This is a genomic window from Streptomyces anulatus, assembly GCF_014650675.1.
In the GTDB taxonomy this organism is placed as follows: domain Bacteria; phylum Actinomycetota; class Actinomycetes; order Streptomycetales; family Streptomycetaceae; genus Streptomyces; species Streptomyces anulatus.
In genome coordinates, this window is record NZ_BMVK01000024.1 from 1 (window position 1) to 99,846 (window position 99,846).

At 71.3% G+C, this 99,846-nt stretch carries 83 protein-coding genes, 2 pseudogenes and 1 riboswitch; of the genes and pseudogenes, 45 read left to right on the forward strand and 40 right to left on the reverse strand.

Going from position 1 to position 99,846, the window contains the following annotated elements; translation table 11 throughout:
• The 3 genes and pseudogenes from IE272_RS35540 to IE272_RS35550 form a co-directional block, all read right to left on the reverse strand.
• Positions 1–708: pseudogene (locus tag IE272_RS35540) on the reverse strand (sulfite exporter TauE/SafE family protein); the annotation flags it as partial.
• The gene (locus IE272_RS35545) at positions 705–1,067 is read right to left on the reverse strand and encodes a rhodanese-like domain-containing protein (RefSeq protein WP_190009819.1); all 363 of its coding nucleotides are present in this window, start codon (positions 1,065–1,067) and stop codon (positions 705–707) included. The gene IE272_RS35545 and the pseudogene IE272_RS35540, both read right to left, overlap by 4 nt.
• A gap of 68 nt (positions 1,068–1,135) precedes the next feature.
• Complete coding sequence (locus IE272_RS35550) at positions 1,136–2,494, reverse strand: MBL fold metallo-hydrolase (protein ID WP_190009821.1); 1,359 nt, start codon at positions 2,492–2,494, stop codon at positions 1,136–1,138.
• A gap of 153 nt (positions 2,495–2,647) precedes the next feature.
• Between IE272_RS35550 and IE272_RS35555 the strand changes: the two genes are divergently transcribed.
• On the forward strand, positions 2,648–3,046 hold the full coding sequence (locus tag IE272_RS35555; RefSeq protein WP_190009823.1) for a DUF302 domain-containing protein: 399 nt from the start codon (positions 2,648–2,650) through the stop codon (positions 3,044–3,046).
• A 538-nt stretch (positions 3,047–3,584) separates the two neighbouring features.
• Here IE272_RS35555 and tcmP read toward each other — a convergent pair.
• The 3 genes from tcmP to IE272_RS35570 form a co-directional block, all read right to left on the reverse strand.
• Positions 3,585–4,799: a three-Cys-motif partner protein TcmP gene (tcmP, locus tag IE272_RS35560; protein ID WP_190009825.1), complete on the reverse strand. Its 1,215-nt coding sequence runs from the start codon at positions 4,797–4,799 to the stop codon at positions 3,585–3,587.
• Positions 4,800–4,890: 91 nt separating this feature from the next.
• Complete coding sequence (locus IE272_RS35565; RefSeq protein ID WP_128844308.1) at positions 4,891–5,637, reverse strand: DUF5131 family protein; 747 nt, start codon at positions 5,635–5,637, stop codon at positions 4,891–4,893.
• Positions 5,638–5,796: 159 nt separating this feature from the next.
• Positions 5,797–6,081, reverse strand: coding sequence for a hypothetical protein (locus IE272_RS35570; protein ID WP_190009827.1), 285 nt, complete (start codon positions 6,079–6,081; stop codon positions 5,797–5,799).
• Positions 6,082–6,235: 154 nt separating this feature from the next.
• Here IE272_RS35570 and IE272_RS35575 point away from each other — a divergent pair, with 154 nt between their 5' ends.
• The 5 genes from IE272_RS35575 (at position 6,236) to IE272_RS35595 (ending at position 14,644) form a co-directional block, all read left to right on the forward strand.
• Positions 6,236–7,114: a TnsA-like heteromeric transposase endonuclease subunit gene (locus IE272_RS35575; protein WP_229897983.1), complete on the forward strand. Its 879-nt coding sequence runs from the start codon at positions 6,236–6,238 to the stop codon at positions 7,112–7,114.
• On the forward strand, positions 7,111–9,447 hold the full coding sequence (locus IE272_RS35580; RefSeq protein ID WP_190009831.1) for a DDE-type integrase/transposase/recombinase: 2,337 nt from the start codon (positions 7,111–7,113) through the stop codon (positions 9,445–9,447). Before IE272_RS35575 ends, IE272_RS35580 begins: the two co-directional genes overlap by 4 nt.
• Entirely contained in the window at positions 9,444–10,697 is a 1,254-nt protein-coding gene (locus IE272_RS35585) for an AAA family ATPase (RefSeq protein ID WP_229897974.1), read from the forward strand. The genes IE272_RS35580 and IE272_RS35585 overlap by 4 nt, the downstream gene beginning before the upstream one ends.
• A gap of 5 nt (positions 10,698–10,702) precedes the next feature.
• Positions 10,703–12,631: a TniQ family protein gene (locus IE272_RS35590; protein WP_190009833.1), complete on the forward strand. Its 1,929-nt coding sequence runs from the start codon at positions 10,703–10,705 to the stop codon at positions 12,629–12,631.
• Positions 12,632–12,700: 69 nt separating this feature from the next.
• Positions 12,701–14,644 (forward strand): TniQ family protein, encoded by a 1,944-nt coding sequence (locus IE272_RS35595; protein WP_190009834.1) that lies wholly within the window; start codon positions 12,701–12,703, stop codon positions 14,642–14,644.
• 124 nt (positions 14,645–14,768) lie between these two features.
• On the opposite strand, the gene IE272_RS35600 is transcribed toward IE272_RS35595, so the two are convergent.
• From IE272_RS35600 to IE272_RS35610, 3 genes are all read right to left on the reverse strand, one after another.
• Positions 14,769–15,947 (reverse strand): acyl-CoA dehydrogenase family protein, encoded by a 1,179-nt coding sequence (locus tag IE272_RS35600; RefSeq protein WP_057660925.1) that lies wholly within the window; start codon positions 15,945–15,947, stop codon positions 14,769–14,771.
• A 135-nt stretch (positions 15,948–16,082) separates the two neighbouring features.
• Positions 16,083–17,237 carry a methyltransferase gene (locus IE272_RS35605; protein WP_050361574.1) on the reverse strand — a complete coding sequence of 385 codons (1,155 nt, stop codon included), beginning with the start codon at positions 17,235–17,237 and terminating at the stop codon, positions 16,083–16,085.
• Between the two features lie 128 nt (positions 17,238–17,365).
• Positions 17,366–17,578: a hypothetical protein gene (locus IE272_RS35610; RefSeq protein ID WP_032790097.1), complete on the reverse strand. Its 213-nt coding sequence runs from the start codon at positions 17,576–17,578 to the stop codon at positions 17,366–17,368.
• Positions 17,579–17,736: 158 nt separating this feature from the next.
• On the opposite strand from IE272_RS35610, the gene IE272_RS35615 reads away from it, so the two are divergent.
• Both IE272_RS35615 and IE272_RS35620 read left to right on the forward strand, forming a co-directional pair.
• Positions 17,737–18,291 (forward strand): GH25 family lysozyme, encoded by a 555-nt coding sequence (locus IE272_RS35615; protein WP_050361573.1) that lies wholly within the window; start codon positions 17,737–17,739, stop codon positions 18,289–18,291.
• A gap of 252 nt (positions 18,292–18,543) precedes the next feature.
• Positions 18,544–19,362, forward strand: a complete 819-nt coding sequence (locus tag IE272_RS35620; protein ID WP_190009836.1) for an endonuclease I family protein — start codon at positions 18,544–18,546, stop codon at positions 19,360–19,362.
• A gap of 16 nt (positions 19,363–19,378) precedes the next feature.
• On the opposite strand, the gene glsA is transcribed toward IE272_RS35620, so the two are convergent.
• Genes glsA through IE272_RS35635 form a run of 3 tightly spaced genes read right to left on the reverse strand, consistent with a single transcriptional unit; the run spans position 19,379 to position 21,857 of the window.
• The gene (glsA, locus tag IE272_RS35625; protein WP_056707952.1) at positions 19,379–20,728 is read right to left on the reverse strand and encodes a glutaminase A; all 1,350 of its coding nucleotides are present in this window, start codon (positions 20,726–20,728) and stop codon (positions 19,379–19,381) included.
• A gap of 12 nt (positions 20,729–20,740) precedes the next feature.
• Positions 20,741–21,304, reverse strand: a complete 564-nt coding sequence (locus tag IE272_RS35630) for a hypothetical protein (protein ID WP_056707950.1) — start codon at positions 21,302–21,304, stop codon at positions 20,741–20,743.
• A gap of 58 nt (positions 21,305–21,362) precedes the next feature.
• Positions 21,363–21,857, reverse strand: a complete 495-nt coding sequence (locus IE272_RS35635) for a DUF1269 domain-containing protein (protein WP_007446916.1) — start codon at positions 21,855–21,857, stop codon at positions 21,363–21,365.
• Between the two features lie 119 nt (positions 21,858–21,976).
• Here IE272_RS35635 and IE272_RS35640 point away from each other — a divergent pair, with 119 nt between their 5' ends.
• Entirely contained in the window at positions 21,977–23,092 is a 1,116-nt protein-coding gene (locus IE272_RS35640; protein WP_056707947.1) for a baeRF3 domain-containing protein, read from the forward strand.
• Between the two features lie 128 nt (positions 23,093–23,220).
• Here the strand turns inward: IE272_RS35640 and IE272_RS35645 are convergent, their stop codons facing one another.
• The 7 genes from IE272_RS35645 to IE272_RS35675 all read right to left on the reverse strand — a co-directional run bounded on the left by IE272_RS35645 (position 23,221) and on the right by IE272_RS35675 (position 30,782).
• Positions 23,221–24,180, reverse strand: coding sequence for a D-2-hydroxyacid dehydrogenase family protein (locus IE272_RS35645; protein WP_050361568.1), 960 nt, complete (start codon positions 24,178–24,180; stop codon positions 23,221–23,223).
• Between the two features lie 144 nt (positions 24,181–24,324).
• The gene (locus IE272_RS35650; RefSeq protein WP_190009838.1) at positions 24,325–25,737 is read right to left on the reverse strand and encodes an NADP-dependent succinic semialdehyde dehydrogenase; all 1,413 of its coding nucleotides are present in this window, start codon (positions 25,735–25,737) and stop codon (positions 24,325–24,327) included.
• Positions 25,738–25,896: 159 nt separating this feature from the next.
• Positions 25,897–26,355: an ATP-binding protein gene (locus IE272_RS35655; RefSeq protein WP_190009840.1), complete on the reverse strand. Its 459-nt coding sequence runs from the start codon at positions 26,353–26,355 to the stop codon at positions 25,897–25,899.
• A gap of 181 nt (positions 26,356–26,536) precedes the next feature.
• The gene (locus IE272_RS35660) at positions 26,537–28,633 is read right to left on the reverse strand and encodes a xanthine dehydrogenase family protein molybdopterin-binding subunit (protein WP_190009842.1); all 2,097 of its coding nucleotides are present in this window, start codon (positions 28,631–28,633) and stop codon (positions 26,537–26,539) included.
• A gap of 127 nt (positions 28,634–28,760) precedes the next feature.
• Positions 28,761–29,771 (reverse strand): FAD binding domain-containing protein, encoded by a 1,011-nt coding sequence (locus IE272_RS35665; protein ID WP_190009844.1) that lies wholly within the window; start codon positions 29,769–29,771, stop codon positions 28,761–28,763.
• Positions 29,768–30,331, reverse strand: a complete 564-nt coding sequence (locus IE272_RS35670; protein WP_007446929.1) for a 2Fe-2S iron-sulfur cluster-binding protein — start codon at positions 30,329–30,331, stop codon at positions 29,768–29,770. Before IE272_RS35670 ends, IE272_RS35665 begins: the two co-directional genes overlap by 4 nt.
• 61 nt (positions 30,332–30,392) lie before the next feature.
• Complete coding sequence (locus IE272_RS35675; protein WP_050361564.1) at positions 30,393–30,782, reverse strand: hypothetical protein; 390 nt, start codon at positions 30,780–30,782, stop codon at positions 30,393–30,395.
• A 229-nt stretch (positions 30,783–31,011) separates the two neighbouring features.
• Between IE272_RS35675 and IE272_RS35680 the strand changes: the two genes are divergently transcribed.
• Together IE272_RS35680 and IE272_RS35685 are read left to right on the forward strand one after the other, a co-directional pair.
• Positions 31,012–31,353 carry a DUF6479 family protein gene (locus IE272_RS35680; protein WP_056707937.1) on the forward strand — a complete coding sequence of 114 codons (342 nt, stop codon included), beginning with the start codon at positions 31,012–31,014 and terminating at the stop codon, positions 31,351–31,353.
• Positions 31,354–31,501: 148 nt separating this feature from the next.
• Complete coding sequence (locus IE272_RS35685) at positions 31,502–32,311, forward strand: glyoxalase/bleomycin resistance/extradiol dioxygenase family protein (RefSeq protein WP_056707934.1); 810 nt, start codon at positions 31,502–31,504, stop codon at positions 32,309–32,311.
• A 28-nt stretch (positions 32,312–32,339) separates the two neighbouring features.
• On the opposite strand, the gene IE272_RS35690 is transcribed toward IE272_RS35685, so the two are convergent.
• Together IE272_RS35690 and IE272_RS35695 are read right to left on the reverse strand one after the other, a co-directional pair.
• Positions 32,340–32,579 carry a DUF2283 domain-containing protein gene (locus tag IE272_RS35690; RefSeq protein WP_057660939.1) on the reverse strand — a complete coding sequence of 80 codons (240 nt, stop codon included), beginning with the start codon at positions 32,577–32,579 and terminating at the stop codon, positions 32,340–32,342.
• 101 nt (positions 32,580–32,680) lie between these two features.
• Positions 32,681–33,229, reverse strand: a complete 549-nt coding sequence (locus IE272_RS35695; RefSeq protein ID WP_050361561.1) for a DUF6328 family protein — start codon at positions 33,227–33,229, stop codon at positions 32,681–32,683.
• 205 nt (positions 33,230–33,434) lie between these two features.
• Here IE272_RS35695 and IE272_RS35700 point away from each other — a divergent pair, with 205 nt between their 5' ends.
• Positions 33,435–33,815, forward strand: coding sequence for a VOC family protein (locus IE272_RS35700; RefSeq protein ID WP_050361560.1), 381 nt, complete (start codon positions 33,435–33,437; stop codon positions 33,813–33,815).
• A gap of 80 nt (positions 33,816–33,895) precedes the next feature.
• Here IE272_RS35700 and IE272_RS35705 read toward each other — a convergent pair whose 3' ends face one another.
• Both IE272_RS35705 and IE272_RS35710 read right to left on the reverse strand, forming a co-directional pair.
• The gene (locus IE272_RS35705; RefSeq protein WP_190009846.1) at positions 33,896–34,393 is read right to left on the reverse strand and encodes a GNAT family N-acetyltransferase; all 498 of its coding nucleotides are present in this window, start codon (positions 34,391–34,393) and stop codon (positions 33,896–33,898) included.
• Between the two features lie 31 nt (positions 34,394–34,424).
• Positions 34,425–34,829: a DnaJ family domain-containing protein gene (locus IE272_RS35710; protein ID WP_050361558.1), complete on the reverse strand. Its 405-nt coding sequence runs from the start codon at positions 34,827–34,829 to the stop codon at positions 34,425–34,427.
• 222 nt (positions 34,830–35,051) lie between these two features.
• Here IE272_RS35710 and IE272_RS35715 point away from each other — a divergent pair, with 222 nt between their 5' ends.
• Both IE272_RS35715 and IE272_RS35720 read left to right on the forward strand, forming a co-directional pair.
• A complete protein-coding gene (locus IE272_RS35715; RefSeq protein WP_190009848.1) occupies positions 35,052–35,627 on the forward strand; it encodes a hypothetical protein in 576 nt (191 codons plus the stop codon).
• Complete coding sequence (locus tag IE272_RS35720; RefSeq protein WP_190009850.1) at positions 35,624–36,166, forward strand: hypothetical protein; 543 nt, start codon at positions 35,624–35,626, stop codon at positions 36,164–36,166. Before IE272_RS35715 ends, IE272_RS35720 begins: the two co-directional genes overlap by 4 nt.
• Before the next feature lie 84 nt (positions 36,167–36,250).
• Here IE272_RS35720 and IE272_RS35725 read toward each other — a convergent pair whose 3' ends face one another.
• The gene (locus tag IE272_RS35725) at positions 36,251–37,048 is read right to left on the reverse strand and encodes a tyrosine-protein phosphatase (protein WP_056707925.1); all 798 of its coding nucleotides are present in this window, start codon (positions 37,046–37,048) and stop codon (positions 36,251–36,253) included.
• 125 nt (positions 37,049–37,173) lie between these two features.
• Complete coding sequence (locus IE272_RS35730; RefSeq protein WP_098892816.1) at positions 37,174–37,692, reverse strand: SHOCT domain-containing protein; 519 nt, start codon at positions 37,690–37,692, stop codon at positions 37,174–37,176.
• Positions 37,693–37,959: 267 nt separating this feature from the next.
• On the opposite strand from IE272_RS35730, the gene IE272_RS35735 reads away from it, so the two are divergent.
• The 3 genes from IE272_RS35735 to meaB are packed head-to-tail and all read left to right on the forward strand — an operon-like array spanning position 37,960 to position 43,097.
• Positions 37,960–39,822 (forward strand): methylmalonyl-CoA mutase family protein, encoded by a 1,863-nt coding sequence (locus tag IE272_RS35735; protein WP_190009852.1) that lies wholly within the window; start codon positions 37,960–37,962, stop codon positions 39,820–39,822.
• Positions 39,822–42,047: a methylmalonyl-CoA mutase gene (gene scpA, locus IE272_RS35740; RefSeq protein WP_057660941.1), complete on the forward strand. Its 2,226-nt coding sequence runs from the start codon at positions 39,822–39,824 to the stop codon at positions 42,045–42,047. The genes IE272_RS35735 and scpA overlap by 1 nt, the downstream gene beginning before the upstream one ends.
• Before the next feature lie 12 nt (positions 42,048–42,059).
• Entirely contained in the window at positions 42,060–43,097 is a 1,038-nt protein-coding gene (gene meaB / locus IE272_RS35745; RefSeq protein WP_190009854.1) for a methylmalonyl Co-A mutase-associated GTPase MeaB, read from the forward strand.
• Positions 43,098–43,247: 150 nt separating this feature from the next.
• Here the strand turns inward: meaB and IE272_RS35750 are convergent, their stop codons facing one another.
• On the reverse strand, positions 43,248–43,907 hold the full coding sequence (locus tag IE272_RS35750; RefSeq protein ID WP_190009856.1) for an MSMEG_1061 family FMN-dependent PPOX-type flavoprotein: 660 nt from the start codon (positions 43,905–43,907) through the stop codon (positions 43,248–43,250).
• Positions 43,908–43,997: 90 nt separating this feature from the next.
• On the opposite strand from IE272_RS35750, the gene IE272_RS35755 reads away from it, so the two are divergent.
• Together IE272_RS35755 and IE272_RS35760 are read left to right on the forward strand one after the other, a co-directional pair.
• Complete coding sequence (locus tag IE272_RS35755) at positions 43,998–44,486, forward strand: MarR family winged helix-turn-helix transcriptional regulator (protein ID WP_190009858.1); 489 nt, start codon at positions 43,998–44,000, stop codon at positions 44,484–44,486.
• Positions 44,483–45,778 (forward strand): MFS transporter, encoded by a 1,296-nt coding sequence (locus IE272_RS35760; RefSeq protein WP_190009860.1) that lies wholly within the window; start codon positions 44,483–44,485, stop codon positions 45,776–45,778. The genes IE272_RS35755 and IE272_RS35760 overlap by 4 nt, the downstream gene beginning before the upstream one ends.
• Before the next feature lie 170 nt (positions 45,779–45,948).
• Here IE272_RS35760 and IE272_RS35765 read toward each other — a convergent pair whose 3' ends face one another.
• Positions 45,949–46,740 (reverse strand): ABC transporter ATP-binding protein, encoded by a 792-nt coding sequence (locus tag IE272_RS35765; RefSeq protein WP_190009862.1) that lies wholly within the window; start codon positions 46,738–46,740, stop codon positions 45,949–45,951.
• 149 nt (positions 46,741–46,889) lie between these two features.
• Between IE272_RS35765 and IE272_RS35770 the strand changes: the two genes are divergently transcribed.
• Positions 46,890–47,897 carry an ABC transporter substrate-binding protein gene (locus IE272_RS35770; RefSeq protein ID WP_190009864.1) on the forward strand — a complete coding sequence of 336 codons (1,008 nt, stop codon included), beginning with the start codon at positions 46,890–46,892 and terminating at the stop codon, positions 47,895–47,897.
• A gap of 84 nt (positions 47,898–47,981) precedes the next feature.
• On the opposite strand, the gene IE272_RS35775 is transcribed toward IE272_RS35770, so the two are convergent.
• Positions 47,982–49,181 (reverse strand): M20 family metallopeptidase, encoded by a 1,200-nt coding sequence (locus IE272_RS35775; RefSeq protein WP_190009866.1) that lies wholly within the window; start codon positions 49,179–49,181, stop codon positions 47,982–47,984.
• A 135-nt stretch (positions 49,182–49,316) separates the two neighbouring features.
• On the opposite strand from IE272_RS35775, the gene IE272_RS35780 reads away from it, so the two are divergent.
• From IE272_RS35780 to IE272_RS35790, 3 genes are read left to right on the forward strand one after another with little or no spacing between them, the layout of a single operon-like run.
• Entirely contained in the window at positions 49,317–56,846 is a 7,530-nt protein-coding gene (locus tag IE272_RS35780; RefSeq protein ID WP_190009868.1) for a non-ribosomal peptide synthetase, read from the forward strand.
• A 5-nt stretch (positions 56,847–56,851) separates the two neighbouring features.
• A complete protein-coding gene (locus IE272_RS35785) occupies positions 56,852–57,055 on the forward strand; it encodes an MbtH family protein (RefSeq protein WP_050361544.1) in 204 nt (67 codons plus the stop codon).
• Positions 57,052–58,512, forward strand: coding sequence for a DHA2 family efflux MFS transporter permease subunit (locus IE272_RS35790; RefSeq protein WP_190009870.1), 1,461 nt, complete (start codon positions 57,052–57,054; stop codon positions 58,510–58,512). Before IE272_RS35785 ends, IE272_RS35790 begins: the two co-directional genes overlap by 4 nt.
• An 88-nt stretch (positions 58,513–58,600) precedes the next feature.
• Here the strand turns inward: IE272_RS35790 and fes are convergent, their stop codons facing one another.
• A complete protein-coding gene (gene fes, locus IE272_RS35795; RefSeq protein WP_050361542.1) occupies positions 58,601–59,884 on the reverse strand; it encodes an enterochelin esterase in 1,284 nt (427 codons plus the stop codon).
• A gap of 13 nt (positions 59,885–59,897) precedes the next feature.
• Entirely contained in the window at positions 59,898–62,252 is a 2,355-nt protein-coding gene (gene fhuB, locus IE272_RS35800; RefSeq protein WP_190009872.1) for a Fe(3+)-hydroxamate ABC transporter permease FhuB, read from the reverse strand.
• Positions 62,253–62,351: 99 nt separating this feature from the next.
• Between fhuB and IE272_RS35805 the strand changes: the two genes are divergently transcribed.
• From IE272_RS35805 to rho, 6 genes are all read left to right on the forward strand, one after another.
• The gene (locus IE272_RS35805; RefSeq protein ID WP_098892803.1) at positions 62,352–63,182 is read left to right on the forward strand and encodes a 2,3-dihydro-2,3-dihydroxybenzoate dehydrogenase; all 831 of its coding nucleotides are present in this window, start codon (positions 62,352–62,354) and stop codon (positions 63,180–63,182) included.
• Positions 63,183–63,268: 86 nt separating this feature from the next.
• Positions 63,269–64,474, forward strand: coding sequence for an isochorismate synthase DhbC (gene dhbC / locus IE272_RS35810; RefSeq protein WP_050361539.1), 1,206 nt, complete (start codon positions 63,269–63,271; stop codon positions 64,472–64,474).
• A complete protein-coding gene (locus IE272_RS35815; protein WP_050361538.1) occupies positions 64,471–66,108 on the forward strand; it encodes a (2,3-dihydroxybenzoyl)adenylate synthase in 1,638 nt (545 codons plus the stop codon). Before dhbC ends, IE272_RS35815 begins: the two co-directional genes overlap by 4 nt.
• A gap of 29 nt (positions 66,109–66,137) precedes the next feature.
• A complete protein-coding gene (locus IE272_RS35820; protein ID WP_190009874.1) occupies positions 66,138–66,770 on the forward strand; it encodes an isochorismatase family protein in 633 nt (210 codons plus the stop codon).
• Positions 66,767–67,006, forward strand: a complete 240-nt coding sequence (locus tag IE272_RS35825; protein WP_078961407.1) for a phosphopantetheine-binding protein — start codon at positions 66,767–66,769, stop codon at positions 67,004–67,006. Before IE272_RS35820 ends, IE272_RS35825 begins: the two co-directional genes overlap by 4 nt.
• Before the next feature lie 371 nt (positions 67,007–67,377).
• Positions 67,378–68,517, forward strand: a complete 1,140-nt coding sequence (gene rho / locus IE272_RS35830; RefSeq protein ID WP_190009876.1) for a transcription termination factor Rho — start codon at positions 67,378–67,380, stop codon at positions 68,515–68,517.
• A 41-nt stretch (positions 68,518–68,558) separates the two neighbouring features.
• On the opposite strand, the gene pgm is transcribed toward rho, so the two are convergent.
• From pgm to IE272_RS35845, 3 genes are all read right to left on the reverse strand, one after another.
• Positions 68,559–70,202, reverse strand: a complete 1,644-nt coding sequence (pgm, locus tag IE272_RS35835; RefSeq protein WP_050361534.1) for a phosphoglucomutase (alpha-D-glucose-1,6-bisphosphate-dependent) — start codon at positions 70,200–70,202, stop codon at positions 68,559–68,561.
• Between the two features lie 216 nt (positions 70,203–70,418).
• Positions 70,419–71,486, reverse strand: coding sequence for a chitinase (locus IE272_RS35840; RefSeq protein WP_057660967.1), 1,068 nt, complete (start codon positions 71,484–71,486; stop codon positions 70,419–70,421).
• Positions 71,487–71,621: 135 nt separating this feature from the next.
• Positions 71,622–72,995: a prenyltransferase/squalene oxidase repeat-containing protein gene (locus IE272_RS35845; protein WP_073960623.1), complete on the reverse strand. Its 1,374-nt coding sequence runs from the start codon at positions 72,993–72,995 to the stop codon at positions 71,622–71,624.
• 239 nt (positions 72,996–73,234) lie between these two features.
• Positions 73,235–73,311: riboswitch (cobalamin riboswitch) on the reverse strand.
• A 366-nt stretch (positions 73,312–73,677) separates the two neighbouring features.
• Between IE272_RS35845 and IE272_RS35850 the strand changes: the two genes are divergently transcribed.
• The 6 genes from IE272_RS35850 to IE272_RS35875 are packed head-to-tail and all read left to right on the forward strand — an operon-like array spanning position 73,678 to position 81,667.
• Entirely contained in the window at positions 73,678–76,467 is a 2,790-nt protein-coding gene (locus IE272_RS35850; RefSeq protein ID WP_190009878.1) for a prenyltransferase/squalene oxidase repeat-containing protein, read from the forward strand.
• Positions 76,464–77,381, forward strand: coding sequence for a hypothetical protein (locus tag IE272_RS35855; protein ID WP_190009880.1), 918 nt, complete (start codon positions 76,464–76,466; stop codon positions 77,379–77,381). The genes IE272_RS35850 and IE272_RS35855 overlap by 4 nt, the downstream gene beginning before the upstream one ends.
• A 7-nt stretch (positions 77,382–77,388) precedes the next feature.
• Positions 77,389–78,573, forward strand: a complete 1,185-nt coding sequence (locus IE272_RS35860; protein ID WP_056707885.1) for an energy-coupling factor transporter transmembrane component T — start codon at positions 77,389–77,391, stop codon at positions 78,571–78,573.
• Positions 78,570–80,240, forward strand: coding sequence for an ABC transporter ATP-binding protein (locus IE272_RS35865; RefSeq protein WP_190009882.1), 1,671 nt, complete (start codon positions 78,570–78,572; stop codon positions 80,238–80,240). Before IE272_RS35860 ends, IE272_RS35865 begins: the two co-directional genes overlap by 4 nt.
• Positions 80,237–81,097, forward strand: a complete 861-nt coding sequence (locus tag IE272_RS35870; protein ID WP_056707882.1) for an ECF transporter S component family protein — start codon at positions 80,237–80,239, stop codon at positions 81,095–81,097. The genes IE272_RS35865 and IE272_RS35870 overlap by 4 nt, the downstream gene beginning before the upstream one ends.
• A 21-nt stretch (positions 81,098–81,118) precedes the next feature.
• Positions 81,119–81,667, forward strand: a complete 549-nt coding sequence (locus tag IE272_RS35875) for a hypothetical protein (protein ID WP_057660972.1) — start codon at positions 81,119–81,121, stop codon at positions 81,665–81,667.
• Between the two features lie 81 nt (positions 81,668–81,748).
• On the opposite strand, the gene IE272_RS35880 is transcribed toward IE272_RS35875, so the two are convergent.
• Entirely contained in the window at positions 81,749–82,192 is a 444-nt protein-coding gene (locus tag IE272_RS35880) for a hypothetical protein (RefSeq protein WP_190009884.1), read from the reverse strand.
• Positions 82,193–82,503: 311 nt separating this feature from the next.
• Between IE272_RS35880 and IE272_RS35885 the strand changes: the two genes are divergently transcribed.
• Entirely contained in the window at positions 82,504–83,460 is a 957-nt protein-coding gene (locus tag IE272_RS35885) for a DUF3048 domain-containing protein (protein ID WP_190009886.1), read from the forward strand.
• Positions 83,461–83,542: 82 nt separating this feature from the next.
• Here the strand turns inward: IE272_RS35885 and IE272_RS35890 are convergent, their stop codons facing one another.
• The gene (locus tag IE272_RS35890) at positions 83,543–85,276 is read right to left on the reverse strand and encodes a discoidin domain-containing protein (protein WP_190009888.1); all 1,734 of its coding nucleotides are present in this window, start codon (positions 85,274–85,276) and stop codon (positions 83,543–83,545) included.
• A gap of 345 nt (positions 85,277–85,621) precedes the next feature.
• Here IE272_RS35890 and IE272_RS35895 point away from each other — a divergent pair, with 345 nt between their 5' ends.
• Entirely contained in the window at positions 85,622–87,814 is a 2,193-nt protein-coding gene (locus IE272_RS35895) for a discoidin domain-containing protein (protein WP_190009890.1), read from the forward strand.
• 174 nt (positions 87,815–87,988) lie between these two features.
• Here the strand turns inward: IE272_RS35895 and eno are convergent, their stop codons facing one another.
• Complete coding sequence (eno, locus tag IE272_RS35900; RefSeq protein WP_050361525.1) at positions 87,989–89,293, reverse strand: phosphopyruvate hydratase; 1,305 nt, start codon at positions 89,291–89,293, stop codon at positions 87,989–87,991.
• 213 nt (positions 89,294–89,506) lie between these two features.
• Between eno and IE272_RS35905 the strand changes: the two genes are divergently transcribed.
• The 6 genes from IE272_RS35905 (at position 89,507) to IE272_RS35930 (ending at position 93,641) form a co-directional block, all read left to right on the forward strand.
• A complete protein-coding gene (locus IE272_RS35905) occupies positions 89,507–89,929 on the forward strand; it encodes a MarR family winged helix-turn-helix transcriptional regulator (protein WP_056707867.1) in 423 nt (140 codons plus the stop codon).
• A 47-nt stretch (positions 89,930–89,976) separates the two neighbouring features.
• Positions 89,977–90,504: a DUF5819 family protein gene (locus tag IE272_RS35910; protein WP_190009893.1), complete on the forward strand. Its 528-nt coding sequence runs from the start codon at positions 89,977–89,979 to the stop codon at positions 90,502–90,504.
• A complete protein-coding gene (locus IE272_RS35915; RefSeq protein WP_190009895.1) occupies positions 90,501–91,517 on the forward strand; it encodes an HTTM domain-containing protein in 1,017 nt (338 codons plus the stop codon). The genes IE272_RS35910 and IE272_RS35915 overlap by 4 nt, the downstream gene beginning before the upstream one ends.
• A gap of 292 nt (positions 91,518–91,809) precedes the next feature.
• Positions 91,810–92,313, forward strand: coding sequence for a hypothetical protein (locus tag IE272_RS35920; protein WP_229897977.1), 504 nt, complete (start codon positions 91,810–91,812; stop codon positions 92,311–92,313).
• A gap of 61 nt (positions 92,314–92,374) precedes the next feature.
• Entirely contained in the window at positions 92,375–92,779 is a 405-nt protein-coding gene (locus IE272_RS35925) for a thiol-disulfide oxidoreductase DCC family protein (protein WP_190009897.1), read from the forward strand.
• A 16-nt stretch (positions 92,780–92,795) separates the two neighbouring features.
• A complete protein-coding gene (locus IE272_RS35930) occupies positions 92,796–93,641 on the forward strand; it encodes a serine hydrolase domain-containing protein (protein ID WP_190009899.1) in 846 nt (281 codons plus the stop codon).
• Between the two features lie 105 nt (positions 93,642–93,746).
• Here the strand turns inward: IE272_RS35930 and IE272_RS35935 are convergent, their stop codons facing one another.
• The 4 genes from IE272_RS35935 to IE272_RS38960 form a co-directional block, all read right to left on the reverse strand.
• Positions 93,747–94,421: a hypothetical protein gene (locus tag IE272_RS35935; protein ID WP_308433892.1), complete on the reverse strand. Its 675-nt coding sequence runs from the start codon at positions 94,419–94,421 to the stop codon at positions 93,747–93,749.
• 90 nt (positions 94,422–94,511) lie between these two features.
• A complete protein-coding gene (locus tag IE272_RS38955; RefSeq protein ID WP_229897979.1) occupies positions 94,512–95,138 on the reverse strand; it encodes a hypothetical protein in 627 nt (208 codons plus the stop codon).
• Positions 95,139–95,503: 365 nt separating this feature from the next.
• Positions 95,504–95,899 carry a hypothetical protein gene (locus IE272_RS35945; RefSeq protein WP_190009901.1) on the reverse strand — a complete coding sequence of 132 codons (396 nt, stop codon included), beginning with the start codon at positions 95,897–95,899 and terminating at the stop codon, positions 95,504–95,506.
• A gap of 138 nt (positions 95,900–96,037) precedes the next feature.
• Entirely contained in the window at positions 96,038–96,469 is a 432-nt protein-coding gene (locus IE272_RS38960; RefSeq protein WP_229897981.1) for a hypothetical protein, read from the reverse strand.
• Positions 96,470–96,590: 121 nt separating this feature from the next.
• Here IE272_RS38960 and IE272_RS35955 point away from each other — a divergent pair.
• Both IE272_RS35955 and IE272_RS35960 read left to right on the forward strand, forming a co-directional pair.
• Positions 96,591–96,857 (forward strand): annotated as a pseudogene (locus IE272_RS35955) (Ku protein); the annotation flags it as partial.
• Positions 96,858–97,161: 304 nt separating this feature from the next.
• Entirely contained in the window at positions 97,162–99,141 is a 1,980-nt protein-coding gene (locus tag IE272_RS35960) for a fibronectin type III domain-containing protein (protein WP_190009903.1), read from the forward strand.
• Positions 99,142–99,846: the final 705 nt, after the last annotated feature.

Consider the following 99,846-nt stretch of genomic DNA (forward strand, 5'->3'; position numbering starts at 1 on the left):
CCGCGAACAGTGCGTACGCGAACACTCTCTGCAGGGTGGCGCCGGCGACCTTCGCCGCCAGCCGTTTGCCGTCCCAGGCTCCGAGGATCGCCGCTCCGGCGAACGGGGCGATCACCTCCCATCGGAGGTGGTCGCCGGTTCCCGATCGGGCCGCGAGGGCGGTGAGGAGTTGACCGTGATGACCAGGAGGCTGGTGCCCACGGCCTGTTTCATCCGCAGGCCGAGGACGCCGACGAGGGCGGGCACGGCAAGGAATCCGCCCCCCACTCCGAGGAATCCCGTTACGGCGCCGAGCCCGGCGCCGGTTCCGGCCGCCTTCGCGGGCCGCACCCCCTCCGCCGCCCCGGCAGCGGAGGGCCGGAGCATCCGCAGCGCCGCCAGGGCGGCGATCACCGCGAACGCCGCGGTGAGAGCCGTTTCGGGCACATGGGCGGCGGTTGTGCCGGCGAGGAACGCCGGCACAACTCCCGCAGCCGCGAACAATGTCCCGGCCTTCCAGGCGACATGGCCGTCTCTCGCGTGGGCGTAGAGGGCGGTGGCCGATGTGGCGGTGACGATGATCAGGCTGGCCGTGGTGGCTGAGGCCGCTGAGAAGCCGAGCAGGTAGATCAGTGCCGGAACCGCCAGAACACTGCCACCGCCGCCGAGCGCGCCGAGCGCCAGCCCGATCACCGTCCCGGCGACGAGGGCGAGGACCAAGGTGTTCACGCTATCGAGCCGCCGTCGCCGCGCTCGTCGATCACCGGCAACCCTGCGGCGGCCCACGCGTTCATGCCGCCCTTGACGTCCACCGCGTCTGCTCCCCGCTCGGCCAGGATCTTCACAGCCTGCTGCGAGCGGTGCCCGCTGCGGCAGATCACCACCAGGGGCAGCCCCCGCGCTGCCACCATCGTCGCACCTGCGGCCAGGTCGGTGAGAGGAACGTGCACCGCGCCGGGAGCATGGCCAGTTCGCCACTCGGGCTCTTCCCGGACATCCAGCAGAACAGCTTCGGGGCAGCCCCCTGTAGTACGGGTCCACGCCTCGTTGACCGACAGGCGCTGTCCACTTCCACGGTGGAGGAACATCGACGGTGTCACCCTTCTTGTTGCTTGTCCTAGCTGATCCAGTTCAGTTCGACCGGACCTTCGTCGGTTCAGCCGGTAACGATGGTCAGCCCGGCCTCGGCGGCGGCGCCGAAGCCGTCGTCCACGGCGACCACGTCCCGCCCGGCCGCGTCCAGCAGCGACGCGGCGATGCCCGCGCGCATACCGCCGGCGCAGTGCACCCAGACCGTGCCGTCGGGCACTTCGTCGATACGGCGGTGGACCTGGTGGACCGGGATGTGGACCGAGCCCTCGATCCAGCCCTCAACACGTTCGGACGAGCGGCGTACGTCCAGCACGACAATCCGGCCCCTTCCCTGACCGGCCAGTTCGGCGAACGTGGCACGCGGAAAGGACGCGGAGCTCTCGCCGGCGCGAAGCCAGTCCGCCGGGCCGCCGGTCGCGGCGGCCGCCGGGCGGTCGATACCGACGCGCACCAGCTCCCGCTGGGCCGCGGCAAGCTGCTCGGCCGACTCCGCGAGCAGGGTCACCGGCCTGCCCCAGGGGATCAGCCAGGCGAGGTACGTGGCGAGCTTGCCGTCCGCCTCGAAGTTGAACGACCCCGCGACATGCCCCTCGGCGAAAGCGATGCGGTTGCGCAGATCCACCACCCACTCCCCCGCCGCGAGCCGCGCGGCGATGTCGTCGGGATCGGCGACGGCCGGCGCGGTGAGGTCCACCGGGGCCGGGCCGGCCGCGTTGGCAGGCCCCATGTGCGCGTAGTAGGCGGGCACGTCCTCCAGTCCCGCCAGCAGTTCGGCGACGAAGGTGTCCACCTCCACGGTGAGAGCCGGATTGGCCGCCTTCTCCTTGCCGATCGTGGTCGCCTCCCCGTCGGCCTGGGCGGACGAGCAGAAGCTGCCGAATCCGTGCGTCGGCAGCACCTCGGTCTCATCGGGCAGGGAGTCCGCGAGGCGGTGGGCGGAGGCGTGCTGGGCGCGGGCCAACTGCTCGGTGAGCCGCGGCTCCACGAGGTCGGGCCGCCCCACCGTACCGATGAGGAGGGAGCCACCGGTGAACGCGGCGACGGGCCGGCCCGCCTCGCTCAGCACGTACGCCGTGTGGTGCGGCGTATGCCCGGGCGTCGCTACCGCAGTCAGGGTCAGTTCCCTGTCGATGGTGACGGTGTCGCCGTCGGACACGGCGGTCCGGGCGAATGACACGTGCGCGTCGGCGGGAACGAGGTAGGCGGCTCCGGTGATGCGGGCCAGCTCAAGACCGCCGGTCACGTAGTCGTTGTGGATGTGCGTCTCGACCACATGGGTTATCGCCACACCACGCCGGGCCGCAGCGGCCAGCACCCGGTCGATGTCACGGGGCGGATCCACGACGACCGCCCTCCGACGGCCGCCGGCGAGGTAGCTGCGGTTGCCCAAGCCCTCCAGCTCGATGGCTTCAACGAAGAACACAGGAGTCTCCTTCCGACGAGAAAATTACCCCCGGGGGTATGTGGTTCACCGTAACACTCTTACCCCCGGGGGTATATTTCGGAGTGTGGCCCCCGCCACGCGCGAACCGCGCCCGTCGGGCATTCCGATGACGTGAGAACGAGGTGGAGATCCATGACCTACGACCGCACCGTGAGCGTCGAAGGCACGTTCGAGGAGACCGTGCAGGTTGTCCGTCGGGCCCTGGCCGACCAGGGCTTCGGCGTCCTTACAGAGATTGATGTACAGGCGACGCTGAAGACCAAACTCGGCCACGACATGGAGCCGTACCTGATCCTCGGCGCCTGCAACCCCTCCCTGGCACACCAGGCACTGGAGCTGGACCGGACGATCGGGCTTCTTCTGCCCTGCAACATCGTGGTCCGGGAGGACGGCGACCGAGTACTCGTGCAAGCCATCGACCCGGCGACCATGGTCACCCTGACAGGGATCGACGATCTGGAATCCGTGGCCGACGAAGTCACCGAGCGCTTGGACGCAGCGCTGGCGTCCGTCAGGACGTCACACTCATGACCGAGTCACCGTTCAAGCCTCCGCCGCCCTGAGCGGCACCGACAAACGCCTAGTCCGGCGGGCACGCCCTCCGGTCGGCTCTGGAGGCGGTCGGGACGCGTTCGGCACTGGATGGACCGCCGTCACCGAGAGCTCCACCCGCGTCTTGCTGGACCTACTCGGCTGGAACGGGCGCATCCTTACCGCGAGCGGGCTGTCCGCCCGGCCCGAGATCCGAGCGGCTCGCCGACCTCACCGCCATGGCAGAGGCCGAAACGTGTCTGTGTAAACCGGCGGGATGCCCGCATCTCGACGCGGCCAGGTCCACCACCAGCGGCATCGCCGTCACCCGTTCCCGCCTCCAACCACCGGCACCTGGGACTGCGACCGGCGCGCCTCACCTACCGGTGGGCCCCGGTCCACGTGGGTCCCGAAGGCATCGCAGCCCGACTTCAGGCCCTCACCGGCAGCCCGGACTCTCTCGAAGCCGCGGCGGGAGCACGTATCGATGCACTTCCTCCCTTCCCAAAGATAGGTGGACTTCGCCCACGAGCGCGGCTCAGTAGGCCACAGTGACAAGGAGGTCGCGTACGTTGCCGACCCCATTGCAGGTGGTCTTGCCTTCCCTGAAGAGTTCCTTGATGGCCGCGCGGACGTGCTTCTCGCGGGCTTCGCCCAGTACACCGGCGAGGACTTCGGCCTGATAGTCGCCTACGACAAAACTGCCGTGCTTGTGCAAGAGGTCTTCCAAATTGGCACGGATTCTCTTGATCCACCCGAGGCGGCGAGCCTCTTCCTCCTGCTCGAAGGTGTCGCCGGCGTTGAAGAGCATGCCCGGCGTCTCCGGGGGGAGGCAGGCGCGGCGCCATTCGACTTGTGCAAGGCTGGCGGCTTCGCCGAAGAGCCACAGACCGTCCCGGTGACGGCTGAAGTGGACCAGGTTGTATGCGACCTGAAGGTTCGCACGGTTGCGTACTCCCACGGTCCATGAGCCCGCGCCGACTGCTCTGCCAACCCGTCGGGCGAAGCCTCGGGTGATACGGCCGACGGCCTCGGCATTGTCCGTGGAGTTCACGAACTCCTCCCGCCACCAGTCCCCGCCGCAGGCTACGTCCAGAGCCCTTAGGGTGGCCGGCTTCCCCGGGGTGTTCTTCCTGCTGGTGAGGAGACCGCCGATACGGCGTACCGCGTTGGCGTTGAAGTTGAGAAGGACTTCGGTGGGCTGTCGACTTGCGCGACGGCTACCGAAGATCCGCTCGGTAAGGGCCTCGAAGGTGATGCCAAGGCCGAAGGGGTCGAGGAAGGCGAACAGCGGGGCCCCCTGGGCTGCTTCCAGGACGTGGTCCAGGTGCCTTTCGACGCGGCCTTGCAGGGCGTGAGCGTCAAGGCCCTGCTCTCGGGCTTCTGCGACGAGCTGAGACAGGGACTGGAAGTTCTTGCGGTTCTTCTCGATGAAGTAGCAGTCGAGCTTACGGAAGTCCGCGATGGCGGCAGCAGACTCGAGGATAAGTGCCGGTGAGCCAGGGGTGCCGTCGTCGTAGCGCCCCGGCCCTGCGTATCCATCGAGGTAGACGACCCGACCGTCGGGGGCGTACTTGCCGACCTTGCTGGCGAAGGGGACGACGTACTTGTCGAGGATCGCGTGCTTGAGGACAGCTGCGGCCTTCTTGCTGACGAAGAAGGGGCTGGTGTCGTCCCGGACTTCCTCGCCAGCGGTTTCACCGCTCAGGTCGAGTACAGCGCTGTCGAGCGCTGCCTCATCGGCTCTTTCCAAGATCTCCGCCTCTCATCTCAGAACGTCTGGGACAAGTTTGCGGCGGGTGAACCCAGTGTGTATCGGTATTGCCGAGACCAGATCGGGCCGCTCACACAGTAACGGGAATGGGCATCTGGTCCCAGGTTCGGCCGTCCAGGATCCGTCCGCCGGCCTTGGGCGTGTGACCGCCCCACTGCTTGAAGAAGAACGCGACGTTCTCTTCCACGCACAGATCGCGGATCTGAGCAGGCCAGACCGGGTCCATCAGCCGGTGCCGCGGTCCCGACTCGCCACCGGCGATCACCCAATGGATACGGTCGAGCTTCAGGCCCTCAAGCGGACCGAGAAGCGGCTCACAGGACAGAAAACGGACAGCAGCAGGAACCTGGCGCAGTTCATCCACCCTCGGCAGTTCCTTCGCGGTCTCCACCGAGACGCCCATCCACACGTTGGCCGGCCATTCCAGACGGTCCGCGACCTGCCGGAGCCGACGGGCCCGCTTGGTGAGGACCTGATAGGTGTGCTGCGGCGTATCCGCCATCACCTCGAACACACGACGCACGAAGTCCAGCGGCACTCGGGCGTGGAAGAGGTCGGACATGGAGTTCACGAACACCGTGCGAGGGCTCTTCCACCCATGGGGAACGTCCAAAGCGTCAGGGTGAACCGTGAGATCAAAGCCCGGCCCTGAGGTCCGGGGATCCCCATCATTCTGGTACTTGGCGGCCCCCATGGCCTTCAACCGCTTCGCCAGAGTCAACGCGTAGCAGTTGTCGCACCCTGACGAGACGCGGTCGCAGCCCGTCGTCGGGTTCCAGGTCGCCTCAGTCCACTCGATCGAACTCCGGTCACTCACCGGCTACCTCCTGTCCGGCCGTCCCCCAAGGACCGCGAGACAGTGAAGCGCCCTGGGGAACGTGGCACACGCCATCCAACCACCTTGATGAGACTGGGCCTTGGCCAAAGTCCTGTTCTTAGACATCATCTACGCTCAGGCATCCGTCCGAGAACCGCATCACGGCTGCCGGGCCCGGAGCGGAACAACTTTCGCGTTCGGCTGATCGAATCCGCTCGCGCAACTCCTGGGTTCTAAGAGCCGGTTGACGGCTCGGACAAGGGCTGGGACGTCGGCACGGAGCTGATCGAGCTCAGCGTTCTTGTAGGCGATCGTCTTCTTCAGTTTGGTGATCGTGGCCCGCTGACGGGCCTCGGCGTCCTGGGTGACACCGCCGTCGCATTCCCGCCGCTTCCCCCTCCCCGCCTTGGCGTCAACGGCCACGTTCCTGCGGAAGTAGTCCATCAGCTGTCGCGCAAGTCGGGTTGGCGTCAAGATGCGGAGTCACTCGTGCGTGTGAAGGGCGCTGATCTGGTCGAGCCATGGGCGCTGCTCACCGTAGCGTCGTGCTTGATCTTGGCGGAGGTTCTCGATGTGCTGAGGAGCGCTCGACGTGCATATGAGAGATTTCGGGCCGAGTTCCGTCCGCCGGGTGCTGGAAGGACCACAGAGGGATACCTGGTCCGACTCCTGTCGCCTGGAGGATCTGGCCTTTCTGCATCGGGGATTCACCGAGTACGCGCACCAACTGGACCTGGACGAGCGGTGGGCCGAGCGCTGGACGATGAGGTGGAAGTTCGGACCGGACGCTGCCGCCACGTACTCGGTGCGCGACCTCAATGAGGTGGACGTCTCACGCACGGTGCCGGTGCGTCGGTTCACTTGGCGGACCGACCAGCATCACCGGCCCGGGCTCGAGTACATGGTGTCCACGCGTCGGCATCACGGTTTTGAGAGCTTCGAGGAGGAGTGTCTGCTCCTGGTCGCCGACTTCGCCGCCGGTCTGCGTGAGGCGCTCTCGCAGCCGTTCCGGCTTCGTTTCTACGCGGGCGGCAAGCGGGTGGATCACACGCCGGACTATTTACTGCTCACTGACTCAGGTCCGTTCGTGATCGATGTGCGGCCCGCGGGCCGGATTCGTCCAGAGGATGAGCTGAAGTTCGCCGCGACGTTCGAGGCCGCGCTGACCGCCGGAAGGCGCTACGGCGTGGTGATCGGTTGGCGTCGGCATGTATGGGAAACGGTGGACGCATTCTCCGCCGAGCGCCGACCGTTGACCAATGTGCTCGACACGCAGGACCAGCTGTGTGCGGCTGTATCCCAAGGGCCTCTTCTATTAGGGCACTTGGTCGAGCGGTGCTCCATTCCCGCAGTAGCCAGGGCCCATGCCCTCCACTTGCTGTGGCGCAGAGAGCTCGGTGCGGACCTCTTTGCACCGTTCGGCGACGCGAGCCTGATCCGGCTCGCGCCCGTGGGGCTTCGCGGGGTGCGGTCATGAGTGATGAGGCATCGACATGGGTGCTGGAGCCTGGTACAGAGCTCATCATCGATGGTGAGGTGTGGCGGGTCGAGACGTGTCTGCCGCATCTGGGCCGCGTGACGCTGATTGGCGACGTGGGCGCGCCGTGGAAGGTGCAGCTGAGCGAGCTGATCCACCGACCAGGTTGCCGGCCGTCCACCCGGACCTGCAAGGACCTCCCGGCCGCCAGCCGGGGCCGCCAGCCGAAGTCAATGACGGATCTGCAGCCGACTCAGCAAGAGCACGTGATGCGGCGGTTGCAGCACATCCGGGAGGTGGAGACCGGCTACCGCAGCGGTGATCCGGACGCCGCGCTGCCGCACGAGCCTCTCCCGCAGTACGACCCGGAGACAACAACGCTGACGCAGCGGCGAAAGGCAAAGGAGGCCGAGCTGCGCATGGCGAGGGCGATAGATCCTGCGCTGGCGAAGTCGCTGGCTCTGCACAGGGTCAGTCTGAGGACACTGGTGCGCTGGGACACAGCACGGCGCAGACTGGGGCCGATCGGTCTCTCGGACGACCGGTGGCTGCGGGAAGCGACCGGGCACCGGATCACCCCGGAGGTGCGCGAGGCGCTGTTCGCCGTTCGTGATGAAAGCCTGCGGCGGGCGAAGCTGACAGCGCGGGACCGCGAGCGCCTCATCCACCAGTACGTACGAGAGACCTTCGGAGAGAAGACCAAGGTCCCCAGCTACGACGTGCTACGCCGGGTGTGGCGGGACTGGTTCGGCTCCAACGGCGGGCGGCAGCGCTACGCACGCTCCGCAGCCATGGCGCAGAAGAACGCGACGGGCCGGCACGTGGTGGTGCACCGGCCCGGACAGGTGGTAGCCCTGGACACGACAGTGCTGCCGGTGAAGATCCTGGAAGGCGTGTTCGGCGATCCCGTCTCTGTCCATCTCACGCTGGCACTCGACGTGTACACGCATTCGATCGTGGCGTTCCGGCTCAGCCTGGTCTCCGACGCCTCGATCGACGTGGCGATGGTGCTGCGGGACATGACGATGCCGCTGCCTATGCGCCCGGACTGGGGCGAGGACATGCAGTGGGCCTACCCGGGCATCCCGGGCACGCTGGTGGCCGACTTCGCCGGGTACGAGGTGGCCGGGCTGCCGTTCTTCGCCCCGGAGACTGTGACCACCGACCATGGCTCCGTCTACCGCAACCACCACCTTGTCGAGGTCCAGCGGGTCCTCGGCACGAACATCAAACCGAGCCGGGTGCTGCGCCCCACCGACAAGAAGGCCGTGGAGCGGGCCTTCGGTGCCATCCAATCGCTGCTGTTCGCTCTTCTGCTCGGCTACCAGGGCGTGGATACCGCCGACCGCGGCGTGGACCCGGAGGCCGACGCCTGCCTGACCGTGGCGGAGATGGAGCACATCATTGCCACCTGGATCGTAGGGATCTGGCAGAACCGCCGCTTCGACTCCTACGCGCCGAGCTGGGACCCAGGCGGCGACCACAGCCCGAACAGCCTGTTCGCCGCCTCTATGACGCAAAGCGGTTTCGCCCTGCGGATCCCCTCGCCCGAGCTGTACTACCAGCTCCTGCCCAGCCACCAGGTCATGATCCACGGCAAGCGCGGCGTGAAGATCAAAAACCTGTGGTACGACGGCGAAGCCCTGGACCCGTACCGCGGGAAGCTCTCCCGGCGCGGAGGCAAAGCGAAGAACCGCTACGTCATCCGCCGGGACCCGCGCGATCCATGTTTCGTCTTCTTCCAGGATCCGCTGACGCACGACTGGCACACCTTGCGCTGGGTGGGCCTGCCCGAAGAGGGACAGTTCCCCGCTTTCAGCGACGCCCGCGTCCGTGAAGCCATGCGCGAACTACGCAAGCGCGGGCTGGCACCGAAGTCGGACAGTGAGCTCCTCCCGGTCCTCCTCGAAGTGATCGGCGGGAAGATCCCCGTCGATCAGTGGCCGACTCAACTGACCAAGAAGCAGCGCACCGAGCACGCCCGCGAAGTGACTCAGGCCGCGGCAGCCGCGGCTGACCGCCCCGCCGGCGCCACAGTGGCCCAGCCGGCACCCGCCTCGATTCCTGCAGCGCGGACCGGCTCCGACGACGGGAAGGTCGTCCCGCTGCGCTGGCGCGAGCGCGCCGAACAAGGCCAGGACGCGGTCACCAACGAGCGTCGACGACGTCGTGAAATCGCCGTCCCCGAACGCCCGGCTCCACCACCACAGGACCTGTCAGCGCGGCTGCGCGCCACCAGCCTGCTGGCCCTGCCCGACGACGACTTCGACGACGGCACAGACGCGACCGCTGCTGCGGCAGCCGCCGCAGCCCAGGAAGAGGTCAGCCAGTGAATGCCCCGTACGACGGTCCCTCGTTTCTCCCTGGCCCGCCCATCGACCGCACCACCTGGGAGGGCTGGCGCCGCTGGTGCGCGACCCGCAATGTCTTCATCCCCGCGCCCGTGCTGATGGCAACTGAGTTCGCTCTCAAGTCAAAGCGCCAGAAACGCCTCTACAACCTGCACCGGCTCGCCACCCACAGCAGCCTGCCCGTCGATGTGACTCCGATGAGCGAGCGCGTCGCCGACGCTGTCCTTGCCCGCGTCGAGGACGGCGCGTTCAGCCACAAGGCTTGCACACGCGGCGGCATCATGGTCAATGGCGACGGCGCCCAAGGCAAGACCGAGACGGTGTGTGAGGCGTTGGCCGTCTTCGAAGAGACGTGGATGGCCCTCAACAACTACATGAACCCGGATGCCATGCCCGGCACCCGCGACCTGGTCGCCCCCGTCGCTTACGTACGCTGCCCGGTCAAGGCCACCCCGATCTCCACTTGCCAGCGCATCCTCGACTTCTACGGCGAGGACTACAAGGGCATGCGCCTGGAGGATCTGGTGCGCACCGTCAAGACCGCCATCGTCGAACACGCCACCAGAGCACTCGTCATCGACGACATCACTCGCCTCAAACTCCACCGGGAAGCCGACCAGGACGTCCTCGACCTAATCCGCGAAATGATGAGCATGCCCGTAACGCTCGTTCTCGTCGGCGTCGGTATCCCCGCCTCCGGCCTGCTGCGCGAGGGCCGTCGCGACCCCAAGACCCTGGAATGGATCTACCAGCCGATCAAGGACCGCGGCCGCAGTCCGAACGATCACGCCGCCGGCCAGCACGAGCGGCGCTTCCAGATCGTCGACCTCGACCCGTTCCGCTACACCGATGGACCGGAGATGGCCGCCTGGCTGAATCATCTGGCCCGCTTGGAAGGGCACCTGCGGTTGCTGAACGAAACCGAGGGAATGCTGACCGGAGACGACATGCCTGAGTACCTGTTCAACCGCACCGGCGGCGTGGTCGGCGTGCTGGAGAAACTCATCCAGCACGGCTGTCGGCGGGCCATCGAGGACAAGAGCGAGCGGCTGACGAAGGAGCTGTTCAATCAGTTCACCGTCACTCCCGGCGACATGCCCGACCTGGACGCGGAGTCCGGCGAGCAGCCCAAGATCCCACAGCACAAGCCCACTGATGGGAAGAAGAAGCCGAAGGGCCGCAACACCGTCTTCGATGATGACGGCCCCGCCGCGGCCGGGGAGGCAGGCTGACGGAGGTGACCGCCTGGCCGCTGGCTCGCGCTCTCAGTCCGCTCCCAGAGGAATCACTACCCGGCCTGCTCCTGCGGCTGGCGTACCGCACGGAACGCTCGCCCGCCAGGATTGCACGCCTGTGCGGACTGATCCATCGCCAGAATCGGCTCCCGGGCGAGTACCTGTTCTCGCTGCCCGCCGATCGGATCCGACCGTTCGCCTCGGCTGCCCGTTTGAACGCGCAGGAGGCCAACGCCCTGACGCTGTCCCCCTTTGCCGCCGTCTACCCGCCCCTGGCCTCAGCCCGGACGGACGGCAGCCGCAACACCACGGCCGTGCGGAAGTCGTGGGCTGCCAGCATGTTCAGCCGATACTGCGCCGCCTGTCTCTCCGGGGACGGAAGCCCCGTCCAGACTCTCTACGGCGGTCCCTGGAAACTGCGCTGGCATCTGCCCGTCTCCTACGCCTGCCTCACGCACCGCACCTTGCTCTCCCATACATGCCCGAACTGCGGGGGTACACCGAATCGACCGACGAATACAGAGCGTCAAGGACTGATCACTCATCGCACCACGACCGGGTTGCACCCTGCCCAATGCCGGCGCCTTCTGCCGGATGGCCACGGCGCTCCGGCCGCTCCCTGCGCTGCCCGCCTGGACCACGACCGCCGGGCCGAGCCCCTGTCCGAGGCCGACATGGCCCTGATGTTTGCCCTGCAGCACCGCATTGACCAGCATCTGATGCCTGTCCGATCCGACGCCGATGCAGGCCACGTCGGCTCGGATCCCTCCTTCTTTCCCGATCTCATCATCGCTGCACATCTCATCCGGCTCAGCTGGCCGGACAGCGCTCCATACACGACCTCGACGTCAATGGCCGATCTGATCGACGGCCACGTCTCCTCCGCTGTCACTCCCCGCCGCACCCCTGAGCCCGCCCGGCGCACGCCCACCGTCTGGGATGCCCCCGAAGTCCCAGCCGAATGCGCCGCGGTGCTCCTTGCCGCCGACAACCTCCTCGGTCGCGAGGAGCGTGATGACGCCGGGATGACCGAACGCGTCCGCCCGCTCGCTGCCTCCGCGTTCAGCCGTCATCCAGCCAACACCGGCGCCGCATTGCGGCGCATGCACGTCTCCCCCTCGATGGCGCGTGCCCTGCTGGGCCGCGCCCAGGGGTTCTACCGTGCCGGTGGCCACCGGCACGCGCGACAGAGCCTTCCCTCACGCGAAAGCTGCTTCCAGATCGGGCACGTGCCGGCTCTCCTGCCCCAGGAGTGGCTCTCCGCCCACTTCGGCGACCTGTTGTCCCACTGGACGCACCTCACCGACTGGAGGATGCGACACCTGCGGCGCGTTGCAACGCTCAAGCTCGCGGAGATGAGCGGCGGCGGCACCTGGCCCGACTGCGCGAAGGCCCTCGACATCCCGTGGAACACCGCACAGCAGTCCCTCACAGTCATCAGGCAGGAGCTGAATTCACGGGAACTGTGGCCGGAGTTCGAACGGTCCGTCGAAAGCGTGGCCATCCACATGGACCAGCACACGGATCGCGTCCACTACGGACGACGCCGGGAACTTCTCTCGACCTGGCAGATCCCGGCTGACGACTGGACCGAACTGTGCTGCGGCCTTCCGCGGTTCCGCCAAGGAGCCACCTCCCCCTCCCGTGACACCGCGACCGTGCTGATCTGGACCCATGTCACCCAGGGCGATCACCTTCACAGCCCCCTGCTCGGCGACCTGAGGGAATCGGGCCGCAGCACCCAGCGCCTGGTCGCATCGATCAACCAACTCCGCACCCCAGCCAACCGCAAAGGCGGCAAACACGAGCTCCTGCACCGCCTCGAAACGTACTCCGGCCTCCTGTCCGCCGCCTGCGACCAGCCGGCTGCCGCGCTGCACAACGCGAGCCCCGGCGTCCAGGCGACGAGCAGCCGGACACAGGCCAGTTGAGATCACGCTCACACCGCCCCAGCTCCATGCTCCACAAAACCCCGCCCCTACAGCGCCGAGGTTGCCGCCGTGCCCGACAGCGACCAGCATCGCCGACTCGCCCGAAGCCTCTCACCGCTACCAGAAGAGTCCCTGCCCGGCTTCCTTCTCCGTCTCTCCCACAGGCTGGACCGACCACCGCTCCGCATCGCACAACGCCTCGGCCTCACCACGAGGCACCACCGGCTCCCCTACGCCCACCTTCACTCCCTGCCCGATGACCTGGTACTGCCTTTCGCTGCGATGACGCACCTCACAGCCCAGGAGACTCAGGCACTGACACTGCGACGCTTTTCCACGACATACCCAGCCCTGCTCACGATCCGAGCGGGCACGCATCGGGCCAGGGGACCGGCGACGGTCGGCTGGAATATGACACCGTCCAGCCGCTACTGCCCCCCATGCCTACGCGGTAACGGCAGCCCCATCCAGAACACCCTCGGAGGCGCATGGCAACTGCGCTGGCACCTCCCCATCGTCTTCGCATGCACCCGGCACAAAAGGCTCCTTGAGCACGAATGCCCGTCCTGCCTCCTTTCCCTCAACAACCCCGAGCGGCGGCGCGTCGCACTGATCAAGCAACCGAACATCGAAGGCTTGCACCCGCTTCAGTGCCGAAACGCCGAAAACCCGCCGGGCGGCAACCCCATACCCAGCACCGGTCCCGTCTGCGGTGCCCGCCTGGACCACATAGACAGCCACAGAAATTCACCCTTTACACCGGAAGACCTTCAACTGCTGCTCAATCTCCAAAAGCGCATCGACGGACGATTGAATCTGCCCGTCAACAGTGCTCACGCTTCCCCCGCAGCCGACACCTACTTCCATGACCTCATCACCGCCACGCGCCTCATCAAAATCAGCTGGCCAACCGGACACCACCTCTTGCCCACCGACACTCTGGCCGCGATCGTCGATGCACACATCGCACCGTTCCTCTCCAGCTATTCACAGGACCAGGGAGCAACAATCGCAGGAGTTCGGACGGCCCCGACGGATCCTGCGACATCCGGCGCACTACTCCTCGCCGCCGACAATCTCATTACAGACCGCGACATGTGGACCCTCACCGAAAAGGTAGGGCCCCTCGCCGCCGAAACATACAGGCGTTCAAAGCCATACGCGAGTAAGATCGCCCAAGAACCGGGCATCTCCAATGAATTCGCACGGGCAATGTCACCACGCGACCCCAATTCACGCAAAACCAACATCCTTTACCGAAAACTGCGACACAATTACACCTTCACCATCGCCCAAGTCCCGGCCTACCTGCCACGCTCCTGGCACCTGACGCACTTCGCAAAGCTCCGCGCACAGCTCCCCAACATCACATATCGTGACGACCGGCTCCTGCGCCGCGGAGCCGCATTCCGGCTCGCGGAACTCGCGTCGGGGCAGACATGGTCGGATTGCGCAATATCCCTGGGCATCTCTCCAGGAGTGGGAGCCAACGCACAACGCATGCTTGGGCACAGACTCACCGACGCGCGGCTGTGGCCGCTCTTCACTCACATCGTCGAGGAAATCGCGGACGACCTCGACGCCCAGAAGAACCGAATCGACTACGCCAACCGCCGGCTCAGAATGGGAAGCTGGTGCATACCCGACACCGACCGGGACCGCCTCTTCGACAACCTCCACCGGCTTGAGCGCCTGCAGACCCAGATGGTTCCGCGCTTCATGTCGATCGTCGTGTGGAGCGATGTCACGCGGGGTGAACCATCGCGGTCCCCCTTCGCGGTCGCGGTACGCAGCACCGACGACACCCAAGCCCTCACCACACTGATAGGCCACTTCCACGAGGCCAACCTCGGCCACGGCCAGCGATTCCGACTGCGGCAGCGCCTAGCTCTATATGCGACGTACCTGGCAAGGTCCTGCGACCAAAACGAGGACCTGTCCGTTGACACGGACCTCGTATTAGCGCAAGAAGCAGACACGTACAGCCCGAGGGCCCCCGACCCGCTTGGCTAAAGCTGCAGGTCAAACGCCCTCTGCCGCCAAAGGCCAGCGGGTACACGTCGTACTGACTATAGGCAGCAGCCAGTGCCAACTATCCCGCTCTTGTGCCAACTAAAAAGCCTCGTCACACATCCCCTCACCGCCGCACGCGCGGCATCCCCAACCCGATCCACGAGATGATCTCCCGCTGGATCTCGTTGTTGCCGCCGCCGAAGGTGAAGATCACGGCCGACCGGTAGCCGCGTTCCAGTTCGCCGTGGAGCACCGCACCGGCCGAGCCCTCCTTCAGCGCGCCCGCGGAGCCGACGACCTCCATCAGCCAGGCGTAGGCGTCCCGGCGCGCCTCGGAGCCGTAGACCTTGACCGCCGAGGCGTCCTGGGGGGTGAGCGTGCCGTCCTGGAGGGCCGCGACCATCTGCCAGTTGAGCAGTTTCATCGCGTCGAGGCGGGTGTGGGTGCGGGCGAGCAGGGCGCGGACCCAGCCGAGGTCGATGACCCGGCGGCCGTCGGCGAGCTTGGTGTCGGAGGCCCAGCGCTGGACGTTGTGCAGGGCGCGGACGGCCATCGTGCCGTGGGCGGCGAGAGTGACGCGCTCGTGGTTGAGCTGGTTGGTGATGAGCCGCCAGCCCTTGTTCTCCTCGCCGACGCGGCGGGACACCGGGACCCGGATGTTCTCGTAGTAGCTCGCGGTCGTGTCGTGCGAGGCGAGGGTGTTGATCAGGGTGCAGGAGTAGCCCGGGTCGCTCGTGGGGACGAGGAGCATGGTGATGCCCTTGTGGGGCGGGGCGTCGGGATCGGTGCGCACGGCGAGCCAGACCCAGTCGGCGGTGTCGCCGTTGGTGGTCCAGATCTTCTGTCCGTCGACGACGTACTCGTCGCCGTCGCGGACGGCGCGGGTCTTCAGGGCGGCGAGGTCGGTGCCGGCGTCCGGTTCGCTGTAGCCGATCGCGAAGTCGATCTCCCCGGCCAGGATGCCGGGCAGGAAGTGGGCCTTCTGCTCGTCGGTGCCGAACTGCATGATCGTGGGTCCGACGGTGTTCAGCGCCATCAGCGGCAGCGGTACGCCGGCCTGGGCGGCCTCGTCGAAGAAGATGAACTGTTCCATCGGGGTCAGCCCCCGGCCCCCGTACTCCTTCGGCCAGCCGACCCCCAGCCAGCCGTCCGCGCCGAGCCTGCGGACCGTGTCGCGGTAGAAGCGTTTCTGTGCGGCGGGCTCCGCGTAGCGGGCGTAGGCGTTGTCGGGCACCAGGGTCGCGAAGTAGGTGCGCAGTTCGGTACGCAGCCGCTGCTGCTCAGGCGTGTATTCGAGGTGCACGGCCCCTCCAGAGTCTCGCTTCGGCGTCGTCCGTGTGCGGCGGCGCACACAGTAGAACGTGTTGCAAGAATCCGGAAGGGCCGGCGGGCGTCCGGCAGTTGCGCGAGACCGGCGGGCGGCCCCGGGGCCGAGCGGTCAGCGCTTGACGGCGCGCAGCACCACGAACTTCGGGTCGCCCGCGACCGTGGTGCAGTTCCCGAAGATCCGGCGCAGGTGGGTGTGGTACGAGAGGTGCCGGTTGCCCACGACCCAGAGTTCGCCGCCCTGGCGCAGGGCGGTCCGCGCACCGGTGAACATCGTGCGGGCCGTCGCGTCGGTGGTCGCCATGTGGGAGTGGAAGGGCGGGTTGTTCAGCACCAGGTCCACGCTGCCCGGGTCGAGGCCGTCGAGACCGTCGCCGACCAGGAAGTCGGCCTTCGCACCGGCCGGCGCGCCGGCCCGGAAGGTCTCCTCGGCGGAGGCGACCGCCCCGTAGGACTCGTCGACGAAGGTGAGGTGCGCTTCGGGGTTGGAGACGGCGGCGGAGAGCCCGAGGACCCCGTTGCCGCATCCCAGGTCGACGACGCGGACGGCCCCGCCGCGGCTGGGCAGGTGCTTCAGGAAGAAGCGGGTGCCGATGTCGAGGCGCTCCGCGCAGAAGATCCCCGCGTGGTTGACGGTGGTCAGGCCGGCGACCGGGCCCACGTCGGCGGGCAGCTCGTAGCGGTACGGCCACGGGCTCGGCGTACGCGGCAGAGCGGGGTCGGGGGTGCAGAAGATGAGCCGTGCCTTGCGCACCGCGAGGGAGGTGCGGGTCGGACCGATGATCCGCTCGAAGAGCTTGAGCGTGGAGGTGTGGATCTCCTTGACCATGCCGGTGCCGATGACCACGGTGCCGGCGTGGACGGCGGGGGCGATCCGGTGGAGCTGGTCCTCCAGGAACGCCAGGGACTTGGGCACCCGGACGATCAGGACGTCGATCCGGTCCGGCGGGGTGTCGCGCGAGGACAGCAGCCGGACCGCGTCCTGGTCGAGACCGTTCCGGGCGAGGTTGGCGAGGGTCGCCCGCCGGGCCAGGTAGGAGTCGCTGATCTGGACGGGCCGGTGTGCGGCCAGCGCGGTGGCGAGCGCTCCCCACCGGTCCCCCACGACCGCGACCGTCCCCGAGAGGTCGACCGGGCCCGTCTCGGGGTCCGTCAGCTGCCGGAGCAGGTATTCGTCGGCGGCGTCCCACGCCCGGAAGGGGTCGCGCGGGTGCTCGGGGAAGCGGGCGAGCTCGAAAGCGCCCTGTGAGGTCGTCAAACGGTTCATATGTCACTCAGGCTAGCCGAGGGAGCCGGGTGCGCCCCACACGCTCCCCGGCTCCCCGGCCGCTCCACCTCGGCGTACGGCTCCGCGCACCCGCCCACCGGGTGTGCCCGCGGGCCGCGCCGGGGCCGTCAGGGCAGTTGTTTGTCGATGGCCGACCGCCCCTCGGCGGCCAGCTTGCGCCGTGCCCATTCCAGGGTCTCCGGCGTCAGGTCCCGCCCGGAGGCGAGCACCAGGTCCTCGGCGCTCGGCCGGTCGCTCGCGCCCGTGTGCAGGAGTCGGTCGGGCGTGATGCCCTCCGGCCCGGACACGGCCGCGGATACGGATTCGGGCTCTTCGCTCATGCCGCCTCCTCGTCCTTGCGGCAATTCTCGCCCCCAGCGGACCCGGCCGCATCCGAGGAGCCCGCGCACGCCTACCCGGGAGGGTGAATCAGCCCTTGGGGGGCCTGGGGAGTGGGCAGGAGAGGGAGGTCGTTGCCCCATTCTCCGAGGCGGTGCCCATGCTCCACGGTGTCGACGTCAGCGCCTATCAGCCCTCCTACGACACGGACGGACTCGACTTCGTCCTCATCAAGTCCACCGAAGGCCGCACCTATGTCAATCCGCGTCTGGACGCGCAGGTGAAAAGGGCCAGGGACGCCGAGTGCGTCGTCGGCTTCTACCACTTCCTCTGGCCGGGGGACGTGGCGGACCAGGTGGCGTACTTCCTGAGCAAGACCCCCGAGAAGGCGGGCGATCTGCTCGCGGTCGACTGGGAACAGACCGGCGGCGGGACGCGGGCGAGCAACGCGGACAAGGACCGGTTCATCCGGGCGGTGAAGCGGGAACGGCCCGACCACCGGGTCCTGTTGTACTGCAACCGCTCCTTCTGGCTCAACCACGACACCACCGACTACGCGGGCGACGGGCTGTGGATCGCCGACTACGTCGCCGCGGGCAGGCCCCGCATCGAGGCGGCCTGGCGGATCCATCAGTTCACCGACGATCCCCTCGACCGGAACGTGGCCGACTTCGACTCGGTCCGGGACCTGCGCGACTGGGCGGCCGGCCGGTAGGGACGGAGCACCCCGTACACCCCGCAGAACCCGTACGCCCCCGGAGCCCCTGGGACACCGGGGCGTACGGCGTCCCCGACGGCTTCCGGCAAGCCTATTCTTGACCTGCACATGATAGGTACACAGTGTTCACACGTGGGGCACGGTGCGTGTGGAAGGCTCCCGCCTGACCACCTACCGCACGGCCGCCGGGCGAGCACCCCCACCCAGGGTCCTCGTCGCGACGCCCGCGTTCCGGAGAGGACACCCCACATGTCCCGTCGTCACTCGTTCTACGCGCGTCCACTGCTCGCCGCGGTGGCAGCCGTCACCGTGCTCGCCGGCACCGCTGCCGCGGCCCCGTCGGACGCCTCGCCCGGTCGTTACACCGCCACGTCGGCGGCCCTCGACGACACCTACTACCAGGACGCGCTCGGCAAGACCGGCGCCGAGCTGAAGTCCGCCCTGAACACCATCATCAGCGACCAGACCAAGCTCTCCTACAGCCAGGTGTGGGACGCCCTCAAGGCCACCGACGAGGATCCCGCCAACTCCTCCAACGTCATCCTGCTGTACACCGGGCGCTCCCAGTCCAAGAACGACAACGGCGGCAGCTCGGGCCAGTGGAACCGGGAGCATGTCTGGGCCAAGTCGCACGGCGACTTCGGCACGGCGACGGGTCCGGGCACCGACGTCCACCATCTGCGGCCCACCGACGTCAAGGTCAACTCCACGCGCGGGAACAAGGACTTCGACAACGGCGGGAGCGAACTGAGCGACGCGCCGGGCAACTTCACCGACGGCGACTCCTTCGAGCCGCGCGACGAGGTCAAGGGCGACGTCGCCCGCATGATCCTCTACATGGCGGTGCGCTACGAGGGCAACGACTCCTTCGCCGACCTCGAACCCAACGACCATGTGAACAACGGGTCCGCGCCGAAGATGGGCCGGCTGTCGGTCCTGAAGCAGTGGAGCCAGGAAGACCCGCCGGACACCTTCGAGAAGCGCCGCAACGACGTCATATTCGAGCAGTTCCAGCACAACCGGAACCCGTTCATCGACCACCCCGAGTGGGTCACCGCCATCTGGTAGACCCGGCGGTCCCGGCTCAGCCCTCCCCGGCCAGGGCCTGCGCGCAGCCTTCGACGGCGCCCTCACGGGTGGCGTAGCGCGGCAGGTCCTGGCCGGTCCGTTCCCGTACGAGGTCGGACGGGCCCAGCAGATCGTTCGGATCGACGACCGCCGCGCGCCGCCCGTCGCCGGCGAGCCGGGCGAGCCCGGTGTGCAGCATCGCCAGGGCCACGGAGTCGACGGACGTGACGTCGTGCAGGTCGAGCACCACCGAGCCCCCGTCCGGCCCGGACTCGTCCAGGGCGTACAGCACGCGCTCCGCGGCCGTGAAGTCGATGGACCCCTGGGCGACGACGACGCCGACCTGTTCGTGGAGGACCCGTTCGTGCCCGGACGAGGGCGCCGACGGCAGGTCGTCCGCGGTGGTGACGAGGGTGACGGTGGAGCCGGGGAGCGCGGGGTTGAGCATGAGGTGGAGCCCGTAGCGGTCCGACATCGCCTCCAGTGCGGCGTGGCCGCGTACCGATCCGCCGGTGGCGTCCAGCGGCGGGCTGTACGTCGCCACCCCGAAGCGGGCGGGGCCCACCGCGATGAGGCCGCCGGACACCCCGCTCTTGGCGGGAAGACCGACACGCAGCAGCCATTCGCCGGAGCCGTCGTACATGCCGCAGGTCGCCATGACCGCGAGGACTCGGGCGGCGACCTCGGCGGAGACGACCCTCTCGCGGGTCACCGGGTTCACGCCGCCGTAGGCGAGGGTCGCGGCCATCGTGGCGAGGTCGACGGCGGTGACGCGGATCGCGCACTGGCGGAAGTAGCGGTCGACCGCCAGGACCGGGTCGACGGGCATGGTGCCGGTGGAGCGGATCAGGTACGCCAGCGCGCGGTTGCGGTCGCCGGTCACCGACTCGGAGCTGAACACCTCTTCGTCGACGTCCAGTTCACGCCCGGCGAAACAGCCGAGGCAGTGCAGGATCCGGTCGAAGGCGGGTTCGTCCGGGGTGTCGGGGATCAGGGCGGTGGTGACGATCGCACCGGCGTTGACCATGGCGTTGGCGGGCCTGCCCGTGCCGGGTTCGAGGCTGATGGCGTTGAACGCCTCGCCGCTCGGCTCGGCACCGACCCAGCGGCTCACCTCGTCGAGCCCGAGCAGGGAGAGCGCGAGGGCGTAGATGAACGGTTTGGAGACCGACTGGAGGGTGAAGGGGACCTCGGCCTCGCCCGCGATGTAGCGGTGTCCGTCCATGCTCACCAGCGCGAGACCGAAGGCGTCCGGGTCCGCGAGGGCCAGCTGGGGGATGTAGTCGGCCGGCTTCCCGTCCCGTACGCCGATGAACCGGTCGCGCAGATTCTGGAGGGAGTCGGACACCGCGTCGGCGGCGCTCATGGACCGCGCCCCTCAGCCGCGCTCGGCCTGGGCGACCCGGGGGAAGGTCTTGACCCCGGCGGCCTTGCGGCTGTTGGCCTGGGCGGTGACCGTGCGGCCCGGCGGGGCGTCCTCGACGCCGACGACGACGGTGTCGAGGACCTTGTCCTCGGCGTCGACGAACTCCACCTTCACGGCGAAGAACGTGGGCTCGTCGGTGGGGTTGGTGACCCGGACGAGCGCGCTGCGGACCTCCTCGGACGCGGTGAGCGGCAGCCCGTTGACCGAGACGTCGCCGACGGCGTTGCCCCGGCCCTCGACCTCCTCCAGCCGCTTGGCCGCCTCCTGCCGTACGCGTTCGGACTCGGCGGACACCGAGGCGGCGAAGCTCCGCTGGGTGCGCGGGCTCGGCGCCTCGGACGGCGATTCCTCCGGCTCGGGCGTGAGGGTGTGGACGCCCTGGTCGGTGCCTTCGCTGCTGGTGTCGGAGTCGCAGGCCGCCACGCCGGCGAACAGCAGCGCTGCCGCGGCGAGGGGCGCCAGGGTGCGGGCGGCGCGGCGGCCGCGCGCCCCGCGCACAGGGAGGTTCGTCTTCACGGGCGGTCCGTCCAATCCAGGAGAGGGAATGCGAGCGAGGTGAAGGACTGCGCGCGGGTCACACCGTCTCGTCGCCGAAGATGTCGCGGAGCTTCGCCTCGCGCTCGGTGTCGAGGTTGCTGTGGAGCAGCTCGGCGCCGTCGCCGGGCAGCTGTGCGCCGATCCGCTCGGGCACCTCGTTCATGGTCAGCAGGAACAGGGCCGAGGTTCCGGGCGTCACCTTCTCCTTGACCTCGGCGATGAAGTCGTCGTCGATGCCGACGTCCGCGAGCTTCCCGCCGAGCGCCCCGGCGGCCGCTCCGATGGCCGCGCCCAGCAGCGGCATGAGGAAGATCAGGCCGAAGAGCATGCCCCAGAAGGTTCCGCTGAGGGCCCCGGCGCCGACGAGGTTCAGCAGCTGCTTCGTGCGCGGCTTGGCCCGGTCGGCGGGCCAGCTGACCACCGCCGCGTCGAGGATCTTGATCAGCCCTTCCTTCTGAAGGGATTTCAGCGCCTCCTCGACGCTCTCCGCGCCTTCGGCCGTCCGGAACTTCCACACGGTGAGCGTGGACATCGCGCAGCCTCCCGCACTCCAAGGGCAACAACTCGCTCATATTAGGATCAAAAGGTATGAATTGACTCGTCGAAGCATCCGCTTCATACGGGAGCGGGTTCGAGCCCTGGGAGGGAACGATGGATACGGACGCCCTGACCGCCGACCTGTTGCGGGAGCTGCGGGCGACCCGGCCCTATCCGGCCCTGTCCCTGACCATGCCGACCCACCGCAAGGCCCCCGACAACGCCCAGGACCCGGTCCGCCTGCGGAACCTGGTGGCCGAGGCCGGACACCGCCTCGACGCCGACCCCCAGGTCAGCCGCGAGGTCCGGGCCGCCCTCGTGGACCAGTTGGAGCGGGCGGCGGCCGAGGTGGACCCGCGCGGGGCGATGGACTCCCTGGTACTCCTCGCCACCACCGACGAGTACTGGATCTGGCAGCTTCCGCGGAGCGCGCCCGAACGGGTGGTGCTCAGCGACACCTACCTCACCCGCAACCTCGTCGCGGCCAAGGCCCAGACCCGGCCGTTCCGGGTGCTGACGGTCGCCGCCGACCACGCCACGCTGTGGATCGGCACGGGCGACGGCATCCGTTCCGAGGAGGTGGACGGCTTCCCGCTGACCGCGCCGAAGGAACCGCCGAACCCGCAGCGCGAGGAACGGATCGGGGACACCCCGAGCACCTTCAGCGACGAGGAGACGCGGAACTTCTTCCGTACGGTCGACGAAAAGCTGCGCGCGGTGCTCGCCGACGACCCCCGCCCGCTGTATCTGATGGGCCTCGCCCCCGCTCTCGCCCTGCTGGACGAGGTCGGCGAGAGTTCCGGGTCCGCCGTCGGCCGGGTCACCAAGGGCGCGCCGGCCGACCTGTCCCCCGCCGAGGTCCTGAAAGAGCTGCGGCCCGCCCTCGACGAAGGTGCTCGCCGGGCGGCGGCGGAGGTGGAGACCCGGCTCGACAACGCCCGCAGCGCCCACTCCTTCGCCGGTGGGCTCGACGAGGTGTGGGCCGCCGTCCGTGAGGGCCGGGCGGGTCTGATCGCGGTGGAGGAGCACTTCCAGGCTGCCGTTCAGGTGACCGACGAGCACCTGGAGCCGGCGCCCGAGGGAAGCACGCAGAGCGCGGACGGCCGGATCCGCGAGGACATCGTCGACGAACTGGTCGAAGCGGCGCTGGACAGCGGCGCCGACGTGGTCTTCGTCGAGGACGACTCGCTGGCGGAGCACGGCCGGATCGCGGCGGCGCTGCGCTACTGACCGAAGCGTCCGGTGGGGCCCTCCGCCGTCAGCCCAGGCGGCGGACCGGCTGCGCTCGCTGGCGGAGCACGGCCGGATCGCGGCGGCGCTGCGCTACTGACCGAAGCGTCCGGTGGGGCCCTCCGCCGTCAGCCCAGGCGGCGGACCGGCTGCCCGTCGAGGAAGGCCCTGATGTTCTCCACGGCCTGGCCGTAGTAGGTCTCGTAGTTGGCGCGCGACACATAACCCAGGTGCGGGGTGGCGAGCAGGCGCGGGGCCGTGCGCACCGGGTGGCCGGCCGGGAGCGGCTCGATGTCGAACACGTCGGTCGCGGCCCCGGCCATGGCGCCGGCGCGCAGGGCGGCGAGCAGGGCGTCCGTGTCGACGATGGCCGCCCGGGAGGTGTTGACCAGGTACGCGGTCGGGCGCATCAGGGCGAGTTCGGCCGCGCCGATCAGACCCCGGGTCCGGTCCCCGAGCGCGAGGTGGACGGAGACGAAGTCGCTGGAGGCCAGCAGGTCCTCCTTGGACGCGGCCAGCGTCGCCCCCACCTCGTCGGTACGTTCCTTCGTGAGGTTCTGGCTCCACGCGAGGACGTCCATGCCGAAGGCCCGGCCCACCTGCGCCACCCGGCCGCCGATCTTCCCGAGTCCCAGCAGCCCGAGCGTCCGCCCGTGCAGATCGGCGCCGAGGGTGGACTGCCAGGGGCCGTCCGTGCGCAGGGCCTCCGCCTCGGGAACGATCCCGCGCGCCAGGCCGAGGAGCAGCGCCCAGGTCAGCTCGACGGGCGGGGTGGAGGAGCTGGCGGTGCCGCAGACGGTGACGCCGTGCCGCTTCGCGGCGTCGAAGTCGATGACGGAGTTGCGCATACCGGAGGCGACGAGCAGCCGCAGCCGGGGCAGCCGGGCGAACAGGTCCGCCGGGAAGGGCACCCTTTCGCGCAGGGTGACCACGATGTCGAAGCCGGCGAGGGCGGCGGCCGCTTCGTCCTCGGTGGCGAGGTGCTCGGTGAACGACACGACCTCGACGTCGGCGGTCACGGGCGACCAGTCGACGACGGTGGTGGCGACGGACTGGAAGTCGTCGATCACGGCACAGCGCAGCTTCATGGCGGCCTCTCCGGTGGGTCTCGGGTCGCCGCCCATGATCGCTCATCGGCCGGCCCGGGGGGACGGCGGCCGGTGAGTGACCCTGTCGGTGGGAGGTCGGGCCGGACGGCTCCGCCGGGTGACGGCGCGCGGGCGGGGCTGCTGTCAGGACGCCTCGGGGCCGTACCAGAGCGTGGTGGCGTTGCAGAACTCGCGGATGCCGTGTCCGGCGAGCTCACGCCCGTAACCGGAGCGTTTGATCCCGCCGAAGGGCAGGGCGGGGTGCGAGGCGGTCATCCCGTTGAAGAAGACGCCTCCGGCCTCCAGGTCGCGGGCGCAGCGTTCCTGCTCCCCCGGGTCGCGGGTCCAGACGTTGGAGCTGAGGCCGAAGGGGGTGTCGTTGGCCAGGTGGACCGCCTCGTCGAGGTCGGCGACCCGGTAGAGGGTGGCGACCGGGCCGAAGGTCTCCTCGCGGTGAATGCGCATGGCGGTGGTGATGGAGGCGAGCACGGTGGGCTCGTAGAACCAGCCGTTCTCCAGGCCGCCGCCGAGCTTGTCGGGACGGCGTCCGCCGCACAGCGCCTCCGCGCCGCGTTCGACGGCGTCGTCGACGAGTTCCTCCAGGTCGGTGCGGCCCTGTTCGGTGGAGAGCGGCCCGATGTCGGTGCCCTCCTCCAGCGGGTCGCCGACGGTCAGGGCCCGCATGCCCGCGGTGAACCGCTCGGCGAACGCGTCGTAGACGTCGGCGTGCACGATGAACCGCTTGGCGGCGATGCAGGACTGGCCGTTGTTCTGGACGCGGGCGGTGACGGCGGTGGCGGCGGCCTTCTCCACGTCCGCCGAGGGCAGGACGAGATACGGGTCGCTGCCGCCGAGTTCCAGCACGGTCTTCTTCACCTCGTCGCCCGCGGTGGCGGCGACGGCGCGCCCCGCCGGTTCGCTGCCCGTGAGCGTGGCGGCGGCGACCCGCGGGTCGCGCAGGACCGCCTCGACGGCGCCCGAGCCGATCAGCAGCGTACGGAAGCAGCCGGCGGGGAAGCCCGCGCGGTGGAAGAGGTCCTCCAGGTAGAGGGCGGTCTGCGGGACGTTCGACGCGTGCTTGAGAAGTCCGACGTTGCCCGCCATCAGCGCGGGGGCGGCGAAGCGCACCACCTGCCAGAGCGGGAAGTTCCACGGCATCACGGCGAGGACCACGCCGAGCGGACGGTAGCGGACCAGCGCACGGGAGGCGCCGGAGTCCCGCACGTCGGCGGGGTCCGGGTGTTCGTCGGCGAGCAGGCCCTCGGCACGTTCGGCGTACCAGCGCATCGCCTTCGCACACTTGGCTGCCTCGGCGCGGGCCGCCTTGACGGGCTTGCCCATCTCGACGGTCATGGTGCGGGCGATGGTGTCGCGGTCCTCGTCGAGGAGGTCGGCGGCACGGTTCAGCCAGGCCGCGCGCTGTTCGAAGGGGGTGGTGCGGTAATGGCGGAAGGTCTCCGCGGCGGCGGTGATCCTGCGTTCCGTCTCCTCCTCGCCGAGGGCGTCGAAAGACCTGATCAGTTCGCCGTTCGCGGGGTTGACCGTCGCGATGGGCATGGCAGTGGCCTCCTTGCACGGGTACTTCGACCGTGCCGCGCCGCACCGGTCCGCGCAACGCGGCCCCCCTTCCCCGCACGTACCCGGCCGACGCGGATCATGCGTGCCGAGAAGGCACGTTCCGCGTCGGCCGGGTGTGCGGGCCGCCCTCGGGGGCGGTTACGCGAGCACCGCCAGGGGGACGGTGCGGGCGGTGCGGACGCCGGGCAGCGGGGCGTACGGGAGGAGTCCCGCCGCCCGCGGCGCCTCGGCGTAGCGGGTGAACCAGACCACTTTGCCGTCCGTGGTCCGGCAGGTGCCCCAGCTGTCGCTCAGGGCCATGACCCGGCTCAGCCCGCCGCCGGCCGGCAGCAGCCGCGGCATCCGGGCACTGTTGTCCGCGACGGACACGGTCACGTGCCGTCCGGTCCAGCGGAGTTCGAGGACGCAGGTGTTGGCGTCGCCGACATGCCGGTGGACGTTGGTCAGGAGCTCGTCCAGGGCCCGGCACACCGGCCGGACGTGCGGGTCGAGACTCCAGTGACGAAGGTGTGCGGCGACGATCCGCCGCAACCGGGGAACGCGCTCTGCCGACACCTGCAGTTCGACCGAATAGTGCCGGTCGAGTGGAACGGTCATCGTCGAGGCTCCTCACCACGAGGCCCACGTGTTTCACCCCGTCGTACTTCACCCCGTCGTACGAACGACCCCCGAACACGAAGCGTGAGCACTGATCACTTCTGGGTCACTCATCAGGGTGCGCCGTGTACGCCGGACGCGCAACAGCTGGGCTGTCCGTGCTGGTGGGGGCGGTGTCCGGTCAGAGCAGGTAGGGCAGCAAGGTGTCCGGGGTGAGGGGCAGTTCGCGGAGCCGTGCGCCGGTGGCGTGGCGGACCGCGTTCCCGATGGCGGCGGCGGTGCCGACGATCCCGATCTCGCCGATGCCCTTGCTGCCCATCGGGTTGAGGTGGCGGTCGTCCTCCTCGATCCAGTGCGCCTGGATGTCGGCCGTGTCGGCGCAGACGGGCACGTGGTAGGAGGCGAGATCCCTGGCGGTGAAGTCGCCGAAGTCCGGGTCGATGCCGCAGTCCTCGGTGAGGGCCATGCCGATGCCCATCACCATGCCGCCGGTGAACTGGGAGCGTGCGGTGCGCGCGTTGAGGATCCGCCCGGCGGCGTACACGCCGAGGAGGCGGCGTACGCGGACCTCGCCGGTGACGGCGTCGACGGCCGTCTCGGCGAAGTGCGCGCCGAAGGCGTGCCGGGCGTACGGGGACTCCTCGCCGGTCTCCTCCTCGGTGTCGGCGGTGGTGGTGATCCCGTCGGCGGGGAGGGGGCGGTGCTCCGCGAGGCGGGCGGCGAGGGCGGTCGCCGCCTTGTGCACGGCCCAGCCCCACGAGGCGGTGCCCGAGGAGCCGCCCGCCAGCGGAGCGACGGGCAGGTCGGTGCTGCCGATGTCGACGCGTACGGCCTCCGGGTCGACGCCGAGCGCCTCCGCGGCGATCTGGGCCAGAACCGTGCGGGCCCCGGTGCCGATGTCGGTGGCGTTGACGGCGATGCGCAGGGCGCCGTCCCGCGCGGCGTGGGCGCTCGCGGTCGACCGGGAGACGAGGACGGGGTACGTCGCCGAGGCCACGCCCGTACCCATGAGCCAGCGGCCTTCCTGGCGGGCGGCGGGCCGGGGGTCGCGGTCGTGCCAGCCGAACCGGGCCGCTCCGTCGCGCAGACAGGCGGCGAGCCCTCGGCTGCTGAACGGGCGGCCGCTGTCCGGTTCGGTCTCCGGCTCGTTGCGCAGCCGCAGCTCCACGGGGTCCAGGCCGAGCGCCGAGGCCAGCTCGTCCATGGCGGACTCCAGGGCGTACATCCCCGAGGCCTCCCCCGGGGCGCGCATCCAGGAGGGGCTGGGGACGTCGAGGGCGGTCACCCGGTGCACGGTCCGGCTGTGCGGCGAGGCGTACATGACGCGGGCCGGCACGGCGGCCTGCTCGACGAACTCCTTGACGGTGGAGGTCTGGGTGACGATCTCGTGGCTGACGGCGGTGAGCACCCCGTCCAGGTCCGCGCCGAGCCGGACCCGCTGGATCGTGGGGGCCCGGTGGCCGACGACCTCCGCCAGCTGGGGCCGGGGGAACACCATCTTCACCGGACGCCCGGTGTGCCGGGCGGCCATCGCCGCCAGGACGGCCTGGGGGCGGGTGGTGCCCTTCGAGCCGAAGCCGCCGCCGACGTGCTCGGAGACCACGGTGATCCGGTCCGGATCCAGGCCGAACGCCCGGGCCAGGCTCTCGCGGACCCTGGAAGAGCCCTGGCTGGAGTCGTGGACGGTGAGGTGTCCGTCGGCCCACACGGCGGTGGCGGCGTGCGGCTCCATGGGGTGGTTGTGCAGCGCGACCGTCCGGTACGTCGCGTCGACCTGGACGCTCGCCCCGGCCAGGGCGCGTTCCACGTCGCCGCGCACCCGGACGGCGGGATGGCCGCCGTTGGCCTCCTCGGGCGTGTAGAGGCCGGGATGGTCGTCGGTGAGGGTCACGTCGTACGGGTCGCGTTCGTACTCGACGTGGAGTTCCCCGGCCCCTGTCCGGGCGGCCTCCAGGGACTCCGCGATCACGAGGGCGATCGGCCAGCCGTGGTGCGGGACCCGGTCGTCCTGGAGTACCGCGAGGATCGGGTCGTCGGGCTCCTGGAGTTCGGGCGCGTTGTCGTGGGTGAGGACGGAGTGGACGCCGGGTACGGCGAGGGCGTCGACGGCCCGTACGGCGGTGACGCGTCCGGCCGCGACGGTGGCCGGGACGGTCCAGGCGTACAGGCAGCCGGCGGGCGCGAGGTCGGCCGCGTAGCGGGCGGTACCGGTGACCTTGTCCCGGGCCTCTCTGCGGACGACGGGCGCACCGGGGAACTGCGGGGCTCGGGTGGTCATGGCGGTGGTTTCCTCGGGATCGTCGGGCGGACGCGGGCGGGCGTCCGGCGGTCGGGCACGGTCCGGGCGGTTCCGGTGGTCCGGCGGTCCGGTCGGTTCAGCCGGACCGCGCGGACCGCCGGGCGGTTCAGCCGGTCCGCGCGGACAGCGCGGACTGCCGGGCGGTGAGTTCGCCGAGCACGTCGAGGGCGAGGCGTCGGGTGAGGTCCACCTTGAACACGTTGTCGCGCAGCGGCCGCGCCTCGGCCAGTTCGGCGATCAGGGCGTGCTGGAACACCGCGGGCGTGGCCGGTGCGCCGCGCAGCTCGGCCTCGGCCCGGCGGGCCCGCCACGGCCGGTGGGCGACGCCGCCGAACGCGAGCGTGGCGTGCTCGACACGGCCGGCCTCCACCCGGAGCGTGGCGGCGACGGAGACGAGCGCGAAGGCGAAACTGGCGCGGTCGCGTGCCTTGCGGTAGCGGGAGGCCGCCCCGGGTGCCGGCGGCGGGAGCACCACCTCGGTGATCAGCTCGCCGGGCCTGATCACGGTGTCCTGGTCGGGGTTCTCCCCCGGCAGCCGGTGGAATCCGGTGAGGGGGACGGTCCGTTCGCCCTCGGGCCCCAGGAGCACCACGGTCGCGTCGAGCGCGGCGAGGGCCACGGCCATGTCGGACGGATGGGTGGCCACGCACTCCGGCGAGTGCCCGAGGATCGCGAGGTCGCGGTGGGTCCCCTCACGTGCGGGGCAGCCGGAGCCGGGGAGCCGTTTGTTGCAGGGCTTGGAGACGTCCTGGAAGTAGCGGCACCGGGTGCGCTGGAGCAGATTGCCGCCGGTGGTGGCGGAGTTGCGGAGCTGGCCGGAGGCCCCGGCCAGCAGCGCCTGGGACAGCACGGGGTAGCTCCGCGTCACGTCGGGGTGGGCGGCGAGGTCGCTGTTGCGCGCGGTGGCGCCGATGCTCAGGCCGCCGTCGGCCGTCCGGGTCACCCGGTCCAGCGGCAGCCCGGCGACGTCGACGAGGACCCGGGGCGCCTCCACGCCGAGCTTCATCAGGTCCACCAGATTGGTGCCGCCGCCCAGGAAGCGGGCGCCGGGACCGGCCGCGCAGAGCCGGACGGCCTCGTCGGTGGAGGCGGGGCGCACATAGCCGAACGGTTTCACTCGATCACGTCCTCGATGGCTTCGACGATCCTGGGGTAGGCCCCGCACCGGCACAGGTTGCCGCTCATCCGCTCCCGGATCTCGTCGGCGTCGAGTGCGACCGGCCCGGTGGCGGCGGTCTCCGGTCCGGTGGCGTGCGAGGGATGGCCGTCGGCGGCCTCGCGGAGCATGCCCACGGCCGAGCAGATCTGGCCCGGGGTGCAGAAGCCGCACTGGAGGGCGTCCCGCTCGACGAACGCCCGCTGCACCGGGTGCAGGCTCTCGCCGTCGGCGAGCCCCTCCACGGTGGTGATCGTGGCGCCGTCCTGGGCGACGGCGAGCAGCAGGCAGCTGTTGACCCGCCGCCCGTCGACGAGGACCGTGCAGGCCCCGCACTGGCCGTGGTCGCAGCCCTTCTTGGCCCCGGTGAGGCCGAAGCTCTCCCGCAGCGTCTCCAGGACCGTGGTGCGGTGGTCGACGGTCAGCGTCGTCGGGTCACCGTTGACGTGCAGGGTCACGGTGGAGTGTTCGTCGACGACCGGTTCCGGTTCGAGGTCGGCTCCCAGAGCGAGGGAATCCATGCGCGCGCCTTTCGCTTCGCCGCGGGGCGGGGTCACCCCGGTCGTGTTCACGTGCGGGCCGTCAGCGGCTCTCCAGCCGCAGCCTGACCTCCTCCTCCTGGTCCCCGGCGGCCGTGCCGACGACGCTCACCACGAAGGCCCCGGTGAGGTGGGAACGCAACCGGTCGACGGCCCAGTAGCCGCCCTGGGCGTCCACCGTGACCGGTGCGGTGAGGCGGGCCGGGGTGGCGGCCGCCCCCGGTTCGGACACGTCGACGGTGGTGACCCAGACGGTCGGGCGGGGACCCGAGGCCGACGTGGGGGTCTCGCCCATCGGGTGATCGGATGCGAAGGCGGTGGCGAGCACGTCGAACACCGTCCGTGCGTCCTGTGTGTCGCAGCCGCTGAGCGAGACCACCACCTCCCGGCCCGCCGGGTGATCCTCGCCGTTCTGCTCGGGGGTGCTGTTCACCGTGATTCCTTCCGCTGGGGATGCAGGCCCTCGGGACCACTCCAGGCTGACCCCGCATCCGGTCGACGGCGACACGGGAAGCGTCCGAAAGAGGTCTGGACTCCCGGAGAGCGGGCAGGAGGGCGGTCCTGGCGCACCGTCTTGAAACGCGTTTCCCATGAGATACCCATAAAACATGAATTGCTGTGAATAGCTGACTGATGCCCTTCTCTCGGGGTATGCGCATTACATGGATGTTCTGAATGCAGTCAATGCGGTCGAGGTGTCGGCCGAGGCCCCGATCGCGGCGAGCGCGGGGGCCCTCGGGGTCGTCATGCCCATCGTGGCGCTGGCCGTCGTCGCCCTGCTGATCGGCGGCTTCATCCTCAGCAAGCGCAAGCACGACGCCGAACCGCCGCCGCCCCGGCCCGACGAGCAGCCGCTGAAGCCGGAAGGGCGCACCCACGTCGAGCAGCACGACCCTCACTCCTCCGACCAGTTCCCGGCGGACGGTCACGCCCTGTCCCCGTACGAGCTGAAGGACCACGGCAACGGTCCGCTGCCGCCCGACGAGGAGCGGCCGCGCGGCTGAAACCCGTCCCGCGGGCCGCCGGGCCGGCCCCGCCATCGCGGAGGGCCGCCCGGCGGCCCGCGTTGCGGGACCGGGCGGGCCGGTCGAGGCTGGTTGCTGGACCGCAGCGGCAGGGCAGGGCGCCGCTCCCCGACGAAGGCAGTGGACCATGACCGGAAGCGACCCCCGTACGGCCTCGGCAGCACCGCTGACGGGGCCGGCCGCACCGTGCTGGGTCACCCTCATGACCCGGGACCTGGAGACCGCCGAACGGTTCTACACACAGGTCCTGGGCTGGTCGTTCCGCCCCGGGCGGCTCGGGGCGGACTATTACGTGGCCTACCGGGGCGAGGTGCCGGTGGCCGGCGTCTTCGCCGTCTCCTCCGCCTTCCAGGTCGCGGTGGCCTGGACGCCGTACTTCGCGGTGGAGGACGCGGATGTGGCCGCCGCCCGGGTCCGCGAGCGCAGCGGGACCGTGGCGGTGGGGCCGCTGACGCTCGGCAAGGGGCGCGGGGTGCTGGCGTCGGACCGGGACGGGGCGTCCTTCGGCCTCTGGGAGCGCACCGAGGCCTCCGCCTCGCCGCCGGCCCCGGCCGGCCATGCGCACGCCTGGTTGCGGCTGCGGACCCGTAACGCCTTCGACGCGGCGATCTTCTACGGCGAGGTGCTCGACTGGGCGAGCGGGCGACCGGGGTGCTGCGATGTCGCGTACGAGGGCGACGAGGTCATCGTGCGGTGCGGGGGGCATCCGCTGGCCCGGATCAGCTCCGGGGCCGTGGAGGCGGCTGTCGACCCGGTGGTACGCCCGCACTGGCAGGTCCAGTTCCCGGTGGCGGACCTTGCGGCGACGGTCTCCGCGGCCGAGCGGCACGGCGGCGCCCTCGTCGAGGAGCGCACCGGCTTCGGGGGCACCGAGGTCACCCTGCGGGACCCGGACGGCGCGCTGTTCGCGGTGACCGATGTGCGCAGCCCGGCCTGACACGCTCCGGGCAGCGGCTCAACCGTGTTCATGACCTGCTCGGCGGACGCGGCTCACGGTCGATCCTTTCCGCGCCGGCCAGCAGCTCCGGGTGCAGCCGGCGTCCGGCGCTGAACACTTCGATGCCCAGGAGCCGTCCGTGTACGTCGTAGTCGAGTATCGCCGTGTCGTCCTCGGCAGGTACCTGCCGGACGGCCTCTCCCGGGGCGATGCCGTCGACAAGACAGATGTACGCCATGTCCGCCCTTGCGTCGTACTCGACCCGCATCGCTGACCTTCCCCGCTGTTCTCCGACCTGTCGTGCCAGGCCCTGGACTTCCGGAGAGCGTACTGATGTCGAAGATCGCCGGACGGCACCCAGGACGGCGCCTAGGCGGCGTCGCTCCCCCGGTCGGGCGGCGCGTCCCCGTCGCTGTCCTCGCCCTCGTGCTCTTCCGCGCGCCGGCCGGAGCGCCCTCGGGCCAGGGCCCACACCGGGAAGACGAACCAGCAGGCCAGGAACCACAGGGCCATCGCGCCGACCAGCCAGAGGGCCAGCTGGTTGTGCAGGACGACGCGCAGGATCAGCAGGAGCGCGGAGCACATCGTGCAGAAGAGCAGCACCAGGCCGAGCACGGTCATCCGGGAGGCCCAGATGACCGTCTCGGGCTTCATCCGGCGGCCGGTGAGGAGCCGGTGGTACGAGACGGGGCCGATGAGCGCGGCCGCGGTCGCCGAGCCCAGCATCACCGTGACGACGTAGATGTTCCGGTCGATGACCCCCAGGTCCTCGAACCTCGACTGGAAGACCACCGCGAGCAGGAAGCCGAAAAGGATCTGCACCCCGGTCTGTGCGACGCGCAGTTCCTGGAGCAGTTCGGACCACTGCCGGTCCGCCCGCTCCTCCTGGGTCTCCCGACGACCTCTGGTCGGTGTCACGTGGCCTCCCTGGCTCCTTGAGGGCCCCGGCGGGGACGGTCGCGTGCCGATGGCCGGATCTCACAGGTTCCCCAGGGGCGCGCACGTAACCCCGTGGACCGGTGCGCGGGGCCCGCCTATGATCACGGCAGGGCATCGCGCGTCGGTCACCGGCCGGGTGAGGCGTGGAGGTAGCCCGTGAGATGCCCGTTGGAGGCATTCCACCGTGTCAGTCGAGTTGAACCACACCATCGTCCATTGTCGGGACAACCGCGAGTCCGCCGCATTCCTGGCGGATCTGCTGGGCCTGACGGTCGGAGAAGAGTGGGGGCCGTTCGTTCCGGTCGTCCTCGCGAACAGCGTCACGCTGGATTTCGCGACGATTCCCGCCGCTTCGATCACTCCGCAGCACTACGCCTTCCTGATTTCGGAGGCGGAGTTCGACACCGCGTTCGCGAGGATCCAGGCGCTGGGGATCGACTATTTCGCCGATCCCCATCAGAAGATTCCCGGCGAGATCAACCACAACGACGGCGGGCGGGGCGTGTACTTCCCCGATCCGAGCGGTCATGGCATGGAGCTGATCACCCGCCCGTACGGCGGCTGATCACCGCCTGAGGCATCCCGTCCCGGAGCCCGGCCGCGCGCACCGCGGCCGGGCTCCGGTCGTCCCCGGCAGGGAGCCCCTCAGGCGATGCGGAGCAGGAGTTCGGGGCGGTCCCACAGCACGGCCGGCGGATCGGCGCGCACCGTGCCGACGGGTTCGGCGCCGATACTCCGGTAGAAGCCCTCGGCGGGCGGGTGGGAAACGATCCGGACGCCGGTGAGCCCGGCGCTCCGGGCCTCCTCGCGCAGATGGGTGGCGAGCAGTCGGCCGATGCCGAGCCCCTGGGCGGAGTCGGCGACGAACATCAGGTCCAGTTCCGGCGGGTCGAGGAGCAGCGCGTAGAAGCCGAGGATCCGGCCCGTCGCGATGTCCTCGGCGACGAAGACCCGGTGTGTCTCGATGTAGTCCGGCCCGACCCGGTAGCCCTCGACCATCGAGGCGTACGGGCCCTCGTAGGCGCCCGATGTGCGGACCAGCCGGGTCAGGCGGCGGGCGTCGCCCGCCGCGGCCCGGCGGACCATCGCATCGGCACGCTGCGGGGCGCGCCCGCGTCCTCGCCCTTCCCCGACCGATCCCATACGGCGAGTATGCGGCACCGCGGGGGCGGCTTCAGGCCGGGCGGCGTTCCTCGCGCCAGCGGCGGACGGTCCCGTCCACGTCGAAGGGGACCAGCCGCAGCGGCGGGCCCTCGGGAGGCATCCGGATCGCCCGCTCGATCTTCTCGTTCACCTCGGTCAGGATGCGCCGCACCTCGGCCTCGGTGCGGGCCGCGGACACCGCGCGGGGGACGTCCTCCGCCTCCTTGCGCAGGGCCAGCGCGGGCGGCAGCATCGACACGCCTTCCCGCTGCATCTTCTGCTTGATCCACCAGGCCTCGTCGTACGGGCGTTCCAGGCCGGCGATCGGTTTGCCGAAGCCCGGGAGCGCGGAGAAGTCGCCGCGTTGTTCCGCCTCGTGGATCTGCCGGTCGACCCAGGACTCGAAACTGACTCCCGGTGGTTTGCGCTCCGTCATCGCGTGTCCCTCCGACCTGCCGCCGATCCGACGCTTTTCACCCTACACAGAGCGTCGCGCGGAGCCTTCGCGCCGGAGGGCCGCTGCCTCGAACGGGAATCCGGGGGTACACGAACCCCTGCACATCGCCCGGCGGTCGCCGCCGGGCTCGGACCGGAAGGGGTTGACCACTGTGCGACAGCAGAGCTACGTACCGGCCGATGAACGTCGGGGGAGGTAGCCATGACGACAGCGATCATCATCATCGCCGTGGTCGCCGTGGCGGCCATCGCGGCGTTCTTCCTTCTTCGTGGGCGTCGGGCCGGCGGCAGGGGGCTGCGCGGCCGTTTCGGACCGGAGTACGACCGTGTGGTCGCCCGGCACGGCGGCGACACCTCGGCGGCCGAGCGGGAGCTCGGCGATCGGGTGAAGCGGCACGGGCGCCTCGACGAGCGCCCGCTGACCGAGGAGGCGCGCGCACGGTACGCCGCCCGCTGGGCGAGCGCCCAGGAACTGTTCGTGGAGTCGCCGGAGCGGGCGCTCACCGAGGCCGACGCGCTGCTGGCCGATCTGTCGCGCGAGCGCGGCTTCCCGGACGGCGAGGACTTCGAGGACCGTACGGACGCGCTCTCCGTCCACCACGCCGCGCACGTCGACGGCTACCGCCGGGTGCACGCCGCTCGTCGCGGGGGCGCGAGCACCGAGGAGATGCGCGAGGCCCTGATCGAGGCCCGCGGGCTCTTCGACGGCCTGCTCGCGGGCGGTCCGTCGGGGCGTGAGCACGACAGGCATCTGGTGAAGGGACGCGGAACATCATGACGCGGACATCGAACGGAAAGTCGGATCTGCCCGAGGGCGCGGGCCCCATCGACACGGGTACGCCGGTGAGGGGCCCGGGCGCGCCGGTGACGGCTCCGAGGACGGTCACGGGCGAGGAGCCGGCCGGCCGCGCCGGGGCGGACCCCCGTACGGCCCCCGACCCCGGCTCCGGCCCCACGGTCTCCGAAACCCCGGGTCACACGGTCCCCCACGCCGGACCGGACGCCGCCCGGGTCACGGCCGAGGACGGCCCGCATCCCGGCAGGCCGCTGTTCGCTCCCGCGGAGCAGGAGGCGTTCGCCGCCCGGATCCAGCAGGCGGTGACCGGGTTCGTGGAAGACCCGCAGCGGGCGGTGCGGGAGGCCGACGCCACCTTCGACGAGGTCGTCGCGAGCCTGGGGAAGGCCCTGGAGGAGCGCGGGCGACGTCTGCGCGCGGGGAGGTGCGGGAGCGGCCCGGCCACCGGGGCGGAGACCGAGGATCTACGGATCGCGCTCCAGCACTACCGCGATCTGACGGAACGCCTCGTACGCCTGTAGCCGGGGCCGCGCCCAGGACGCACAGGGGCCGGTCCGGCCGGGAGGATCCCGGCCGGACCGGCCCCTTCCGCGTTCGCGACGGGTTCAGCCGCGGATCACCAGGCCGTCGCGCAGCCGCTCCAGTGCGGCGTCGGGCAGGCGCAGCCCGTTGCGCACGTAGCCGTCGAGGCCGCCCCAGCGTTCGTCCATGGCGTCGAGCGCCACGTCCAGGTAGCGGGGGCGGACCTCGATGATCGCCGCGGCGACGGCGGGGTCGCCGCCACCGTCCAGGAACTTCGCCACGTGCGGGGCGAAGGCGGCCCGTACGGAGGGATTGACCGCGAGGAAGTCCGACCGCACCGTCGCCCGGGGCGCTCCCAGGAGCATGAGCAGGACGGCTGCCGCCCAGCCGGTACGGTCCTTGCCCGCCGTGCAGTGGAAGAGCACCGGGCGCGCGCCGGGGTCGGCGGCCGTCTCCAGGAAGGCCCGGTAGGCGGCTGCGGCGCCCGGCGAGAGGACCATCTTCCGGTAGGTCTCGGCGAACAGTTCCTCGGCCCTGCCGCCCCCCAGCGCCCGTTCCGCCTCGACCGGGTCGGCGAGCAGGGACCGCAGCCGGGCGGGCGCCACGCCCGGGTGGCCGCCCAGTACGTCGGCGACGAAGAGCCTGGCCCGGTCCGGCAGCCGGTCCGGGGCCCACTGGCGCTCGTCGGCGGTACGCAGATCCACGACGGTGCGGATGCCGAGCGCGGACACCGCCCGGTCGCTCTCCGGGTCCAGCTCGCTCAGCTGACCCGAGCGGAACAGGACGCCCTGCCGCACCCGGCGGTCACGGCCCAGGGCGATGCCGCCCAGGTCGCGCAGATTGACAACGGTGGCGGCCGGAACGGTCCGGGCGGTCTGCACGATGAACTGCCTCTTTCCCTGATGAATTCCAGGAATTCCACATATCAGGATCAACGTCGCGTGCGGTAAGGAAAACACCACCGGAGAACGCCGGGCGGCACCCCGGGCCGCCGGCCGGCCGGACATCAGTCCGACAGGAGCTTCGTCTTCTGCTCCACGAACTCGGCGTCGGTGAGGACGTCCCGCTTCCACAGCTCGGCGAGCCGCTCCAGCCGGGTGATGATGTCGTCCCCCGCGACCTCCTGGTCACCGGAGTCACCGGTCCCGAGGCGCTCGTGCGCGACGAACGTGCCGCCCACCCCGCGGGCCGCACGGGCGAGCTCCGTGGTCCACAGGTCCTCCCGGACGACGATCGCGACGGCATCGCCCGCCGGCACGCCCCGGCCGAGCCGGTCGACGTCCTCCGCGCTCAGCACCGGCGCCGCCCCGCCCTCCGCCGGATCGGCGGGAACCACTCCCTCGGGGTCCAGCTCCCGCAGCTCCACCGGGGTCAGCGCGCCGCCCTCGGCCCTTCGGACGAAAGCCAGGTCGCCGGCCCGTACGGCTCCGGACGACACGGCGTCGGCGAGCGCGGGGGCGACCGACCCGGCGAAGCGACTGCCGGGGAAGGCGATGACGAGGTACTCCACAGGTCCGACGGCCACGGTCGCGTCCTCTCCGTATCCCGGCGGCCGCAGGGGCGCCGGGGTGGATACGGCATTCCAGGGATGACATAAAAAATCAGGTAACTTCGCACATAATATGCACCTCTGTCCTGATTCATCCCGATGTTGAGAACCGTCGTGTTGCCGCTGTCCGCCCGCTACGCCGGTTACGCGACTGTATGTAAAGGATCAAGTACATGCCTGAGAGGGCAAGGTCACAGCATGTGCCCCTGCTGCTGGTTCGGCGCACTGGCCTAGCATCTGAGCATGACGGTCCAGCCTGCTGACGGGCTCTCTCCGGCCGCCGAGTTCCCCGACCCCTCCCATGACCAGTGGCAGACCCTCGTCGAGGGCGTACTGCGCAAGTCGGGCAAGGAAGTCTCGGGATCGGCCGCCGAGGAAGCGCTGTCCACCACACTGGAGGACGGGCTCACCACCCGCCCCCTCTACACCGCACAAGACGAGTCGCCGGACACCGGTTTTCCCGGCTTCGCCCCCTTCACCCGGGGCAGCAGGGCCGAGGGGAACGCGGCAGGCGGCTGGGACGTGCGCCAACGCCACACCCTGACCGACCCCGTCCGGCTCAACGAGGCGGTGCTCGGCGATCTGGAGAACGGGGTCACTTCCCTCTGGCTCACCGTGGGCGGCCCGGTGGGCGTCCCCGTCGACGGGCTCGCCCGGACGCTGGAAGGCGTGTACCTCGACCTCGCGCCCATCGCGCTCGACGCCCCGGCCGACCTGGACGCCGCCGCGACGGAGCTGCTGCGGCTGTACGAGGAACGCGGCGTCGCCAAGGGCGAGGCGCGCGGCACGCTGGGCGCCGACCCGCTCGGCCACGAGGCCCGGACGGGCGTCGAGGCGGACCTCACCGCCGCCGTGCGCTGGGCGCGGGTCTGCGACGCGGAGTATCCGGGGCTGCGGGCCGTCGCCGTGGACGCGCTGCCCTACCACGAGGCGGGCGGTTCGGCCGGCGAGGAGCTGGGGCTCTCCCTGGCCACCGGCGTCGCCTATCTGCGGGCCCTGACCGGCGCCGGGATGAGCGTGGAAGCGGCCTGCGGGCAGCTGGAGTTCCGCTACGCGGCCACCGCCGACCAGTTCCTGACCATCGCCAAGCTGCGCGCGGCACGCCGGCTGTGGGCGCGGGTCGCCGAGGCTTCCGGAGCCCCCGCCGCCGGGGCACAGCGGCAGCACGCCGTCAGCTCGCCGGTGATGATGACGCGCCGCGACCCGTGGGTGAACATGCTGCGCACCACGCTGGCCACGCTGGGCGCGGGGGTGGGCGGCGCGGACTCCGTGACCGTGCTGCCGTTCGATCATGCGCTGGGCCTGCCCGACGCGTTCGCGCGGCGGATCGCCCGCAACACCTCGACGATCCTGATGGAGGAGTCGCACCTGGCGCGGGTCATCGACCCGGCGGGCGGCTCCTGGTACGTGGAGCGGCTGACCGACGAACTCGCCTCGGCGGCCTGGGCGTTCTTCCAGGAGACCGAGCGGGCGGGCGGTCTGACCGCCGCCCTGCGCTCCGGGACGGTCGCGGAGCGGCTCGCCGCCACCTGGGCCGCGCGCAGTGCGAAGCTGGCCCGTCGCAAGGAGCCGATCACCGGGGTCAGCGAGTTCCCGCAGCCGGGCGAGCGCCCGGTGGAGCGCGAGCCCGCGCCCGACGCGTACGCCGGTGCTCCGGGCGGACTGCCCCGGGTCCGGCGGGACGAGGCGTTCGAGGCGCTGCGCGCCCGCTCCGACGCGCACCTCGCGGCGACCGGGAGCCGCCCGAAGGTGTTCGTCGCCGCGCTCGGCCCGGCCGCCGCGCACACCGCGCGTGCCTCCTTCGCCGTCAACCTCTTCGGGGCGGGCGGGATCGAGGCGGTCCACGATCCGGTGTCGGTGGAAGCGGACACCGCCGCCGGCGCGCTGACCGCCTCCGGGGCGACGGTCGCCGTTCTGTGCTCGTCGGACGCGCTGTACGCCGAGCAGGCGGAGCAGGTGGCCGGTGCGCTGAAGTCGGCGGGAGCGGCACGGGTGTTCCTCGCGGGACGTCCCGGCGAGTACGCCGACGTCGACACCTATGTCTTCGCCGGCTGCGACGCGGTCGCCGTTCTCACCTCCGTACTCGACCGCATGGGAGTGGCGTGATGCCGACATCGCCCACGGATCGGAAACCCTCCGTTCCCGACTTCTCCGACGTGCCGCTCACGGCGTCCGCGCCGCCCGCCGGTTCCGCCGGGGAGTGGCAGGCTGCGGTGACCAAGGCCGCCGACGGTGCCGAGGCCCCGCTCTGGGAGACGCCCGAGGGCATCACGGTCAAGCCGCTCTACACCGGTGAGGACCTGGAGGGCCTGGACGCGCTGCACTCGTATCCGGGAATCGCCCCGTATCTGCGCGGGCCCTACCCGACGATGTACGTCAACCAGCCCTGGACGATCCGTCAGTACGCCGGATTCTCCACGGCCGAGGAGTCCAACGCCTTCTACCGGCGCAACCTCGCGGCCGGCCAGAAGGGCCTGTCCGTCGCCTTCGACCTGCCGACCCACCGGGGCTACGACAGCGACCACCCCCGGGTGACCGGCGACGTGGGCATGGCCGGGGTGGCGATCGACTCGATCTACGACATGCGCCAGCTGTTCGACGGCATTCCGCTGGACCGGATGTCGGTGTCGATGACGATGAACGGCGCGGTGCTCCCCGTGCTGGCGCTGTACATCGTGGCCGCCGAGGAACAGGGCGTACCGCCCGAGAAGCTGACCGGGACCATTCAGAACGACATTCTGAAGGAGTTCATGGTCCGCAACACCTACATCTATCCGCCGTCGCCCTCGATGCGGATCATCTCCGACATCTTCGCGTTCACCTCGCAGAAGATGCCGCGCTACAACTCCATCTCGATCTCCGGCTATCACATCCAGGAGGCCGGGGCGACGGCTGATCTGGAGCTGGCGTACACGCTGGCCGACGGGGTGGAGTATCTGCGCGCCGGCCGTGAAGCCGGGCTGGACGTCGACGCGTTCGCGCCTCGGCTGTCGTTCTTCTGGGCGATCGGCATGAACTTCTTCATGGAGGTCGCGAAGCTGCGGGCGGCCCGGCTCCTGTGGGCGCGGCTGGTGAAGCAGTTCGACCCGAAGAACCCCAAGTCGCTGTCCCTGCGCACCCATTCGCAGACGTCCGGCTGGTCACTGACCGCGCAGGACGTGTTCAACAACGTGACGCGTACGTGCGTGGAGGCGATGGCCGCGACGCAGGGGCACACCCAGTCGCTGCACACCAACGCGCTGGACGAGGCGTTGGCGCTGCCCACCGACTTCTCGGCGCGGATCGCCCGTAACACGCAGCTTCTGCTCCAGCAGGAGTCCGGCACCTGCCGGGTCATCGACCCGTGGGGCGGCAGCGCGTACGTGGAGAAGCTGACGCGGGACCTGGCGGACCGGGCCTGGCAGCACATCGAGGAGGTCGAGGCGGCCGGCGGGATGGCGAAGGCCATCGACGCGGGCATTCCCAAGCTCCGGGTGGAGGAGGCCGCCGCGCGCACGCAGGCGCGGATCGACTCCGGGCGGCAGCCGGTGATCGGGGTCAACAAGTACCGGGTGGAGACCGACGAGAAGATCGACGTCCTCAAGGTCGACAACTCCTCGGTGCGCACCCAGCAGATCGAGAAGCTGCGCCGGCTGCGCGAGGAGCGCGACGAGGTGGCGTGCCAGGAGGCGCTGCGCGCGCTGACGGCCGCCGCCGAGCGCGACCCGGGGCCGGGCCTGGAGGGCAATCTGCTGGCGCTGGCGGTAGACGCGGCGCGGGCGATGGCCACGGTCGGGGAGATCTCGGACGCGCTGGAGAAGGTGTACGGGCGGCACGCCGGGCAGATCCGTACGATCTCCGGTGTGTACCGCAAAGAGGCAGGAGAGTCCCCTTCGGTGGACCGCACCCGCGCACTGGTCGAGGCCTTCGAGGAGGCGGAGGGCCGCCGTCCGCGCATCCTGGTCGCCAAGATGGGGCAGGACGGCCACGACCGGGGCCAGAAGGTGATCGCCACGGCCTTCGCCGACCTGGGCTTCGACGTGGACGTCGGCCCGCTGTTCCAGACGCCCGGCGAGGTGGCGCGGCAGGCCGTCGAGGCCGATGTGCACATCGTGGGCGTCTCCTCGCTGGCCGCGGGGCACCTGACCCTGGTGCCCGCGCTGCGTGAGGAGTTGGCCGCCGAGGGGCGCGAGGACATCATGATCGTGGTGGGCGGGGTGATTCCGCCGCAGGACATCGAGGCGCTGCACGAGGCGGGCGCGGCCTCGGTCTTCCCGCCGGGGACGGTCATCCCGGACGCGGCCCACGACCTCGTGACGCGGCTCGCCGTCGCGCTCGGCCACGAGCTGTGAGCCGCTGACCGGATGGCTGCGAAGATCGACATCGACGGTTATGTGCGGGGAGTTCTCGACGGCAAGCGGGCGTTCGTGGCGCGCGCGATCACGCTCGTCGAGTCGACCCGTGCCGAACACCGCGTGCTGGCCCAGCAGTTGTTGAGCCGACTGCTGCCGCACGCGGGGGCGGCCCGGCGGATCGGGATCAGCGGGGTGCCGGGCGTGGGTAAGTCCACGTTCATCGACGCGCTCGGCACGATGCTCACGGGGCTCGGGCACCGGGTGGCGGTGCTGGCGGTCGACCCGTCCTCCAGCCGTACGGGCGGCTCCATCCTGGGCGACAAGACCCGGATGGAACGCCTGGCGGTGGACCCGGCCGCCTTCGTCCGCCCCTCCCCCACGGCGGGCACGCTGGGCGGGGTGGCCAAGGCGACCCGGGAGTCCATCGTGGTGATGGAGGCGGCGGGGTACGACGTGGTGCTGGTGGAGACGGTGGGCGTCGGGCAGTCGGAGACTGCGGTGGCCAACATGGTCGACACGTTCCTGCTGCTGACGCTGGCCCGTACCGGCGATCAGCTGCAGGGCATCAAGAAGGGCGTCCTGGAGCTGGCGGACGCCATCGCGGTGAACAAGGCCGACGGCCCGCACGAACGTGACGCCCGCTCGGCCGCGCGCGAACTGGCGGGCGCGCTACGGCTGATGCATCCGGTGGACGCGGCCTGGACGCCCCCGGTGCTCACGTGCAGCGCACGTGAGGCGACCGGTCTCGACACCCTGTGGGAGCGTCTGGAGCAGCACCGTGCGCTCCTGGAGTCGACCGGCCGGCTGGCGGCCAAGCGCCGCGACCAGCAGGTGGACTGGACGTGGGCGATGGTCCGCGACGATCTGCTGGACAGTCTGCACAGCCACCCGGCGGTGCGGAAGCTCGCGCCGGAGCTCGAACAGCAGGTCCGGGAGGGCACGTTGACGGCGACGCTGGCCGCCGAGGAGATCCTCGGGGTGTTCCGCGGGGGCAAGTTCGATGGGGGCGCGCCGCGGCGCCGGGGCAGCGCGGGAGAGTCCGGCTGAAGGCGTCGCCGCAGCCCGTCGAGGTCCCCCTGGCGGATACCAGGGGGACCTCGACGATTCCGATGCCGGCAGGCAAGGAGTCCCGGTGAAGCGGGCACGATGGGCCCGGAACGGCGGCCCAGGGCCTCTCCGACGGCCCGGCCGGGCCTCCTACTCGTACCGGTACTTCAGCGACTCCGCCTCGTTCCGCTCGATGTCGGCGATCGTCAGCTGTGGCATCCGCAGTTGGGCCAGCGTCACCTCGGCCGAGGTCGGCTGTGCGTCCGCCGGCAGCCACTGTTCCGGCTTCCAGGCCCCGCTGCGCATGAGCGACTTGGGGCAGTGCGGGTAGACCTCCTCGATGCCCACCACCAGCGCGCTGACCGGCGGCTTTCCCACAGCGGTCAGCTGGGACAGGAGCTCCGGACGGGTGGAGACGCAGGCCCGGCCGTTCACCCTGAGTGTCGTCGTCCGTCCAGGAATGAGGAACAGCAGCCCGGCCCGTCCGGTGGCGATGACGTTCTGCAGGGTGTCCAGGCGCTTGTTGCCGGTCGCGTCCGGAATCGCCACCGTCCGGGAGTCCAGGACGCCGACGAACCCGGCGGGGCCGCCGCGCGGGGAGACGTCACAGTTGCCCTCCGCATCCGCACTGGAGATCAGGACCAGTGACGAGCAGCCGATCAACCGCCGCGTCTGATCGGTGAGTTCGGCCATCTGCTTACGTATGGCCGCGTCGCCGGGGAGCGCGTACGCCCGGCGCAACGCCTCCTGGTCCGCAACCGCGTCGGAGCGGAGCGAGTCGAAGGCGCTTCCGGCCGGTGATGTCGTCATACCCCCGACCCTAACGACCCGGCCCGGGGTCGCTCCAGACCGGTGGACAGGAGGCCGTGAACATTGTCGCAGCACTGTTATATTAGCGCTGTGACAATTTCCGATCCCACAGTGCGCCCCGACCCCTGGCACTCCCTCCACGAACTTCTGGCCGCCATGGACGCCGAGATCGAGCAGGTCTACATCGAGCGGGGCATCGAGGGCGTACGGCCCCGCTTCGCCTATCCGTTGATCCGGCTCGCGCACACCGGACCGCTGACCATCCGCGAGCTCGCGCAGTCCCTGGGACGCTCGCACTCGGCGATCAGCCAGACCGTCGCCGGCATGCGCAAGGCGGGGCTCGTCACCTCCGAGCCCGGGCCCGACGCCCGCACCCGGCGCATCAACCTCACCGACCACGGCCGGTCGCTGGTGCCGTTCCTGGAGGCGGAGTGGCGCGCCACCCACAGCACGGTCGCCGAGCTGGACAGCGAGGTCCCGTACGCGATGACCGCTGTGGTCGAGGAGGTGCGGCGGGCACTGGAGCGGAGGTCGATGCGGCAGCGGATCCTCCACCACCTGACCGAGCCACCCCGATGAAACGGCGTGCCGGCGACCCGTTCCTCGACACCCGCCCGCTCCGGGGCAATCAGCCGTTCCGCGACCTGTGGATCGGCACCTCCGCCTCCCAACTCGGCGGCCAGACGGCCAACGTGGCGGTGCTGGCCCAGGTCTGGGAGTTGACGGGCAGCCCGGTGGGCACGGGTGCCATCGGGCTCGCCACCGGTCTGCCGATGGTGCTCTTCGGCCTGCTCGGCGGGTCCCTGGCCGACGCCCATGACCGCCGGACGGTGGTACGGGCCACCACCGCGGGACAGGTGCTGGCCGCCGCAGGGCTGTGCGCCCAGGCCGTGGCGGACAACCGCAGCGTCCTGCTGCTGCTCGCCCTGGTCGCCGTGGGAACGAGTTGCGGCGCTCTCGGCGCACCCGCGCGGCGCACCCTCCCGGTCCGGCTCCTGCCGGGTGACCAGGTGGCGGCCGGGCTCGCGTTGACCAACGTCTCCTTCCAGGCGGCGATGCTGGCAGGTCCCGCGCTGGCGGGGCTGATCATCGCCGGCTGGGGCTTCTCCGGTGCCTACGCGGCCCAGGCCGTGGCCGTGACGGTCGCACTGCTCGCGGTGGTCCGCCTGCCCGCCATGCGCCCCGAAGGCGCCGGCGCGGCAGGCCGCAAGCCCCGGACGGAGCGCGGTGGCCTGCTGATCGTGCTGCGCCGCCCGACGCTGTGGGGCTCAATGGCCACCGACCTGTCCGCGACGCTGCTGGCCATGCCCATCGCGCTCTTCCCCCTGGTCAACGAGAACCGCTTCGGTGGAGATCCGAGGACCCTCGGCCTGTTCCTCTCCGCCGTCGCGGTCGGAGGACTCATGGCCGGCCTGCTCTCCGGCACGGTGACGCGCCGGCGCCGCGCCGGACTCGTGCAGCTGTACGCGGCCGGTGTCTGGGGCCTGGCGCTGGCCTGCTTCGGCCTGGCGGGGCCTCTGTGGCTGGCGCTCGGCTGTCTGGCGGTGGCGGGCGCCGCCGACACCGTTTCCGTCGTCACCCGCAGCGCGCTGATCCAGTTGGAGACCCCGGACGCCTGTCGGGGGCGGGTCTCCTCGGTGGAACACGTCATCGGCGTCGCGGGCCCCGAACTCGGCAACTTCCGCGGCGGCCTGGTGGCTTCGGCCTCCTCCGCCTCCTTCTCGCTGGTCTCCGGGGGACTGTCCGCCGTCCTGGCGATCGCCGTCGTGTACGCGACCAACGCACCCCTGCGCGCCTACCGCACGCCGACCGCCCCCGAGAAGCCGTCCACCCCCAAGCCCCTCACCCCGGCGCAAGCCGCAACCGACTAAGGGCTGTCCCGTGATCACTGGTGGATCAGCGCGCGGCGTCAGCTGCGGCGCATCTCAAGGCGGAGGGACGTCCGCATACTGGATGTAATTGGATGTTCCGACAACGCGGCGAGGTGCCGTAGCCGACGTCGTGCGCCCACCAGGGATTACGGGACAGCCCTCAGGCCGGTTCAGACGCCGACCGCCGGCACGCGCACGGTCGGCACGACGACGGGCGCCCCGTCGGAGGTCGCGGTGAGGATTTCCGCCTCGATGCCGTAGAGCTCCTGCACCAGTGCGGTGTCCACGGTCTCGCGGGGCGGCCCCGAGGCGACGATCCGCCCGTCGCGCATGGCGACCAGGAGGTCGGCGTACCGTGCGGCGGCGGCGAGGTCATGGAGCACCATGACGATGGTGCGGCCCTGCGCGGCGACTTCGCGGACCAGGTCCAGGACTTCCACCGCGTGGCCGATGTCGAGGGCGCTGGTGGGCTCGTCGAGCAGGACGACCGGGGTCTCCTGGGCGAGGGACATGGCGAGCCAGCAGCGCTGACGCTGGCCGCCGGAGAGCTGGTCGAGCCGACGCCCGGCCAGGGCGGCGGTGCCGGTGGCCTCCAGCGCACGGGTGACCGCGCTCTCGTCCTCCTGCGACCACTGGCGGAACAGCCCCTGGTGCGGGTGGCGTCCGTATCGCACGAGTCCGGCGACGGTGACCGCCTCGGGCGCCTGCGGGGCCTGGGGCAGCAGGGCGATGCGGTGGGCGGCGTCGCGCTGGCGCAGCTGCCAGACGTCGGCTTCGCCGACGAGCACCCTTCCGGAGCGGGGCTGGTGGAGGCGGGCCATGGAGCGCAGGAGGGTCGACTTGCCGCACCCGTTGGGGCCGACGATCGCCACAACCTGTCCGGAGTGGACCGTCAGGTCGACCTGGTCCACGGCGGTATGACCGGCGTATCCAGCGGTGAGCTGTTCGACACGGATTTCCACGAGGGCCGGCCTTTCCGAAGGACAGGGGCATCACCTTGCCCGATGCCGCTAAAGTAAGGCTAACCTTAGCTCGCTCACGAGCCGACGGCCGCATCCGCGAGACCGTGCGGCCGTCATCGCTTCATGTCCCGTTGAACCCGGAGCCCTTGATGATCCTGCACCACCGCCCCGCCCGCACCGCCGCCCGAAGAGCGGCGCGCGCCGTCGCCACGCTCGGCGCCGCCGCTCTGCTCCTGACGGCCTGCGGAACGGACTCCGACTCGGGCAAGTCCTCCGGGGACAAGGCCGGCAAGGCGGACACCGCCTCCTCCGCGACCCGCACGGTCAAGGACGCCACCGGCAAGGCGGTGGAGATACCGGCGGAGCCGAAGCGCATCGTCACCCTGACCCAGGAAGACCTGGACGCGGTACTGGCGTTGGACATCAAGCCGGTCGGCATCACCAACGGGCAGGGCCTGGACAAGCCGCCGGCCTACCTCGCCGACAAGGTCGAGGGCATCGACGTCGTGGGCAACCTGCTCCAGCCGGTCATGGACAAGGTCGTCGCCGCGAAGCCCGACCTGATCCTCGCCGGTGACATGCAGGACGAGCAGGTGCTGAAGCAGTTGCGGGAGATCACCCCTGCCACGCTGGTGACGATGGCGCCGACCGACGACTGGAAGCTGTTCTTCCGGGGTGTCGGCAACGCCGTCAACAAGCTGGACGACGCCAACAAGTTCATCACCGGCCACGAGGCCGCCGCCAAGGCCGCCGGGGAGAAGCTCGGTGCGAACAAGGGCGCCGAGGTCTCGATCGTCCGCTGGAACCCGGACGGCCCGAGCTGGATGGAGAACAAGCAGTTCGCCAGTGGTGTCGCCCTGGAGATGGGGCTGAAGCGGCCCGCGTCCCAGAACAAGGACGGCAACGCGCACACGCCGTCGCTGAGCTTGGAGAAGATCGACGAGATCGACGGCGACTGGCTGTTCCTGTCGACGCTGACCTCGGACGGCGAGAAGGCGCTCAAGGACGTCCAGTCCAAGCCGGCCTACAAGGAGCTGGGCGCCGTCAAGGACGGTCACGCGGTGACCGTCGACGGCTCGGTGTGGTCCACCCGCGGTGGCCCGCTCGCGGCGGACGTCGTCCTGAACGACTATGTCGAGGCGCTCTCGGCCAAGTGACCTCCGGGTGACTTCCACTCCGTGCGGCCCGGACCGGCGGTTCCGGTCCGGGCCGCACGGCTTCCGGAGGCCAGGGCGGCCCCGTCAGGCGGACGGCCGGCCCGCGACCCTGGAAGCCGCGAAGTCGGCGGCCGTCCACGCCATGCCCACCGCCCCGTCGACCAGGGCCTGTTCGGCCGCCGGGGAGACCGCCGCCTCGGCGAACGCCGCCTCGTGCGGGCCGCAGGCCCCGCCGCTGATGTCGAGCACCGGGTGGATGGACGGCACCACGTGCGAGACGTTGCCCATGTCCGTACAGGCGAACGGCGGGCGCTCGACGGGTTCGGCGCGGCCCAGCTCGCGGGCGTTGGCGGTCCAGAGCCGGATCAGCTCCGGGTCGCCCCGGAAGTCGAGATAGTCGGGCTCGGGCCGCTCCAGGGTCACTTCGCACCCGGTGGCCAGCGCCCCGGCGCGGAAGCAGTCCTCGACCCGCTGCCGCAGCTCCCGCAGGTCCTCGGCGGCCAGCGCCCGTATCTCGTACGTGGCGGTGGCCCGGTCGGGTATCGCGTTGGGCGCGGTTCCGGCGGCGGTGGTGATGCCGTGCACCCGCCACTGCGGGGGTAGTTGCTGGCGCAGGAGGCCCAGGGCGACCTGGGCGACGGTCAGCGCGTCGGCGGCGTTGCGGCCCTCGTGCGGGTTGAGGCTGGGGTGCGCGGCGCGGCCGGTGTAGACGACGTCGAGGGTGCCGAGCGCGAAGGAGCGGAAGTCGGCCATCTCGAAGGGGCAGGGGTGCACCATCATCGCGGCGTCGACCCCGTCGAACGCCCCGGCCTCCAGCAGCAGCGCCTTGCCGGCGCCCCGCTCCTCGGCGGGTGTGCCGATGACCCGGACGGTCAGGCCGAGTTCGTCCGCGTACGGAGCGAGGCCGAGGGCCGCGCCGACCCCGGCGGCGGCGATGAGGTTGTGCCCGCAGGCGTGGCCGAGCCCCGGCAGGGCGTCGTACTCGCAGGCGATGGCCACGGTGACGGGGCCGGAGCCGGCCGTGGCGCGGAACGCCGTGTCCAGGCCGTGGGCGGGCGCGGTGACCTCGAAGCCGTGCGCGGCGAGGAGTTGGTGGCAGAGCGCGGCGGCCCTGTGCTCCTCGAACGCGGTCTCGGGCTCGGCGTGCAGCCGCCGGCTCAGGTCGATCAGGGCCGGGGCGTTGCCGCCGATCGTCTCCCGTACGGCGGCCCTCAGGGCACGGATCCGCTCGTCGGCCGCCTCGTCGGCCCGTGTCTCGGGGCGTGGGGCTGCGGGGACGGTCATGGACTCTCCTTGCGTTCCGGACCGCCCCGGGGCGGTCGCCTGCACTGTCGAAATCAGGTTAACTTAGCCTTACCTAAGTGTGCGCCGAGCTCGTTGGCCCGGTGTCCGTTGTCCTTCAGGGGAGTCGTCACACACATGCATGAGCGTCCGAACCGCCCGACCAGCTCTTCGGCAGCGCACTCCGGCGGCGCGCCCTCCCCCGGACTCCCCCTCCTGACAGCCCAGTCGGGCGTCTACTACGCGCACCGACTGGCCCCTCTCGGCACCGAGCTGAACACGGCGGACTGCGTGGAGATCGACGGGCCGCTGGACGCGGACCTGTTCGTGGAGGCTCTGAGACGGACGGTGGGCGAGGCGGAGACCCTCGGACTGCGGGTGTCCGAGGCCGACGGCGTACCGGTGCAGCGGATCGTGCCCACCGCGCAAGCCGTGGTGCACCGGCTGGAGTTGACGGCGGAACGGGCCGAGGCGTGGATGCGGGAGGACCTGGCCCGGCCGGTGGACCTCGCTGTCGACGGCGCGCTGATGACGCAGGCGCTGATCCGGGTCGGCGAGGGGCGCCACCGGTGGTACCGGCGCGTGCACCACATAGCCGTCGACGCCTACGCCCTGTCGCTGATCGGGCAGCGCGTCGCCGAGCTCTACCGGGCGCTGGTGGCCGGACGGCCGCTGCCCGAGGGCCGTTTCGCCCCGCTGAGCGAGCTGACCGAGCAGGAGTCCGCGTATCTGGCCGGGGAGGAGTACGCGGCGGACCGGGCCTTCTGGTCCGCGCGCACGGCGGGCTCCTCCGTCACCGCGCCCCACCGCTCCCCCGTCCTCCCGGACACACCCGACGACGGCCCGCTCCACCGGACCACCGACCTCCCCGCCGAGGCCCTGGAGCGGCTGTCCGGGGCGGCGCGGGCGGCGAAGGCGACCTGGGCCGAGCTGGTGGTGGCCGCCACGGCCGGGCATCTGCACCGGCTCACCGGCTCCGAGGACGTCGTGCTGGGCCTGCCGCTGACCAACCGGCGGGGACCGGCGGCGTTGCGGACGCCGGCCATGACCGTGAACGTGCTGCCGCTCCGGATCGCCGTGCGCCCGGGGGACACCGGGGCCGAACTGCTGCGCCGGGTGGTGCTGGAGATCCGCGAGGTCCGCCGCCACCAGCGCTATCCGCAGGCCGACCTGCGCCGTGACCTGGCCCTGGAGTCGGCCGACGCCCCGCTGACCGGTCCGATGGTCAACGTCAGGCCGTTCGACGACGCCCTCGACTTCGCCGGGGCCACGGGCATCGTGCGCAACCTCGCTGCCGGGCCCGTGGAGAGTCTCGCGGTCGGCGCGGCCCCCGGCCCCGACGGCGGCCTGCGGGTCACCCTGGACGCCGCCCCCGCGGCGTACGGGCCGGAGGACCTCGCCGCCCATGAGGACACCTGGCTGCGCTATCTGGACGGCCTGACCGAGCTGCTGCTGACCGACCCGGCGCGGCCGATCGGCACCCTGGACCTGCTCACCGGCGACCAGGTGCGCGAGGCAGTGACGTACGGCCGCTCGGAGCCCGCCGCCCCGCTCACCCTCCCCCGGTCGTTCACCGCGCAGGCCGCCCGGACACCGGACGCCGTCGCCGTGCGCTCCACGGCGGCGGGCACGTTCCGGGGAGCGAACTCCGCAGAGGCCTCCGCAGGAGCCTCCGGCGGGGCCTCCGAAGGTGCCTCGGAAGCGGACGCGGAAACGGACACGGAAGCATCCACGGATACGAGCACGCCGGAAGCCGCCGGAACCGGGGCCCGGCTGACCTTCGCCGAACTGGACGCCGCCTCCGACCGCCTGGCCCACCTGCTGAGCGCACGCGGCGGCACCGGAGACGCAGGGGGCGCCGGAGAGGCCGGGGACACCCGAGGGACCCGGGGCGCCACCGGCGCGGGCGGCACGGTGGCGCTGGCGCTGCCCCGGACCGCCGACATGGTCGTCGCGTTGCTGGCCGTGCTCAAGGCGGGCCTGGTCTGCCAGCCGCTCGACCTCGGCCACCCCGCTGCCCGGACCCTGGCCGTCCTGGAGGACGCGCGGCCGCTGTGCGTGATCGGCACGGTCGCGACGCTCGCCTCGCTGCCCGACCACGGGCTGCCGACCGTCGCGCTCGACGCTCCCGCCACGACCGACGCCCTCGCCGCCTGCCCCGACGGTCCGCTGCCCACCGGTCCGGCGCTCGCGGACCCCGCCTACCTCATCCACACCTCCGGTTCCACGGGACGGCCCAAGGGCGTCCTCGTCGGCCACGCCTCGCTCGCCAACCTCTGCGCCGGGCACGGCACGGACCACATCGCCCCGGCCGTCGCCCGGACCGGCCGCCGACGCCTCCGGGTGGCGCACAGCGCCTCGTTCGCCTTCGACGCGTCCTGGGACCCGCTGCTGTGGATGGTCCACGGGCACGAACTGCACCTGCTGGACGACGCCGCCTACCGGGACCCCGCGGCGCTCACCGCCTACGTCGGCACCCACCTGGTCGACTATCTCGACGTCACCCCCTCCTACGCCGAAGCGCTCATCGCCGAAGGCCTGCTCGACGAGGGCCGCCATCACCCGGCCCATCTCGTGGTCGGCGGGGAGACCGTCCCCCCGCCCCTGTGGCAGCGGCTGACCGAGGCCGGTGCCGTGCACCCGGTCAACCTCTACGGGCCCACCGAGACGACGGTCGACGCCTACTACTGGGTGCCCGGGGCCTCGGCCGCCCGGCCGGACGGCCGCCCCGTGCGCGGCTCACGCGTCTACGTCCTGGACTCCTCCCTGCGTCCGGTGCCCACCGGCGCGACGGGTGAGCTGTACGTCGCGGGGGCCTGTCTGGCCCTCGGCTATCTGGGCCGCCCCGATCTGACGGCCGAGCGGTTCGTCGCGGACCCGTTCGGCGCGCCGAACGGCGCTCCGGGGGGCCGGATGTACCGCACCGGGGACCTGGTGCGCCGCCGCGAGGACCACACGCTGGAGTTCCTCGGGCGCGGCGACGACCAGGTGAAGATCCGCGGCTTCCGGATCGAACTCGGCGAGATCCAGGCCCGGCTGGCCGCGCACCCGAGGGTCGCGGCGGCCGCGGTCATCGCCCGCGACACCGCTCACGGCAAGCGGCTGCTGGCCTACGCGGTCCCCGTGAAGGACCGCCCCGCCGTCCCGGCCGGGTCGCGGAGCCCCGCCCCGGCCTCTCCCGAAACCGCGCCGCCCACCCCCACCCCCGCCGAGCTCCGTGACCATCTGGCCGGGGCCCTGCCCGAGCACATGGTCCCCGCGACCGTGACGCTCCTGGACGCGCTGCCCCGTACCGCCAACGACAAGCTCGACCATCGCGCGCTGCCCGATCCCGAACCGTTCCCGCCCGCCGCGCACGGCCGGGACAGCGCCGACGGCGGGCCGCACACCGAGATCGTGCGCGGGCTCTACGCCGACGTGCTCGGTATCGCCGAACCCCCGGCCGCCGACGCCGGCTTCCTCGACCTCGGCGGGCATTCGCTGCTCGCCGCCCGGCTGGCCGCCCGCGTCCGGGAGCACCTCGGCGTGCCGATGGGCATCGCCGACGTCTTCCGCCACACCACGCCCGCCGCTCTGGCGGCGCTGGTCCGCACCCGTGGCGGCGCGGCCACCCCGTCCGTCCCGCTCTCCCCCGTCCCGCGCACCGGTCCCCTCCCCCTGTCCCCGGCCCAGCAGCGGCTGTGGTTCCTCCACCGCCTCGAAGGCCCCAGCCCCACCTACAACATCCCGCTCGTCCTGAACGTCAACGGCCCGCTCGACCGCGACGCGCTGCAGCTCGCCCTGTACGACCTCGCGGAGCGTCACGAGACACTACGAACGGTATATCCGCCCACTGACAACGTCCCCGACGGCACAGCCGACGGCGAGGGCGCCGGCACTCCGGACGGCATCCCCCACCAGCGGATCCTCGCCCCCGACGACCCGGCCGCCCGCCCGGTGCTGCACCTGGCGGAGCCGGGCAGCGATCTCACCGAGGCCGTACGCCACTGCTTCGACCTCGCCACCGAACCCCCGCTGCGCACCGTCCTGTTCAGCGAAGCGCCGGACCACCACACGGTCCTCCTCCTGCTGCACCACATAGCCGGGGACGGAGCCTCGACCACTCCCCTGACCCGGGACCTGGCCACCGCCTATGCCGCCCGCGCCGAGGGCCGCGCACCGGACTTCGTCCCCCTCGGCGGCCAGTACGTGGATCACGCGGCCCGGCTCCAGCGGCTCCTGGGCACCCCCGCCGAGCTGACCCCGCTCGCCGAGGCCCAGCTCGCGCACTGGCGCGCCGCGCTCACCGGGCTGCCGGACCAACTGGAGCTGCCCGGCGACCGGCCCCGGCCGCCCGTGGCCACCTCGGCGGGCGACACCGTGCCCTTCGCCCTGGACGCCACCGCGCACGAGGCGCTGCGCCGACTCGCACGGGCGCACGGGGCGACCGTGTTCATGACCGTGCAGGCCGGGCTCGCGGCCCTGTTGACCCGGCACGGCTGCGGCACCGACATCCCCATCGGCACCCCCGTCGCGGGCCGTGACGACGATGCCACGGCCGGGCTCGTCGGCTTCTTCACCAACACCGTGGTCCTGCGCACCGACACCTCCGGCGACCCCGCCTTCGGCGATCTGCTGGACCGGGTGCGGGCGGTCACGCTCGCCGCGTACGAGCACGACGCGCTGCCCTTCGACCACCTCGTCGAGGCGCTGAACCCGCCGCGTTCGCTGGCCCGGCATCCGCTGTTCCAGACGATGCTGGCCTGGCAGTCGCTCGCGGACGGGCCCGTCTCCCTCGGCCCGGACACCACCGCGCGGCTGACCGCCGTGCCGTCCGGCACCGCGAAGTTCGACCTGACCCTGAACGCGGGCGAACTGCCCGGCGGCGGGATCGGGGGCTTCCTGGAGTTCCGCACCGACCTCTTCGACCGGTCGACCGCCCAGGCCCTCGCGGACCGGCTGTCCCGGCTGCTCACCGAGGCGGCCGAGCGGCCCGGGACCCCGGTCGGCCTGCTGCCGGTCCTCGGCGAGGACGAGGTCCACCGTGCCGTGGTCGGGGCCAACGGCGTCAACCACGACCGGCCGGTACCGCTCACGCTCGCCGAGGTCTACGAGGTGGCGGCGCGCCGGCACCCGGACCGGGCGGCGGTCAGCTGCGAGGGCGCGTCGCTGACGTACGCCGAACTGTCCTCCCGGGCCCGGTCGCTGGCCCGGCTGCTCGCGGCCCGGGGGATCGGTCCCGGTTCGATCGTGGCGCTCGCGCTGCCGCGCTCCACGGACCTGGTGGCCGGGCTGCTCGCGGTGTCGCTGGCGGGGGCCGCGTATCTGCCGATGGACCCGGACTATCCGGCGGACCGGCTCGCGTACATGCTGGACGACGCCCGTCCGGCGGCGTTGATCACGGACGCCGCGACGGCCGGGCGGCTGCCCGCGCACCGGCTGCCGCTGATCACGGTCGACGAGGCCGCCGGTCTCCCGGACGGGCCCCTCGGCCAGGCGGACCGCACCCGGCCGCTGAGCCCGGGGGACCCGGCGTACGTCATCTACACCTCGGGGTCCACCGGCCGCCCGAAGGGGGTCGTGGTCACCCAGCACAATGTGACGCGGCTGCTCACGGCGACCGAGCACTGGTTCTCGTTCGGGCCGGACGACGTGTGGACGCTGTTCCACTCCTACGCGTTCGACTTCTCGGTGTGGGAGCTGTGGGGCGCGCTGCTGTACGGCGGCCGGGTCGTCGTCGTCCCGTACGCGACCAGCCGTGACCCGCACGCGTTCCTGCGGCTGCTGGCGGACGAGCGGGTGAGCGTCCTCAACCAGACGCCGTCCGCCTTCTACCAGCTGGCCGCCGCAGACCGGGAGGCTCCGGGCCACGATCTGGCGTTGCGGTACGTGGTGTTCGGCGGCGAGGCGCTGGAGCTGGGGCGGCTCGCGGACTGGTACACGCGCCACCCGGAGAACGCGCCGACGCTGGTCAACATGTACGGCATCACCGAGACCACGGTCCATGTCTCCCATCTGGCGCTGGACCGGGCGACGGCCGCCTCCGCGGTCTCCAGCACCATCGGCGTGAACATTCCCGACCTGCGGGTCTATGTGCTGGACGACCGGCTGCAGCCGGTGCCGCCGGGTGTGACCGGCGAGATGTACGTCGCCGGTGAGGGGGTGGCGCTGGGCTATCTGGGCCGCCCGGACCTGACGGCGGGGCGCTTCGTCGCCGACCCGTTCGCTCATCTCTTCGGCGAGTTCGGGCGGCGGATGTACCGCTCGGGAGACCTCGCCCGACGGCGACCGGACGGCACGCTGGAGTACTTCGGGCGCGGCGACCAGCAGGTGAAGATCCGCGGGTTCCGCATCGAACTCGGCGAGATCGAGGCGGTCCTGGCCGGGCATCCGGAGGTCGCCGATGTGGCGGTCGTGGTCCGGGAGGACACGCCGGGCGACAAGCGGCTGGCCGGCTACGTCGTCCCCGCGCCCGGCTGCGACCCGGCCCCGGCGGCGCTGCGCGAGCACGCGGCCGCCACGCTGCCGGTGCACATGGTGCCCTCGGCCGTGGTGGTGCTGGAGCGGCTGCCGCTGACCGGCAACGGCAAGCTGGACCGCAAGGCACTGCCGGTACCGGGCGCCGCGGTGAACGCCGGTGGGCGCGCACCGCGCACGGTCCGCGAGGAGCAGCTCTGCTCGGTCTTCGCGGAGGTGCTGGGGCTGCCGTCCGTCGGCGTGGAGGACAACTTCTTCGACCTGGGCGGTCATTCGCTGCTCGCGGTGCGCCTCGCCGGGCGGATCAGGTCGGCGTTCGGCATCGAGGTGTCGATCGGCACGGTGTTCCAGGCCCCGACGCCCGCCGCCCTGGACGCGGCGCTGGACGTCTCGCGCGAGGAGGACCCGCTCGATGTGCTGCTGCCGCTGCGGCCCGCCCGGCCCGGCGACCGCGCCCCGGTCCACTGTGTGCACCCCGCGGGCGGTCTGAGCTGGTGCTACGCGGGTCTGATCCGCCATCTGCCGGCCGATGTGCCGATCTACGGGCTCCAGGCCCAGGGCGTCGGCGGGGCGACGGCGGACGAGCCGCTGCCGACCACGCTGGAGGAGCTGGCCGCGCACTACGCCTCCCGGATCCGCGAGGTCCAGCCGGAGGGCCCCTACCGGCTGCTCGGCTGGTCGACCGGCGGCATCATCGCGCACGCCGTCGCGGCGGTGCTCCAGGAGGCGGGCCAGGAGGTGGAGTTGCTGGCGATCCTGGACGCGTACCCCGCCGAGGGGTTCCGCGGCCTGCCGGTGCCCGACCGGGCCGAAGCCCTCGAATCGCTGCTCACCATGGGCGGTTACGGCCCCGACAGCCTCGGGGACAAGGAGCTGAACACCGCGAACGTGGTGGAGGTGCTGCGCCGCGAGGGCTCCCCGCTGGCCGCGCTCTCCACGGCGGGGATCGAGGCGCTCGGCGAGGTCTACCTCAACACCAACGACCTCGTACGGGCCTACGACCACCGGGTGTTCCTCGGCGATGTGCTGTTCTTCCGGGCCACGGTCGACACCATCGACGACACCTTGACGCCGGAGACCTGGACCCCGTACGTGAGCGGGCGCATCGACAACACGAACGTCGCCTGCTCCCACAAGGACATGACCCTGCCCGAGCCGATCGCGCACATCGCGCGCGTGGTCGCCGACCGACTGACCGAGCTGGAGAAGTGACACCGATGAGCGACGCATCCGCCAACCCCTTCGATACGGACGGGGAGTTCCTCGTGCTGACCAACGCGGAGGGCCAGCACTCGCTGTGGCCGCTGTTCGCCGCGGTGCCCGAGGGCTGGTCGACGGCTCATGGCCCGTGCGCCCGGCAGGACGCGCTGGACTGGATCGCCGCGCACTGGGACGGCCCCGTCGCCGCCGCCGCGCGGTGAGCGGGCTGCTGATCCGGCCCCGGATACGCCCCCGGGTCGCCGTCGTCCTCGTCTACACGGCCGCGATGTGCATGAACGGCCTGGACTCGACGATCGTGAACCCGGCGCTCTACACGATCGCGGGCGACTTCGGGCGTCCGCTGTCGGCGGCGAACACCGTGGAGACCGCGTTCCTGGTCGCGCTCGCGGTGGGGCTGCCGGTGGCGGGGTGGCTGGGCGACCGGTTCGGGACGAAGCGGGTGTTCCTCGGCGCGCTGACCGCGTTCACGATCGCCTCGGCCGTCTGCGGTCTGGCCCCCGATCTGACGACGCTGGTGGTGGCGAGGGCCGTACAGGGCCTGGCGGGCGGGTTGTTGACGCCGGTGGGGATGACGCTGCTGTTCCGGGCGTTCCCGCCGCACGAGCGGATGAAGCTGGCCAAGGTGCTGATCGTGCCGACGGCCCTGATGCCGGCGCTCGGCCCGCCGTTGGGCGGCCTGCTCACCGAACACCTCTCCTGGCACTGGCTGTTCTTCGTGAACGTGCCGATCGGGGCGGCCGCCGTCCTTCTGGGCGTCCTCGGTCTGCGCGAGCATGTCGAGGGCCCCGAGGGGCGGTTCGACTCCGTCGGCTTCTGGCTGGCCACTCCGGCGCTGGGGCTGCTGACGTACGCGCTCGGCTTCGGTCCCTCGCAGGGCTGGACCCGGCCGGCCGTCGCCGTGAGCGCGGTCCTGGGGTCCGTCCTGCTGGTGGCCGCCGTCCTGCACCAGGTGCGGGCGGGCACGCCGTTGCTGAAGCTGCGGCTGCTCGCCGACCGGGTGTACGGGTCGGCCTCCGCACTGGCCGGGGTGACGGCCGCCGGGCTGATGGGCGTGCTGTTCGTGTTCCCGCTCCTCTACCAGGCGAGCCTGGGGGCGTCGGCGCTGGATGCCGGGCTGAGCGTGTTCCCGGAGGCGGTGGGGCTGATGCTCGCCTCGCAGGTGGTGGACCGGCTGCTGCCCCGGCTCGGCCCCCGGCTGCTGACCGTGCCGGCGTTGCTGGTCGCCGCCGCGGTCTTCGCGGCGCTCGCCGTGCCCGGGGTGGCGGAGAACGCGTGGAGTGTGCGCGGGCTGATGTTCCTGATCGGCCTGGTGCTCGGCACGGCGGTGCTGACCGTGCAGATCTCCGGGTTCGCGTCGATCGCGCCGTCCGACATGGGTCGGGCGATGGGTCTGTTCCAGATCGTCCGCACCTTGGGCGGCGCGGTGGGCATCGCCGCCTGTGCGGCGGTGATCGGCGGCGGTCATGTGACGGAGACAGCCGATCCGGGCCCGTACCGCACCGCGGTCTGGGTGACGGCGGCGCTCGTCGCGGCCGGGGCGCTGATCGCGCTGCGGCTGCCGCGCGAGGCCCCGCAGCCGCCGCCGTTCGACGACGAGGACACGCCGCCGCCCGGTGAGGACCCGGCCGCGGTGGAGGCTCCGGCCGTCAAGGGCTGAGAGCGCGAAGAGGGGGCGGGGCGGCATCCGGAGGGGGGATGCCGCCCCGCCCCTTTTCCCTGTCGGGACGGCGGCGCGGTGGAACCGCTCAGCGACCGCCGAGCAGTTCCGCGAGGCCGTCGGCGAGGCCGCCGCGCCAGCAGGCGTAGTCGTGGCCGCCGTTGAACTCCCGGTAGCGGACGTCGTATCCGCGGGCCCGCAGCACATTGCGCAACCTGCGGTTCTCCGCGAGGAGCATCCACTCCTGGAGGCCGACCTCCAGGTGGAGCGTCACCGGCCTGCGTTCCCCCCGGGCGTACTGCCCGGTGAGCCATTCACTGCCGCGTTGGTCGTCGGGCCACCAGAACGAGCCGGACTGGGAGAGGGCGAGGCCGAAGCGGTCGGGTCGCCGGAAGGCGGCGAACGCGGCGGTGAGGCCGCCCGCGCTCTGTCCGGCGACGACGGTCCGTGCGGCGTCGGCCCCGGCCCCGTACTCCCGTCCGACCCGGGGCAGCAGGGTGTCGGCCAGCCAGTCGACGAACGGTCCGCTGCAGGCCAGGTCCTCCATGCGCCGGCCCATGGTGTCGACCAGGACCGCCACGGTGGGGGGCAGGTCCCCGTCGGCGTGCAGGTTGTCGAGGATGTCGCCGACGCCGAGGACCGGGCCCCACATCTCGCCGTCGAGGAGCACGGCGAGGGCGTAGGGGCCGCCGTCCGGGCGGTGGCCGGGCGGCAGGTGGACCGTGATCCGGCGGCCGTCCACCTCGTCGTCGAGCGTCCGTCCCCGGTCCACGTCGTCGCGCCGCCGGGTATGCGCCTGGGCCGGGGCCTCGGGGAGTTCGAGTACGGAGGCGGGGTTGCGGCCGTCCCGGGAGGGCAGCGGGGCGCGGTCGTTGAGCGGGTCGGGTCCGGCGTGGTCGAGGACCTGGAGCCAGCCGGCGCGGTCGGCGCGCAGGGCGTCCTCGCGGGTTCCGTCGGTGGCGTGGAACTGGTACGAGGCGCGGTGGTCGGCGCGCAGCCGGTGGCTGATCGCCCACACTCCGGTGCCTGCGAGGCGTTCCATCAGGTGCGGGGCGAGGTCGCCCGCGTGCCGGTCCTTGTCGGTGACCGTGTGGACGAGGGCCAGGACGTGGGTGGCGGGGTGCTCGGGGTCCTCGCGGCGGACGAAGGTGACGAGCCGGTGGCCAGGGTCGCCCTCGGGGTCGGGCTCGATAAGCGGGGCGCCGGTTTCGGACACGTACCGCCAGAACGCCTGCTCGGCGTCGGGGCTGCCCGACCGTATCTCTTCGAGGAGTTCACGCAGCAGGGGGCTTCGCACGGTGGGCACCTCGGATCGGGCCGGTCCCGCGAGGGCGGGAGGGATGGACGGGTTGCGGCGCGGTGGACAGGTCATGCGCGGGCCGCCCTCAGACGCGGGTGGCGGCCGAGCGGCCGAGCAGCACCCAGAGCAGGAACGGGCCGCCGAGGACGGTGGTGACGATGCCGACGGGAAGTTCGACGCCGTCGAGGGCGATGCGGCCGAGGGTGTCGGCGGCGACCACGAGGACGGCTCCGGTGAGCATCGAGCCGACGAGCGGGACGCGCAGGGGGCCGGCGAGCCGGGAGGCGATGACCGGGGAGGCCAGCGCCACGAAGCCGACGGGGCCGCAGATGCCGACCGCGAGGCCCGCGAGGGCGACGGCCAGGAGCAGGGACAGGGCCCGGACCCGGCCGGGGGCGGAGCCGAGCGAGGAGGCGGTCGCGTCGTCGAAGCGCAGGACGCCCAGGTGACGGGCGACGGCGAGGGCGACCGGGACCAGGACGGCAAGGCCGATGAGGACGGGGACGGCGACGGAGTAGCTGCGTCCGTTGAGGCTGCCCGAGGTCCATACGTACAGCGAACTCGCGGAGGAGAGGGATCTGCGGGACAGGACGACCTGGGTGATGGCGGAGGCCAGCGCGGACATGGCGAGGCCGACGACGAGGACGCGGTAGCCGTGTTGGCCGAGGCCGCCGGAGACGGTGGTGACGACGATGACGGCGGCGAGCGCGCCGATCGGCCCGGCCCACCAGGCGCCGAAGGAGCCGGTGGCGCTGAGGGTGACGGAGAGCAGGACGGCGGCGGTGGCCCCGTCGTTGACGCCGAGGAGTTCGGGGGTGGCCAGACGGTTGCGGGCCAGGGTCTGGGTGAGGCAGCCCGCGAGGCCGAGGGCGGCGCCCGCGGTGAGTCCGGCGACGATGCGGCCGAGGCGGAACTTCTGCACGAGCAGGACGTCGAAGCGGTCGCCCTGGCCGAACACCGCGCCGAAGGTGCGGCCGACGCCCATGTCGCTCTGGCCCGCGTACGCGGAGAGGACGACGGCGAGCAGGAGGGCCCCGGTGAGGGCGAGGGCGGCGAGGGCGGCGCGCCGGGTGACGAGCAGGGACAGCGGGCCGCGCCGCAGGACGAGGGTGTCGGCCGGGCGGACCCGGAGCGCCTTCGGGGCGCGTCGGGCGGGGCGGGGCAGGGCGATCCGGAGGCGGCGGGGGCGGTCGGGGGCGCGCTCCTCGGTGGCCGGTTCCGTCATGCCCATCGAGGCCAGCTGCTTCGAGCGGACGATGGCGATGAGGACGGGGGCGCCGATGAGGGCGACGATGACGGAGACGGGCGCTTCGAAGGGCCGGGAGACGACGCGGGCGGCGATGTCGGAGACCGTCAGGACGCAGGCGCCGATGAGCCCGGCGAGCAGCAGCCGGGCCGCGAGCCGGGTGCCGGCCAGGGCGCGGGCGAGGAAGCCGGCGAGCAGGCCGAGGAAGGAGATGGGGCCGGCGAGCGCCACGGCGGCGGCGGTCAGGAGGGTGACGCCGACGGCGACGACCGTACGGATCACGGGGGGCCGGTGGCCGAGGCTGCGGGCCAGGTCGTCGCCGAGCGCGAGGGCGGAGAGCGGGCGGGCGACCAGCAGGGCGACGACGAAGCCGAGGGCGAGCACGGGGGCGAGGCGGCCGAGTTCGCCGAAGCCCTCGACCCCGGCGAGGGAGCCGAGGACCCAGAAGCGGAATCTGTCGTAGGTCTCCGCGGAGTTGACGACGATGACACTGGTGAGCCCGCCGAAGGTCGCGCCGAGCGCCGCGCCGGCGAGGACCAGGCGCATGGGAGAGCCGCCGCCGCGTCTTCCGGAGATGAGGAGGACGAGGCCGCTGGCGACCACCGCGCCGACGAACGCGCAGACGAGGTAGGCGTAACCGGAGTCGAAGCCGAGGAGTGCGATGCCGGCGACGACGCCGAGCGAGGCGCCCGCGTTGACGCCGAGCAGTCCGGTCTCGGCCAGCGGGTTGCGGGTGACCGCCTGGAGCAGGCACCCGGCGACGCCGAGGGCGGCTCCGACGAGCAGTGCGGTGAGGGTGCGCGGGAGGCGCAGGTCGCCGACGACGAGGGAGAGCCGGGTGTTGTCGCGTGCACCGTCCCGGCCCAGCAGGTAGTCGAGGACGCCGCCGGGGCCGACCTCGCCCGCGCCGATCGAGAGGGAGAGGGCCGTCAACAGGAGGACGGCGAGGGCCAGTCCGGCGGCGGCCGCCACCACGGTCCGCCGTCGCGGGTCGGCCGTGGGGCGGGGATCCCCGGGCTCGGCGTCGGGCTGTCCGGTTTCCGAGGTTGTTCCGGTTTCGGTTCCCGGGAATGCTCCCTCGTGTCCGGCGGGTACGGCCTTCGCCGTCCGGTCGGCTTCGTCCCCGCCCAACTGAACGGTCGAGGAGTGATGTTCGGGAGCCGAGGCCGTGGTCCCCGTGCGCGGCGTTTGCATAAGGTGAGGCTAGCCTAAGTAGATATCGACGGCTCGACACCTTCTGGGCGGTCGGTTCAATTTAGGTTACCCTTACCTAACACCCGGAGGAGGTTGCTCATGCCTGAGCACATACCGGGCAGAAGCGGCGAGTTCATCGGCCGCACTGCTCTGGTCACCGGTGCCGCACAAGGCATCGGCGCGGCCGTCGCCGACCTGCTCGCCACCCAGGGCGCCCGCGTGGCCGCCACCGATCGCGCCCTTCCGGGCGTCGAGGCGGCGGCCGCCCGGTGGACCCTGACACAGGAGAAACTGCCCGAAGGCGAGCGCTCGGGGGGCAGCCTGACCCCGTACGTGATGGACGTCACCGACCGGAGCTCGGTGGAGGACACCGTGGCCCGGGTGGAGCGCCAACTGGGCCCGGTCGACGTCCTGGTGAACGTGGCGGGCATCCTGCGCACCGGCCCGGCGGCCGTGCTCCCCGCGCGGGACTGGGCGGACACCTTCGCGGTGAACGCCACCGGCGTCTTCCATGTCTCCCAGGCCGTCGCCCCGCTCATGGCCGCCCGAGGATCCGGCTCGGTGGTCACCGTCGGCTCCAACGCGGCCGGGATCCCCCGCACCGGCATGGCCGCCTACGCCGCCTCCAAGGCGGCCGCCGCCATGTTCACCAAGTGCCTGGGGCTCGAACTCGCCCGCAGCGGCGTGCGCTGCAACGTCGTCGCACCCGGATCCACCGACACACCGATGCAACGCGCGCTGTGGAACGGTCCGGACGCCGAGCAGCGCGTCATCGACGGAGACCCCTCGACCTACCGCACCGGCATCCCGCTCGGCCGGATCGCGGACCCCGCGGACATCGCGGAGACGGTGGCGTTCCTCGCCTCGGACCGCGCCCGCCACATCACCATGCAGGAGCTGTACGTCGACGGCGGCGCGACCCTGCGCTGACCGGCCCGGCGCCGCCCCTCGTCCTTCCTTCACCTCCCATCCAGCCCCCCGCACCCGCTGACGGGACCATCGAGAATGGAGTCCCCGTGTCGACGGCATCCCAGGTCGCCACGCACACCGCCCCGGCCGATCCGGCCCATCCGGCCGTAGGAGCGGCCACTTCGCTGCTGGACGCCTACACACCGGGCGACCACTTTCTCGCCACCCCCGGACGCACGCTGCTCGCACGGGGCCCGGGACGCCATGTCCCCCATGACGAGAGACCGTTGACCGCACGGGTGGGAGCCACGCTCGCCGCAGCGGTCGCCGCCGGCCAGGAGTCTCCGGTGGTCATGGGCGCCATCCCCTTCGATCACACCGCCCCGGCCGCCCTGAGCGTCCCGGACGCGGTGCGCTGCGCGCCGCCGCTCGCCTCCGACCCGCTCATCGCGCTGCCCGCGAGCGCGCCCTCCGCGGGGAACTGGCGGATACGCCCGGTGCCCGAACCGGAGATCTACGGCAAGGGCGTCGCATCCGCCGTGGAGCGCATGTGGCGCGGCGAGTTCAGCAAGGTCGTCCTGGCCCGCACGCTCGAACTCACCTCCGGGGCTCCGCTCGACCTGCCCGCGATGCTCCAGCGCCTCGCCCGCCGCGACCCCTCCGGCTACACCTTCGCGCTGCCGACCGGCCCCGGGCGCACCCTCATCGGCGCCAGCCCCGAACTGCTCGTCTCCCGCCGCGGCAAGCAGGTCGTGGCCAACCCGCTCGCCGGGTCGACCCCACGCAGCGCCGACCTCGCCGAGGACGTACGCCGGGCGGCCACACTGCTGGAGTCCGTCAAGGACCTCCACGAGCACGCCGTCGTCGTCGACGCCGTCCACCAGGCCCTCGCCCCGTACTGCACGGAACTGACCGTCCCGGCCCGCCCTACGCTCATCCGCACCGCCACCATGTGGCACCTGTCCACCACGGTCGTCGGCACCCTCGCCTCCCCCGACGCCTCGGCGCTGGAGCTGGCCTGCGCGCTGCATCCGACGCCCGCCGTGTGCGGTACGCCGACGCCGACGGCCCGTCAGGTCATAGCGGAGACCGAACCGTTCGACCGCGGCTTCTTCACCGGAGTGGTCGGCTGGGGCGATGCCGGGGGCGACGGCGAGTGGGTCGTCACGATCCGCTGCGCCGACGCCGAGGAGCGCACGCTGCGCCTGTACGCGGGAGCGGGCATCGTCGCCGCCTCCGAGCCCGAGGCGGAGACCGCCGAGACCGCGGCCAAGTTCCGCACCTTCCTGAGCGCCGTGGGAGCCGAACTGTGAGTACGGACGCGGCGCCCACCTGGCCCGCCGAGTTCGCGGAGAAGTACCGGGCGGCCGGCTGGTGGCGCGGGGAGACCTTCGGGGAGATGCTGCGCCGGCGCGCCGAGGACCATCCGGACCGGGTCGCGATCGTCGACCCGGTGGCGGGCAGCCGGTGGACGTACGCCGATCTCGACCGGCGGGCCGACCGGCTGGCGGCGGGCTTCCTCGCCCGCGGCATCGCCAAGGGCGACAAGGTGGTGGTGCAACTCCCCAACATCGCCGAGTTCTTCGAGGTGATCTTCGCGCTGTTCCGGATCGGCGCGCTGCCCGTCTTCGCGCTGCCGGCCCACCGCGAGAGCGAGATCACCTACTTCTGCGAGTTCACCGGGGCGGTGGCCTATGTCATCGCCGCCGAGCACGGCGGCTACGACTACCGTGAGCTGGCCTCGAAGACCCTCGCCAATGTGGCCACGCTGCGCCATGTGTTCGTCGCCCAGGGGGATCCCGGCGCGTTCGAGGCGCTGGTCGAGGTGGCCGAGGAGCCGGTCGGCTACGGCGGGCCCCGCCCGGACGACCTGGCCTTCCTCCAGCTCTCCGGCGGCAGCACGGGCGTACCGAAACTGATCCCGCGCACCCACGACGACTACATCTACTCGCTGTGGGGATCCAACGAGATCTGCGCCGTCGACGAGCGGAGCGTCTACCTGTGCGTCCTGCCGGCGGCCCACAACTTCCCGCTCTCCTCCCCCGGTTCGCTCGGCACGCTGTACGCCGGCGGCCGTGTGGTGCTGTGCCCGGCGCCCTCGCCCGAGGTGGCGTTCCCGCTGATCGAGCGTGAGGGCGTCACCATCACCGGGCTCGTGCCGCCGCTGGCCCTGCTGTGGACGGAGGCCGCGCCGGGCACCGCCCACGACATCGGCAGCCTGGACGTCCTGCTCGTGGGGGGCGCCAAGTTCAGCGAGGAGGCGGCACGCCGGGTGCGGCCCGCTCTCGGCTGTACGCTCCAGCAGGTGTTCGGCATGGCCGAGGGGCTGGTCAACTACACCCGGCTGGACGACCCGGTCGAGACCATCGTCACCACCCAGGGGCGGCCCATCTCGCCCGACGACGAGATCCTGGTCGTCGACGACGAGGACCGGGAAGTGCCCCCCGGCGAGACCGGCCATCTGCTGACCCGGGGCCCGTACACCATCCGGGGCTACTGGAACGCCCCCGAGCACAACGCCCGCTCCTTCACCGAGGACGGCTTCTACCGCACCGGCGACATCGTGCGGGTCACCGGCACCGGGCACATCGTCGTCGAGGGGCGCGCCAAGGACCAGATCAACCGGGGCGGCGAGAAGATCGCCGCCGAGGAGGTCGAGAACCACATCCTCGCCCACCCGGCCGTGCACGACGCCAACGTGGTGGCCGAGCCCGATCCGTATCTGGGCGAACGCGTCTGCGCCTACGTGATCCTGCGCTCGGGCGCGGGTCCGCTCAAGGCGGTGGCCGTCAAACGGTTCGTACGCGAACGGGGCCTGGCCGCCTACAAGGTGCCTGACCGGGTCGAGTTCGTCGACGCCTTCCCGCAGACCGGCGTGGGCAAGGTCTCCAAGAAGGACCTGCGCAACGCCGCCGCCCGCACCACTTCCTCCTCCCCGTCCCGCTGAACGACTCCCCGAACGGAACCCTCTCCACCATGGCTCTGCCCGCCATCGTCCCCTACCCCATGCCGGCCGCCGACGAGCTGCCCGCCAACCGGGTCGGGTGGACCGTCGACCCCGCGCGTGCGGTGCTCCTCGTCCACGATCTGCAGAACTACTTCCTGTCGGCGTACGATCGCCGGGCCGCACCCGTGCCCGAACTCCTCGCGAATGTGGCGGAGTTGAAGAAGAACGCGACCCGGCTCGACGTGCCGGTGCTCTACACCGCGCAGCCCGGCGGCCAGAGCGCCGAGGAGCGCGGTCTCCAGCAGGACTTCTGGGGCCCCGGACTCCCGGCCGACGAGCACCTGGCGGCCATCGCGGACGAGGTCGCACCCGACGCGGGCGACGCCGTCCTCACCAAGTGGAAGTACAGCGGATTCGTCCGCACCGATCTGCTGGAGCGCCTGCGCGAGCAGGGCCGCGACCAGATCGTCATCACCGGCGTCTACGCCCACATCGGCGTGCTCATGACCGCGTGCGACGCCTGGATGCAGGACATCCAGGCGTTCGTGGTGGCCGACGCGGTGGCGGACTTCTCGGCCGATGACCATGCGACGGCGCTGCGCTGGGCCGCGGGCAAGTGCGCCGTCGTCACGACCGCCCGGACCGTCTTCGAAGGGAAGTGACCGCTGTGACGCTCACGCTCGAACAGCTCCGTGCCGATGTCGCCGACGTCCTCGGCGAGGACCCCGAGGAGATCCCCCTCGACGAGAACCTCGTCGACTACGGCCTCGACTCCGTCCGCCTGATGTCGCTGGCCGCCGCCTGGCGCCGCGACCACGGCATCGAGGTGGCCTTCGCCGACCTCGCCGAGAAGCCCGCACTGGAGTCCTGGGCCCCGCTGCTGGGTGTGACCGGCTGACCTTGCGGCCCTGCCGCCGCCACCGAGGGTGGTGGGACCCGAACATCGGGTTCCCACCGCCCTCGACGCATGTCAGGGCCTGCGCGACGCGCGTCCGACGGAGGATCCCACGGTTGTCACGACGCGCTCCCGGCGCATAGTGGTACAGTGCGATGAGCACATGTGTATGCCCCTTCTCATCGGGCACCGGTGCTGATTCCTCTCCACCGCTGTTGCGCCCGTCCTTTCCGACCGGCGATCCAGCTTTCTTCCCAGCGTTTTCGCTGTCTCTCCGGCCCAGGGCTTCCGTGCCCCCGGTGCGTGGCGTGATTCCCGCCGCCCCCTCCGTAAGCCGGTCCCCTCATTCGCCTGTCCGCGAAAGGACCCCTCCCATGACCACCACACTCGAACGCCCCGCGACCGGGGAACGGCGCCCCGTCCGGGTCGCCGGCCTCCTCGACACCGCCGACGACGGACACGGCATGCTCCGTGTGAACGGCGGCCACCCCTCCCCCGACGACATCCAGGTGTCGTCCGCCCTCGTCCGCCGCCTCGGACTCCGCAAGGGCGACGCCGTCGAGGGCGGCTGCGACCGGCCGCGCGTCCTGTCCTCGGTCGACCGTGTGAACGGACTCGCCCCGCAGGAGCTGCGGGGCCGTGCCCGCTTCCGCGACCTGACACCGGTGCACCCCCGCGAGCGGCTGCGCCTGGAAACACCGCGCGGCGGGCCCGCACCGCGCATCGTCGATCTCGTCTCCCCCGTCGGCAAGGGCCAGCGCGGCCTCCTCGTCGCACCGCCCCGGACGGGGAAGACGGTGCTGTTGCAGCAGTTGGCCGCCTCCGTCGCCACCAACCACCCCGAGGCGCACCTGATGGTGGTGCTGCTCGACGAGCGGCCCGAGGAGGTCACGGACATGCGCCGCTCCGTACGCGGCGAGGTGTACGCGTCGACCTTCGACCGGCCCGCGCGGGAGCACATCGCCCTGGCCGAACTCGCCGTCGAGCGCGGCCGGCGCCTCGTCGAGCAGGGCCGGGACGTGGTGATCCTGCTGGACTCCCTCACGCGGCTGTGCCGGGCCCACAACAACGCGGCCCGCGCGGGCGGCCGGACCCTGAGCGGCGGCGTCGACGCGGCGTCCCTGGCAGGACCCAAGAAGCTGTTCGGCGCGGCCCGTTGTGCCGAGGAGGGCGGTTCGCTGACCATCCTGGCGACGGCCCTCGTGGAGACGGGTTCACGGGCCGACGACTTCTTCTTCGAGGAGCTGAAGGGCACCGGCAACATGGAACTGCGCCTGGACCGCTCCGCCGCCGAAGCGCGGATCTTCCCCGCCGTCGACATCGCCCGCTCCGGCACCCGCCGCGAGGAACTCCTGTTCGCTCCGGGTGAGTTGGCTGCCGTTCGGGCCCTGCGCCGCGCCCTGAACACACGCGACGGCCAGGGCGCCCTTCAGGTGCTGCTCGACAGGGTCAGGCGCACCCCGGACAACGCGGCCTTCCTCCGGCAGGTGCAGCCGACGGTGCCGGACGCCTGAGCGCCGGCACCGGTCGGCGGGCCGGATCCGGACGAAGGGGCTCAGGCGTCGCCCAGCGCTTCGGAGACCAGTGCCCGGGCCTCCTCCTGGACCCGGGCGAGATGACCGGGGCCCTGGAAGCTCTCCGCGTACACCTTGTAGACGTCCTCGGTGCCGGAGGGGCGGGCGGCGAACCAGGCGCTGTCGGTGCAGACCTTGAGGCCGCCGATCGGCGCTCCGTTGCCGGGCGCCTCGGTGAGCACGGCGGTCACGGGTTCTCCGGCCAGGGTGTCGGCCTTGACCTGCTGCGGGGAGAGCCGGGCCAGGACGGCCTTCTCCTCGCGGGTGGCGGGTGCGTCGATGCGGGCGTACGCCGGGTCGCCAAAGCGGCCGGTGAGCCGCGCGTAGTGCTGGGAGGGGGTGGATCCGGTGACGGCGGTGATCTCGGAGGCGAGGAGGGCCAGCAGGATGCCGTCCTTGTCCGTGGTCCAGACCCGGCCGTCGCGGCGCAGGAACGAGGCCCCCGCGGACTCCTCGCCGCCGAATCCCAGGCTTCCGTCGAAGAGGCCGTCGACGAACCACTTGAAGCCGACCGGGACCTCCACCAGGGTGCGGCCGAGGTCGTGGGCGACCCGGTCGATCATGGACGAGGAGACCAGGGTCTTGCCGATGCCGGTCCCGGCGGCCCAGCCGTCGCGGTGGGTGTAGAGGTAGTCGATGGCGACGGCCAGGTAGTGGTTGGGGTTCATCAGGCCGCCGTCGGGGGTGACGATGCCGTGCCGGTCGGCGTCGGCGTCGTTCCCGGTGGCGATGGCGTACGCGTCGCGCTGGGCGATCAGCGAGGCCATGGCGTGCGGGGACGAGCAGTCCATGCGGATCTTCCCGTCCCAGTCCAGCGTCATGAACCGCCAGGTGGGGTCGGCGAGCGGGTTGACGACGGTGAGGTCGATCCGGTGGCGTTCCGCGATCCGCCCCCAGTAGGCGACGGACGCGCCGCCGAGCGGGTCCGCGCCGATGCGGATCCCCGCGTCCCGTACGGCGTCGAGGTCGAGGACGGAGGGCAGGTCGTCGACGTACGCGGTCAGGAAGTCGTACCGGTGGGTGGTGTCGGCGGCCAGGGCCTGGGCGTACGGCATCCGGCGGACCACGCCGAGTCCGGCCTCGATCAGGGCGTTGGCCCGGTCCTGGATCCATGAGGTGGCGTCGGAGGCGGCAGGCCCCCCGTTCGGCGGGTTGTACTTGAAGCCGCCGTCGGCGGGCGGGTTGTGCGAGGGCGTGACCACGATGCCGTCGGCCAGGTGCTCGGTGCGGCCCCGGTTGTACGTGAGGATGGCGTGCGAGACGGCGGGGGTCGGGGTATAGCCGTCCTCGCTGTCGATGAGGGCCGTGACCCCGTTGGCGGCGAGCACCTCCAGGGCGGTGACCCGGGCGGGTTCGGACAGCGCATGGGTGTCCGCGCCGAGGAACAGGGGTCCGTCGATGCCCTGGCGGGCGCGGTAGTCGCAGATCGCCTGGGTGGTCGCGGCGATGTGGTCCTCGTTGAACGCGGCGGCGAACGCGGAGCCGCGGTGGCCGGAGGTCCCGAAGGCCACCCGCTGGGCGGGCTCGGCCGGATCGGGGTGGAGCGCGTAATAGGCCGTCACCAGCCGTGCCACGTCGACCAGGTCTGCGGACTGCGCCGGGTGACCGGCCCGTTCGTGCACCATCGGGGCTCCTCGTACGTCTTCGTCGTCGGCCGGCCCGTGGGGAGACGGGTCCGGCGCACCGGGAAACGATCACCCCGGTCCGTACCCGATTCTGCTCTCCCGGCCGCCCCGGTGCGCGACCGGTTCACGCCTTCCTCGTGTCGCCCCCCGGCCGGAGCAGCGCCGCGCCCCCGGTCCGGAGCGGACCGGGGGCGCGGAAACCGTACGGCTGGGGGCTCAACGGCCCTGGAGGGACCTCACGTTGTCGCCGAAGGTCCAGCCCCTGGAGCCGTCCCAGTTCAGGGACCAGGTCATCAGTCCCTTGAGGGAGCCGTTGTAGTGGTTCCAGGCCTGCGAGACCAGTCCGGTGGACATGTGGCCGCCGCCGGCGCCGGGCTGGGCGGGGAGGCCGGGGACCTGCTTGTCGTAGGGCACCTTGATGGTGGTGCCCTGGATGACGAGCCCCTTGTTCAGGCAGTCGGTCTGGGCGGTGAAGCCCGCGACGGTGCCGGCGGAGTAGGAGTCGCCGGAGCAGCCGTACATGCTGCCGTTGTAGTACTGCATGTTCAGCCACCACAGGCGGCCGTTGTCGGCGTACTTCTTGATGATGGGCAGGTACGAGCCCCAGATCGAGCCGTAGACCACGCTGCCGCCGGTGACGTACGCCGTCTCGGGGGCCATGGTGAGACCGAAGTTCGGCGGCATCGCGGCGAGGACCCCGTCGATGATGCGGATGAGGTTGGCCTGCGACGCGGACAGCTGGTTGATGTTGCCGCTGCCGACGAGGCCGGTCTCGATGTCGATGTCGATGCCGTCGAAGTTGTACTTCTTCAGGATCGGGACGATGGTCTCGACGAACCGGTCGGCCACCTTGCTGGAGCTGAGATCGATCCCTGCGGCGGCTCCGCCGATCGACATGAGGGTGGTGAGCCCGGAGGCCTTGGCCTGGCACATCTCGGCGGGAGTGGCGACCTTGACGGTGCTGTCCATGCCGTCCTCCCAGAGGACGGTGCCGTCGGAGCGGATGACGGGGAAGGCCGCGTTGATGACGTTGTAGCCGTGCTGGGTGATGCGGGAGTCGGTGATCGGGATCCAGCCGAGCGGCGGATGCACGCCGTTGGCCGCCCCGTCCCAGTTCTCCCAGTACCCCTGGAGCACCTTGCCCGTGGGCTTCGACTTGACCGCACAGGTCTCGGCGGCCGCGCTGTTCGTCTCCGCGGCTCTGGGCGGCGCGGCTCCGACCAGCATCGGTACGACGAGCGCCGCGGCCAGGCCGAGGCCCAGCAGTCGTGAGGTACGACCCATGATCCGTACGTCCTTCCAGCCCGGGTCCGCCGCCGACGGGGCGAAAGGTTCGCCCCGCCCCGCCCTATGTCGTGACCCTGCCAAACCGTAGAATGGTCCAGACCTTCGGTCAAGAGGTCTGGACCAGACCGTCCGTCAGGAGTAGCGCAGGGCGATCGTGTCGCCGACGCCGATCACCTTGTTGCGGGCGGCCCCGGCGAAGGCCGAGCCGTCGACGGACACCTTCCAGGTCGCCGGGCCGGCGTTGGGCTTCCCGTTGACGGAGGTGATGGTTCCGGTGCCGGTCGCCGGGACGACGCCGGTGACGCAGCCCGCCGGGGTGGACGCGCCGGTCGCGGCGGCCAGGACGTCGCCGAGGGTGGTGGCGGCGGCGGTCGGGGTGAACGCGACCGAGCACACCTTCAGGGTGCCGGTGCCGTCGTCCACGGAGAGCGCCAGCTTCGTCGCCGTACCGGCCGTGAAGCCGCCCGCCGCGACCCACTTGGGCGCGCCCGCGGTGACCGGGGTGGGCGGCGCGGCGGTGAAGCCGCCGCCCGCGACGGCGCGCAGGGCGTCGAGGGAGGAGTAGGCGGACGGGGTGGTGTCGGAGGGCTGGTACTTGAAGCCGCCGCCCGGGTTGAACTGCTGGGCGATCAGGAAGTCGATCGGGGTCCTGCCCGCCGGGGTGAGGAAGTCGCCGGTCTGCGGGTTGATGCCGCAGGCGTTGAGCCCGGAGACGGCCCAGCCGTTCGAACTGGTGTTGATGCCGTACATGGCGTTGAACGCGCCGGAGGTGTTGATCAGCTTGCTCTTGAGGAACGCCTTGGCCTGGAGGATGTCGGGATCGGTGTTCGGGACGCCGGAGACGCAGAGTGCGGCCATCGAGGCCCCGGTCATGTCGACGTCGCCCGGCTTGGCCAGCTCGGTGGCGTTGCCCTCGGCCTTGGCGTAGGTCCAGCCGCCGTCGTTGTGCTGGTTGGCCCGGAGGCGGGTGACGACCTTGTCGACGAGCGCCTGCGGGACCCGCCGGCCGCCCGCCTGGGTTCTCGCGCCGCCCAGGGCGAGCGCGGCGAAGACGGTGCCGTTGTAGTTGGCGGACGGGCCGAAGTAGCCGGCCTCCGCGTTCTGCCAGTAGCCGTAGACGTCGGCGATCAGGTTGCGCGAGGCCGAGACCCGGGCGGGATCGATCCCGGCGGCGTACGCGTTGAGCGTGCCGCGCTGGTAGTCGGTGACGACGGGCGTGGCGGAGGGCCAGCCGGGGGTGGCCAGGAGGTTGCGGTAGACGGTGCGGGCGTTCTTGGTGGCGTCGCCGCCCGGCGTCACGTCCACGGCGGCCGTACCGGCGGCGGCGAGCGCGCCGAACGCCCACTCGTTGGAGAGGCCGGAGCCGGCGTACGAACCGTCCGCCGCCTGGAGGGACTTGACGTATGTCACACCGTTGGTCTTCGAGGTGGCGATCTGGGCGGGCGTGGACGTCGCGGCGGCGGGAAGCACCGTGAGGGCGAACGCCCCGAGGACGGCCGGCGCCACGAGGGCGAGACGGCGGGACGTACGGGAGGCGCGGGCGGTGGGGGACGTACGGAACGTGCCGGCGGTACGGGAGGTGACGGACGTACGGGAGGTGTCAGAACGGGGCATGTGCCTGCTCCTGGGATGAGGGGCGCACGGCACCACAGCGCCTCCCGGGCCGCACGGGGCGGGCCAGGGCAGGCCGGGGTGGCCGACGCCCGGACGCGTGGGTTCGGCTTCTCCTGGGACAACCGCCGTCTGGGCATTCGGGCTCGGGAACGGCCCCCTGCCGTCCCACACCGCTGCGCGTCAGCCCCGGATTCGCACCGGGTTCCCCCCTACGGCAGGCCAGGACGCTACCCGAGGCGGCACGGGCGCGCCAGGGACCGTCCGGGCGTACGCCGGGACGACCGCGAAGGAGCCACGGGCCGCCTTGACGGCCTCTTCGCGTGCGTGTTCCAATCCGCCTGATACGCACTCAGCCCCAGGGGAAGCCGGTCGGAATCCGGCGCTGACCCGCAACCGTAGGCCCGCCACCGCGCGGGCGAGCCGGAATGCCTGGGGCCAGGAATTTCAGCGAGATACGCCGTCGCGGACTACGGCGTGGTTCGAACAGCTCCTTGCGGGCGGCCCCTTCGCGGCCGTGTCCCGCCGGTGAGCCGTCTGCCACGCACGGCCCGCCCGGACGACACGAGGGGCCGTGGTGGGGACCGCACAGCAACAGCACCGGCACGTGGGGAAGAAGAGACTTCTGTCGCTGATCTCGGCGGCCGCGGTGACCTTCGCCGCGAGCGTGGCGTTCGTCACCGGTGCGGGACCGGCGGTCGCCGACCCCGTCGAGGAGTGCACGGCCACGAGGGGCGCGATCGTCGCGGTGGACTTCGGCCCGTTCGGCGGCGATGTGGTGCGCGGCTGCGACACCACTCCGACCACCGGCTACGACCTCCTCCATGAGGGCGGGTTCAGCACCGAGGGCACCCAGCACGACGGCGACGGCTTCATCTGCCGGATCGGCACGGATTCCTTCGACTCCGGTACGCCGTACCCGACTCCGGCCACCGAGGACTGTGTGCTCACCCCGCAGGCCACCGCCTACTGGTCCTACTGGATCGCCTCGCCCGGTCAGAAGACCTGGTCCTACAGCCCGCTCGGCGCGATGAGCCGCCTGCCGAAGGCGGGGGACGTGGACGCCTGGGTGTTCGGCGGCACCGACGTCGGCGGCTCCACGGGGAAGCCCGCCTTCACCCCCGACGAGGTCCGCGCGGGCGGCGGCGCGACGCCGGGCCCGACGGACGGCCCGACCGGTGGACCGACCGTGCCCGCCGGGGAGATCGACGTACCGGCGGCGGCCCGCTGGGTGGGCGGTCAACTGCGCGACGGCACCCAGGTCGTGGACGAGGGCTCCGGGACGCCGAACGACTTCCTCACCACCGAGGCCGCGTACGCGCTCGCGGCGGCGAACGGCAGGGGGCCGGCCCTGGACAAGGTGACGGCCCACCTCGTCGGCCGGACCGACGCGTACGCCTACCCGGCCGGTACGGACGAGGCACCCGACGCCACGGCGGCGGCCCGGCTGGCGCTGCTCGCGCAGATCACCGGGGGCGACGCGCGCGCGTTCGGCGGGCACGACCTGCTCGGCGACCTCGCGGAGAACGTCTGCCCGGCCGGCCCGGACTCCGGCAGCCCCACACCCGGCTGCACGGCCAGGGGCGACTTCCACGGCGCGATGTACGCGGAGGGCCAGGCGCTGGCCGTGCTCGCGCTGGTACGCGGCGGGGTCGAGCGGCCCGCCGGTACCGAGGAGCGGCTGACGCGACTCGTCTGCGAGGACGGCTCGGTGACCGGCATCCTGATCAGCCCCGGCGAGTACTGCGACGGCGATCCGGCGACCACCGGCCTGGTCGCCCTGGTCCTGGACGAGGCGGGCGGTCACGAGGCCGCCGTCGCCGCGATGCGGACGTATCTCAAGACGGCGCAGCTGACGTCGGGCGCGTTCCCCGCGTCCAACGGCGCGACCACCGGCTCCGTCGCGGCCACCGCGTACGCGGCGCAGGCGCTGCGCGCGCTCGGCGACGGCGGCGCGGCGGACGCGGCGGACGCGGCGGTCTCCTGGCTGTCACGGGAGCAACTGGACGGCGGCGGCTTCGGACTCGACGAGGGCGCCACCGACGGAGCGCTGTACGCGACGGGCCCCGCCGTGCTGGCGGGTGCGGACACCAGCCTGGTCACGCTGGTCGCGAAGGCCCCCGAGCCCACCGTCCCGCCGACCGCTCCCCCGACGACGGGCACGAGCACCCCGCCGACGACGCGTCCGCCCGGGGTGGGCCCCGATCTGAAGAAGGGCGTCGCCTTCCTCACCCGCCCGGCCAACCTCCACCTGGGCCGCTACTACAAGGCCGACGAGAAGACCGGCCGCGCCGACTTCGGCATGACCATCGACGGAGCGTTCGCGCTGGCGGCGACCGGTCATGACGACAACGCGCTGCGCACGATCGTGGACTTCCTGGAGCAGGGCGGCGAGGACGGCGCGGGCCGGACCCTGGACGACTGGACCGGTGCGGGCGGCACGTACGCCCTCGGCGGGTCGATGGGCAAGGCGGCACTCCTCGCCCAGGTCGTCGAACGCGACCCGCGCGACTTCGGCGGGCGGGACCTGATCGCCGAGCTGGCCGACGCGGTCTGCGAGAAGCCGAGCACCGCGCCCGACCGCAGCTGCGCCGCCAAGGGCGCGTACACCTACGCCCCGTCCGTCTTCGCGCACGCGCTCGCGATCATGGCGCAGGTGCGGGCCGGCGAGGAGAAGGCGGCCGAGGCCCCGATCGCGTATCTGGCGAGCCTCCAGCACGGCTCCTCCGGCGCGTGGCCGAGCCTGATCCCGGCGACCGGCGACTCCGAGGTGGACTCGACCGCGATGGCCGCGATGACGCTGGACCTGGTCCCGGGCGACGCGCACGCGGCCGCCGTGGACAAGGCGCTGGCCTGGATCGCCTCCCAGCAACTGCCGGACGGCGGATTCCCCGGCGCGTCCGGCAACTCGGTCAACTCGGCCGGGCTCGCCGTCCAGGGCCTGTCCCTGGACGCGAAGAAGTACGACAAGCAGATCACGAAGGCCCTGAAGTTCCTCGCCTCGCAGCAGAACAAGGACGGCGGCTTCAACGTGGCCGAGGAGGGGCAGCGCGGATCCGACATCCGCGCCTCGGCGCAGGCGGTCGGCGGGGCCACCGGTATCTCCTTCGGCGTGCTGACCCGCAGCCTGGACGGCACCACGCCGAACCCCGTCCCCTCCTCCTCCGCCCCGGCGATCGTCACGCCCGGGGACAGCGGGGGCGGTGGCATCGTGAACGCCGGCGCTCCCGGCGACGGAGGCGGCCTCGCCTCGACCGGTGTGCAGGCGCTCGGCCTCGCGGCGGCCGCGGCCGTGCTGGTCCTGGCGGGCTGGCGCACGGTCGTCGTCGCCCGCAACCGGCGTACGGCAGAAGGCGGTTCGCGGTGAGCTCCCGTCTCCTTCGCACCGTCGGCCGGGCCCTGGCAGCTGTCGGTCTGACGGGCGCGGCGCTCCTCGCGCCCGTCGGTCAGGCCTCGGCGGCCCCGCAGCCGATCGGCCGGTGCACCACCTCGTCCGGCGTGGTGCTCGCGGTCGACTTCAGCCACTGGGGCGGTCCCGTCTACCGCTCCTGCGGGACGACGCCGACGACCGGCTACGAACTGCTCAACCAGGGCGGCTGGCGGACCACCGGCACCGGGCACGACGGCCCGGCGTTCATCTGCCGGATCGGCTACAGCGGGCACCAGGGCGGCAGGCAGTACCCGACGTCCCAGCAGGAGGACTGCGTCCTCACCCCGCCCGCCTCGGCCTACTGGTCGTACTGGCACGCCGACCCCGGCGAGAACACCTGGGAGTACAGCCAGCTCGGCGCGATGAGCTACCGGCCCCGGCCGGGCAGCGTGGATCTGTGGATCTTCGGCGGGACGAACATCGAGGGCACGAAGGGCCGGCCGACCGTCACGCCGGACCAGCTGCGCGCCCACAACACCCGTCCCACGGGCGGCGATCCGGCGACGAGGCCGGAGCCGGACCCCGTACGGACGACGGGGCGACCGGCAGGCGACGGCCAGGCTCCCCCGCCTCCGACGCCGAAACCCTCGGAGTCGGCCTCGCCCTCCGCGTCCGCGAGCCCGTCCCCTTCCGCCTCCGCCACCGCCTCGCCCGGCGCCCCCGGTTCGGCGACGCCGAGTGCGGCGGTGGCCGCGCCGGAGGAATCGGCGAAGGTCGTGGACGCGGCCCCGGCGGCCGACGCGGAGCACGACTCCGGGTCCATCGTGCCGGTGGCGGTGACGGCCGCGCTCGTGGTGGTCATCGGCGGCGCGGCCGTGTTCGCCGTGAAGCGCCGCCGTCGTGAGCAGTAGCCCCCACGTGGCCGGTGCGGCCGAGAAGCGCCCGGCCCGCGCGGGCGAGGGGGCCGCCCGGCCGGACACCGGCGGCCGGCGGCTGCCGCGCACCCTGCACCCGGTCGCCTGGTGGATCTGGGCGCTGGCGCTGGCCACGGCGGTCAGCCGGACCAACAACCCGCTGCTGCTCTTCCTGGTCCTGGCGGTGCTCGGCTACGTCATCACCCTGCGGCGCACCGACGCCCCGTGGGCACGCGGCTTCACGTACTACCTCTATCTGGCGCTGACGGTGGTGGCGATCCGGGTGGTCTTCCGGGCGGTCTTCGCCACCGGGATCACCCCGCACGACCACTACCTCTTCTCCCTCCCCCGCATCCCGACGCCTGACTGGTACGCGGGCATCCAGCTCGGCGGCCCGGTCTCGCTGGAGGCGCTGCTGTCGGCCGCCACGGACGGGCTGCGCCTCGCCTGCATGCTGTGCTGCATCGGCGCGGCGAACACGCTGGCCAACCCGAAGCGGGCGCTGCGGGTGCTGCCGGGCGCGCTGTACGAACTGGGCGTCGCCGTCACCGTGTCGATCAGCGTCGCCCCGCAACTGGTGCAGAGCGTGCAGCGGGTGGCCCGCGCGAGGCGGCTGCGGGCCGGACGCAACAAGGGGCTCAAGGCCCTGCGGGGCATCGTCGTGCCGGTGCTGGAGGACGCGCTGGAGCGGTCGTTGCGACTGGCGGCGGCGATGGACTCGCGCGGGTACGGCCGGGCCGGATCGGCGACGCCGCGCTCACGCCGGCTGACCGGGGCGCTGATGCTGCTCGGCATGTGCGGTCTGTGCGCCGGGGCGTACGGCCTCCTCGACGCGACCGCGCCCAAGCTGCTGGGGCTGCCCGCGCTGGCGGTGGGCTCGGTGCTCTGTCTGGCCGGGCTGCGCCTGGGCGGGCGGCGGGTGACGCGGACGACGTACCGGCCGGATCCGTGGCGGTTCGCGGAGTGGGCGGTGGCGTCCTGCGGGGTGCTCTCGGCCGTCCTGCTGTTCGTCAACGTCGGCTACAACCCGGCCGAACTCAACCCGTCCATCTATCCGCTGAGCTGGCCGACGCTGCCGCTGGTCCCGGCCGCCGCCATTCTGCTCGCGGGCGCGGCCGGGTTCCTGGCCCCGCCGCCGAGCGCGCCCACCCCGTACATCACCGCACCGCGCACCGAGGAAGCCGCATGATCACCTTCGACCGGGTGTCCGTCGTGTACGACGGCGCCGACGAGCCGGTCCTGCGGGACGTGAACCTGGTGGTCGACGAGGGCGAACTCTGCCTCGTGGTGGGCCACACGGGGGTCGGCAAGTCGACCCTGCTGGGCGCGGTCAACGGGCTCGTCCCGCACTTCACGGGCGGCACGCTGTACGGCGCCGTCACGGTCGACGGCCGCGACACCGCCGACCATCCGCCGCGCGAACTCGCCGACGTCGTCGGCGTGGTGGGCCAGGATCCGCTGGACGGCTTCGTCACGGACACGGTCGAGGAGGAACTCGCCTACGCGATGGAGCAGTTGGCCGTCCCGCCTGCCGTCATGCGCAAGCGGGTGGAGGAGACGCTCGACCTGCTCGGGCTCGCGGACCTGCGCCACCGGGCGCTGCACGAGCTGTCCGGAGGGCAGCAGCAGCGCGTCGCGATCGGTTCCGTGCTCACCGCCCACCCGCGCGTCCTGGTGCTGGACGAGCCGACGTCCGCGCTCGACCCGACGGCGGCCGAGGAGGTCCTGGCCGCGGTGACCCGGCTGGTCCACGACCTGGGGGTGACGGTGCTGCTGGCCGAGCACCGGCTGGAGCGGGTGGTGCAGTACGCCGACCGGGTCATCCATCTGCCCGGCGACGGCCGGGTGGTCTCGGGCCCTCCGTCGGAGATCTTCACGGCGTCGTCGATCGCCCCGCCCATCGTCGAGCTGGGCCGGGCGGCGGGCTGGTCGCCGCTGCCCCTGTCCGTACGCGACGCCCGGCGCGCCGCCCGCCCGCTGCGGACGGCCCTGGAGGACACCGCGCCTCCGCCGGTGCGGCCGGAGCCGGACGCCCCGGAGGCGGAGGTGCTCAGGGCCCGGGGGATCACGGTCGCCTACCGGGGCGTCCCGGCGGTGCGAGCGGTGGACCTCGGTCTGCGGGCCGGGGAGATCACGGCGCTGATGGGCCGCAACGGCTCGGGCAAGTCGTCGCTGCTGTGGGCGCTCCAGGGCTCGGGCCCCCGCACGTCCGGGACGGTACGGGTGGGCCGGAACGGAGCCGGTGAACCCGGTCCGGCGAAGGGCGGCGATCCGAAGAGCCTGTCGGCCGCCGAGGCCCGGCGGCTGGTCGGCCTGGTCCCGCAGACCCCGACCGACCTGCTCTATCTGGAGAGCGTCGAGCAGGAACTCGACCGGGCCGACACCGAGTCGGCGACCGGGACCGGAGTCACGGGGCCGTCCGCGCGGGCGATCCTGGACCGCCTGGCCCCGGGCATCGACCGTGCGACACATCCGCGCGACCTCTCCGAGGGCCAGAAGCTGGCGCTGGTCCTCGCGATCCAGCTGACGGCCGCGCCCCGGGTGCTGCTGCTGGACGAGCCGACACGCGGCCTCGACTACCGGGCCAAGACCCAGCTGATCGCGATGGTCGACGAACTGGCCGCCGAGGGGCGGTCGGTGGTGATCTCCACCCATGACGTCGAGTTCGCGGCACGGGCCGCGGACCGGGTCGTGGTGCTGGCCGAGGGCGACGTCGTCGCGGACGGCCCGACCACCGAAGTGATCGTCGCCTCCCCCGTCTTCGCCCCGCAGGTGGCGAAGATCCTGTCGCCGCTCCCGTACCTGACGGTCGACCAGGTCAGGGCGGTCCTTCCGGGCACAGAGGCGGACGCGTGAAGGACCTCACCGAGCGCTCCGCCGGAGCCATCCGCATCGCACCGCGCGCCGGAATCGTGATCACCATGGCGGCCTTCCTCGGCCTGGTCGCCTTCTTCTGGCCGTTCGTCGTCGCCCCGGGCAGGCTCGGCGCGAGCTACGCGCCGCCGCTGATCTTCGGGGTGCTGCTGGTCCTCGTCCTGTGCGTGGTGGTCTCCGAGATCGCCGAGGGCGGCATCAACTCCAAGGCCCTGGCGATGCTCGGGGTGCTGTCCGCCGTGAACGCGGCGCTGCGCCCGCTCGGCGCGGGGACGGCGGGCATCGAGACGGTGTTCTTCGTCCTGGTCCTGGCGGGCCGTGTCTACGGTCCCGGCTTCGGCTTCACCCTGGGCTGCACGTCCCTCTTCGCCTCCGCGCTGATCACCGGCGGGGTCGGCCCGTGGATGCCGTACCAGATGTTCGGCTGCGCGTTCGTCGGGATGCTCGCGGGCCTGCTGCCCCGGGCCACCGGACGCCGCGAGGTCCTGATGCTCGCCGTCTACGGGTCGCTCTCGGGCTACCTCTTCGGATTTCTGCTGAACCTGTCCTTCTGGCCGTTCTCGGTGGACCCGAACAGCTCCATCGCCTATCTTCCCGGTCTCCCCTTCACCGAACAGTGGCAGCGCTACCTGGCGTTCGACGTCGCGACGTCCCTGGGCTGGGACACCGGACGCGCCGTCACGAACTTCGTCTGCGTCATGCTCGCGGGCCCCGCCGTGCTCACCACTTTCCGCCGGGCGGCCCGAAAGGCGCGTTTCCGGGCTCCGGTCCGCTTCGCTACCAGGAAACCGGGCGGCGGGGCGCCCGCGGGGATAGATTCGGGGGCGAAGAGACCGTGATCGTTTCCGGGGGGAACAACGATGGACTGGGGCACGCTTCTCGCGACGGTGAGCGGCGGTTTCATCGCCATATCGGGCACCGTGCTGGCCGACCGCCTGCGCCAGCGCCATGAGAAGGACCGCGGGGCCGAGGAGCGACGGCGCGCGGTGTACATCGAGTTCATCGCCGCCGTCGGGAGATGTCACACACGGCTGCGCGGCATAGCCCAGGCCCAGGATCCGGCCGTCGACCCCGACCTGGCCGCCCGTGCGGCACTCGACGAAGCGGCCGTCCACGAGGTGCGCGAGCGCTTCTTCATCGACGCCTCCGCCGACGTGGCCGGCGCCGGACAGGCGATGTTCCAGCAGCTGCGCGCCGTCCAGCGCGTCGTGGGCACCGGCGCCACGCACACCTCTCCGGCCTTCCACGACGCCTACCACCCCTACCTCGACATGGTGTGGGCCTACCGGGTGGCGGTGCGCGGGGAGCTGAAGGACCGGACGTTCTCGCCCGCGTCCTTCGGGTGGGACGCCTGGGACGGCAGGGAACGGTGTCCGGTGTGCCGGGAGGAGCTCACCGCGGGAGCGTGAGGGCGGCGGGCGCTCCGTGTCCCCGTGGGTGCCGCCGCCGGGCGGTGGTGTCCCGGGACCCGTCGCCGGGCCCCGGTGCCGTCACCTGGCGCCGGGTTCCTGTCCGGGCACCGTGCGCACGCCGTCGTGGATCGAATGGGCCATGATCACGGGTCCGTTGTAGGTGCCGTCGTTGATCGTGTTGTGGTTGACCGACACGGTGGTACCGGCGGGCTGCCGGGGCGCCAGCTCGTCGAGCAGTCCTCGCAGCTCCTCCGCGGCCTCGGGATTGTCGCGCAGGGTCCGGCGGAGCCTCATCCGCCACTCCGCCGCGACGTCCGCGGCACCGTCCTCGTCTCCGTCGCGGCGGGCCGCGATCAGTTCCTCACGGGACTCCTCCAGCTCCGCGTCGATCACGTCGACGTCCTCGCCCCGCGCCAGGAACCGGGCCACCCGCCCGCGCGCCTGCGTCCAGGCCTCCGTCACCATCAGGCCCACGAAGGCCGTCGCCCCCGATGCCGCCAGTGCCGTCAACTCGGCTTCCACCGAACCCCCTCCGCCTCACTTGTCGTGCCGGCGCGGGTGCACCACCCGTCGCTGGTGCAACCGTAGAGAGCGATCCGCCCCCACGGAAGCGGATTCAGGGGCGCGGCGCAGAGCAGTTCCGGCCAGGTCGGCCGGTCGTGCGGGGGGTGCCTGTGCGCCGCGCCGCCTTTCGGGGCCGTTCGGCCCGTTTCCGCTCGGGAGCGGCGGTCGCGCAACCATGCGCGCGCCGGATGCGTGATGATGGATGAGGGGCCGCGACACGACGGCGTCGCGCCGACGCCGCCGGCCGACGCCCCGGAAGGGCGGTCGCCATGTCCGCAGCCGGAATCAGGACCTCTGCCGCAGTGCTGTTCACCGCGCTCGTGCTGCTCGTCGCGGCCGCGTGCACGGGCGGGGACGGGTCGTCGCCCTCGCCCCGCAGCAGCTCTCCCTCCGGCACGGGCCGGGCCGACGTACTCGCCGTGAAGATCGACAATGTGGCGCCCGCACGCCCCCACACCGGTCTGGAGCGGGCCGACATCGTCTACGTCGAGCAGGTGGAGGCCGGCCTGAGCCGGATTCTCGCCGTGTACTCCTCCGCTCTGCCGCCGGTCGTCGGGCCGGTACGCAGTGCGCGGGAGACCGATCTGGAGCTGCTGCGGCAGTTCGACCGGCCGACTCTGGCCTTCTCGGGGGCCCAGAGCAGGCTGCTGCCGGTCATCGACCGCGCGCCGCTGGACCCCGTGCCGCCCTCGAAGGCGCCGGGGGCGTACTTCCGGGGCCAGGAGCGGCCCGCGCCGCACAATCTCTATCTGCGGCCGGAGCGGATCCCGTTCGAGGCCTCCGGTGTGAACGCCGTCGCGGAGCTGGGGCTCGAGGTCGGCGCGCCGCCTCCCGGCGGGGAGCCGGAGGACAGCCGCACGGTTCGCTATCCGTCCGCGTCCGTGACGTTCACCTGGTCCGCCGAACGCGAGCGGTGGCTCGTCTCCCTGGACGGCTCCCCCGCCCGCACCGCCGAGGGCGGGCGGCTCGGGGCCGGTACGGTCGTCGTCCAGGACGTGACCGTACGGCCGTCCGACTTCCGCGACCGGTCCGGGAACACCAGCCCGTTCACCGAGACCGTGGGTTCGGGAAGCGCGGTCGTCCTGCGGGACGGCCGGGCGTACGAGGCCCGGTGGGCACGGAGCGCGGCCGACGCGGACACGGTGTACACCACCCCCGACGGACAGCGCGTCGATCTCGCCGAAGGGCCGCTGTGGATCCTGTACGCGCCGCGCGGGGGCGCCTGAGCGACGGCTCGCCGAAGCGCCGGAGGGGCGTCCGGGCGGCGGGGCGGGCCCCACCGTCCGGACGCCCGGGGTGCGTGGTTTCCTACTGCCAGACCTTGATGTAGTCGACGCTCATCTTCTGCGGGAAGCGCGTGGTGGCGTCGGGCGGGCCGGGCCAGTCGCCGCCGACCGCGTTGTTGAGGATGAGGAAGAAGTCGTGGTCGAACACCCACGGCCCGCGGGTGCGCTCCAGCTCCTCCTTGTCGACCGTGTGCGTGACCTGGCCGTCCACCCGGAACGTCATGCCCTTGCTGTTCCAGTCGACGGCGAAGGTGTGGAAGTCGTCGGCGAAGTCCGCGCCCCCGGGCAGTGAGTAGGGGGCTCCGTAGCCGGCCGCACCGTTGTAGGCGGGGGCGTGCAGCGTCGAGTACGTGGTGTTCGGCTCCTTGCCGACGTGCTCCATGATGTCGATCTCACCGGTGTAGGGCCACGGACGCCCCTGGTCGAAGTAGTCCGCGCCCAGCATCCAGAACGCGGGCCACAGCCCCTGCGTACCGGAGACCTTGATGCGCGCCTCGACCCGGCCGTAGGTGAACTGGAACTTCCCGTAGGTGTTGAGCCGCGCCGAGGTGTACTGGCACGTGGTGCTGCCGCTCAGCGGGTCGGGCGGGCAGGCGGAGCCGGGCGTCGGCTCGCGGCGGGCCTCCAGGACGAGGCTGCCGTTGCCATCCTGGGCGGCGTTCTTGTTCTCGGTGTAGTACTCCAGCTCGTTGTTGGGGCCGGAGCCCGTCTCCGGGACCCACTTCGCGGGGTCGGGCACCGCACCGGCGGGGCCGTTGAACTCGTCGCTGAAGACCAGCCGGTCGTACGTGGGCTCCGCGGGCAGCGGCGGTGCGGGGTTCGGCGCTCCGCCGGTGCCCCAGACCTGGAACTCCCAGAGCGAGTAGCCGTATTCACCGCTGCGCTGCGTGGCGTACAGGCGTACGTGCCGGCCGGTGCCGCTGACGTCCAGCGTCTCCTTGAAGCCCGTGCCCGACGCGGTCTCGTGGATCGTCGTCCAGTCGGTCCCGTTGTCGGAGACCTCGATCCGGTAGGCCCTGGCGTGGGCCGGGTCCCACTGGAGGACGACCCGGTCGATCTCGGCGCGGGCGCCGAGGTCGACCGCGATCCAGCCCGGGTCGGTCCAGCCGCCCTCGGGGCTGGTGGCCCAGCGGCTGGCGGGGTCACGGTCGAACGCCTTGTCCGGGGAGCACTCCCAGCAGGTTCCGTCGTGCTGGGAGGTCGAGGCGGAGCCGGTCCTGCCGTAGGAGAGCAGGACGTCGTCGCCGGGGGCGGTGCCGCCGGTGCTGGAGTAGACCTGGAACTCGTGGAGGGAGTAGCCCCAGGCGGTGGCGCGCTCGGTGCCGTGCATCCGGATGTAGCGGCCGGTTCCGGAGACCGTCAGCGTCTCGACGCCGCCGGCGCCGGTCGTGGTGGAGTGGATCGTGGTCCACTGCTGTCCGTCGCCGGAGACTTCGAGGCGATAGCCCTTGGCGTACGCGGCCTCCCAGTCCAGGACCACCTGCCCGATCGAGGTGCTCGCGCCCAGGTCGATGCGGAGCCACTCGTCGTCGCCGAAGGCGCTGGACCAGCGTGTGGCGGTGTCTCCGTCCACGGCGGCCGCCGCACCGAAGGGGCCTTCGGTACTGGAGGCGGTGGCCGGCTTTCCCTGGGAGACGAGAACGGCCGCGGCGGCGGCGCGTTCCGGGGCGACGGCCACCGAGAGGGTGAACAGGAGGGCCACGACGGCCATGACCGCCAGGGCGCCGCGCGACCGTGGTGTTCCACGGGCTTCCATGCGAACTCCTAGTGCTGTGAGGGGATGAGGCCGAGAGAGCGCTCCCCCGCAGTGGGGAGACTGACGGGCCCCCAGTGAACCGTCAAGACTTCCGACGGGGTTGATGCAAGCGCCCGGGAACGAGCGTCCGACTTGTCACCCTGACACCCGGTCAACTGCCCTTGCGCTTTCAGGAGATGAAACATCGCAGGGCCCGGTCGACGCGAAACGGCATTCCTGTGCACAACTCTTGACGTGACGGAAACACGGGAGAATCATTCGGCTACCGAGAGAGCGCTCTCTCCTTGTGGGAGCACGCCCGCCCCTGTTCCGCCCCGCCCAACCGACCTCTCAGGAGACTCCGACATGTCCGTTGCCCTCGTCAGACCCTCGCGGCCCCCGAAGGCCGCATCCCACCGATGGCGCGCCCTGGCTCTCGCCCTGGTCACCACGCTGGTCGCGACGCTGCTCGCGGCCGTGCAGGCGGCTCCGGCCCAGGCCGCTCCCGTCCTGCTCTCCCAGGGCGGCGCGGTCACGGCGTCGAGCCAGGAGAACGGCGGCACCGCCGCGGGCCACGCCGTCGACGGGGACGGCGGAACGCGCTGGTCCAGCGCCTTCTCCGATCCCCAGTGGATACGGGTCGACCTCGGCTCCCCGGCCGTCCTCAGCCGGGTCGAACTCGCCTGGGAGGCCGCGCACGCGAAGAGCTACCGCATCGAACTCTCGGCCGACGGCAACACCTGGACGACCGCCTACAGCACCACCACCTCCGCGGGCGGCAACGAGACCCTCACCATCTCCGGCGAAGCCCGCTACGTGCGCCTGACCGGCACCGAGCGGGCCACCGGATACGGCTACTCGCTCTGGGAGTTCAAGGTCTTCGGCACCCGTGACGGCGGCGGCGGACCGGAGATCCCGGGCGGCGGCGACCTCGGTCCCAACGTCCATGTCTTCGACCCGTCGACACCCGACATCCAGGGCAAGGTCGACGAGATCTTCGAGCAGCAGGAGGAGGCCCAGTTCGGCAGCGGCCGGCACGCGCTCCTCTTCAAGCCGGGCACGTACGACGACATCAACGCGCAGATCGGCTTCTACACGCAGATCGCGGGTCTCGGGCTGAACCCGAACGACACCACGTTCAACGGTGATGTGACCGTGGACGCGGGCTGGTTCGACGGCAACGCGACGCAGAACTTCTGGCGTTCGGCGGAGAACCTGACCCTCAACCCGGTCTCCGGCACCAACCGCTGGGCGGTCTCCCAGGCGGCCCCGTTCCGCCGGATGCACGTCAAGGGCGGGCTGAACCTGGCCCCCGACGGGTACGGCTGGGCCAGCGGCGGCTACATCGCCGACAGCAAGATCGACGGCACCGTGGGACCGTACTCCCAGCAGCAGTGGTACACCCGCGACAGCTCGGTGGGCGGCTGGACCAACGCGGTCTGGAACATGACCTTCTCCGGAGTACAGGGCGCGCCCGCGTCCAGCTACCCGAACCCGCCGTACACCACGCTGGACACCACCCCGATCTCGCGCGAGAAGCCGTTCCTGTACCTCGACGGCAACGAGTACAAGGTCTTCGTCCCCGCGAAGCGCGTCAACGCTCGCGGCGTCTCATGGGACGGCGGCGCCCAGCAGGGCGAGTCCATTCCGCTGAACCGCTTCTACGTCGTCAAGCAGGGCGCCACGGCCGCGACGATCAACGCCGCGCTCACCCAGGGGCTGAACCTGCTGTTCACGCCCGGCGTTTACCACATCGACCAGACCATCAACGTGAACCGGGCGAACACGGTCGTGCTCGGCCTCGGCCTGGCCACGATCATCCCGGACAACGGCGTGACCGCGATGAAGGTCGCCGACGTCGACGGTGTGAAGCTCGCGGGCTTCCTCATCGACGCCGGCCCGGTCAACTCCCCGACCCTGCTGGAGGTCGGGCCGCAGGGTGCGTCCGCCGACCACTCGGCGAACCCGACCTCGCTTCAGGACGTGTTCGTGCGGATCGGCGGCGCGGGCCCCGGCAAGGCGACCACGAGCATCGTCGTCAACAGCGACGACACGATCATCGACCACACCTGGGTGTGGCGTGCCGACCACGGCGAGGGCTGGGGCTGGGAGACCAACCGGGCCGACTACGGCGTCCGCGTCAACGCCGACGACGTCCTGGCCACCGGCCTGTTCGTCGAGCACTTCAACAAGTACGACGTGGAGTGGTACGGCGAACGCGGCCGCACGATCTTCTTCCAGAACGAGAAGGCCTACGACGCCCCGAACCAGGCCGCCATCCAGAACGGCGACACGAAGGGCTACGCCGCCTACCGCGTCGACGACTCCGTCGAACAGCACGAGGGCTGGGGCATGGGCAGCTACTGCTACTACAACGTCGACCCGACCATCGTGCAGGGCCACGGCTTCAAGGCCCCGGTGAAACCCGGCGTGAAGTTCCACAACCTGCTCGTCGTCTCGCTCGGCGGCAACGGCCAGTACGAGCACGTCATCAACAACGTCGGGTCCCCCACCTCGGGAACGTCGACGGTCCCTTCGACCGTCGTCAACTTCCCCTGACCCGGGCCCATTCGGCCCGGACCCGGTGACCCGGGAGCGGGGGTCCGGCGCCGGTGTCCGGCGGCCCGGACCGGATCCCCGCGACCGGAGGGCGGCCCCCGGTGGACTCAACGGTCCTCCGGGGGCCGCCCGTTCCGCGCGCGAAGGGCCGGTGCCGGGGGTGTCCCCGCCCGGCTATCGGGAGCGGGACAGCAGCGCCCCGCCCGCGTACCGCGCCGACTCGCCCAGCTCCTCCTCGATCCGGATCAGCTGGTTGTACTTGGCCGTGCGGTCGGAGCGGGACAGCGAGCCGGTCTTGATCTGACCGCAGCCCGTCGCGACCGCCAGGTCCGCGATCGTGGTGTCCTCCGTCTCGCCGGAGCGGTGGGACATCACGGCGCTCCAGCCGGCACGGCGCGCGGTGGCGACCGTGGCGAGGGCTTCGGTCAGGGTCCCGATCTGGTTGACCTTCACCAGGACCGAGTTGCCGACGCCGGTACGGATCCCCTCGCGCACCTGCGCCTCGTCGGTGCAGAACACGTCGTCGCCGGTGAGCTGGCAGCGCTGACCGACCCGGGCGGTCAGCTCGCGCCAGCCGTCCATGTCGTCCTCGGCCATCGGGTCCTCGATGGAGACGACCGGGTACGAGTCGATCAGCTTGACCAGGTAGTCGACCTGTTCGGAGGGCGTACGGCGCACACCCTCGCCCGCGTACACGTACGTACCGTCGCGGAAGAACTCCGACGAGGCCGGGTCCATGATGAGGCCGATGTCCTCGCCGGGACGGTACCCGGTGCGTTCGACGGCGCTCATGACGAAGTCGAGCGCCTCCTCGGCCGTGCGCAGCGCGGGCGCGAAGCCGCCTTCGTCGCCGACGCCGGTGGCGTGTCCGGCGGCGAGCAGGTCACGTCGCAGGGTGTGGAAGATCTCGGAGCCCATGCGAACGGCTTCCGCGAAGGTCTTCGCGCCCACCGGCGCGATCATGAACTCCTGGAAGTCCAGCGGATTGTCGGCGTGTGCGCCGCCGTTGATGATGTTCATCATCGGCAGCGGGAGAAGGCGGGCGTCGGCGCCGCCGAGATAGCGGTAGAGCGGCTGGCGGTGGGCCGCCGCAGCGGCTTTCGCGGCGGCGAGGGAGACCCCGAGGATCGCGTTCGCACCGAGCCGGGACTTGCCGGGCGTGCCGTCGAGCGCGACGAGGGCGGCGTCCAGGCCGGCCTGGTCGTCCGCGTCGCGGCCCACGACCGCGGCGGCGATCTCGTCGTTGACGTGGGCGACCGCACGGTCGACACCCTTGCCGTGCCACTGCCCGGCGTCGCCGTCGCGCAGTTCCACGGCCTCCCGCGCACCGGTGGACGCGCCGGACGGGACCGCGGCGCGGCCGAGGGATCCGTCGGCGAGGCGGACGTCGGCCTCGACGGTGGGGTTGCCACGGCTGTCGATGATCCGGCGGGCGGTGACGGACTGGATGACGGTGGGCTCAACTGCCTTGGGGGCCATGCGAGGTCCTTCCGAAGTCACACGTCGCGGCACTCTTGCGACAACGTCGGCGCGAGCCGCGACGACATAACTCTACAGCAAGGCTGTTCAGATGTGCTGTTCAGAATGGCTGCGTAGCCTTGCTGTTCAGTTGTGCTGTCCAGTTACGCTGTTCAGTCGCGCTCCGCAGGCCGCCTGCGGGGACCCGCCGACGATCACGGGTTAAAGTGCCCTATGCCCACCCCGGAGCCCGCCACCGTCGCCGCCGATCTGCGCGTCGCCATGGGCAAACTCGCGCGGCGCGTGAAGCAGGAGGACCGGATCCCGCACGGTCAGGTCGCCGTTCTGGGCGTCCTCGACCGGGACGGGGCCATGACCACCAGCGATCTCGCGGCGGACCAGCGTGTGCGCCCCCAGTCGATGGCCCGCGCGGTCGGACTCCTCATGGACCAGGGCCTCGTCGTCCGCCGGGCGCACCCGACGGACGGCCGCAAGTCCCTCGTCGACCTCTCCGACGTGGGACGGGCCGCGCTGGAGGCCGAGCGCGACCGCCGCGCCGACTGGCTCGCCCGGGCCATCGACCTCGAACTCGACGAGGACGAGCAGGAGACGCTCGCGCGCAGCGCCGCCCTGATGGAACGGCTCGCCGCGTACTAGGTTCTGTCGTCAAATGTCACGCCCACATGCCTCTGACTCCGACGAAGGTGAAGTACTACAGCCAGGTCAACGACGTAATGCAGCCCTATATGGCTCAGAACTGGATGCTGTTTGCCCCGGACCCGCTCTCGGACGAGCGCGGAATTCTGTCCCGTGCCCGATGCGCCGACGGCGCGGTGACCGATTTCTATGATGTCACCGGCCCGCACGTTCAAAAGGTCCAGGGCGACCGCTTCTTCCCGCCACGTATAAACCGGCTGGTCAGTGGGGCCGTTATGCAGCTGGACAGCAGTGACCCGGTCCTCCAGCGGCTGCGCGACACCGAAAAGGAAGCGAAGAAGAAGCAGCTCCCGCTCCTGCCGTACGAGAAGACGTCCCGGGAACAAGCTGAAAGGTTCCTGAGCCGGTACTCCCTGACACAGATGCCGGGTGTGCGCGCCGGCCGTCCAGCTGCCGTACAGGTGCGTGTCTACGTGCATGAGCTGCCGCCGTGGTCCCAACGGAAGAACGAATCCGCCAAGGGGTCTACCAAATATCAGGACCTGTCCTGGAGAGAGTTTGGAACTCTCACATGAGGAGGATCCTCACAAAGATCGACGGGTGGTCGTCGAGTCCGGTCAGTGTGGTTGGCGCATCGGGCACCCGGGTTCTTCTCGGCTTCGTCGGCCTCATGTACTACATCAGTCAGTACGGTGACCGCGCATTCCTGTTCGGCCCCGCTAGTATTCTGCCATGGCAGGAATTCACTGACCGAGTCGCGGAGAACGGCTCCTTCAGTCTTTACGCCGTCAGTTCTTCCGAAGCCTGGTTCCAGATCGTATTCCATCTGGGACTCATCGCCGCACTTCTGGTCATGCTCGGGGTGGGGGGACGGCTAGGCCTGGCCATCCACTGGGTTTTCCTGTGGTCAATATATGAGCGCCAGACGGTCCTGCTGGATGGCGGGGACAACCTTGCCTACCTCGTCATCCCTATGCTCCTTCTGACACGCTGCTACGACCGCTTCTCTTTTCCCAGTGGGATAGGTGCGAAGATGGTAAACCGCCTGCCCGGCCAGATTCGTGCGACAGCGACGCCGCTGCACAATCTCGGCGTACTCGCCATCGCACTCCAAATATGCCTAGTATACGTGGTCAGCGGCCTCTACAAGGTCCAAGGGAAAATGTGGCAGGACGGCACCGCCCTCTTCTATGTCCTCAGGGTTCCGGAGTTCAGCTTCCCCTCACTGTCGCACCTCGTGTATGAGAACGACTTTCTGGTCTTCTCCGGGACCTACGTAACGGTGCTCTTCCTCGTCTACTTTCCACTGGGAATACTGGTGCCTGCCCTACGGCCGTGGGCTGCGGTCATGTCTATCGGGTTCCACCTCGGTATCGGATTACTCATGGGGCTGACCGGCTTCGCTCTGACCATGGTGGCCTGCGATCTGATTTTCCTGAGCAGAGGGCTTGAGGAGGCCGTCGCCTATGGGGCCGGGCGGCTCCAGAAAGCCCGCTCCCACAGGCTCGAACAGTCGTCGGCTGGCGGAAATCCCGGGAGCGGAGAATACCCCTCCCCGGAGCCTGTCGCGTCTGGGAAAGCGGGGTAGCCAACTGCCTGGCGCCTGAGAACCCGCCTTGGGCGCCCCGCTGGCCTGTGGTGGCCAGAATGAGGTCACGCGGTCATGCGGGCTGCTTAGTGTCGGTCCACAGCGTGGGACCGAACGTTGGTTCACCTTACCGCCGAGCGACTCCGGTCGGCGAGGAGGAGCCACCGGCGTTCGGTCTCATCGGACGGCGATCCACCGCCACGATGACACACCCGCGTCCGTGACCGAGAAACGGAGTTGAAGAATGGAAACGCCATTGCCCCAGGACGGCGGGCCCAACCGGCAAGGGTGCATGATCGGCCTGTTCTGGATAGAACAGGACAGAGTGTGCCTGGGCTCGCCTCCGACGGAGGAGGACCCCGGTGTATTCCTCTTCCCGGCCCGGCTCTCGATCGGTGAAGGCGTCCAGCAACAAGCGTGGCCCTGGACCGATATTGCAGACTTGCAAGTCCTGGATGTTCCGGTCCGTTCATCTGCCGCCCGGTGGGCGACCCGAGTGACGAGCGTCGTCGCCGCAGCACTGAACGCCTGGGGCCCCGGCGGCCCGTCGATGATGACCGCAGTGGTGTGCGCCCGGGACGAACAGCGCGTCGAAACGCCGGTTTTCTCAGGCGCGGCCACCGCGTACACCCAGCGAGAGGTCGACCTCTCGCTCGGTCTGCTCTCCCACTTCGTGCGGGGCAGCGCCACACCAGCCCTGCTGACGCAGTGGTGGCAGGACAATCAGCCGTCCGACGTCCTGCACTCGCATGAGCGCGAAGCAGTCCTCGAAGACTGGATGTCACCCTTGATGTGAGGCCCACGTACCCGCCGGCGCTTCCACACCCCGAGAACGGCCCAGCGATGAAGGGCACGTCATGAACACCGCGACCAGTGACGCAGAAGGACGCACCGTGCTCGCCTTCGACGGTGACTGCGGCTTCTGCCAGGCCACTGTCCGGCAGATCCAGCTGCGGGCCAACCCCCGCACAGCGGCGGTCGCCTGGCAGATGCTTCCACCAAAGCTGACCGAACCGCACCTGGAACGCCTGGACCGGGAAGTTCTCCTCTTCGACGGAGACCGAGTAAGCGCCGGCGGGGTCGCCGCCCTGGCCGGTCTTCTCGCATCTTCCCCAGCCCGCGTCTACCGGGGCGTCGGACGGTTCCTGCGGCTCCCCCTGATCCGCCCGGCGGCGAACCTGATCTACCGGTGGGTGGCCAGGAACCGGCAGCGGATGCCGGGCGGTACAGCAGCCTGCGCCGTGCCCCGCCCCCACAACTGAAAGCACAAGCACCCCCATGCCCCAAGTGCCCCTCTGCATACTCAGCAGTTCCCACGCGCCGCAGGCCAGCCACGGCCACGACCTCGACCGTTTCGTCCAGATCGGCTCACTCACCAAGCCACTGACCGGAACCCTCCTCGTCCAGCTGGCCTCCACCGGAACCCTCCAGCTGGACGACCCCCTCGAACAGTTCCTTCCCGCCCCCGCCGGGACCGGCATCACCCTGAGACACCTCGCGGAACACACCGCGGCCCTGCCCCGCATCCCACCCCACCTACGCAGAACCGACCCCTACGCCGACTTCGACGCCGGAGCCCTGGACTCAGTAGTACGGAACCTCGACTCCTTCACCACAGGCAGCCCCGGCCGGGAAGCGGAGTACTCCAACCTCGGCTACGCCCTCCTGGGCGCCGCCCTCGCCTCGGCAGCGCGGGCGGAGTACGAGGAACTGCTCCATGAGCATGTGCTCGCGCCCCTGGGCCTCACCGCGATCACCTCGAACCCACCACCGGGCAACCAACTGGCTGGACGCGGCTTCCTGGGCCGACGCTTACGCCCCTGGACCATGAGCGGCGCGATCCTCCCGGCAGGAGGGCTATGGGCCACCCCTCGTGATACCGCTCACCTCGTCACCAGGCTGCTCGTCGAACGACGCCTGGGTGAACCGGCGCCATCCTGGCAGACGACCGGACGGCTCCGCTGGCACGACGGTGCCACCCGAGGCGCCTCCGTCTTCGCGGGTGCCATGGACGACGGCACCTGGGTCATGGTCCACCGCCTGTCTGGACACGCACTGCCAACGGAAGAGACGGCCGCCCGGGTCCTGAGAGACGCTGTGACTGGATCGGCTGGCGAAACCTGAACCGCGCCCACTTCCCAGGCCCGGGACCGAGGGGTCCGGTACGTACGACGCAGCCCCCGACCAGTGTGCGGACGGAGGCTGCCGGGCCTATTGAGTCCGGGCGGGTCAGTAGTTCCCGTTGGAGAGGAGCTCGCCGTCCTTGTCGTAAATCGTGACGAGGCCGTTCTCGGAGTCCTTCCAGTCGGCGAACGCCGACGCGAGGAGCTTTCCGTCACCCTGGTGCGGGCCCATCATGCCGCCCGGGTAGTCGGTGTAGACGTCGGCGGCGTCGAGAATGCCATTGTCGCTATCGGCACCCTGCACCTTCACAATGTGCTTGGCGGCGGCCTTCTCCGCGGCGGTGCCGTTCTCGTTGATGAACGCCTTGAACTCGTCGGCCTGCGACAGCTTCTTCGGGACGGGCTTGTCCTCCGAGGCGGGCTTCTCGGCCTCGTTGTCCTTGGCCGGTGCGGCGGGCTTCGCGTCAGCCTTGTCGGGGGCGGCCGCGACTGTGTCGGCCTTGGTGTCGGCCGAGTCGTCGCCGCCGCCGGCTGCGATCCCGATGACGATGAGGAACGCGAACACACCGCCGACGATGGTGAGGACCTTGTGACGGGCGACCCACGACTGCTTGGGCGGGGGGACGGGCCCGCCGGGGAAACCGCCGGGTGCCCCCTGGTGCGGCTGCTGACCCCACCCGGGCTGGGGCTGGCCAGGCTGGGCGCCCTGCCACTGGGGCGGTCCCTGGTAGGGGCCTTGGGGCTGCTCGGGCTGGGGCTGGCCGTACGGGGGCTGGGTCACAGTGACTCCTGGTGGGGTGTGCGGGATGCGGTGATGTGGTGCGGGGCGGTCCGTCGCCGGGCCGAAAAGGGGGCGGATGCGGTGCGCACCTCAGTCGCCCAGCGATCCGGAGAACGACCCGGACTTCGCTTCCTCCGCAGGCAGATGGAGCTTCCCCCGGTGGGAGACCTCTACCTGGTAGAAGTCCTCGCCGGCCGGCACGTCCTCGACGGACACGTCGTACGTGCACGACCCCGCCGCCTCGTCGAACTCGGACAGGATCAGGGCGCTAGTCGCGATGACAGTTCCTGCCGCGTCGTACACGGTGACGGAGGTACCGAGCTGAATGTCGCTGTACCCGCCGCTGCCCTCGCAGCCGCCGATGCCGTCGCTGACTGCCTCTTCGGTGAGAGTGAACTCGCCTTCGAGGGTGAACGTCCCGTCGGCTTCAGCTTCGGTGTTGACGGTGTCCGCAGCCGGGCTTCCGGTTGCGGCTTTGTCGTTGCTGCTGTCGCCGCCGTTCGAGCTGGTGGTGTACCAGGTTCCGCCGACAATCGCCGCACCGGCTGCTGCGCCGACAAGGAGCGTGGCCAGGGTCCTGCGCCAGGACGTCTTCGTGGAAACCGCGGGGGCCGCAACAGGCTCGGTTGCGGGGGGTATGTCCGGCATCGGTGGGGTGGCACTGTCCTCGGCGGGCTGTTTCGGGCCGTTGTCCGGGGCGGTTTGAGGGTCGGTCATGCATGCCTGCCTGTCGCGGGAGCTGCCGGGCGGTGGGGACACGACGGCATGTGGGTGTTGTGTGTGACAGATGTGAAGCTCGGATGGTTGCATCCGGTGGGGGTGATTCCTTTTCACCGGCGGCCAGTTCGAGGTGCAATGGTGAGGATCAGGCCGGTGAGACCGACGAGAGTGTCCAGGTGGGCGAGCTGCTCGAGCTGGCCAGGCGTCCGAACGGTGGCGGCGAAAGTGGCGAGAAGTAGCAGGCCGGGCACGTGTGCGGGGTCGAGTTCTGGCCGGTGGGGTGGTTCTCGGTCATGATGCGGGCCTTCCGGGGCGTGGTGGATGGTGCTGGTGGACGATGGGGCCTGATCCGGCGGCGTACATCAGGGCGGTGAGGTGATCCACTCCCGGCGGGCGTAGGCGCGGACCGCGTCCCGCTGGCTGTCAGTGCAGCCGTTCTCCAGCCGGGCGGGGAGGTCGCCGGTCGTGCTGGTCTCGTGCTGATGGTCGTGGTGGACGACCTGGTCGGCGACGTCCGAGGCGTCGGTGCGCAGTTCCACGTCCGTCGGGACCGGGGTGCTGGTCTCCTGGTAGGGGCGGGGCAGGTAGCTGCCGTGTCCGTGGCACAGGGCGAGCGCGTCCAGGACGACTGCTGTCTCCAGGAGGTTGTCGCGGCACTCCCGCGCGACGCTGGCGACGTGGGAGTCGACGAGGTCCTGGCGGTCGGCATTGTGCGCGGCCGCGAGGCCCCGGCGGTCCATGACGTGCATGTACAGCACGGCCGGGATGAGTTGGCCGATACGGACCAGGTGCTCACCGTAGACCCCTGGACCGCCCGGCTGGTCGTCCAGCCCGGCAACGGCTCGTCAGGAGTAGGCCGATGCGTGGTCGTCCCGCTGCTCTCTCCTTCTCTGGGCTCAGGCGTCTTTCCACGCCTGGAGAAACTCCGGCTGGTCGCCCCAGGTGCTGCGGCCGCTGTAGGCGTGCATGATCTGCCAGGCCGCGCTTTCGACCTCGCGCAGCCACAGCTCACCGACGTAGCCGGCCTCGTAGCCGCTCAGGAACTCCATGCCGATCGCCGTACCGATCAGTTCGGCGGCCGCGGTGCGCTGGTCGCTGCTCATCTCCGCCACCACGCTCAGAAGCTGGTCGGCCAGGGCGGCGCCGTCGCCGTCAACAGCGCTCAGCAGCAGGTGCCGCAGGTTGGCGGGCAGCAGGATCGGGTCGTCGGCGGCCTGCCACAGCTGAAACCAGAAGTCCTGCGGCTCCTCGCTGGGCACGGGAAGGGTGGCCATCAGCGCAACGAGCCGGGCCGTACCCGCGTAGGCGGGAGCCTGGGCCATGGTCATCAGCGCCAGGTCGGCGATCTACTCCGTGCTCAGCCGCCCGACCTCGAGGTCCGGCGTCATGTTCAGCCGCTTCCCCAGCAGCTGCGCGAACGATTCCGGTTGGCATACGCGGGGGAACCAGTTGCCGACGGCGAAGGCGGTCGAGATCGCCGCGTTCGTCGACGCCGACAGCATCGATCCGGTGCGGATCAGCGATTCCTACTACCTGGCCGCCGACGGGCAGGTCGCCGCGAAGCCGGACGCGTTGCTGCGCAAGGCGCTGGAGCGGTCCTCGAAGGTCGCGGTGGCGAAGTTCGCGTGGCACGGGCGCGAGCGCCTGGGCCTGCTGCGAGTCCGGGAAGGGGCGAACGTGCTGCACTCGATGAAGTGGAGGGCGGCCATGCGGAGCGGGCGGGCGGGTCAGGCGGCAAGGGCGTAAACGAGTCCGTTCTCGCGGTCTACCAGCCAGCCGGAAGTGCGGGTGGCTTCCGGCCCGTGTGGCGACGCCACACCGTTACAGGTGAGGGGCTGGCACGTTGCCCGAGAATACGTGCGTGAGTCTGGACAACCCTGCCTCTGGCTTGCGAGTCACACAGGCGTCTCACTCTTCTTGTGATCTGCCTTGGTCCGAAAGGGGCCTCTTCTCTGTGATAACTCGTACTCGGCTGTCCGCGTTGGCCGCGATAGCCGCGCTCGCTACTACCGGCGGCCTGATGACTGCCGCCCCCGCCACTGCGGCGGTCACCTGCATCTCTCCCGTCTGGAAGGCGCAGTACTTCGGCAACTCCACCTTCAGCGGCACGCCGAAGCGCACCGCCTGCGACACCGCCATCAGCGAAAGCTACGGGCGCGGCGACCCGGCCGGCGTCACGCTACCCAAGGACAACTTCTCCGTCCGTTGGTCCCTCGAACGTGATTTCGGCTCGGGCGGACCCTTCCGGCTCTCCGCCGCCACGCAGGACGGCATGCGCGTCTACGTCGACGGTGTGCGGAAGATCGACCTGTGGAAGAACGTCTCCACCACCGCCCGCAAGACCGTCGACCTGACCATCCCGGCAGGCAAGCACACGATCCGCGTGGACTACGTCGCCTGGACCGGCGTCGCCAACGCCGCCTTCACGTACACCCCGCGCACCGAGGCCGCCGTCGACACGGTCAAGCCGCTCGCCCCGACCGGCCTCACCGCCGCGTACGACGGGGCGACGACCAGGACCACCCTGCGCTGGAGCGCGAACAAGGAGATGGACCTCGCGGGGTACCGCGTGTACCGCCGACTGAGCACCACCAGCTGGGCCAAGGTCAGCGGGACGTCCCTGCTGACCACCCGGTCCTTCGCCGACGCCCCGCCCGCCACCGGCCAGACCTTTCTGTACGAGGTCCGCGCCGTCGACAAGGCAGGCCGCGAGTCCACCGGCAGCCCGGACGTGACGGCGACGACCATCGACCGCACCGGGCCGGCCGCCCCCACCGGACTCGTGGTCACCACCGGCGACGGGTGGTACGACACCCTGAACTGGCAGAAGGCCGCCGACACGGCGAAGTACGAGGTGTACGCCTCGCTCGTGCCCACCGGACCGTTCGAGCTGCGCGGTACGACGACCGCGACGTCGTACCGGACCGATGGCGCCGTGGACAAGAACACGTACTACCGGGTCCGGGCCCTCGATGCGGCCGGCAACCCAGGGGCGTACGCGTCGGTCACCAGCGACGGCGTCGACCGGATGTCACCGCAGTCCCCGACCGGTCTCAACGTCGTCGCCCGCCCCGGCTACACCGACCTGTACTGGCACCAGCCCGACAGCTTCTCCGAGGACTACGACAACGGCGGGTACTACCGCGTGTACCGCTCGCCCGGCAAGACGTTCGACCCGGCAGCGCGCACCCAGGTAACCTGCGTCGCGGAACAGAGCGACGACGCCGCCAACGGCGGCAACTGCTACGACATGGGCATGCCCGCGAACACGTACGTGACGTACGCCGTCACGGCGGTGGACCCGTACGGCAACGAGTCGGCGTACTCCGCCCCGCTCGTCGTCCGCACCGGCGACACCGTGGCGCCCGGCCCGGTCACCGGCGTAAAGGTCACCCCGCGCAACGACGGCATGCTGGTGGACTGGGCCGCCTCACCCGAGGACGACATCGACGAGTACGTGGTGTGGAAGGGCGTCCGGCAGGCCGACGGCACGGTCAAGTGGCTCGGCCCCGACACCTGCTCGGAGGGTACGAGCAACTGGCTCGCGATCCTCTGCGGCAACCTGCCGGACGGTGAGACGCACGTGTACGCGGTGGTGGCCAAGGACCACTGGGGCAACACGCTGCACCCGCGCGACCCGAAGGTCACCGTGGCCGAGGTCACCGAACTCGACGTCCGGCCCTCCGTGACCGTCACCCGGGACTGGAGCCTCGGCACTCTGGGCCACAACCGTACGGCCACTCGTCCGTCCGTCGACTGGCAGTGCACCGACACCACCCGCTGCGCCGCGGTCTCCGGTTACCGTGTAAGCCGGTGGAACCCGGCGGCCAAGACATACGAGCCCCAGCACGACGGACTGCTCCCAGCGGGCTCCCGGACGTGGCAGGACGCCACGGCGACGAAGGGGAACACGTACTTCTACACGCTGGAGGCCGTGACGGCCGACGGCACCGTCGTGGGGACATACCCGTGGTACACCGTCTTCCAGGACCGCGTCTGAGCTTGTCCTACCCTTCAAGCGCGTCGGATCTGATCATTCGTAGGATCGGGGAACCCAGGAGTCCCGGGCGTGGCTGTGAGCTTGTCGCCGCTTGCAAGTTCAAAGAACTTGGCCGACAGGAGCCCCGCGACGACTCGAACGCTGATTGGGACACGCAACTTGATCGCTTCGTAGGACAAGATCGGCTTGTCGCTTAAGGTCCGGCGTCGAAAGCGGCTCGCACCTGATCGGCGTTTTCGCAGTTCAGCGGACGGCGGCCTTCGACTGATCCTGTGCTCCGTCACATAGGTAGAGGATCAGCGCGAAGGCCGTGGTCTGGATCTTCAGCAGCATCACATCTACGCCCCGCCTGGGCTCCGCTGGTGCCAGCACCTCCGGCCCCTGTTCCAGGCACTCGTCGCCCGGACCACCCGCCGCGAACTACGGGCCCACTCTGGCGGGGCGAGGTCTTCCCGCGGCGCCGTCCTGGGCACCGGAGGGCACGCCGACTGGAACTCCTACCGGGCCTCCCGCTCCGCTCCTCGGTCCGCCCCGTAGGACAATCGGCCTCGGTCCACGACCACGGTCCGAGTCCTGGAAGACCCGGACAGGACGGGGCGCGCGGCGCCCGTTCCGGATTGTGCCCTTTCCAGTCGCCGCGTTCAGCCCGTTCATCCCCATGCCCAGGTGCAGTGGCGGCGGGCGGTCGCGATCTTGGGCTGGGCC

Coding starts and splice junctions, on each gene's coding strand:
- rho (WP_190009876.1), top strand. CDS start 67,378: ATGACCACCACACTCGAACGCCCCGCGACCGGGGAACGGCGCCCCGTC.
- IE272_RS35670 (WP_007446929.1), bottom strand. CDS start 30,331: ATGGATTCCCTCGCTCTGGGAGCCGACCTCGAACCGGAACCGGTCGTC.
- IE272_RS35915 (WP_190009895.1), top strand. CDS start 90,501: ATGAGGAGGATCCTCACAAAGATCGACGGGTGGTCGTCGAGTCCGGTC.
- glsA (WP_056707952.1), bottom strand. CDS start 20,728: ATGAGCGCCGCCGACGCGGTGTCCGACTCCCTCCAGAATCTGCGCGAC.
- IE272_RS35885 (WP_190009886.1), top strand. CDS start 82,504: ATGTCCGCAGCCGGAATCAGGACCTCTGCCGCAGTGCTGTTCACCGCG.
- IE272_RS35775 (WP_190009866.1), bottom strand. CDS start 49,181: ATGACCGTCCCCGCAGCCCCACGCCCCGAGACACGGGCCGACGAGGCG.
- eno (WP_050361525.1), bottom strand. CDS start 89,293: ATGGCCCCCAAGGCAGTTGAGCCCACCGTCATCCAGTCCGTCACCGCC.
- scpA (WP_057660941.1), top strand. CDS start 39,822: ATGCCGACATCGCCCACGGATCGGAAACCCTCCGTTCCCGACTTCTCC.
- fhuB (WP_190009872.1), bottom strand. CDS start 62,252: ATGCAAACGCCGCGCACGGGGACCACGGCCTCGGCTCCCGAACATCAC.
- IE272_RS35650 (WP_190009838.1), bottom strand. CDS start 25,737: ATGCCCATCGCGACGGTCAACCCCGCGAACGGCGAACTGATCAGGTCT.
- IE272_RS35865 (WP_190009882.1), top strand. CDS start 78,570: ATGATCACCTTCGACCGGGTGTCCGTCGTGTACGACGGCGCCGACGAG.
- IE272_RS35610 (WP_032790097.1), bottom strand. CDS start 17,578: ATGAGCGAAGAGCCCGAATCCGTATCCGCGGCCGTGTCCGGGCCGGAG.
- IE272_RS35760 (WP_190009860.1), top strand. CDS start 44,483: ATGAAACGGCGTGCCGGCGACCCGTTCCTCGACACCCGCCCGCTCCGG.
- IE272_RS35545 (WP_190009819.1), bottom strand. CDS start 1,067: ATGTTCCTCCACCGTGGAAGTGGACAGCGCCTGTCGGTCAACGAGGCG.
- IE272_RS38960 (WP_229897981.1), bottom strand. CDS start 96,469: ATGACCATGGCCCAGGCTCCCGCCTACGCGGGTACGGCCCGGCTCGTT.
- IE272_RS35640 (WP_056707947.1), top strand. CDS start 21,977: ATGGATACGGACGCCCTGACCGCCGACCTGTTGCGGGAGCTGCGGGCG.
- IE272_RS35895 (WP_190009890.1), top strand. CDS start 85,622: ATGTCCGTTGCCCTCGTCAGACCCTCGCGGCCCCCGAAGGCCGCATCC.
- IE272_RS38955 (WP_229897979.1), bottom strand. CDS start 95,138: ATGACCGACCCTCAAACCGCCCCGGACAACGGCCCGAAACAGCCCGCC.
- IE272_RS35655 (WP_190009840.1), bottom strand. CDS start 26,355: ATGACCGTTCCACTCGACCGGCACTATTCGGTCGAACTGCAGGTGTCG.
- IE272_RS35645 (WP_050361568.1), bottom strand. CDS start 24,180: ATGAAGCTGCGCTGTGCCGTGATCGACGACTTCCAGTCCGTCGCCACC.
- IE272_RS35715 (WP_190009848.1), top strand. CDS start 35,052: ATGACGACAGCGATCATCATCATCGCCGTGGTCGCCGTGGCGGCCATC.
- IE272_RS35770 (WP_190009864.1), top strand. CDS start 46,890: ATGATCCTGCACCACCGCCCCGCCCGCACCGCCGCCCGAAGAGCGGCG.
- fes (WP_050361542.1), bottom strand. CDS start 59,884: ATGACCTGTCCACCGCGCCGCAACCCGTCCATCCCTCCCGCCCTCGCG.
- IE272_RS35840 (WP_057660967.1), bottom strand. CDS start 71,486: ATGGGTCGTACCTCACGACTGCTGGGCCTCGGCCTGGCCGCGGCGCTC.
- IE272_RS35720 (WP_190009850.1), top strand. CDS start 35,624: ATGACGCGGACATCGAACGGAAAGTCGGATCTGCCCGAGGGCGCGGGC.
- IE272_RS35705 (WP_190009846.1), bottom strand. CDS start 34,393: ATGGGATCGGTCGGGGAAGGGCGAGGACGCGGGCGCGCCCCGCAGCGT.
- IE272_RS35680 (WP_056707937.1), top strand. CDS start 31,012: ATGGATGTTCTGAATGCAGTCAATGCGGTCGAGGTGTCGGCCGAGGCC.
- IE272_RS35620 (WP_190009836.1), top strand. CDS start 18,544: ATGTCCCGTCGTCACTCGTTCTACGCGCGTCCACTGCTCGCCGCGGTG.
- IE272_RS35905 (WP_056707867.1), top strand. CDS start 89,507: ATGCCCACCCCGGAGCCCGCCACCGTCGCCGCCGATCTGCGCGTCGCC.
- IE272_RS35615 (WP_050361573.1), top strand. CDS start 17,737: ATGCTCCACGGTGTCGACGTCAGCGCCTATCAGCCCTCCTACGACACG.
- IE272_RS35555 (WP_190009823.1), top strand. CDS start 2,648: ATGACCTACGACCGCACCGTGAGCGTCGAAGGCACGTTCGAGGAGACC.
- IE272_RS35685 (WP_056707934.1), top strand. CDS start 31,502: ATGACCGGAAGCGACCCCCGTACGGCCTCGGCAGCACCGCTGACGGGG.
- IE272_RS35735 (WP_190009852.1), top strand. CDS start 37,960: ATGACGGTCCAGCCTGCTGACGGGCTCTCTCCGGCCGCCGAGTTCCCC.
- IE272_RS35710 (WP_050361558.1), bottom strand. CDS start 34,829: ATGACGGAGCGCAAACCACCGGGAGTCAGTTTCGAGTCCTGGGTCGAC.
- IE272_RS35785 (WP_050361544.1), top strand. CDS start 56,852: ATGAGCGACGCATCCGCCAACCCCTTCGATACGGACGGGGAGTTCCTC.
- IE272_RS35805 (WP_098892803.1), top strand. CDS start 62,352: ATGCCTGAGCACATACCGGGCAGAAGCGGCGAGTTCATCGGCCGCACT.
- IE272_RS35750 (WP_190009856.1), bottom strand. CDS start 43,907: ATGACGACATCACCGGCCGGAAGCGCCTTCGACTCGCTCCGCTCCGAC.
- IE272_RS35570 (WP_190009827.1), bottom strand. CDS start 6,081: ATGGACTACTTCCGCAGGAACGTGGCCGTTGACGCCAAGGCGGGGAGG.
- IE272_RS35580 (WP_190009831.1), top strand. CDS start 7,111: ATGAGTGATGAGGCATCGACATGGGTGCTGGAGCCTGGTACAGAGCTC.
- pgm (WP_050361534.1), bottom strand. CDS start 70,202: ATGGTGCACGAACGGGCCGGTCACCCGGCGCAGTCCGCAGACCTGGTC.
- IE272_RS35660 (WP_190009842.1), bottom strand. CDS start 28,633: ATGACCACCCGAGCCCCGCAGTTCCCCGGTGCGCCCGTCGTCCGCAGA.
- IE272_RS35925 (WP_190009897.1), top strand. CDS start 92,375: ATGAACACCGCGACCAGTGACGCAGAAGGACGCACCGTGCTCGCCTTC.
- IE272_RS35690 (WP_057660939.1), bottom strand. CDS start 32,579: ATGCGGGTCGAGTACGACGCAAGGGCGGACATGGCGTACATCTGTCTT.
- IE272_RS35820 (WP_190009874.1), top strand. CDS start 66,138: ATGGCTCTGCCCGCCATCGTCCCCTACCCCATGCCGGCCGCCGACGAG.
- meaB (WP_190009854.1), top strand. CDS start 42,060: ATGGCTGCGAAGATCGACATCGACGGTTATGTGCGGGGAGTTCTCGAC.
- IE272_RS35780 (WP_190009868.1), top strand. CDS start 49,317: ATGCATGAGCGTCCGAACCGCCCGACCAGCTCTTCGGCAGCGCACTCC.
- IE272_RS35635 (WP_007446916.1), bottom strand. CDS start 21,857: ATGTCCACGCTCACCGTGTGGAAGTTCCGGACGGCCGAAGGCGCGGAG.
- IE272_RS35920 (WP_229897977.1), top strand. CDS start 91,810: ATGATCGGCCTGTTCTGGATAGAACAGGACAGAGTGTGCCTGGGCTCG.
- IE272_RS35605 (WP_050361574.1), bottom strand. CDS start 17,237: ATGAACCGTTTGACGACCTCACAGGGCGCTTTCGAGCTCGCCCGCTTC.
- IE272_RS35890 (WP_190009888.1), bottom strand. CDS start 85,276: ATGGAAGCCCGTGGAACACCACGGTCGCGCGGCGCCCTGGCGGTCATG.
- IE272_RS35875 (WP_057660972.1), top strand. CDS start 81,119: ATGGACTGGGGCACGCTTCTCGCGACGGTGAGCGGCGGTTTCATCGCC.
- IE272_RS35960 (WP_190009903.1), top strand. CDS start 97,162: ATGACTGCCGCCCCCGCCACTGCGGCGGTCACCTGCATCTCTCCCGTC.
- IE272_RS35930 (WP_190009899.1), top strand. CDS start 92,796: ATGCCCCAAGTGCCCCTCTGCATACTCAGCAGTTCCCACGCGCCGCAG.
- IE272_RS35575 (WP_229897983.1), top strand. CDS start 6,236: ATGAGAGATTTCGGGCCGAGTTCCGTCCGCCGGGTGCTGGAAGGACCA.